81 protein-coding genes and 1 riboswitch are annotated in these 115,343 nt (G+C 41.6%); of the genes, 48 read left to right on the forward strand and 33 right to left on the reverse strand.

All coding sequences use genetic code 11. The annotated features are described in order from the left end of the window. Positions 1-1,061 (reverse strand): Ig-like domain-containing protein (locus tag F824_RS0115755; protein ID WP_026333751.1); only part of this gene is annotated, 1,061 nt, incomplete at its 3' end. Positions 1,062-2,105: 1,044 nt separating this feature from the next. Here F824_RS0115755 and F824_RS0115765 point away from each other — a divergent pair. The 4 genes from F824_RS0115765 to F824_RS0115780 all read left to right on the forward strand — a co-directional run bounded on the left by F824_RS0115765 (position 2,106) and on the right by F824_RS0115780 (position 5,959). Further along, positions 2,106-3,032: a ribose-phosphate pyrophosphokinase gene (locus F824_RS0115765; protein ID WP_019598885.1), complete on the forward strand. Its 927-nt coding sequence runs from the start codon at positions 2,106-2,108 to the stop codon at positions 3,030-3,032. A 42-nt stretch (positions 3,033-3,074) separates the two neighbouring features. After that, positions 3,075-3,647 (forward strand): 50S ribosomal protein L25/general stress protein Ctc, encoded by a 573-nt coding sequence (locus F824_RS0115770; protein WP_019598886.1) that lies wholly within the window; start codon positions 3,075-3,077, stop codon positions 3,645-3,647. A 91-nt stretch (positions 3,648-3,738) separates the two neighbouring features. Beyond that, positions 3,739-4,299 carry an aminoacyl-tRNA hydrolase gene (gene pth / locus F824_RS0115775; RefSeq protein WP_019598887.1) on the forward strand — a complete coding sequence of 187 codons (561 nt, stop codon included), beginning with the start codon at positions 3,739-3,741 and terminating at the stop codon, positions 4,297-4,299. Positions 4,300-4,365: 66 nt separating this feature from the next. Further along, a riboswitch (SAM riboswitch) is annotated at positions 4,366-4,471 on the forward strand. A 309-nt stretch (positions 4,472-4,780) separates the two neighbouring features. Beyond that, positions 4,781-5,959, forward strand: coding sequence for a trans-sulfuration enzyme family protein (locus F824_RS0115780; protein WP_019598888.1), 1,179 nt, complete (start codon positions 4,781-4,783; stop codon positions 5,957-5,959). Positions 5,960-6,164: 205 nt separating this feature from the next. On the opposite strand, the gene pgi is transcribed toward F824_RS0115780, so the two are convergent. Next, entirely contained in the window at positions 6,165-7,811 is a 1,647-nt protein-coding gene (pgi, locus tag F824_RS0115785; protein WP_019598890.1) for a glucose-6-phosphate isomerase, read from the reverse strand. A gap of 310 nt (positions 7,812-8,121) precedes the next feature. Then, on the reverse strand, positions 8,122-10,896 hold the full coding sequence (acnA, locus tag F824_RS0115795; RefSeq protein ID WP_019598892.1) for an aconitate hydratase AcnA: 2,775 nt from the start codon (positions 10,894-10,896) through the stop codon (positions 8,122-8,124). Between the two features lie 154 nt (positions 10,897-11,050). Here acnA and F824_RS0115800 point away from each other — a divergent pair, with 154 nt between their 5' ends. Continuing rightward, the gene (locus tag F824_RS0115800) at positions 11,051-12,100 is read left to right on the forward strand and encodes an endonuclease/exonuclease/phosphatase family protein (RefSeq protein ID WP_019598893.1); all 1,050 of its coding nucleotides are present in this window, start codon (positions 11,051-11,053) and stop codon (positions 12,098-12,100) included. A 315-nt stretch (positions 12,101-12,415) separates the two neighbouring features. On the opposite strand, the gene F824_RS0115805 is transcribed toward F824_RS0115800, so the two are convergent. Genes F824_RS0115805 through F824_RS0115820 form a run of 4 tightly spaced genes read right to left on the reverse strand, consistent with a single transcriptional unit; the run spans position 12,416 to position 15,371 of the window. Further along, complete coding sequence (locus F824_RS0115805) at positions 12,416-13,399, reverse strand: MlaD family protein (protein WP_019598894.1); 984 nt, start codon at positions 13,397-13,399, stop codon at positions 12,416-12,418. Then, entirely contained in the window at positions 13,399-14,148 is a 750-nt protein-coding gene (locus F824_RS0115810; RefSeq protein ID WP_019598895.1) for an ABC transporter ATP-binding protein, read from the reverse strand. The genes F824_RS0115805 and F824_RS0115810 overlap by 1 nt, the downstream gene beginning before the upstream one ends. A 3-nt stretch (positions 14,149-14,151) precedes the next feature. Next, positions 14,152-14,949 (reverse strand): MlaE family ABC transporter permease, encoded by a 798-nt coding sequence (locus F824_RS0115815; RefSeq protein WP_019598896.1) that lies wholly within the window; start codon positions 14,947-14,949, stop codon positions 14,152-14,154. A gap of 53 nt (positions 14,950-15,002) precedes the next feature. Beyond that, positions 15,003-15,371: a response regulator gene (locus F824_RS0115820; RefSeq protein WP_026333752.1), complete on the reverse strand. Its 369-nt coding sequence runs from the start codon at positions 15,369-15,371 to the stop codon at positions 15,003-15,005. 421 nt (positions 15,372-15,792) lie between these two features. Between F824_RS0115820 and F824_RS0115825 the strand changes: the two genes are divergently transcribed. Together F824_RS0115825 and F824_RS0115830 are read left to right on the forward strand one after the other, a co-directional pair. Beyond that, positions 15,793-17,178, forward strand: a complete 1,386-nt coding sequence (locus tag F824_RS0115825; protein ID WP_031327069.1) for a TIGR00341 family protein — start codon at positions 15,793-15,795, stop codon at positions 17,176-17,178. 74 nt (positions 17,179-17,252) lie between these two features. After that, the gene (locus F824_RS0115830; protein WP_019598899.1) at positions 17,253-17,705 is read left to right on the forward strand and encodes a YciI family protein; all 453 of its coding nucleotides are present in this window, start codon (positions 17,253-17,255) and stop codon (positions 17,703-17,705) included. Positions 17,706-17,977: 272 nt separating this feature from the next. On the opposite strand, the gene F824_RS0115835 is transcribed toward F824_RS0115830, so the two are convergent. Continuing rightward, positions 17,978-20,836, reverse strand: coding sequence for a PD-(D/E)XK nuclease family protein (locus tag F824_RS0115835; RefSeq protein WP_019598900.1), 2,859 nt, complete (start codon positions 20,834-20,836; stop codon positions 17,978-17,980). A gap of 167 nt (positions 20,837-21,003) precedes the next feature. Here F824_RS0115835 and F824_RS0115840 point away from each other — a divergent pair, with 167 nt between their 5' ends. After that, complete coding sequence (locus F824_RS0115840; RefSeq protein ID WP_019598901.1) at positions 21,004-21,213, forward strand: hypothetical protein; 210 nt, start codon at positions 21,004-21,006, stop codon at positions 21,211-21,213. A 334-nt stretch (positions 21,214-21,547) separates the two neighbouring features. Here the strand turns inward: F824_RS0115840 and F824_RS0115850 are convergent, their stop codons facing one another. Then, complete coding sequence (locus tag F824_RS0115850; protein ID WP_019598903.1) at positions 21,548-24,760, reverse strand: UvrD-helicase domain-containing protein; 3,213 nt, start codon at positions 24,758-24,760, stop codon at positions 21,548-21,550. 530 nt (positions 24,761-25,290) lie between these two features. Beyond that, a complete protein-coding gene (locus F824_RS0115860) occupies positions 25,291-28,236 on the reverse strand; it encodes an FAD-binding and (Fe-S)-binding domain-containing protein (RefSeq protein WP_019598905.1) in 2,946 nt (981 codons plus the stop codon). Positions 28,237-28,734: 498 nt separating this feature from the next. Between F824_RS0115860 and F824_RS0115865 the strand changes: the two genes are divergently transcribed. Continuing rightward, positions 28,735-29,493, forward strand: coding sequence for a YdcF family protein (locus tag F824_RS0115865; protein WP_019598907.1), 759 nt, complete (start codon positions 28,735-28,737; stop codon positions 29,491-29,493). Positions 29,494-29,588: 95 nt separating this feature from the next. Here the strand turns inward: F824_RS0115865 and F824_RS0115870 are convergent, their stop codons facing one another. The 5 genes from F824_RS0115870 to F824_RS0115890 all read right to left on the reverse strand — a co-directional run bounded on the left by F824_RS0115870 (position 29,589) and on the right by F824_RS0115890 (position 34,305). Beyond that, a complete protein-coding gene (locus F824_RS0115870; protein ID WP_019598908.1) occupies positions 29,589-30,047 on the reverse strand; it encodes a CBS domain-containing protein in 459 nt (152 codons plus the stop codon). Positions 30,048-30,317: 270 nt separating this feature from the next. Then, positions 30,318-31,805, reverse strand: a complete 1,488-nt coding sequence (locus tag F824_RS0115875; RefSeq protein ID WP_022582200.1) for an FG-GAP repeat domain-containing protein — start codon at positions 31,803-31,805, stop codon at positions 30,318-30,320. Between the two features lie 186 nt (positions 31,806-31,991). Beyond that, on the reverse strand, positions 31,992-32,570 hold the full coding sequence (locus F824_RS0115880; protein ID WP_019598911.1) for a sugar O-acetyltransferase: 579 nt from the start codon (positions 32,568-32,570) through the stop codon (positions 31,992-31,994). Then, entirely contained in the window at positions 32,567-33,313 is a 747-nt protein-coding gene (locus tag F824_RS0115885; RefSeq protein ID WP_033405387.1) for a copper homeostasis protein CutC, read from the reverse strand. Before F824_RS0115885 ends, F824_RS0115880 begins: the two co-directional genes overlap by 4 nt. Positions 33,314-33,318: 5 nt before the next feature. After that, positions 33,319-34,305: an isoaspartyl peptidase/L-asparaginase family protein gene (locus F824_RS0115890; protein WP_019598913.1), complete on the reverse strand. Its 987-nt coding sequence runs from the start codon at positions 34,303-34,305 to the stop codon at positions 33,319-33,321. A gap of 229 nt (positions 34,306-34,534) precedes the next feature. Here F824_RS0115890 and F824_RS0115900 point away from each other — a divergent pair, with 229 nt between their 5' ends. Both F824_RS0115900 and F824_RS0115910 read left to right on the forward strand, forming a co-directional pair. Then, on the forward strand, positions 34,535-35,296 hold the full coding sequence (locus F824_RS0115900; protein WP_019598915.1) for a creatininase family protein: 762 nt from the start codon (positions 34,535-34,537) through the stop codon (positions 35,294-35,296). 224 nt (positions 35,297-35,520) lie between these two features. Beyond that, positions 35,521-35,709 carry a hypothetical protein gene (locus F824_RS0115910; RefSeq protein WP_019598917.1) on the forward strand — a complete coding sequence of 63 codons (189 nt, stop codon included), beginning with the start codon at positions 35,521-35,523 and terminating at the stop codon, positions 35,707-35,709. A gap of 647 nt (positions 35,710-36,356) precedes the next feature. On the opposite strand, the gene F824_RS0115920 is transcribed toward F824_RS0115910, so the two are convergent. The 4 genes from F824_RS0115920 to F824_RS0115935 form a co-directional block, all read right to left on the reverse strand. Then, positions 36,357-39,878 (reverse strand): VCBS repeat-containing protein, encoded by a 3,522-nt coding sequence (locus tag F824_RS0115920; protein WP_026333755.1) that lies wholly within the window; start codon positions 39,876-39,878, stop codon positions 36,357-36,359. A gap of 163 nt (positions 39,879-40,041) precedes the next feature. Beyond that, entirely contained in the window at positions 40,042-41,775 is a 1,734-nt protein-coding gene (locus F824_RS0115925; RefSeq protein ID WP_022582198.1) for a RagB/SusD family nutrient uptake outer membrane protein, read from the reverse strand. Positions 41,776-41,834: 59 nt separating this feature from the next. Beyond that, complete coding sequence (locus tag F824_RS0115930; RefSeq protein WP_019598920.1) at positions 41,835-45,095, reverse strand: SusC/RagA family TonB-linked outer membrane protein; 3,261 nt, start codon at positions 45,093-45,095, stop codon at positions 41,835-41,837. A gap of 607 nt (positions 45,096-45,702) precedes the next feature. Further along, positions 45,703-47,496, reverse strand: a complete 1,794-nt coding sequence (locus tag F824_RS0115935) for a tetratricopeptide repeat protein (protein ID WP_019598921.1) — start codon at positions 47,494-47,496, stop codon at positions 45,703-45,705. A gap of 78 nt (positions 47,497-47,574) precedes the next feature. Between F824_RS0115935 and F824_RS0115940 the strand changes: the two genes are divergently transcribed. Next, on the forward strand, positions 47,575-47,793 hold the full coding sequence (locus F824_RS0115940) for a PspC family transcriptional regulator (RefSeq protein ID WP_019598922.1): 219 nt from the start codon (positions 47,575-47,577) through the stop codon (positions 47,791-47,793). Here F824_RS0115940 and F824_RS0115945 read toward each other — a convergent pair. Continuing rightward, the gene (locus tag F824_RS0115945) at positions 47,790-48,794 is read right to left on the reverse strand and encodes a glycosyltransferase family 2 protein (protein WP_019598923.1); all 1,005 of its coding nucleotides are present in this window, start codon (positions 48,792-48,794) and stop codon (positions 47,790-47,792) included. The two genes, F824_RS0115940 and F824_RS0115945, sit on opposite strands and share 4 nt — an antisense overlap. After that, positions 48,794-49,126 carry a YbaB/EbfC family nucleoid-associated protein gene (locus tag F824_RS0115950; protein ID WP_019598924.1) on the reverse strand — a complete coding sequence of 111 codons (333 nt, stop codon included), beginning with the start codon at positions 49,124-49,126 and terminating at the stop codon, positions 48,794-48,796. The genes F824_RS0115945 and F824_RS0115950 overlap by 1 nt, the downstream gene beginning before the upstream one ends. A gap of 210 nt (positions 49,127-49,336) precedes the next feature. Here F824_RS0115950 and F824_RS0115955 point away from each other — a divergent pair, with 210 nt between their 5' ends. After that, entirely contained in the window at positions 49,337-49,618 is a 282-nt protein-coding gene (locus F824_RS0115955) for a hypothetical protein (protein WP_019598925.1), read from the forward strand. Positions 49,619-49,737: 119 nt separating this feature from the next. Here the strand turns inward: F824_RS0115955 and hisS are convergent, their stop codons facing one another. Both hisS and F824_RS0115975 read right to left on the reverse strand, forming a co-directional pair. Then, positions 49,738-51,105 (reverse strand): histidine--tRNA ligase, encoded by a 1,368-nt coding sequence (hisS, locus tag F824_RS0115960; RefSeq protein ID WP_019598926.1) that lies wholly within the window; start codon positions 51,103-51,105, stop codon positions 49,738-49,740. A 533-nt stretch (positions 51,106-51,638) separates the two neighbouring features. Then, a complete protein-coding gene (locus F824_RS0115975) occupies positions 51,639-52,139 on the reverse strand; it encodes a metallophosphoesterase family protein (RefSeq protein WP_019598929.1) in 501 nt (166 codons plus the stop codon). An 89-nt stretch (positions 52,140-52,228) separates the two neighbouring features. On the opposite strand from F824_RS0115975, the gene F824_RS0115980 reads away from it, so the two are divergent. Both F824_RS0115980 and F824_RS0115985 read left to right on the forward strand, forming a co-directional pair. Further along, entirely contained in the window at positions 52,229-52,648 is a 420-nt protein-coding gene (locus F824_RS0115980; protein ID WP_019598930.1) for a rhodanese-like domain-containing protein, read from the forward strand. A 119-nt stretch (positions 52,649-52,767) separates the two neighbouring features. After that, entirely contained in the window at positions 52,768-53,748 is a 981-nt protein-coding gene (locus tag F824_RS0115985; protein ID WP_022582195.1) for a pyruvate dehydrogenase complex E1 component subunit beta, read from the forward strand. Between the two features lie 508 nt (positions 53,749-54,256). Here F824_RS0115985 and F824_RS0115995 read toward each other — a convergent pair. Continuing rightward, positions 54,257-56,773, reverse strand: coding sequence for a TonB-dependent receptor domain-containing protein (locus tag F824_RS0115995; RefSeq protein ID WP_019598933.1), 2,517 nt, complete (start codon positions 56,771-56,773; stop codon positions 54,257-54,259). A gap of 274 nt (positions 56,774-57,047) precedes the next feature. Between F824_RS0115995 and F824_RS0116005 the strand changes: the two genes are divergently transcribed. From F824_RS0116005 to F824_RS0116055, 10 genes are all read left to right on the forward strand, one after another. Next, positions 57,048-58,121: a sensor histidine kinase gene (locus tag F824_RS0116005; RefSeq protein WP_019598934.1), complete on the forward strand. Its 1,074-nt coding sequence runs from the start codon at positions 57,048-57,050 to the stop codon at positions 58,119-58,121. Then, complete coding sequence (locus F824_RS0116010; protein WP_019598935.1) at positions 58,118-58,849, forward strand: LytR/AlgR family response regulator transcription factor; 732 nt, start codon at positions 58,118-58,120, stop codon at positions 58,847-58,849. The genes F824_RS0116005 and F824_RS0116010 overlap by 4 nt, the downstream gene beginning before the upstream one ends. Positions 58,850-59,025: 176 nt before the next feature. Continuing rightward, a complete protein-coding gene (locus F824_RS0116015; RefSeq protein WP_019598936.1) occupies positions 59,026-59,502 on the forward strand; it encodes a nucleoside deaminase in 477 nt (158 codons plus the stop codon). Positions 59,503-59,518: 16 nt separating this feature from the next. Beyond that, a complete protein-coding gene (locus F824_RS0116020; RefSeq protein WP_019598937.1) occupies positions 59,519-60,049 on the forward strand; it encodes a hypothetical protein in 531 nt (176 codons plus the stop codon). Between the two features lie 160 nt (positions 60,050-60,209). Further along, positions 60,210-61,475, forward strand: a complete 1,266-nt coding sequence (locus F824_RS0116030; RefSeq protein ID WP_019598939.1) for an NAD(P)/FAD-dependent oxidoreductase — start codon at positions 60,210-60,212, stop codon at positions 61,473-61,475. A 337-nt stretch (positions 61,476-61,812) separates the two neighbouring features. Further along, complete coding sequence (locus tag F824_RS0116035; protein WP_019598940.1) at positions 61,813-64,227, forward strand: TonB-dependent receptor plug domain-containing protein; 2,415 nt, start codon at positions 61,813-61,815, stop codon at positions 64,225-64,227. Between the two features lie 231 nt (positions 64,228-64,458). Further along, complete coding sequence (locus F824_RS0116040) at positions 64,459-64,878, forward strand: DsrE family protein (RefSeq protein WP_019598941.1); 420 nt, start codon at positions 64,459-64,461, stop codon at positions 64,876-64,878. Positions 64,879-64,959: 81 nt separating this feature from the next. After that, the gene (locus F824_RS0116045) at positions 64,960-67,368 is read left to right on the forward strand and encodes a TonB-dependent receptor domain-containing protein (RefSeq protein ID WP_019598942.1); all 2,409 of its coding nucleotides are present in this window, start codon (positions 64,960-64,962) and stop codon (positions 67,366-67,368) included. Positions 67,369-67,522: 154 nt separating this feature from the next. After that, positions 67,523-68,350: a ZIP family metal transporter gene (locus F824_RS0116050; RefSeq protein WP_022582191.1), complete on the forward strand. Its 828-nt coding sequence runs from the start codon at positions 67,523-67,525 to the stop codon at positions 68,348-68,350. Positions 68,351-68,432: 82 nt separating this feature from the next. Next, the gene (locus tag F824_RS0116055; protein ID WP_019598945.1) at positions 68,433-70,202 is read left to right on the forward strand and encodes an SLC13 family permease; all 1,770 of its coding nucleotides are present in this window, start codon (positions 68,433-68,435) and stop codon (positions 70,200-70,202) included. On the opposite strand, the gene F824_RS0116060 is transcribed toward F824_RS0116055, so the two are convergent. The 3 genes from F824_RS0116060 to F824_RS0116070 all read right to left on the reverse strand — a co-directional run bounded on the left by F824_RS0116060 (position 70,197) and on the right by F824_RS0116070 (position 72,242). Beyond that, on the reverse strand, positions 70,197-70,508 hold the full coding sequence (locus F824_RS0116060) for a chaperone modulator CbpM (RefSeq protein ID WP_019598946.1): 312 nt from the start codon (positions 70,506-70,508) through the stop codon (positions 70,197-70,199). The genes F824_RS0116055 and F824_RS0116060 overlap by 6 nt on opposite strands. Next, positions 70,495-71,409, reverse strand: a complete 915-nt coding sequence (locus F824_RS0116065; RefSeq protein WP_019598947.1) for a DnaJ C-terminal domain-containing protein — start codon at positions 71,407-71,409, stop codon at positions 70,495-70,497. The genes F824_RS0116060 and F824_RS0116065 overlap by 14 nt, the downstream gene beginning before the upstream one ends. 68 nt (positions 71,410-71,477) lie before the next feature. Continuing rightward, a complete protein-coding gene (locus tag F824_RS0116070; protein ID WP_019598948.1) occupies positions 71,478-72,242 on the reverse strand; it encodes an LOG family protein in 765 nt (254 codons plus the stop codon). Positions 72,243-72,631: 389 nt separating this feature from the next. On the opposite strand from F824_RS0116070, the gene F824_RS0116075 reads away from it, so the two are divergent. The 13 genes from F824_RS0116075 to F824_RS26045 all read left to right on the forward strand — a co-directional run bounded on the left by F824_RS0116075 (position 72,632) and on the right by F824_RS26045 (position 89,612). After that, positions 72,632-73,048, forward strand: coding sequence for a hypothetical protein (locus tag F824_RS0116075; protein WP_019598949.1), 417 nt, complete (start codon positions 72,632-72,634; stop codon positions 73,046-73,048). Between the two features lie 86 nt (positions 73,049-73,134). Further along, a complete protein-coding gene (locus tag F824_RS0116080; RefSeq protein WP_019598950.1) occupies positions 73,135-75,627 on the forward strand; it encodes a YbcC family protein in 2,493 nt (830 codons plus the stop codon). 3 nt (positions 75,628-75,630) lie between these two features. Next, positions 75,631-77,508 carry a proton-conducting transporter transmembrane domain-containing protein gene (locus F824_RS0116085; RefSeq protein ID WP_019598951.1) on the forward strand — a complete coding sequence of 626 codons (1,878 nt, stop codon included), beginning with the start codon at positions 75,631-75,633 and terminating at the stop codon, positions 77,506-77,508. 10 nt (positions 77,509-77,518) lie between these two features. Next, positions 77,519-79,153 (forward strand): SulP family inorganic anion transporter, encoded by a 1,635-nt coding sequence (locus tag F824_RS0116090; protein ID WP_022582190.1) that lies wholly within the window; start codon positions 77,519-77,521, stop codon positions 79,151-79,153. A gap of 723 nt (positions 79,154-79,876) precedes the next feature. Continuing rightward, positions 79,877-80,134 carry an HPr-rel-A system PqqD family peptide chaperone gene (locus F824_RS0116095; RefSeq protein ID WP_019598953.1) on the forward strand — a complete coding sequence of 86 codons (258 nt, stop codon included), beginning with the start codon at positions 79,877-79,879 and terminating at the stop codon, positions 80,132-80,134. After that, positions 80,121-81,167, forward strand: coding sequence for an ATP-grasp domain-containing protein (locus F824_RS0116100; RefSeq protein WP_019598954.1), 1,047 nt, complete (start codon positions 80,121-80,123; stop codon positions 81,165-81,167). Before F824_RS0116095 ends, F824_RS0116100 begins: the two co-directional genes overlap by 14 nt. 18 nt (positions 81,168-81,185) lie before the next feature. Beyond that, complete coding sequence (locus tag F824_RS0116105; protein ID WP_019598955.1) at positions 81,186-82,544, forward strand: type III PLP-dependent enzyme domain-containing protein; 1,359 nt, start codon at positions 81,186-81,188, stop codon at positions 82,542-82,544. 17 nt (positions 82,545-82,561) lie between these two features. Next, on the forward strand, positions 82,562-84,739 hold the full coding sequence (locus F824_RS0116110; protein ID WP_019598956.1) for an urea transporter: 2,178 nt from the start codon (positions 82,562-82,564) through the stop codon (positions 84,737-84,739). Beyond that, positions 84,724-86,070, forward strand: a complete 1,347-nt coding sequence (locus F824_RS0116115) for a tetratricopeptide repeat protein (protein WP_019598957.1) — start codon at positions 84,724-84,726, stop codon at positions 86,068-86,070. Before F824_RS0116110 ends, F824_RS0116115 begins: the two co-directional genes overlap by 16 nt. 10 nt (positions 86,071-86,080) lie before the next feature. Further along, positions 86,081-86,731 (forward strand): tetratricopeptide repeat protein, encoded by a 651-nt coding sequence (locus tag F824_RS0116120; protein WP_051107570.1) that lies wholly within the window; start codon positions 86,081-86,083, stop codon positions 86,729-86,731. An 18-nt stretch (positions 86,732-86,749) separates the two neighbouring features. After that, positions 86,750-87,232 carry a c-type cytochrome gene (locus F824_RS0116125; RefSeq protein ID WP_019598959.1) on the forward strand — a complete coding sequence of 161 codons (483 nt, stop codon included), beginning with the start codon at positions 86,750-86,752 and terminating at the stop codon, positions 87,230-87,232. A 451-nt stretch (positions 87,233-87,683) separates the two neighbouring features. Then, a complete protein-coding gene (locus F824_RS0116130) occupies positions 87,684-88,610 on the forward strand; it encodes a nucleoside hydrolase (RefSeq protein WP_019598960.1) in 927 nt (308 codons plus the stop codon). A gap of 546 nt (positions 88,611-89,156) precedes the next feature. Next, entirely contained in the window at positions 89,157-89,612 is a 456-nt protein-coding gene (locus tag F824_RS26045; protein WP_019598962.1) for a CHY zinc finger protein, read from the forward strand. 797 nt (positions 89,613-90,409) lie between these two features. On the opposite strand, the gene F824_RS0116145 is transcribed toward F824_RS26045, so the two are convergent. From F824_RS0116145 to glgP, 6 genes are all read right to left on the reverse strand, one after another. Further along, positions 90,410-91,090, reverse strand: coding sequence for an REP-associated tyrosine transposase (locus F824_RS0116145; RefSeq protein ID WP_236613278.1), 681 nt, complete (start codon positions 91,088-91,090; stop codon positions 90,410-90,412). 742 nt (positions 91,091-91,832) lie between these two features. Beyond that, positions 91,833-97,208 (reverse strand): ATP-binding sensor histidine kinase, encoded by a 5,376-nt coding sequence (locus F824_RS0116150; RefSeq protein ID WP_019598964.1) that lies wholly within the window; start codon positions 97,206-97,208, stop codon positions 91,833-91,835. Positions 97,209-97,210: 2 nt separating this feature from the next. After that, the gene (locus tag F824_RS26050; RefSeq protein ID WP_019598965.1) at positions 97,211-98,062 is read right to left on the reverse strand and encodes an SAM-dependent methyltransferase; all 852 of its coding nucleotides are present in this window, start codon (positions 98,060-98,062) and stop codon (positions 97,211-97,213) included. Positions 98,063-98,073: 11 nt separating this feature from the next. Further along, positions 98,074-99,471 carry an oxygenase MpaB family protein gene (locus tag F824_RS0116160; RefSeq protein WP_019598966.1) on the reverse strand — a complete coding sequence of 466 codons (1,398 nt, stop codon included), beginning with the start codon at positions 99,469-99,471 and terminating at the stop codon, positions 98,074-98,076. A 234-nt stretch (positions 99,472-99,705) separates the two neighbouring features. After that, a complete protein-coding gene (locus F824_RS0116165; RefSeq protein WP_026333757.1) occupies positions 99,706-100,095 on the reverse strand; it encodes a response regulator in 390 nt (129 codons plus the stop codon). Positions 100,096-100,594: 499 nt separating this feature from the next. Beyond that, on the reverse strand, positions 100,595-102,250 hold the full coding sequence (gene glgP, locus F824_RS0116170; RefSeq protein ID WP_026333758.1) for an alpha-glucan family phosphorylase: 1,656 nt from the start codon (positions 102,248-102,250) through the stop codon (positions 100,595-100,597). A 733-nt stretch (positions 102,251-102,983) separates the two neighbouring features. On the opposite strand from glgP, the gene F824_RS0116175 reads away from it, so the two are divergent. The 10 genes from F824_RS0116175 to F824_RS0116220 all read left to right on the forward strand — a co-directional run bounded on the left by F824_RS0116175 (position 102,984) and on the right by F824_RS0116220 (position 115,060). Beyond that, positions 102,984-104,192, forward strand: coding sequence for a DNA cytosine methyltransferase (locus tag F824_RS0116175; protein WP_019598969.1), 1,209 nt, complete (start codon positions 102,984-102,986; stop codon positions 104,190-104,192). Next, entirely contained in the window at positions 104,185-106,797 is a 2,613-nt protein-coding gene (locus F824_RS0116180) for a sensor histidine kinase (RefSeq protein ID WP_019598970.1), read from the forward strand. Before F824_RS0116175 ends, F824_RS0116180 begins: the two co-directional genes overlap by 8 nt. Continuing rightward, positions 106,794-107,489, forward strand: a complete 696-nt coding sequence (locus F824_RS0116185) for a hypothetical protein (protein WP_019598971.1) — start codon at positions 106,794-106,796, stop codon at positions 107,487-107,489. Before F824_RS0116180 ends, F824_RS0116185 begins: the two co-directional genes overlap by 4 nt. Continuing rightward, a complete protein-coding gene (locus tag F824_RS0116190) occupies positions 107,489-108,136 on the forward strand; it encodes a hypothetical protein (protein WP_019598972.1) in 648 nt (215 codons plus the stop codon). The genes F824_RS0116185 and F824_RS0116190 overlap by 1 nt, the downstream gene beginning before the upstream one ends. A 338-nt stretch (positions 108,137-108,474) precedes the next feature. Continuing rightward, a complete protein-coding gene (locus tag F824_RS0116195) occupies positions 108,475-109,536 on the forward strand; it encodes a hypothetical protein (protein ID WP_033405391.1) in 1,062 nt (353 codons plus the stop codon). A gap of 168 nt (positions 109,537-109,704) precedes the next feature. Beyond that, a complete protein-coding gene (locus F824_RS0116200; RefSeq protein ID WP_019598974.1) occupies positions 109,705-110,529 on the forward strand; it encodes a hypothetical protein in 825 nt (274 codons plus the stop codon). A gap of 357 nt (positions 110,530-110,886) precedes the next feature. Beyond that, on the forward strand, positions 110,887-111,453 hold the full coding sequence (locus F824_RS0116205) for a Crp/Fnr family transcriptional regulator (RefSeq protein WP_019598975.1): 567 nt from the start codon (positions 110,887-110,889) through the stop codon (positions 111,451-111,453). A 90-nt stretch (positions 111,454-111,543) separates the two neighbouring features. Beyond that, positions 111,544-112,914, forward strand: a complete 1,371-nt coding sequence (locus F824_RS0116210) for a TolC family protein (RefSeq protein WP_019598976.1) — start codon at positions 111,544-111,546, stop codon at positions 112,912-112,914. A gap of 18 nt (positions 112,915-112,932) precedes the next feature. Beyond that, positions 112,933-113,892, forward strand: coding sequence for an HlyD family secretion protein (locus tag F824_RS0116215; protein ID WP_019598977.1), 960 nt, complete (start codon positions 112,933-112,935; stop codon positions 113,890-113,892). A 4-nt stretch (positions 113,893-113,896) separates the two neighbouring features. Then, positions 113,897-115,060: an ABC transporter permease gene (locus tag F824_RS0116220; protein ID WP_019598978.1), complete on the forward strand. Its 1,164-nt coding sequence runs from the start codon at positions 113,897-113,899 to the stop codon at positions 115,058-115,060. The last annotated feature ends 283 nt before the right edge of the window (positions 115,061-115,343 follow it).

Consider the following 115,343-nt stretch of genomic DNA (forward strand, 5'->3'; position numbering starts at 1 on the left):
GCATTTGCTGTGATGCTGATATTGTCTCCTTGTATAAACTGACTATTCGCATTTGGTGCGGTGATGGCTACAGTCGGGGCTACATTCGGTTTTTCGACCACGTTGATATTGACCACTGAAGAAACCGTGGCAGTACCCTTGTTGTCTGTTGCCTTGGCGGTCAAAGCAAATGATCCCATTGGCAGATTTGCCCAGGTGAAGCTGTAAGGGGAGGTAGTGTCTGTTCCCAAAAGAGTGTTACCGTAGTAAAACTCCACTTTTGCGATGGTTCCGTCAGCATCGGCAGCGTTGGCAGTGATGCTGATATTGTCTCCTATAAAGAAGGATGCATTTTGGGCCGGAGAACTGATCGATACTGTTGGAGCGACATTCGCTTTTTCTATACTAAATTTAATCACTTCCGAAATAGAAAATTGTCCTGTATTGTCAGTGGCAATTGCCTTAATCGCATACTCCCCTTCCGAGTATTCTTTCAAATTATATTTATATGGAAATTCATAGAATGTAGAAATCAAATTTTCATTTAAGAACAGCTGAACTTTTTCAATTTCACCTAAACCGCTTGTTGCTTCGATATTCACTTCAATAATATCCAAACCGCCATAGACAGATTTTTCTATTGGAGAGGTAATTTGAACAGTTGGAAGAGTGATTTGAATAAAATGAGCAGAGACCAAGATGTCTTTTTCCAGCATCAAAAATTCATAAACAGAATTCTCACTCACTTTTTGACCGTCTAAACTCCAATAACTAAAAAGATATCCGGTTTGAGGCTCAGCAACAAGTTGAACAAAATTATTAGCGTTAATTTCATACACATTGGTAGCTTTTAACTCAACATTATTCCCGACTGAATTCAAAGATAATTTCGCCTTTCCACCAATGCTATTCCAATTATTCAATAATGATGTGTTTTTGGGAATAGTTTCAGTGATTGAAACACCCTCTTTAACAGATTTAGAATTTGAAGACGCATTTGAGTGAAATGAAAGAATCAAACAGAAGCTAAACCAAAAAAAAGCGACGAAATACCTAGAGAAATTTATGCCTATCATTTTCATTATACTTCTATTTTATACCTAGAATATTGCTTATGTTACCTATAAAAATATACTTCATAATTTAAAATATAATTTTATGCACATGGCATCTAGGGAAATGTTATTTTGTTTAATTATTAATAATCATTAAAAAACAGAATATATTTCGCTTAAACAAGTTGAAAATTTTGGGTCTTTAAAAACTTCAAAGCATCGTTAAACACAGAAAAAATTCAAATTAACAAGTGTGCTGTTCATGTTTACTTTTATGCAGAATGACATTTTTTTCAAGAAAAATCAAGCGCAGTAATTTTTTTGAAAAAATCTGGGAAATATTTCACAATCAAAGACCAAAAAAGATTTGTAAGATTTTTAAAGCCTCCTCTAAAAATAATTCATTCAGTGAAACCAAATAATCCTTCTAACTCCATCACTTTAAAATCACCTGTTGCAATTAAATTTCGAATACATAATTTGAGACTTAAAAAAATGCATTCAACGATTTTGTAAAACAAGGGTCAATATCCCTTCAATCCGAAATGCCCCAACTGAATCCTTTTTTTTCGAAGTGTAGACTTCTTTCTGTTGGTTTTTCACAACGTTTTATAGCACAGACTATATGAACCAAAATCAGACTTCTTTTGACCACAATTTAGGAAAGGGGGTATTTAGGTGTTGTCCTGAAAGAATCGAGCGCGATTCATTTCCTCTATCTGATTAAAAAAAATCCTCTTCTAACCTGGTTCCAATAACATTGAAGAGAGTCCTGAATATTTTGAACTCAAATGCTCACAATCCCATTTGAAACGAGTCAAGTAGGACTAACAATTAAAAAATCATCCGTTATGTCCAATCATTCTAAAAAAAAAATAAAAACAGCTTTGACAAGCCTTTTCCTGTGGCCCTTTTAAGAAAAATGAAATTATTTCATTGATTTAGCCCCACCGCCTCCATTTTCTAATTTTCCTCAAAGCTAAAGCTTTTTTTTATGCTCTTCCATCCATTTTTCATTACCTTTGCAAATTATTAAAATCATTTGCATCACGCCAAAAATCCACCAAAATCATGACTGAGGTCAAGCTCTTTTCAGGGACAAACAGCCACAAATTAGCAGAAAGCATTGCCAGAAATTATGGGAAAAAGTTGGGGGATCTCACCATTTCCAAATTCAGTGATGGCGAAATGTCTCCAAGTTTCAACGAATCCGTAAGAGGATGTACCGTTTTCTTGATCCAATCTACCAATCCTTCTTCGGACAACCTGATGGAACTTTGCCTGATGATAGACGCCGCCAAGAGGGCGAGTGCCTATAAAGTCTGTGCAGTCATTCCTTATTATGGATATGCCCGACAAGACAGAAAAGACAGACCGAGGGTTTCCATCGCCGCAAAGTTGGTTGCCAATATCCTCACCTCTGCCGGAGCGGACAGGATCATGACTTGTGATCTTCATGCGGGTCAAATCCAGGGATTTTTTGATTTACCTTTGGATCATTTGAATGGTTCAGCTATCTTTGTGCCCTATTTGGAAGGCCTTGGTTTGGATAATTTGATTTTCGCAGCCCCTGATGTAGGGGGAGTAGCAAGAGCCAGATCTTACGCCAAGCATTTTGAAGTAGAAATGGTCGTCTGTGACAAGCACAGAAAAAGAGCAAACGAGATCGCTTCCATGCAGGTCATTGGAGATGTAGAAGGAAAAGATGTTGTATTGATCGATGACTTGGTTGATACTGCGGGTACCCTTTGTAAAGCTGCGCAAATCATTATGGACAAGGGTGCCAACTCCGTTAGGGCGATTGCCACTCACGGTGTTCTTTCTGGAAAGGCTTATGAAAACATTGAAAATTCTGTTTTAACAGAATTGGTGGTGACAGACACCATTACAATGAAACAAAAATCCGATAAAATAAGGATTCTTACAGTAGCGGATCTGTTTGCAAAAGCAATCCACGCAGTAACAGGAAATACGTCCATCAGTGCTTTGTTTATTTAAAGAAAAAAACAATCAATTATAATTTACACTTAATAAAAATTTATGAAATCATTAGAGATTATAGGGTTTAAAAGAGCAAATCTCGAATCAAGAGAATTGAATGCACTCCGTGAAGAAGGTAATATTCCTTGTGTAGTGTATGGTCCAGGTATACCTGAACAAATTCACTTCCATTCACCCGCAATTCTTTTCAGACCTTTGATTTATACCCCACATGTACACATGGTGGAATTGAATATCGAAGGAACCATCATCAAGGCAATCTTGAGAGAAGCGCAATATCATCCTGTAAGTGAAAACTTACTTCATGCAGATTTTCTTGCTTACAGTGAGGACAAAGCAATCAAAATCGATATCCCAGTTGTAATCGAAGGTACTTCACCTGGTCTTCAAAAAGGTGGTAAACTCGAAATCAAATCGAGAACACTTTTGGTTAAAGGATTCGCAAAAGATCTTCCTGATACCATTCCGGTTAACATTTCACACCTTGACTTGGGAAAATCTGTTAAAGTTGAAGAATTGACTTCAACAGGTTATGAAATCCTAACGAGCCCTAATGTGTCTATCGCCACCATTGGTATACCAAGAGCATTGAGAGGTAAAAAAGGAGAATAATTCAAGCTTCTCAAATAAATAAAAATCCTGCTTAATATTTTAAGCAGGATTTTTATTTTTAAACCTTTGATTCATTCTAGACATATTTGAAATGAAATATTTGATTGTTGGACTTGGAAATATCGGACCTGAATACGAACTGACCCGGCACAATGTTGGCTTTCTTACCGTCGACAGACTGGCGGATAAGCATGGTGCAACCTGGAAAAGCGGGAGACTGGCTTTTACCGCTGATTTTAAATTCAAAGGACGCCAGTTTTTTCTGATCAAACCCACCACTTATATGAATCTCAGCGGGAAATCCGTAAACTATTGGATGAAGGAGCACAACATTCCCAAGGAAAACATTTTGGTGGTGGTCGATGATGTCGCTCTTCCTTTTGGCAAAATCAGGTTAAGGGGAAAGGGATCGGCAGCAGGACACAATGGATTGAAAAACATCGAGGAATTGACCGGGGGTCAAGATTATCCCAGGGTCAGATTTGGCATTGGAGATGATTTCCCAAAGGGAAGACAAATTGACTACGTACTGGGAAGATGGAGCAAAAAAGAAATAGAAGAATTGCCGATTTTTATGGACAAAGCAATCGAAATGATCGAGGGTTTCTGTACGATCGGGATCAATATGACCATGACACAGTTCAACGATTGATTTTAATTGGTTTGCAAAATTTGGTTTTTAAACTTTTCACCATTTAATTTGCATTCGTTCATCAGTGATTTATAAAGAAGAGGTAAGAGAACAGGCTCAATGACCCTCTGGCAACCATCCAATCCACCGGAAAGGTGCCAAAACCTGCTCGTCTCGACGAGAGCTATAAATTGATTATTATGCATCCAGAACTGATTCCCCTACCCTATTTTATTATTTTCCGTTGCGCATTACTGAATCCCAGGAATTGGGCTTTGTGTCTTGTTGCTCCTATTTATTGTTTTTCACTCTTTCACAAATCCAATAAACCAAAACTTCGCTTCCAAAATTTCAACCTTCTAAAATTGACCAAAAGAATAATAACTGACTCACGTTCAATTCAATTGAACCATGTTCAGTGATTATTCTTTTGTATTTCCGGTCCTGATCGTTTCCGAAATTAATAATAATCAAAAGCCTTCACCCTAACAATCCTATTCACATGTCTTCCAAACCACATTTCGAAACCCAAGCCATACGCATCGCAGCTTCCAAATCCAATCAAAGGGAACATTCCGCACCGATCTACCTTTCCTCCAGCTTTACCTTTGACAATGCTGAAGAAGCGAGGCAAATGTTTGCAGAAGAAATCCCGGGAAATATATATTCTAGGTATGCCAATCCAAATTCAACCGACCTGATCCTGAAAGTTTGTGCCGCAGAAGGCACCGAAGATGGGTTGGCCACTGCTTCGGGAATGGCAGCCATGTTTGGCAGCATTGCTGCCCTTTTGCAACAAGGCGACCATATCTTGGCTTCACGATCACTTTTTGGAAGTACGCACCAATTGCTCACCCGGGTATTTCCAAAATGGGGAATCACCTCCACTTACGGTGACATCTCGGACATTTCCAATTGGGAAAAATTGGTGCAGCCCAATACCAAAATGATCTTCATTGAAACCCCTTCAAATCCAGGCTTGGAAATCATCGATCTGGAGTGGGTCGGGAAATTTGCTGCCGCACATAACCTGATCTTAGTCGTGGACAATTGTTTTGCGACCCCATACCTTCAGCAACCTGCAAAATGGGGAGCCCATATCGTGACCCATAGCGCAACCAAATACATCGATGGCCAAGGAAGAGTTTTGGGAGGTTTGATTTTGGGAAAAGCGGATCTGATCAAGGAGGTCCAGTTTTTTAACAGACATACCGGACCTTCATTATCCCCCTTCAATGCTTGGATCTTGGCAAAAAGCATGGAAACCTTAGCTGTTAGGATGGACAGGCATTGCGAAAGTGCATTGAACATTGCCCAATATTTCGAGAACAGCCAGGATCTTGATTTTGTGAAATATCCTTTCCTACCCTCCCATCCACAATATGACCTGGCAAAAAAACAGATGAAACTTGGTGGTGGAATCATCACCTTGACCTTAAAAGGGGGAATCGCAAGGGCCCAACGCTTTATCGATCAACTGGAAATGATCTCGGTCACGGCAAATCTTGGAGACAGCAGAAGCATCATCACCCATCCAGCATCCACCACACACAGCAAACTAACCGAGGAAGAGCGTGCAAAAGTTGGAATCAGCGATGGTTTGATCCGTCTTTCCGTAGGCTTGGAGCATGTGGACGATATCAAATTGGATGTGGAGCGGGCTTTGGCGCTTTCCCGCTAGTCGTTTCTTTAATATTTCTAATCAAAAGTTTCGCGCCAACTGCTTCTATTCTTTCTAAAAAGAACCTAAGTACAGAAAATCACATAAGCCATTATGCAAAAAACCCTTTCCGTATTCAAATCCGGAAAGGGTTTTTATTTTTAATCTTCCCCCTCCAATTCTTTTTAAAAAATCGACGAAGGGCAAGACTTGAATCTCCAATTTATTATCCTCTCATTTCCTTAAAGGCATTGATCAAGCCATTGGTAGAGGCATCATGGCTAGTGATGGTTTCTTCTCCTTTGAGTTCAGGGAAAATGCCATTCGCCAGGACTTTTCCCAACTCGACACCCCACTGGTCAAAACTGAAGATATTCCAGATCACGCCTTGTGCGAAAATTTTGTGCTCATACATGGCCAGTAAAGCACCCAAAGTATACGGATCCACCTGTTTCACCAAAATGGAATTCGTTGGTCGATTGCCCTCAAAAACGCGGTGCGGTGCAATTTTGGATATGGTCTCTTGTGGCTTGCCCGCTTTTTCCATTTCTGCCTTTACCTCATCAAGGGACTTTCCATTCATCAAAGCCTCAGTCTGGGCAAAGAAGTTAGACATCAGGATTTGGTGATGCTCTCCAATTGGATTATGGGAATTCGCTGGCGCGATAAAATCACATGGAATCAAATGGGTCCCCTGGTGAATCAGTTGATAGAAGGCATGTTGTCCATTTGTGCCTGGCTCACCCCAAATGATGGGCCCTGTTGGGTAATTCACCTTTTCTCCGTCTCTACTTACATACTTGCCATTGGACTCCATGTTGCCCTGTTGGAAGTAGGCAGCAAATCGATGCATGTACTGGTCATAAGGCAAAATCGCCTCAGAGGTAGCGCCAAGAAAGTTGGTATTCCAAATGCCGATCAAAGCCAATAACACAGGTATGTTTTCTTCAAATGGCGTATTTCTGAAATGGTTGTCCATCGCATGGGCACCTTCGAGCAATTTTCTATAATTGTCAAAACCAATGGCACAGGCTATTGGAAGTCCTATGGCGGACCAAAGTGAATATCTTCCTCCAACCCAATCCCAAAAAGCAAACATATTATTGAGATCGATGCCAAATTCTGTAACCGATTTGGCGTTCGTAGACAGGGCTACAAAATGTTTTGCAACCGCTTTTTCTTCCCGCGCATATTCCAAAAACCAACTTCTCGCCGTATGGGCATTGGTCATGGTCTCTTGGGTGGTAAATGTTTTTGAAGCAATAAAGAACAAGGTGGTTTCCGGATCTGCCTTTTTCAGTACTTCCGCAATGTGCGAACCATCCACGTTGGATACAAAATAAATGCTCACTTTGGGATTTTGAAAAGGTTTCAAGGCCTCAGTCACCATTACGGGACCAAGATCTGAGCCTCCTATGCCAATATTGATCAAGGTATTGATGGGCTTGCCAGTATACCCGAGCCAAGTTCCATTCTGAATTTTGTCCGCAAAGGCTTTCATCTGATCCAATACGGCATTGATATCCGGCATCACATCTTTGCCTTCAAAGAGCACTGGCGAATTGCTTCTGTTTCTCAAAGCCGTATGCAGAACCGCTCTGCCCTCTGTCCCATTGATTATTTCTCCGGTAAACATGGCTTCTATCGCTCCTTTCAATTCGGTCTCTTCGGCTAGGGCCAAAAGCTCCGACTTGGTTTTTTCATCCAGCCTGTTTTTGGAATAATCAACCAGAATATCCCCAAACTTGAGGGAATTCTTATCAAACCGAGCGGCATCCGAAAAAAGTGATTTTATGGTGAGGTCTTTATTTTCCTTGGCAAGTTGAGCGAGTGATTGCCATGCTTTGGTTTGAGTAGGATTGATGTTTTTCATAGTTTGAAGAGTTTAATCGGTTTTCGGCATAAAAATAACCATTAAATTTGTCCATTAAAATTTAAGCCCAAAATATAAGGTGATTCCAATGAATTTGTAATCCCGATTTGTCCGTGTCCATATCGATAAAAAAAGCCCTTCAGGATGCAAAACATCCGAAAGGGCTTCCCAATCTAAACTCATCCTCCATACCAACAAGAGTTGACAAAATCGAATCGTCAATCAAACCAATCAAAATTGAGACTTCTTCGGTTGTCAAATTATTTTTTAACAATCGAATACGGGTAGTCTTATATCGGTTTCCTGGATTTTATTTCTTGAGAAAATCTCTCAGCACATAATGAAGAATACCACCATTCTTGTAATATTCAACCTCAATGGCAGAATCCAGTCGGCAGATGACTTGGAAATTCACCTTCTCCCGATCTTCTTTTATCGCTTCAACTTGTAAGGTTTTCAATGTTGATAACCCATCACTTATACCCAAAATGCTGAATGTTTCCTTTCCGGTTAATTTCAGGAAATCGGCATTTTCCCCCGGTAGATATTGGAGCGGCAATACACCCATCCCCACGAGATTGCTGCGGTGTATTCTCTCATAACTTTCGGCCAGCACAGCTTTGATCCCCAAAAGAGTGGTTCCCTTCGCAGCCCAATCCCTGGAGGATCCACTTCCGTATTCTTTACCGACCAAAACAATAAGTGGTGTCTCTTCCTCTCGGTATTTTTTGGAAGCATCATACACACTCATCTCTTCCCCGCTTGGAATATGGGTTGTATATCCCCCTTCCTTCGTAGCCAATTGATTTTTGATCCGGACATTGGCAAAAGTTCCTCTCACCATCACCTCATCATTGCCCCTTCGGGAACCATAGGAATTGAATTGCTTTCGATCAACTCCTCTTTCGATCAGGTATTTACCTGCAGGGGAGTGTTCATTGAATGAGCCTGCGGGAGAAATATGATCTGTAGTGATGGAATCTCCCAATTTGAGTAGCACCTTTGCTCCCAGAATGTCTTTGGAGTCTGAAACCATTTCTGATAGCCCATCGAAAAATGGAGCTTCTTTGATGTAGGTACTTTCCTCAGACCACTGATACACTTCATCCTGGGGAACATTCAGGTTTTTCCATTGGTCATCGCCTTCAAAAATTTCACCATAGCTTTTTTCAAAATCGGCAGGAGAAAGCACTTTACGCATTACTTCAGAAATCTCATCATTGCTCGGCCAAATGTCCTTTAGATACACTGGTTCAAGGTTTGGGTCATATCCCAATGGTTCATTCAGCAAATCCACATCTACCCTTCCCGCAAGTGCGTATGCCACAACCAACATGGGTGACATCAAATAATTCATTTTGACTTGCGGATGTACCCTTGCCTCAAAATTTCTGTTTCCCGACAAGACGGAACTGACGATCAAGTCATTTTCCTCAACGGCCTTGGCGATATGTTTGGGTAATGGACCTGAATTCCCGATGCAGGAAGTACATCCATAACCTACCACATGAAATCTCAATGCCTCAAGGTCTTCCAAAAGTCCTGCGGATTTCAAGTAGTCCGTCACCACTTTTGAGCCTGGAGCCAATGAAGTCTTTACCCAAGGCTTCACATCCAAGCCCCTCTCACGGGCTTTTTTAGCAACCAATCCCGCCCCCAACATCACAGATGGATTAGAAGTGTTGGTGCATGAAGTAATGGCTGCTATCACAATAGAACCATCATAGAGCGCGAATTTTTCATTGTTCAACTTCACCACCACGGTTTTGAGACCATTTTTGACTTTGGTTTCGTATTCGATTTCTGCTTCGGTTTCCGTTTTAGGTTCAGAAGGTTGACTACCACCCTCCTCATACCATCTTCCTTCTTCACGCTTGTCAATGGGTATATATTCCCTGCCATGCGCGTCTTGGAGAATTTCCCCAAATTTTTGCTTGAATTCCCTTACCAAGATTTTGTCCTGGGGTCTTTTGGGTCCAGCAACCGTTGGCTCCACTGTAGCCAAGTCCAATTCCACAACAGAGCTGTATTTGATTTTATCTTCACCCGTTCTCCAAAGCATATTGGCTTTGGCATACTCTTCTACCAATTGAATCTGATCTGTAGAGCGGTTTGTTTTGGCCATATAATCCAGCGTACGCGCATCAATGGGGAAATACGTGACCGTACAGCCAAATTCTGGGGACATGTTGGAGATGGTCGCGCGATCGGGCACCGTCAAATTGTCCAGGCCATTCCCAAAAACTTCAACGAATTTGCCCACGACCCCATGTTTTCTCAGCAATTGGGTTATCGTCAACACCATATCCGTGGCTGTGGTGCCCAAGGGAAGTGTTCCCGTCAACTTCAAACCGACGACTTCCGGTAAAATAAAGTAAATGGGTTGTCCAAGAATAGCAGCTTCTGCCTCGATTCCACCGACTCCCCAACCAACCACACCAATGCCGTTAACCATTGGCGTGTGGGAATCCGTGCCGACCAAAGTATCAGGAAAAACATTGCCATCCCGAGAGATAACCCCCTGCGCAAGGTATTCCAAATTGACTTGATGACAGATCCCCATTCCTGGAGGGACTACAGAAAAGTTATCAAAGGCCTTTTGTGCCCATTTTAAAAACTGGTAGCGCTCCCCATTCCTTTCATATTCCAAGTCAACATTTTTTTGATAACTGTAATTGGTACCAAAATAATCCACCTGAACCGAATGATCAATGACTAAATCCACCGGAATCAACGGATTGATGTTGTTCGGATTCTTTCCTTTTCTCACTGCCTCTGCGCGAAGGGATGCAATGTCCACCACCGCAGGCACTCCCGTAAAATCCTGCATCAGTACACGGGCAGGTTTAAAAGGAATATCTTTGTCCGAAGGCGCAGGCGTCCAATTGGCAAGGGTCTCTATATGTTCTTTGGTGATGGCAAAGTCATCAAAATTCCGAAGGGCATTTTCCAATAAAATCCTGATTGAAAAGGGCAGCGAATCAATGTTAAAACCTGTCTCTTTTAGCTCATTTAAACTCCAATAACTCAATGGTCCTTTTGGGGTATTCAATGTTCTCTTAATCTTGTAGGGATCTAATGACATATCTTTTATTTTTATTGATTAAAAAAAAGTTTGTTCTTTTGCAACATGCATTCTTTATAAATGATTGCCTAATTTACTTTTTTTTACCCTTTTATTAAATTCCTTTCCAATTTTACTCGCGAAATAATTAAATTAAACGACCTCTAGGTACGCTATGAAAATCACCCTTCAAATTATCAGCTTCTTTTTGATCTTTGCTGGATTGCTTCCTTTGATCAAGCGTGATTATTGGACCTTCCGCGTTTTTGATTATCCAAGGATGCAAAAACTCACTTTAACACTGACCATAATATTTATTTGGTTATCAGTATTCTATAATCAACTGGAGATTTTTGATTTGGCCATTGTATCTGCCTTGGTGATCTTGGCCATGTATCTTTTTTGGCAAATCTTTCCCTTCACTCCTTTTTCCAAAAAAATGATTAAGGACGCAAAAGGGAATGATCCTTTAGCCATTAAGGTATTTGTTTCGAATGTGTACCAATACAATACCGATTTTAAAAAAACCACCTCCTTGATTGAAAAGGAAAATCCTGATGTCTTTTTATTGGTGGAGACAGATCAGAAATGGGCAGATGCGATTGAAATTTTTAAAGAAGAATATCCCTATCATATTGAGAAGCCTTTGGACAATACTTATGGGATGCTTTTTTATTCCAAATTGCCCATCAAAAAGGAGCAGCTTTTGTATCTGATCGACGATGAAATCCCATCATTGGAATTGGATTTGGAATTAAGGGATGGTAACCTGATCAAGATATACGCGATTCATCCTACCCCACCAGTTCCTGGAGAAAATACAACCAGCACCGAGAGGGATGCGGAAATACTGATAGTGGGAAAGAAGGCGAAAGCATATGGAAAACCCTGCTTGGTCATTGGAGACCTTAATGATGTGGGTTGGTCCTATACCAGTGAGTTGTTTTTGAAAATCAGCGGGCTATTGGACCCTAGACGGGGAAGGGGGATGTTCAGTACCTTTCACGCAAAATATTTTTTCCTGAGATGGCCATTAGATCATATTTTTGTAAGTAAGGAATTCACTTTGAGAAACATAACCGTACACAAGGGTATCGGCTCAGATCATTTTCCTATCAGCACCAGCCTTGTTCTTAACCCTGCCAACTTAAACGAAGAGAAATCCGCAAATGCCACCGAAAAGAAAGAGGCTAAGGAAAAGATTTCGGATGGAAAAGAAGCTTGATGCCAAGGATTGACAGCGCTTCTGTCTACAATCAAAACCTCATTTTACCTCTTATCTTTTTAACATGAAAGGTGCACAGATTGCCTTTTGGAGTTTAAACTGAAAGAAGATCAGTCTATTAGGCGAATAAGGGCTGATGCAGACAAGGGGAAGTCAAAACAGTGAACAAGGATTGACTATGAAGCAATTACAGGCCGGAATGAAATTGGGAATGGATAACACGGGTTAAATTCTAAAGTGATGGCTTTGAATTTGACACAAAAAAACCTGCCTGAGTGGTCTCAGGCAGGTTTTTTTGTGTCAAAATGAATAACTTTAATTTTTTTCCGCTGCCTTGGCCTCGGCTTTTGCTTTTCTGACAAAGCCTCTTCTAAATGGCCATGTATATTCCAATGCCTCCAAACCCCTATTCAAATTCATGGAAGAGCTGTCCACATTGTCCATGGTGTTTTTTAGCGTGTTGGCAAACTCTGCATCATTGAGCAACATTCCTGCTGCGTTATCAGATCTGTTCAGTTTTTCAGTTACAGTCGTCAGATTGCCTGTCAATTCCTTTGCATTGTCAGCAGTTGCTTGTAAATCTGAAATGGAGGCCTGAAGGTTTTTGTACATTTCCTTATCTGTGGCCAAGTCATTGAATAGTGTACCCTCCTTGTTGAGTTTGGAAGAAAACGTGGTCAATTCACCAATCATCCTGTTGCTATTGACAGAGGCACGCTCTAGATTGATTAAAATCGCCTTAAAATTTTCCTGCAAAACTGTGTCGGTCATCACTGCGCCCACGATTCCTTTTCCATCGGCGATTTTTCCGGTGAGGTTTTTTAGGTCATTGGTGATGGAAACGAGGTTGTTGTTGTTTTCCTGAAGTGTCTCCATCATTTTATCCGTGTCCAATGGCATAACCGCTACCAGTCTGTCCCCATCTTCAACCGGTGGAGATTGAGTGGTACCACCGTAAAGCACAATAATTTTATTTCCAATGAGTCCATCAGAACTAATGGTTGCCTTAGAGTCTTTTCGGATGTAATCGCTCGTCTTGGATTCCACGCTCATCTCGATTTCCACTTGGGAATCCCCATAGAAATTGATTTTTCGAACGGTTCCGATTTTAACACCGGAAAACCAAACATTATTGCCTGTTTGTAATCCAGCAACATCTTCAAAAACCGCTTTGAGTTTGATGCTCTTGACGAATTTTTTTTGTTGCCCACCCAAGGTAAGGATCCCGGCTACCAAAATGGCAATGCCCAGCAATACAAATACCCCTACAATGACAGATTTTTGGTTATCGTTTCTCATTATTGAATAAAATTATAGTCGTAAAATGATTTAATTCTTTCGTCAGTAGCATTTTCGAAAACTTCGGAAAACTCACCGACTGCCTTAAACTGACCATCCAAAAGTACCGCAACCCTGTCCCCCGTGGCTTTTGCACAGGTAAGATCGTGGGTAATGACAATGGAAGATGTATTGTATTCCTCTCTCACCTGAGTGATAAGTGTATTGATTTCCACGCAGGTAATCGGGTCCAATCCTGCCGTTGGCTCATCATATAACATGATTTGAGGATTCAGAATCAGTGTCCTGGCGATCCCGATTCTCTTTTTTTGACCTCCGGAAAGTTCCGATGGCATTTGATTGATGGACTGTGGCAATCCAACCGAATCCAACAAACCTTCAATTTTTGTATCGATTTCCTTGCGGGTGAGGTTTTTAACGTTTCTGACAAGGGGAAATTCCATGTTTTCCCTCACGGTCATACTGTCGTAAAGGGCACTGTTTTGGAAGGAAAAGCCGATTTTAAGTCTCAAGGCATTCAACTCCTTAAGTTTCAGTTCGGAAATCTCCTTTCCCATCACCATTACGCTGCCTTCATCCTTTTTCAACAAGCCCACCAAGATTTTGATCAAAACCGATTTCCCTGAACCAGATTTTCCCAAAACGACTAGATTCTCTCCTTTATAAAGATCCAAATCAACACCCTGCAGGACCTTTAGATCCCCAAAGGATTTTGTTAAGCCCTTCATTTCTGCAATTTTTTCCATCATAATCTATCCGTTTCGGATGGCGTTAACGATCTGTAAACTCAACAACTCCTCAATGAATATCAAAAACATCGACATAACGACCGATGCATTGGCGGCTTTCCCAACTCCTTCAGTTCCTTTTGTGGAGTTATATCCTTTGTAACAACTGACAATCCCAATTGTGAATCCAAAAAACAAGGATTTGATGATGGAAGAGAAAATATCCAGAAAAGAAATGGCTTCAAACACTTGGACAAAGAAAGTGGACATACTCACCAATTCGTTTTGACTGACATTGATATAGGAACCCATCAGTGCAAGAAAATCCGTGTACATGACCAATATAGGCAACATCAAGGTAGTGGCAATCACCCTTGTAACCACCAAATATTTGTAGGGATTGATCGCCGAAACTTCCATGGCGTCAATCTGTTCGGTGACTTTCATCGAGCTAATTTCTGCACCAATGCTTGAACCGACCTTTCCAGCCGCAATCAATGCTGTGACCAATGGACCCATAGCCCTTACCACCGCCACAGAGATCAATGAAGGGAGCCATGAAGTGGCTCCGAACTCTGAAAGGGAGGGGCGGGACTGGTTGGTGAAAACAATCCCCACAATAAATCCTGTGAGGGAAATCAGGGGCAAAGACCTATACCCGATTTCATAACATTGCCGGAGTATTTCTTTGAATTCATAAGGCGGAAACCAGATTTCTTGGAAAAACCGCTTGACAAATGCAAAAGCATCTGCAAGACCGGTAAAAAATTTATCTAAATTCTTGGTAATTGTTGGTCTTCTTTCGTAGGTTTTTTCAGCCATAAGAATTTTTAATCAATCTGCAAAGCTATATGATTTTAAACAACATCAACATGTTATAATCCCAAAATATCAGAAATCACTTCATTTTGCAATGGCTTGATCAAAAATCCTGAAATCTGAGTATAGCCCATGCTATTCTCAATATCATCAGGATCCAAGGATGAAGTGAGCATCTTTACATCAATAAGGATTTTTAGTTTATTCAATTCGTCCAAAAATTCCCATCCATTCATCTCTGGCATATTCACATCCAACATCAATAAATCGGCTTCATTGGTAGCTAACCAATCTAATGCCAAATATGGATTTTCAAAGAAAAACAGTTCTAGATCCGGCCGGAGTCGGAGCATGTTTTTCTTATTGATCATGTGTTGGATTTTATCGTCGTCTACAAATAGTATTCGCTTTATCAATTTATTCATGCCAAAAATCTTTGGAAGTCGTGTTTGGTTTTTCCTGTTTCGTTTTTGGAATTCATGCTGCTTTTCAAGCATTCAGAAAACAGATCAATCCCAAAACAAATTTAAGATTTTATGCCCACTTCGTTCCAATATTTTACGCAAAACGATTTTTAGACTGGTCTAATTTTTTTAGGCTTAACATTTTTAGCCTAGGCTAAATATTATTTATTCATCTATTTTTCAACACTTTAAATATTCATAATTAAAGCTATTTATTGAATTGTTTCCACCCTGATTTGCCCATAAATTTTATCAGAGACATTCGCCTCTTCGTTCTTCAATCCGGTAAAAACCTATCCCCTTCCATGGGACCAGTTTTTTTGAGAGGATCAAATCGACATTTTTATCTACCTTGCTTTTTGATTTTCAAGTCAACAAAAGAATGGAAGAGAAAAGAAAAACCATTGGCCTTCGAAACAAAATCCTGAATATTTTGATTTTTTTTAAAGATCGATTTGATCTTCATGAGGGTAAGGAAGATGAAATCGACACCATAGAATACATCAAAAAAAATGTAGAATTCAAAGGTGCAAATTTATGGATTTTGATTTTTGCGATTATCGTGGCATCGGTTGGACTCAATGTCAACTCCACCGCTGTGATCATCGGCGCCATGTTGATCTCCCCTCTTATGGGTCCCATCATGGGGATCGGATTGGCTGCGGGGATCAATGATTTTGACTTGTTGAAAAAATCCCTCAAGAATCTGGGGATTGCCATTATGATCAGTATCCTGACCAGCACGGTTTACTTCTCTTTCACCCCTTTGGCAGATGCGCAATCTGAATTGCTGGCAAGGACTGAGCCCAGCATATGGGATGTGCTTATTGCACTTTTTGGAGGCCTTGCAGGAATCGTGGCTGGATCCAGAAAGGAAAAGAGCAATGCCATCCCAGGAGTTGCCATAGCCACGGCGCTGATGCCCCCTCTTTGTACTGCTGGTTATGGTCTGGCAACCGGAAATTTTTATTACTTCTTTGGAGCGTTTTACCTATTCTTCATCAATTCCGTCTTCATAAGTTTGTCCACCTACCTGATTGTACGGTTCATGAAATTTCCAAAAAAGGAATTTATGGACAGAAAGAGAGAGCGGACAGTAAGGAATTACATCACCATTTTCACTATCCTGACCATTGTACCCAGTGTTTATTTGGCCTATAATATTGTGACAAGGACCTTATGGGAAAAAAATGCCAAACAGTTTATCAAAACCGAGTTGGATTTTCCAAGAGCCCAGATCATTGCCAGCACCTTGATTTTCGATGCCGACAGCAGTGGAATTGAGATCTCGGTAATCGGAGACAGGATTGAAGAGGAACAAATCCAACTCTTGCAGAAAAAACTGATTGCCTTTAATCTCCCAAAAACCCATTTGAAAATAAAACAAAGCGGGGACAACGGGACAGACATGAACATCCTTCGGTCGGATATCCTAAAGGATCTCTATGAACGCAATGAAGTACTCATCCAAAACAAAGACCAAAAAATTGCTCTCTTGGAAAGGGAAATTGCCGAATACGACCAATCGACCAAGCAAGTGATGGACATCGCAAAGGAAGCCCAAATCAATCATCGGAATCTGGAAACCTTTACCATCAATCGCGCCGTGATCGCCAACTTGAAGGATGAAAAACAGGACACGCTTTTGCTGGCCTTTGCCAAATTCAAATCAAAACCCAACAAAGACGAAACCAAACGACTTACCGATTGGCTAAAAATCCGAACCAAAGCCGATACAATAGCCGTAATCATCGAAACAGGATCGTAAAATAAATCTCACAAAATCCCTGAATCAAGAATCTCGTATCCATTTCATTAAAACAAAGCCTAGACCTCTTTTCCATGAAAACCTCTCTCCTCTTGATTTGCTTGACTCTCCTCTCCATTTCTGTCATCGCACAGGAGAAGTCTTTTGATCCCGAATTGGCTACCCAACTGAAGGCTGACGACTATGGGATGAAAAAATTTGTGATCGCATTCCTTTACCGTGGGTCCAAAGTGGATGACTATTCGCCTGAGGAAAGGACAGAATACCAAAAGGGACATATGGAAAACATCTCACGGCTGGCTGAAATGGGGAAATTGATTTTAGCCGGTCCATTTTTTGGAAACGAGGATTTACGGGGGCTGTTTTTCTTTGATGTGGAATCCATAGAAGAAGCCGAATCATTGACAGAAACAGATCCTTCCATTCAGGCGGGAATCCTCCGGATGGAACTCAAAGAATGGTATGGATCCGCTGCCTTGATGATGATCCCGGAAGTCCACCCAAAAATCCAGAAAAAAGCCTTTTGAGAACGCATCCCTGATTTTCATCCGTTTGATTTCTATTCAACCCAAAATATGCATCAGTTCTCCAAATGGAATCGAAACTGCAAGAAAATGAGACTAGTTGGAGAATAACGCTTTTTATCGATAGGGGGAGGTCGAAAATTGTAAGCCAAAACTGATCTTTGAGCAATTTTAGACTTGACTCGAATCGGTAAAGCATAACACGGGTTAAAAAAAAAGCCATCATTTGAAGGATAAGGTCTTCAAATGATGGCTTTTTCAATTTGCCGAGTTTTTTAACGCCCGCAGATTTCTTTAAATGGGCAATATCCGCACTTTTTCAAATCCTCAGTTTGGCCAAAGGGTACCGCAGGGTCAAAAACCTCCTCCAAAAGGGTTTTTAAATGGCTCTCATACGCTTTCTGATGATCTCGGTAGTCACTGACCTCCCTGCCTACCGCCCTGCCCTCCTTCTCTTGCAGATAGGGATTGAAATCATCGTTGAAAATCTCCTTGAAATTAAATAGTGCAGGCTTCAAGGCTTGTGTATTTTCTGGGTGCTCCGATTGGTAAAGCAAACCGTAATATAGCGTCTGCATGGCGGCCTTATTTCTGCTCTTCTCTTCTCGATCAAAAAGACTCTCCACATTTTTAAAAGTCTTTTTGTCAGCTCCTGATTTATAATCGATCAACCTGATGGTACCGTTTTGCTCATCTACCCGATCGATAAATCCCTTCAAGCTGATCCTGATCAAACCTTCTTGGCCTTGAATTTCAAACTTGGCCTTGTGTGCCTTCTCCATGGATACGAGACGAAATGGCGCGGCTTCCTCATCGATTTCCAGCATCCGGACGAGATACTTTTGCAAGACATCCCGAACAATAGCCATCTGCCCGCCCAATTTGGTATCTGCATCTTCCTCCAGATGATAAAATTTCCGAATACCCAATTCTATTGAAGGAAAAACCCATTTTTCCTTCAATTCCTTGAAAGCTGATTTCTCTAAAACATCTGTTTTTTTGCGCTGCTGAAATCCCTGATACAAAAACTCCATGCTGTAATGGGCAAGGTTACCAAATACCGCTGCATCGATTTCCTCCTTCACCTCCTCTTTTTCCTTGATACCTGCAAGATATTGAAGGTAGAACTTCAACCTACAATCCAGATACACACTCAATGCGGATGGGGAAAAAGAAGTGAGCGATTTGCCATCAGGCTGAATGACATAGCGCTCCAACAACTCCAAAACCTCCGCTTCTTTCTCAATATTGATCGCCTGTGGATTTTTGAGGTCGATGGGAACATAAATCACCTCCTCTTTCATATCCAAACCCATTTCTATCATCATCTGCTGGATATAACGGCTCTTTTCACCTGCCTTTCCCTGATCGGATGCAGTGGTATAGATCATGTGCACTTCCTCCGCACTTTGCAACAAGCGATAAAACGTATAGGCATAAATGGCGTCATTCTGCTCCTGAACGGGCAAATTGAAAGCACGCCGGATATTGAAGGGAATCATGGAATTAAGTGCGCCTGACGGCGGGAAACTGTCCTCATTCATGTTGCAGATGATGACTCTCCGAAAATCAAGGTTTCTGGATTCCAATACGCCCATGACCTGAAGTCCCTGTAAGGGTTCCCCTTCAAATGGCAGCTTGACTTCCCTAAACACCTGCCTAAACAATCGGATAAAAAACTCAAGACCTATGTTCATTGAATCTTGGTCAACAAAGGTTTCCTTGAGCCTATTCAGCTGTTTGAAGCACTGATACAAGTAAGACCGCTGCAAGGGCTCTTCTTCCAAGCGTTTGGCCATTTCTTCCATCAGGGTTGACAAGTATTCAAATAGCGTATTGCCTTTCAGTTTTTGGAAAATCAGGATAAAAAAATCTCCGCCAGCATGCAGTTCTTCTTGGGAAACATAGATCTGGTTTTTTTCCTGCATGTCAAGCAAAAGCTTTTGGGCATGCTCGGGATTGGCTGATTTTAGGTAAATGGAAGAAAGCAAATCCTTCACGGGCTTGTGATAGAACAAAACCTTGCCTTCCTCAACTTTCACGAACCGCTGCATTTCCAATACCGCTTCCAGAAAAGCATACACCGGGGCATTTTTAACCGGGTAACCCATGGTCACATTCACTTTTTCAATCTGGTCGGGCAGTGTATGTAGGACCGGGAAAAGCATTTGCTCATCGGGAAGGATGACCACTGTCTCCTCCCAGGCACTTTCACCCACAACATTTTCCAAGATCGACCCCACCAAGTTGGCTTGGTTTGTCTTCAAAGGTGTGGCATAGGTGAAAATCTTCGCTTTTCGGCTTTGGATATCGTTGGGAATGGTTTCTGGAAAAGTGGGTCCCAATATCCGGTCTTTTCTGTATTCCCTGAAAAACAGACCGGCTTCTTGGTTCTTGTCCTCCAGATAATAACTGTCCACATCCCAGTAAACTTTGGCTTCAAATCTTTCTATAAAGTGCTTGACCAGTTTTTCTTCTGTAGCCGTAAAGGCATTGAAACCAATAAAGATAAATTTCTTATCGGGTTTCGCCAGGGAATCCAAGGACTCGGCAACTTTTCTATAGAGTTTCCCAGAATAGGCAAAACCCGAAACATCCAAGGAGGATTGAAAAGCTTGGTAAAGCGGATTCAACAGTTCCCAGAATTTAAGGAATTTATCTTGGTGGCTTCTGTCCTGCCGTTCGAAAGAGCGCCAGAACTGTTTGATCAATTCTACTTGGCTCTCTGTCAGAAAGCTCAAATCCGACTCCAAATCCTTGATTTCGGATAGATGGAGATACAGTTTTTTGGCATTCACCAGAAACTGGTCCACATCATTGAAATCTTTGAGGATCATTTCCCCCCAGAAATAGAACTTGTCAAATTCCTCTGGGGCGGGATGCAGCTTTTGATGCACCTTGTACAATTCAAAGATCAAGGTCAAATCATCCGCTGGACGCTGACCGGCATATTGGTAAAAAACATCCTCAATTGTCCTCACTTCGGGCATCCAAGTGGGCTTGGCTATCAAGCTCCCTAGATGTTGGGTAAAAAACAAACCCGCCCTGCGATTGGGAAGAACAATAACCAGATTTTGGAGATCCTGATTTTCCTTGAGAATGGATTCGGCGGTGTTTCTTAAAAAACTATGCATATAAGAAAGTTAAAGTAATTGTGCAAAGGAATGGGATTTACCGGGATGAAAAAACCGATTGACAAAAGATGTCAGGAATTATCGCTTTCAGCCAAAATATGTATTGAAACTTTTATAAGAGGTTCTGTATTTATATTTTTAAGTGTGTTTTTAAAACAAGGTCGAATATGAGAAAAGTAGTTTTAAATGTTCCAGACGAAATGTATTCCTTCTTTATGGAACTTATTCAAAAATTAGGACTGGAAAAATTGGAAGAAGAGAACATTGAAGTTCCAGAATGGCAAAAAAGAACTGTCATGGGCAGGATTGAAAGTACTTTGCCCAATGAATACAAAACTTGGGAGGAAATAGAGCATCAATTGAGGGATTCCAAATGAAGGATACTTTTAATGTCATTTATAATCCTCAAGTTTATAACGATATTAATTCTATCCTTAATTTTTATGATTTTGAAACAAAGAACAATCTGATCGGAAAGAAATTTTTGGAGGCTCTCAAAATTAACTTGAAAAACTACAGCAAAACCCAAAGAAATATCAGATTCGTTACCAGAACATCCGGTTTATTCAAATTAAACCATTTCCTCATTTAGCCCATTTTAGAATTGATGAAATAAATAAAATAGTTCGAGTCGAAGCCCTATTCCATCCCGCTAAAGATTCGAGAGATTGGGTTGAAAAAACGTTAGAATAATTTTATTTTTTTATCTTCTCAAACCTGAACAATCTCCCCATTCTCCAAGTAGCAGATAAATCCCGTCACTTTTTTCTGGGTCAATGTGCCGACCAGTCCCATATATTCCTGAACTTGTTTGACATGTTTTTCATAAGCTTCTCCGGTCTTGAAATCGATGATAATCGCCTCGGCATCTTTCAAAATGATGCGGTCGGGGCGTTTCAATTTTCCGCCGGGAAGCAATATCCCCTGTTCCGACAGTAAGATTCCTTCGGTATCGAACCAAGAAGAAAACAAGGGGTTGGCAAACAATCTTCCCAACTGTCTTTCCACCTCTGTCTTATCCTTTTCAGTCAACCTTCCTTCGTAAACAAAGGTGTTCAAAATCAATTGGGTATCTTCAAGAGTAGCTGATTTCTCCAAAATCTCATGCACCAACAAACCAAAGTCCTGTTTTTGCCGCTGTGCCATTCCTTCGGCTGAAAAATCAACCGCGTATTGCTTTACATCCAACAAATTCGACCAGTTTTGGTAAGCCCATCTGAGTTTTGGTGGATCCATCAGCAGTTTTTCCGGCATTTCATATTGCGGCCAATCCCCAAAATCAAACACTTTGGTCTCCGCATCAAAATGTTCGGAAAGACTTAATCCCCCACTCTCGTCTAAGGAACTTTCCAAAATCTGCTGCAAATGGGCCTCTAGGTAATTCTGGCTTTTGATTTCCTTTTTATAAGGAACCAAACCCCAAATCACTTCCTCGGCACGGGTCAATGCCACATAAATCATGTTTAGGCTATCCAAATAGGTCATGATGGCCTCTTCAGAATAGGTTTCATGAAAATCGGATTTGGCCAAATGCCCATTAAGCGTCAAAGGAATTATGGCAGAAAGGTTTTTATCCAAATCGGCAAAAGGGGACCAAATGACATTGCCTTTGGTGGTGTCAAAAATCGTCCACTTCAAAAAGGGCATCAAAACCGCCTTGAACTGCAAGCCTTTGGATTTGTGAATGGTCAGGATCCGCATGGCGTTATGCCCATCGGGGATCTTCACGGTTCTTTTGTTTTGGTGGTCTTCCCACCAAGCCAAGAAACCGGCAAGATCTGCCCTATTGTTGGCTGTAAAGTCATAAACAGCCTCCTTGAATCCGGATATGTAAGCCTTTTCCAATCCAGTCTCCACAAAATTCAATACGCCGATCATTTCTTCCAATGCCTCCATCAAGGGCAATTGAAGCATCAGTGCTTCCTTTTCCTGAAAAGCTTTTGTTATTTCCGTCAAATGCTCAGGGACTTTTCCCAGGGCAAAGAGATCATGGTTCACTGGCTCACCAAAAAGCACAGATCGATGGTACCACATGGTTTTGAATTGGACTTGATCTTCTGGGTTGTGTAGGTAATTCAATCCTGCCACAAGGCACTTCACTGAAGCCGACTTGTACAGATACATGGACTCATCCGACAGCACATCAAACCGGAATGGGAGTTCTGGATTTTCTGCACCGTAAGCCATCATCACATCTGCGATGGCTTCCCCTTCAGATTTTTTCCTTACCAAAAAAGCGATATCCTTCAGTTCATATCCCTTCTCTTGCAACGTGATCACCATTTGGGGCAATCTCGACAATGCCAATGCATCAAAATTACTATCCTCCTCGCTCTCCTTTGCGTCAATAAATTCAAACCTAACTTTTCCCTTAAATGCTTCTTTCGCCTTATGTTCGGATATTTTTTGGGAAACATCCTGATAAGCCTTGGAAATGATCTCCGATTCTCTGGCGCCGTAATTACTTCGCACCACCCCTTCAAACGACTTCGGGAGTTTTTTGAACAAGGCATTGTTGAAGTCAATCACATTGGGAAGACTTCGGAAATTGGTGTCGAGTTTTTCCTCTCTGACATTGATTTCACCAATCTCTTCCTCCACTTGTTCCAAAAGAAGTTTCATCTCGCCGCCTCGCCACCGGTAGATCGATTGCTTGACATCTCCCACCAGAAGATTGGTCTGCCCTTGGGCCAGTGAATTTTCCAGCAAGGGCTTGAAACTTGCCCATTGGAAGCCCGAAGTATCCTGAAATTCATCGATCAGGTAGTTCTTGTATTGATTTCCCACCTTCTCGTAGATAAAGGAAGCCTCGTTTTCTTTCGTGATCTCTTTGAGAAATTCATTGGCATCTGAGATCAGCAGGATATTTTCATCGTCCTTGAGGGCGGTGAGTTCTTCCAGCATATTTCTAAAAATCCCATATACATAAATATTTTTTGAGATGGCTTGCAGGGTATTCCATTTCAATCCCAATGTATCGAATTGACCGAGAATCTGGCCAAGTCCTTGGTGAAATGCAGAAACGATGGCATCAATTTTTTTGCTCGATTTGGCATACCAACCGGCTTCATCCTGGTTGAGCTGAGCTTGTTTATCGGTCAAGGCTGGAACTGGCTGGAAGCGATCTCCCAATTGACCAAATTTCTTTGCGAAGGAATTGGCACCGCCTGAAAAATCGGTCCACTCCAAACCATTCTGGATCCGGATTTGATCTGCCTCCTCTTTTAGGTTTTGTGTGATTTGGATGAGTTCCGCTCTTCTGGATTTCAGAAAAGCCTGCAATTGCGTGATGTTTTCCTTGTCCTTGAGAAATTCCCTGATTTCTGGGGCGAATTTCTTGAAATCCTCTTGAAAAATCTGCTTTCCCAATTCCTTGATATTTCTGCGGATATCCCATGATTTTCCGTTTTGGATCTGCTCGATGGCGTAATCTACCAGCCATTTGTGCAGAAATCGGTCCTCCATTACCTGCATGACCACCCGATCCACTACCCTTTCCAAGACCGCATCCTGGTCCAACTCTACCTCAAACTTAGCATTGAGGTCCATTTCCCGAGCAAAAGACCTGACGACTTTCTGAAAAAAACTATCGATGGTGCTGATCGAAAACCGACCATAATCATGGAGAATGGCTGTCAGCGTTTTTCCTGCCCTTGACTTCAATTCAACTTCGTCGATTCCCAAAGCCTGCATGATTTCAGCATCCATTTTCTCCTCTGGCTTTACAGTCGATTTTAGCCTCTTTAAATCCTTGAGGATTCTCTCCTTCATTTCCTGCGTTGCCTTGTTGGTAAAAGTGACGGCAAGGATAGACTTGAAGGCCTCAGGAAATTTTAGCGCCAGCTTGAGGTATTCCATCGTCAACGTGTAGGTTTTTCCTGAGCCAGCGGAGGATTTGTAAATGATAAAAGGTCTTTGGTCCATAATTAAAAATCAAGATAGACAAAACAAGAATATTTTGAGTGGATAAAAAAATGATTGACGCAAGTTGTCGGCTTTTTGGAAAAAGAAAAACTTTGTCCCCTTTTAAGGGCACTTATTGGTATACCTCCCAATCCTTCATCTATTTTTTCTATTGGGGACAAATCAAAAAAATCCCTCGAAGCACAATTTCTTCGAGGGATTTTCCCTTTTGTACCTACTAAGCCTGGAGAATGCATTCCCAATCCAACTCCAACCTGAAATCTCTTAATAATCAGTCTTTGTATACAATTTGTGACTTCACCATATCGGTGCTATACCATATCCTTCAAATAGTCTTTTTTTCTTGCAGTTTCAACCCTATCAGGAAGCCCAACGTCTATTTTGGGTTAAATTTCACTTTGGAATTTGAAGTTTTTCTTCACTGCAACAACTAAAAGACAAGAATGAATCTCAGTGATTTTGTTTTTTTGAACAGCAAATTGACATAACTCCGGTTTCAAACCTGTTGCGCATGGCATTCACCCCAAAACCTATCGCATGGCTTCCCACAATATTTCAACAGGATGTTTAGCTTTTTTGCCCGTACCGTCTGAAATCTGGTGCCGGCAGGAAGTTCCGGGTGCGGCAATCAAGGTATCCTTTTCTGCCTGCCTCACTGAGGGAAACAAAACCATCTCTCCTATCTGCATGCTGACTTCGTAATGCTCTTTTTCGTATCCAAAGGATCCAGCCATACCACAACAGCCAGAAGGAATCACTTCCACGGAATAATTCTTGGGAAGGGAGAGAAGTTTTTCACTCCAGCTGACAGCCGACAATGCCTTTTGGTGACAATGTCCATGGAATTTTATTTTCTGCTGCTCCTCCGTAAAAGAACTTGCATTGATGTTCCCCGCTACGATTTCCCTTCCTATAAACTCATCTATCAAAAGGGTGTGGAATTTCAATTTCTTGGCTCCTTCTACCAAATCCTTTCCCACCAGTCTCGGATATTCATCCCTAAAACTCAAAATGGCCGATGGCTCTATGCCGATCAGTGGGGTATTCCCATCTACCAAATCCTGGAAAACCCGAACATTCGCTTCTGCATGTTTTTTGGCTTTTTCCAAAAGACCCTTGGACATTGCAGAGCGGCCGCTTTCTTCATGTTTCACCACTTTCACCCCATAGCCCAGTTTTTTGAGCAATTGAATGGCAGCAATGCCAATTTTAGTGTCATTATAATTTGTGAATTCATCTATAAAAAGATAGACGGATTTGATTTCTTTGGCATTTCCCGGCAATGAGGCATAATTTTTTTCATACCAGTTCCTCAAACTCAACTTACTGATCTCGGGAAGATTTCTTTTTGGGGCTACCCCAAGAAAAGACTTCATCAATCCTCCGGTCAATTTATTGCCCAGGAAGAAATTCGCAATCCCTGGGGTTTTTCCCCCAATTGTATTCAATGCATTGATATAGGCGAAGGCTTTGGAACGGAGCGGGATGCCATGCGTTTTTTGATATTGGTACAAAAATTCAGCTTTCATTGTCGACATATCCACATTGGAAGGGCACTCAGCAGTACATCCCTTACAAGAAAGACAAAGATCCAAGGCTTCCTTTATTTCGGGATGGTCAAAGGCGTTGGGCTTCTGGTCCTGAGTCAAAAATTCCCGCAAGACATTGGCACGCCCTCTGGTAGTGTCTTTTTCGTTGCGCGTGGCCTGGTAACTTGGGCACATCGTCCCACCCGAGGAGGGAAGCTTGCGACAATCTCCAGATCCATTGCACTTTTCGGCCATCCTGAGGATTCCTCCTTCAAAGGTAAAATCCATCAGCGTTTCTTGAACGGGAGTCAACATGTCCGATTCATACCGCAATGATGTATTCATGGGTGCGGTATCCACGATCTTACCGGGATTGAAAATATTGTCAGGATCCCAAGTATATTTGATTTTACGGAAGAGTTGGTAATTTTCCTCCCCTACCATCAGAGGAATAAAAGGAGCACGGACGCGACCATCACCATGTTCTCCACTCAGAGAACCTTTGTACTTTTTGACCAACTTAGCGGTGGCCTCCGAAATCTTGTAGAATTCCTCGCGATCCTCCTGTTTTTTTAGATCCAAGATTGGTCTCAAATGGATTTCTCCAGCTCCTGCATGGGCATAGTGAACGGGTTTTTGGTTGAAACCTACCATCATCTCATCGAATTCCTCGATATAGTCTGCCAAATCCAAGATGTCGACCGCCGTATCCTCGATACAGGCAACGGCTTTACGATCGCCAGGAATATTCGCCAAGAGTCCCAGTCCCGCACTTCTTAGCGCCCAGGCAGATTTCGTAAGTTCAGGGCCAATGACAGGATAAGCATATCCCAATCCTGCACTTTTCAAATCGGCAATCAGGGCTTGGCCTTTTTGCATCGCTTCCTCCAAGGTTTTGCCCCTGAATTCTATCATCAACAATGCCATGGGATCTCCCTCCACGAAATACCGGTTCTTGCTGTATTCGAGGCTTTCCTTGGTACAGTCAAGGATAATCTTGTCCATCAATTCCACTGCCGTAGCCGGATGCTTCATCGCAACTTGAGCTGCTTTCATGCTTTCATGGATACTGACGAAATGAGCGCCCACGACGATCTCAACAGGATCAGGCAAGGGGTCCAACAGGATTTTAATTTCTGTCGTAAAGGCCAAAGTCCCTTCAGAACCCGATAGGAGTTTACAAAAGTTGAAGGGCAGACCATCCTCGGTAAAAAGTCCAGAATCCAATAAATAGTCCACTGCATAGCCTGTATTGCGTCTATGGATTGATTTTTTGGGGAAATGCTCTTGAATATTGTTTTGGTTTTCGGGATTGGAAAGATCTTCCTTTATTTGTCGATAGACATTTCCTTCAAGACTTTCCAATTGACATTTTTCCAGGAATTGATCTAGGTTCAATTCTCCAAAAATCGCTTCTGAACCATCACTGAGCAGCGTTTTCAACTCAATTACTTTTTCCCTTGTGGTCCCATAGACAATGGAGGTTGTCCCTGAGGAATTATTCCCCACCATCCCACCGATCATGGCGCGGTTTGCCGTAGAAGTAATTGGGCTAAAAAACAGTCCTTGTGGCTTTAAAAACAGATTGAGTTCATCGCGGACCACACCGGGTTGCACCCGTACCCATTTTCCTTCCTTGTCGAATTCCAATATTTTGGTGAAATCCCTGGAAACATCCACCACGATACCATTGCCGACGCATTGACCGGAAAGGGATGTTCCCGCCGTTCTTGGAATGAGGGAGGTATTGTTGTCTTTGGCAAAAAGAATTAATTTTTTGATATCCGCTTCCGATTTGGGAAAAGCGACTGCCAACGGAATTTCCCTGTAAACGGAAGCATCCGTGGCATATAGTGTCTTGGTAAGCGTGTCGAATTTCAATTCCCCTTGCAACTGGGTAGCTAAATTCTCCAATAATGGCAATAGGTTAGGCGTGGTCAAAGTCATGCCTCAAAAATACTGAAAAGAAACAGAGCTTTACTGGAATATGGAAAAAATTGAGTTCGACTTGGGCCTAAATTTTTAAAACCCGTGTGATGCATTACCATTTCTGCTTCAGTCTAAAATTGTTTAAAAATCAGCCAATTGCCTACCATTATTCAATTCATCCTGTTGGAAACACTCCTTATTGGCCAAAAGTCTGATTTTCTTGCAGTTAACCCTATAAGGCAACCTCATGCACATTTCGGGCTAAAGAGAATTCCTTCCCGGCTGATCAAGGAGTGAATAAAAAATTTGGTGAAGTCTTCAATAAGGGATTGTCCTCCAGTATTGAAAAAAATGAGTCGGGGCAAGTGGTTTTGAGTGGGTTGAAGGATGCTTCATTAAAACCTCATCCTTTGCAGACTTCTTTATCAACCTGATTCCTTCGCAAGCTGCATGATTTAGGAAACTGTTGGGTTCCAAATTCCCCTCTCCTTTTCTATATTGCCAAAAATATCAACCATGTTCTTCTACCTTTCCCAATTTCTGAGTTTCTTGGCAATGCCTTTGACCATTATCATCCTATTTATTTTAGTGGGTGTCATTGCCAATAAGAAAAAAATGCTCTGGATTGGGATTGTGCTGTTACTGTTTTTTTCCAACCAATTTATCAGCAACAAGGCCATGCTACTCTGGGAACCGGATTATAAGGTTTTCTCCACGCTTCCAGAATATGAAATGGGGATTGTACTCACGGGTGTGACCAATTTGAGCAAATCTGCCTTTGACCGTACATTTTTCAACAAAGGTGCCGATCGCGCGACCCATGCCGTGCAACTCTATAAATTGGGGAAAATCAAAAAAATTCTCATCACGGGAGGTCAAGGACTTAATCCAACCAACCCAAATACCGAAGCGGAACTCCTCCGGGATTTTATGGTCATGGCTGGCGTGGATGAAAATGACATCCTTGTAGAAAACCAAGCCAAGAACACCTACCAAAATGCAGTATTGGCCAAAGAAATGCTCTTGCGAAATGGAATATCAATTCAGGAAAAGTCTCTTTTGATCACATCCGCTTTTCACATGAGGCGGTCCAAAGGTTGCTTTGACAAAGTGGGTTTGTCTACAGAAACTTTTCCGGTGGATTACTATGCCCATGAATCCAAATATGACATTCCCTCTCTTTTGTATCCAAACCCAGATGCGATAAACCAATGGCATACATTGGCAAAAGAGTGGATTGGCATCGCTACCTATTCCCTATTGGGATATATGTAAGCATTGGGAGAGGCAAGCAGAAGAAGGTTAACTTTGGAAATTTCCTTTCCATCGAAAAATTGAAAAGAAAATCGGTTTGAACGTCGAAACAATCCTTACCAAGTGGTTTCCTTCAACCTGGGAAACGCCCGGATCACATCGCTCAAGCTGATTTGACCAATCAATTTTCCATCTTTCATCACGGGAAATCTCCTGATTTTCATTTCCAAAAACTTTCCCGCAACATCAAAAAGTGACATTTCCGGCGAAATTGTTGTTACCTCGGAGCTCATGTGCTCTGCCACTGTTCCAGGAAATTTGGGGGTGTTGGAATATTTACCTTTGATTATTTCCTTAAGACAATCCACTTCGGATATGATTCCCACCAAATTCCCCTCTTTATCGACCACTGGTCCACCGGATATTTTTCTTTTTGCCAATTGGTCCAAAACATGGTCGATACTGTCTTCTGGACCAAAAGTGACCAAGTTGGTACTCATGAAATCTTTGATCAACAATGCTGGGGCTGCTTTTTTGGATTCAACCATCCTAACTCCTTGAAAACTTTTTACCATTGTAATTTTGGGTTTAACGTGAGTTCAATAATTTAGCCCAAAAATCCCAAGTTTCAAAATTTTACCTTTTATTTCCAGTAAAAACATCCAGCTAATATCTTAAAAAACAATATAAATACACATTAATGACCCTTTTAAAGAAAAATTAAAATAATATTCTTCTCACTAAACGGTTATACCCGTTTTATGCATTACGAACTCCATTTAATATTGTAATTTACTGATAATCAATTTCATGCTGGAATAGAATTGATAATGCATAAAACAGATTCAATTCATACCTTGGTTTTTCAGTATCGCAAAAGGCATCCAGTTTTCCATTGGATATGCCCTTTGACTTTTGAAATCAAAACTTCCCAAAATGATGTCTAGGCTTCCATCTTGATCCACATCACCTTTTTCGATGGTGAGCCAGGAATTATTCCTTTGGTTTTCCAAGGCATGAACAGAAAAATCCATTAATCCATGATTTTTGAAATAGAGAAAATTCTGCTTGGGGGATTTGGAAGGATCTGGAAAATAGGACAAGACAGCAATATCCAAGCCTCCGTTTTGATCAAAATCGGCTACCAAAAGTCCGCTTGCACCATGCATCGGGTAAAACATTTTCTCCTCAAACCTATTTTGACCATCATTCAAAAATATTCTGAGTCCATGATAAGGTTTGAGAATGGGGGAATAATCGGCATTGTCACCGTTCACGAGGACTATATCCAAATATCCATCCGCATTCATGTCTGCCATTTCGAAATCAGAACCTCCAAAGACAGGATGGAAGTTGAGCCAAACCTCCTGTTTGAAATTACCGTTTCCCTGATTGATATAAGCATATATTCCTTCTTTCGCTTGGGTCATCAGCACAGCGATATCCGGTAAACCATCTAGGTTGAAATCTGCAATTATCGTTTTTCTTGCGCCGGGCTCAGTATTTAAGACATGCTGGATAAAACCGGCATCTGTATTTTCATACCAGGAAAGGTTTCCGATATGATGTCCAAAATTGCAGACCACCACATCTTCTTTTCCATTTTGGTTCAAATCCGAAAAGGAAAAATGAACAGGTCTCCGTAAACTATCCATTTTGATTTCTTCCACTTGCATATCAAATGCTGAATAAGCCAACCATTTTCCAATTGCGAAATTGGATGGATCCATTACACCCATAGTCAAAAGATCGAAGGTTCCATTTTCTCGGAAGCGGATATCCGAAGCGGGAGAAGAAATGGAAAGGGAATCCATTATTTCCAAAGTCTTTCCTTCCACCGTATAAAGCCGTCTGAATCGATCCCCGATAATGAGTTGATTGGAAATCCCATCCCAGCGGGTTAAAGTGGTAAGATTTGGTCTTTTATTTTTGTATTGGGGAAAAATCAAACTAAAACCAGGAATCGGTCCCTCTGAATCCAATTTGGATTCAATCGTTGGTAATTTTTCTGGTGCAGCATCCAAATAATAGGTTTGGATTTTGTCCCAATTTTCCCGCGAAATCAATTTTTTTGTCGAATAAATCCCGGGAGGAGCATTGGTATCTTCGCCAACGTCATGACCAAAATCCTCAGCGATCACAAGTCCAAGCCTTCTCCTCATTTCCGGTAAAACGGTGGTTTCCCAAGTCTTCTTGTCCAAAAGTTCAGGACCAGGCTTTAAATGGCAGGCACCACAATACACGGCCGCCAATTGAATCCCGTTCAACTCAAGGCTTTCCTCCGAAAGTTTATTCAAATATTCCCATTCCCCCATGGGTTTTTCTTCTTTCATTCCTGATGTCGTACACGAAAAAAAGGCAATAAATAGAAGAAGAATTGAAATTGAAAAATTTTTCATGAATGATTTATATTCTGACTGACCCCTTGTATGGTTCAAAAAGCCAGCTTAAATTTTTGTGGGGTTTATTTCTTTCAACTGGGTGATTTCCTGCAAAACCCCAAAAATAAGTTCATCAAATCAAAGCGTTTTCACAATTTTTGCGGGAGCACCCATGACCAAAACATTGTCCGGAATGTTTTTTGTCACCAAAGATCCGGCGGCCACAGTTACATTTTCTCCTATTTCCACACCGGGCAGGATCACAGAGTTCCCACCGATCCAGCAATTGTCACCGATTTTTACAGGAAATGCTTGCGTAAGATAAGGTGCTTGGTTTGGTTTTGGTTGGGAAATAATTCTTTCCCGGGCATTCAGGGGATGAGTGGCGGTATAAATCTGGACATTAGGTCCTATCAGCACATTTTTACCGATCGTGATGGTATTGCAATCCAAGAAGACGGCATTGACATTGACAAAGGTGTTTTCTCCAATAGAAATGTTTTTGCCATAATCGCAATAAAAGGGAGCCTCTACCCAAACTTTATTGCCAATATTTCCAAAAAGCTTTTGTAACAAATCAAATTTTGCTCCTCCATCCCGAGAGGACAATCCTTCCCAATCTTTCAGGATCGACTTTGCCCGATGGTACATTTCCAATAGTTCAGGATCCCTGGAATCGTAAAAATCTCCCCTGAGCAGTTTTTCCTTTTCAGTCATGTTGACTTCATGGCTTGTAAAAATTGATTTACCCTGTATTCACTTATTGTCAAAACAGATTTGAAGGATTCTGGATCATTGGACAGAAAGACGCGAGGATGTATAAAAGTACTCTCCGAATTTCGGTAAGTCTTGCAACTTGCATGGATTTCTTTTAACCCACCTGCTTCCATCAATATGGGGACATGTTGTGGCAGAAGTCCCCCACCTGGCAGGATAAGGATCCTATCTGCGGCATTGACAATCAATTTTCGAATGGTCTTCAACCCCTCACTCACTGAATTTTCCCCTCCCGATGTCAAAATCCTTCTAAAACCACATTCAATGATCGCTTCCAAAGATTTCTCCAGATTCAAAGAAATATCAAATGCCCGATGAAAAGTACAAGGAAGTCCTTGGGCTTCCTCCAAGAGTTCTTCACAAGCGCCCATATTGACATTTCCATCTGAATTGAGCACGCCAAATACAAAGCCATCCGCTCCAAGGGATTTCAATATTTGAATATCCTTTTTCATCACGGCGATTTCATCCTCATTGTAAACAAAATCCCCTCCTCTCGGACGGATCATCACAAAAATCGGAATTTCCAATTTTTGTTTCAAGAAGGCCAAAGCTCCTGCGCTTGGGGTTTCGCCGCCCTCCCCGAAATCCGAACAAAGCTCCAATCGATCCACCCCGAATGCCGCAGCTTTCAGTGCTGCCTCAACAGTGAACACCGGTGCTTCCAACAATAATCTGGTCATCGCCATCAGAATTTACTTTTTGAATCCACAAGATCTTGCCCATTTTTATGGTGCCTGGCAAAGTTAAACCCAGGATGGACTGCATAGGCACCATACTCCCCATCTTTGTTGATGGCCAAAAATCCAGCTTGAATGTCCTTGATATCCTTGTTTTTTGCAATCAACCTTCTGACCGCCTCTTCGCAAGCCTCTTGGGGAGTCCTTCCCTGCCGCATCAATTCGACAATAAGAAAACTCCCACAAATCCGAATAATGGATTCCCCCAAACCGGTGGCAGTAGCGGCACCCACTTCATCATCCACAAAAAGCCCGGCCCCGATAATGGGACTGTCCCCTACCCTTCCATGCATCTTGAAAGCAAGTCCTGAAGTGGTGCAGGAACCTGCCAATTTCCCATCGGCACCAAGACCAATCATGCCTATGGTATCATGGTTTTCGATATTGACGACCGGCTTGTATTGCGATGTTTTCTTCCATTCCTGATACATTTCCTCCGCCTTGGGACTCAATTTTTCGGATTCCATCGGAAAACCTTGCGCAATGGCAAACTGTCGAGCACCTTCACCCGCAAGCATCACATGAGGGGTTTCATCCATCACTTTTCTGGCTAGGGAAATGGGATGCTTTACCTGTCGGACAAAAGCTACTGTTCCACATGATCCATCTCCTTTCATGATACTGGCATCCAATGTTGGGATTCCTTCTCTGTCAGGAAGTCCCTGTAACCCTACAGAAAGGTTTTCCATATCCAATTCGGTTACTTTTACGCCCTCTTCCACTGCATCAACAAGGTTTCCTGTCCTGTTCAAAACTTCCCATGCACGATCATTGGCCGGCATGCCGTGGTTCCAAGTAGAAAGCAACAAAGGTTTGAATCTCTCGGATGCGAATGCAGTACCATAGAGTCCAGATGCAGCTTTGCTTATCCCTCCCGGCAATAACAATCCCGTAGTGATCAATGTCTTTTTTAGGAAATTTCTTCTTTGCGACATGGCTAAATTTTAATAGTATAAGGTAAAGATTTTGGCTTGGATTTGCATAAATATTTGAAAGTCCAATATTCAAAAAAAATTGGACAAATAAGTTTGGGATCGTTGATTTTTTTAAGGAAGTTGACGTCCTTGGGGTCAATATTGGCAGGAGAACATACTCAAGAAGTCATTGCCCGTATGGAAAATTAGCGTTTTACTTTGAAATCTTTAACTTAAAAACACCAAAAAAATGAGACCTTATATTTTAGCGGAGAGCAATTGGAAAAATCTAGAATTTGATCGGTTTGACTTGGCAGTGCTTCCTTGGGGAGCAACGGAGGCACACAACTACCATCTTCCCTATGGGACTGATGTTTATGAGGCGGACGCGGTCGCAGCTGGTGCGGGTAAATTCGCCTGGGAAAAAGGAGCTAAAGTAGTCATTCTCCCCACCATCCCCTTCGGAGTGAACACAGGCCAAAGCGATATTTACCTGGACATCAACTTGAATCCAAGCACGCAAATGGCCATCCTGAAAGATCTACTGACGGTTTTAGACCGACAGGGGATCAAAAAATTCCTGATCATAAACAGCCACGGGGGAAACGATTTCAAAACCATCCTTCGGGAATTGGGACTACAATTTCCGGAAATGTTGTTGACCACCTGCAACTGGTTCCAGGCGCTGGACAAATCCCTGTATTTCGAAGAGGAAGGAGACCATGCAGATGAAATGGAAACCAGCCTGATCATGTACTTGCACCCAGAAATGGTGCTCCCTTTGGAAATAGCAGGTCTTGGTGAAGAGAAAAAATCAGTCATCCCGGGACTCAATGAAAAATGGGCATGGTCAGAAAGGAAATGGTCACAAGTCACGGAAGACACTGGAATTGGAAACCCTAAAAAATCAACTCCTGAAAAGGGTGAAAGGTATTTCAAGGATGTATGTCAAAAAGTGGGCGGATTGATGGTGGATATCTGTTCCGCTGATCTGCATACGCTTTATCGATAAAATATTTCATTGGACAGCCGTACCCGGAATTTTAAACTTCTTGAAACAAAGCGACCCTTTGAATCCTGTTCAGGATTACTTGGTGTCAAAATGAAAAAAAGTGGTTTCACCGAAATAATCCATTGAAAACAATGTATTTCCAAAATGTTTTATGGCAATTCTAGACTTAATTTTCATGTTAGCAAGGTTTTTGATAATTTCCCGAAAAACTAAAACAATCAATTATGAATTTAAAGAGAATTTTTGGACCCCTACTCATCATATTGGGAATTGTGGGTCTTATTTATGGTGCAATTCTTTTTATGAACGATGATGGCGGTGAATGGAAAACTATTTTGGTGATGTGTATTCTCGGAATTGTTTTTTTTATTTCAGGATTGGGCTTGATTCAGGGGACGCAAGATAAAAGTTAGTTGCCTATTGAAAATAGAGATTCTTCTCGAAACAATTTGTGAAATTGATTAATCAAATTATCAAAACAGCATCAAACCCATTTTAGAAAACGAGCCTCGGACAACCACTTCAAAAGGTGGTTATCCGAGGCTTGTTTGGTTATAATTCCATTTGAATTTAAACCCGTTTTATGCATTGCGAATGCCTTTTAATACTGTAATTATCTGATAATCATCTATTTGTTGACTTTTATTGACTTCACCATATCGGCATCAGTAATTAATCTCCCAATTTTCTGATTTTCTTTCGGTTTCAATATCCTAAGAAAGCCTAATGCATATTCCATCTAACTTCCCTCAAGTTAGCTGCTTTCGGTTACTTTTCTGCTGTATTGGAATTCGGGCTAAATGCCTGTGATACATTTCCGTCGCTATTACAGCTCGGAATTGTATCACAGTCATTTGTTTGCTATTTTTTACTTCATCACAAATAATACGACTAAACCCTCAATTTTATCAATTCTCTTGCAGTTTCAGCCCATTGGGAAACCTAATGCGTGTTTCAGAAGAAATCCATCGGGTGAAAATCAAATCAAAAGGAATCCGAAGCTCCAAAACTCCTCTCAGCCCTTTAATATTCAAAGGATAAGAAACCTTCTACATTCACCCTACCAAACCAATTCTTTAATCATTCCTTTGTAATCGACCCCCTTTAACCCTTTTAGATTGCTGGGAAGTAAGATCCGATTTCCGGAATTGGAAAGAAAACCGGAGCGATTGTGTATTTCCAGCCTTTGGGTTTTCCCATTTTCCAACTCCATGATCAAGGTGTGGATATCGGAATCCGGCAGAAAAGATTTGCCCGAAATGGTTTTCATGGAGGTGTGGGCTTTTAATGCGCCTCGATTTTGACTGGAAAGATAGACCGAAGCACCCTTTGAGTCTGTCAATACCGCCATGGATTTGGCATCACCGGCAACCAGGAACCCACTTTCCAAAGACCTTACTGCTTTAAATCCACCACTGCCATTCCCCAAAAGCACCAATCCCGTAAAGGCATCGTATCGACCGGAAAACACTTCATTTCCATAGTCATTTCCAACCAACAAGACATCCAAGTTTCCATCTCCATCAAGGTCGGAAACCACCATGCCATTTACCGGAGCGGTCTGGGCCAAAAATGGCAATTCATGTACCTTAAACTGCCCATTGCCTAGGTTTTCGAGATAGCTGCTGCGATCATAATTGCCGGTGCGCTCGATGGCTCCTTCCAATTCCTCTGGAGTAAACAGGTTTTCCCGAGTAGCCGCCGCGAAGTGTTTATAGCCCGAAAATTTCCTTCTAAAAAGGGGGCTCTGTCCGTAAAGATCATCCCAATAATGCGCAGGGACGGCTTCATATTCTCCTAAATTATTTTTGAAATGCAGAAAGGTTACAGGATCAACACTGCCATTCCCATCAAAATCCTTAGCCAAAACCGTGACCGGCCTTTCCTTGCTCGCATGGTAATAATTATTGCTCCCCATATTTCCGACGATATAATCCATATCGCCATCTTGGTCGAAATCGCCCGCTACAATACTGTTCCACCAGCCCAAATGAGCTTCTAAGCCTGTGTTTTCCATTTTGGCAAAGCGCCCTCCTTCATTTCTGAAAACCGTGATCGGCATAAGTTCTCCGACTACTACCAAGTCAATCAAGCCGTCGTTGTCCACATCTGACCAAATCGCATCCGTCACCATCCCTACCTTGCGAAGCTCAGGGGCGATCAGATCGGTGACATCTTCCAAAACACCCGCATTGTTTTTCAGCAAAAAGCTTCTTTCAGCATATGGAAATTGGGCAAAAGGGGTTCTTCCTCCCACAAAAAGGTCCATAAATCCATCTCCATCAAAATCTCCGCCTTTCACCACAGAACCACTGGCTTTCACCTCGGCCATACGGTTTTCTGATAAGGTGAAATTTCCCTTTCCGTCATTGAGATAAAGTCTATCCTTATACTCTTCAGCATCTGCGGGAAATTCATTGCTCCCGGAAACAAGATAGAGATCCAAATCCCCATCATTGTCCAAATCGAAAAGCAACATGCCTTGTTCCTCAAATTTGATTTCTTCCAAACCAGCGAAAAGTTGTTTTTTATCAAATTTCCCATCGCTTTTCTGAAAAAACACCATTGGTGAATAACCGGCTGATCCGCTGACTATAAAATCCTCCAACCCACTCCCATTGATATCCCCTACTGCCAAAGAAGGCCCAAACTGGGTAAGTTTATGCGGCAATGTTCTTTGGACATTGTAATCGACTTTGTCCATTTCCTCATGAATAAAATCGATTCCCAGTTCTTTGGACACTTCCTTTATCATAGGAATGACGGCCTTCGCTACCATCGGAAAGGAAAGTCCTGCCGATTGGGAAGAGGCATCGGCATGATTGATCTGCAATACCTGATTGGATTCCGGCGAGTTTACCAGCTGGTATTTTCCATCTGGCCAAAGCACTTCCAGGGACTGAATTCCTCCATTTTCTCCCAATCCAAAATGCACCACATCCTCCACGGCGGACATGTATCCCCTGGTCAAATGTTGTTCATGGTATTGGAATTGATCGTTTCCATATCGGACGACGATTTTGGCCCCCAATCCCATTCCATTGTTTTTGGGGCCTTTCAATTTTATGCGCAGGTAATTGCTTTTTCCCGGCTGTTGGTTCAGCGTGTTTTCAAACACAAAAGCAGGATCGTTGATATTGTTTACCACATAATCCAAATCCCCATCCCCATCGAGATCTACAAATACGGCTCCATTGGAAAAAGAGGGGCGGTTCAACCCCCAGGTGGCGCCGACATCCTCAAAAGTCCAATCTCCTGAGTTTTTGAAGGAATAATTTGGGATTTTAACGATGGGAATAGAATCCAGCAACTGCCTTACGCTGGCAACATTGCCAACATCGGCCCTGTAATTGGCAAAATCCTTATCGGTAATGTCTCGTGGAAATCCATTGGTGACCAATAAATCCCGGTGTCCGTCATTGTCCACATCGACAAAAAGCGGCGACCAGCTCCAATCAGTTTGATAGATTCCAGCCATAAATCCAATTTCACTGAAAGGAATTTCCGGGCCATTCCCTGCATGGAGCATGTTTCGAACATGTTGGTATTCAAAGCCCCATTGTTCATTATTGATATAGCTTTGATAGCTGTTTTTCCCAATTGTTGTTTTTTTACGGAAATTGGTTTCTCCCAACATATCCAGCGTGATGATGTCCAAATATCCGTCGTTGTTGTAATCTGAAATATCCGAGCCCATGGAAAACATGCTTTGATGCCCAAGCATTTCTTTGCTACGGTTTGAAAAAGTACCATCCTGATTGTTGATGTAGAGAATGTCATTGGTCAGGTAATCATTGCTGATGTAGATATCCGACCAGCCATCTTGGTTCAAATCAGCTACTGCAATCCCCAACCCAAATCCTTCTATGGTAATCCCTGCTTCCAGGGTAACATTGGTAAATGTACCGTCGCCATTGTTCCGATAAAGTTGGTCATTGTTGATGGCGGATCCATCGGTGATTTTTTGGCGGTAATTGCTGGGAACAGCCTTGCTTTGCTCATTATTCAAAACATATAAATCCAAAAATCCATCGTTGTTATAGTCAAAAAAAGTTGCCCCCATACTGTTTCCGGTTTCAGCAATACCGAATTGATGTGCCAGTTCCTCAAAAACAGGAACCCCATTTTCATTGAGACCTTGGTTGACAAAAAGCATATTTGCTCTTTTGGTTGGTTCCTTGTACATGGCGGCACTGACATAGATATCGAGTAAGCCATCTCCATTGATATCCACTACGGTAACGCCCGTACTCCAACTGTCCGAGGCTTCGACACCGGCTTCTTGGGAGATATCCTGAAATTTAAGTTTTCCTTTGTTCAAGTATAATTTATTGGAAACCTGATTTCCCGTAAAATACAAATCGGGAAGTCCATCATTGTTGAAATCACCCACAGCTACTCCTCCACCATTGAATATGTATTCATCAGTAAGGATATTGAAAGAGTCCGTTTCTACAATGATATTGTTGAAATGGATTCCTGTTTCAGATTCCGGAATCAGTTTGAAAAGGGTTTTTTCCTCCTTTTTACAAGAGAACAGTATCAAGCCCATTAAGGCGAGGCATAAAATCTTGGTATTCATAATGGGAGTATTGTTTAATGACTTGTTGGCTGGTATTGGGAAATTAGGATATTTTTTGGAGAGTTAAAAGCAATACAAAAACTAGATCATTTAATAATCGGGGTATAAAAAAAGAGATGGTCGTGGACCATCTCTTTTTTACTTTCAAAATATTGGATACTGATTAAAATCCTGGGTTTTGGATAAGGATAGTAGGTCCCACCAAGTCAATTTGGTTTTGTGGAAGCGGAAGAAGCTCATCCTTGTTCGGTGTAAAGCTTGATCCACCAAGCGGGGCAGCCAATAACTGTCCATCAAGTGCGATGTAAGCATCTAGCTCCTGCTTGGCAATTCCCCATCTGACAAGGTCATAAAATCTATGTCCTTCCATACCCAATTCAAGCTTTCTCTCGAATCTTACAGCATTTCTGGCAACATTGGCATCTGTCCAAGGACTGGTGTATGTTGAAATCACATAGTTCGCCGCCATTGTACTGCCATTACGCATCAGTTTCGAATTTACTGCTCTGGTTCTCACCATGTTGGTATATTCCCTGGCTTTTTCCAAGTTACCCAATTCCACTTCTACTTCGGCTGCCATCAACAGAACATCAGCAAATCTGATGATCATAAAGTTGATACCAGTATATCCTGGAGTCCAAGTACTGTTATCTTGGAAAGTTCCCTGCTCTGCTCTTGTATAGATAAACTTCTTAGGTGCATAAGGACCTCCATTGGGTTGATTTCTAATCCATGGAGCGCCAGGATGGTCTTGCCAATCCAAATATGGCAATCCCCTTCTTCCCACTGTATGGTCCAATCTTGGATCCAAGTTTCCTGTATCTGGAGTAAAAGCACCAGTAGCAGGAACACCCTGATCATTTTTTACCCGATTGGCTGGATCATTGAAAGATCCATCCAATAGAGGCAATCCATTTGCATTGGTTCTAAAGGAATTGACAAATGTGAAGGAAGGTTGAAAGAAACCACAGCAGTTACCAGGTCCGCTTGAACCTGTTTCATATGGGAAATTCAAATCAAATTCAGGGTTGGCGTTATTGACAGAACCTGTATTGGCAGCTGCCTGATAGGCCCAAACCGATTCTTGGTGATTGTCATTGGCTCCCCTGAACATGTCGTCATAATAGGGTACCAAGCCATATTTCAAACCATTGGAAGTAACACCGTTGGCGATGATATCATCAAACAATGCTTTTGCTTCGGTATTTTTCTTCTGATAAAGATATGTTTTCGCCAAGTAGGCTTTTGCTGCCCAGGAATTCACCCTTCCAACTTGTCCTTGAGTTGCTGGAAGATTTTCCGCTGCGAATTTAAAATCAGCCTCAATCAATGGCCAAATTTCAACATTGTTGGAAACCTCTTCCAAGCCAGCTTTATAATCCTCGTTTTCAGTCACAAAAGGAACATTGTTGAAATTCCTTTTCAGTTGAAAGTAATAATGCCCTCTCAGGAATCTCGCCTGAGCTGAAATCGATTTTACCTGATCGTCAGTAACATCCTCTGACCTGGCTACCAACAATCTCAACACATTGTTGGTACGGGCAACACCCTCATAAAGGCCAACCCAATTTTCCTCAATGACATCAATTGTAGAATTCGCCTCATACCGTTGAATAGGATTGATAGAACCGAAATCCCCTGGATCGGTACCTTTATTGGCATCTCCACCTCGGATACTTCCCCACACCCAGTTGGAAGGAGAAGCCATCCTTCGCTCTCTACCATTCACTTGGGAATAGGCCGCTATCAAGGACAGGTCTAAGCCATCGAAGGTGTTCAATTGTAAGCCTGATAACTGACCTGTAGGGGGCACATCTAGGAAGTCGTCACAACTTGTTGCGAATAACATCATCCCAGATGTCAGTAAAGTCGCAATTTGAAATTTATATTTTTTCATAACCGGTATATTCTTTATGAATTCGATTGATTTAACATTTTGTTTATTTTAATGTTTGGTTAGAAAGACAAATTCACACCAAAAGTATAACCTCTTGTTACTGGGTAGTTACCTACGTCGATACCAAAGGTAAGATCTGCGTCACCACCAACAGCTGGATCCAGTCCTGAATAACCTGTTATGGTAAAGAGATTGTTTGCTCCTGCAAAAACCCTAAGATTTTCCAATCTCCATTTTTGCAACAATTCTCTTGGCATGGTATATCCCAAGGTCAAATTCTGGAGTCTCATGTAAGATCCATCCTCCACATAAAAACTACTTCCTACAGTACTTGTACTGAAGTTGGCTGTTTTTTCTACCTGTGGGATTGTGGCATTCAAATTTTGAGGGGTCCAAGCATCTTTCAAGCGGTTGGATATGGCTGCACCTTCGAATGTCTGATAAAAATCGGTAAACCAACGGGATTGATTCCAGATCTTGTTTCCAACTGAAGCATAGACATAAGCCGACAAGTCAAAGTTCTTATACCCTACTGTAAGCGTTACACCACCCGTGAATTTTGGTATTGGGCTTCCCAACCAAACTCTATCTTCTGGTGTGATCACACCGTCACCGTCCACATCCTGAAATTTAAATCTGCCTGGAGCAGCTCCATCTTGTGTGGGACTCCTGGATACATCTTCATCACTGCTGAAAAGCCCTTCAACCTGATAGCCGAAGAAAGAAGAAAGCGGTCTGTTGATTTGGTTTCTGATCGGCTGAATCCCCCTAAATCCAGGGTTTGATTCGGGCGAGGTAATAAATTCCAATCCATCAGAAAGAAATACGATCTCATTTTTAAGGAAGGATCCAATTACATTCACTTCATAAGTAAATTCGCTGGAAAGATTGCCTCTTGTGATGACCTGAAGATCCAAACCTCTGTTCAGCATTTGTCCAATGTTTACTGATGGTGCAATTGCGTTCACACCAGCAGTGGCCGGGACTGGAACTTGAAACAACAAGTCCTTGGTGTCTTTTTGCCATAAATCTACAATCACGTCCAACCTGCCACCGAATGCGGTTCCGTCAAATCCAATGTTTTTGGTAACAGCAGTTTCCCATTGCGCATCTGGATTTCCTAATCGGGTTCTCATAATACCGATCACAGCGTTTGAGTTGGATCCATTGATATCATAAGACGCTGACCCCAAACTGTTTCCGTACAAGCTAAATTGATTGAATGGATTCACATTATTGGAATTACCCATTTGACCCCAACCCCCACGGATTTTCAAATCATCCAACCAATTGGCAGAAGCCAAGAAACCCTCTGAAGAAACCCTCCAAGCTGCGGAAAAGGCAGGGAACACTCCAAATCTTGTATTTGCCCCAAATCTGGATGAACCATCTCTTCTGATTACACCACTCAAGATGTATTTGTCATTGTAAGAATAATTTACCCTAGAGAAGTAAGACAAGAAATTTACGCCCAAGAACTGATTACTATTTACCTGTCTTGTGGATACAGGCAAATTGGAAATATTGATAAAGTTGGGATCCTTTGAAAATGGATCTTGTCCAATTGCTGAAATATTTCTTCCAACACCTGTATTCAAGGCTTCCTGACCTATTAAAACATCAAGGCTATGCAGTCCGAATGTTTTTTTGTACTGCATTGTATTGGTAAAAGTCCAACCAAATGAAAAACCCGATCCTTCACCATAGCCAAAAGCCGAGTTGTTTTCCGAGTTTTCGTATTGACGTCTTGAGTAGTTCCAGAAATAACTATTATTATACTGCCCACCTATTGAAGTTCTAAAGGTAAGATTGTCAATGATATCGTATTCCGCATAAAGATTTCCAAAACCATTGGCATTGAAGCTTCTGTTATCCAACTGACCTTCTCTTTCCGCCACAGGATTTCTTGGATTGTTGAATTCACCGACATTGGTTCCTGCATAGCCACCAAATTCATCCCGAACAGGAATGATGGACGGCATACGGAAAGCAGAGAGAATTGTGTTTTCATCCCTTGCAACACCCGCACCGCCAGCGCCACCTTGCTGACCTAGTACCTGACGGTAAGTAGCTTGAAAATTCTGTCCTATCCTGAGTTTTTTGGTTACATCATGCTCTGAGTTAGCCCTTAGCGAGTATCTTTTGAAATTGTTACCAATCTGAATACCTGCTTGTTCCTGAACCCCTAAGCCAATGAAGAACCTACTGGTTTCTGATCCTCCATAGAAACCTAAAGAGTGTCTTTGTATCGGTGCATTTCTGGTTATTTCAGAGTACCAATCCGTTCCTTCACCTGTGGCAGCTCTTACCAATTGATGTACAGGACCTTTTGAAGGGTCAATATTATAAAGTGCGCGTTGCTCCTCAATTTGCTGCTGATTCAAAGGATTCAAAACCCCGGTTTGACCGCCTACTGCCAAGTAATAGGGCAATACAGGGGTGTTTCCCGTTCCAAAATGTCTATTTGAGTACGCTGGTGGTCTGCCACTGATTCTTGCCTGATTCGTTTCTGCCAACCAGGTATATTCAGCGAAATCCGCAGGATTCATCATGTCAAGACCTTTACCTGGTGTGGTAAATCCAGTCATTCCATTGTAATCCACTCTCAGTTTTTGCGCTCCTTTTTTACCTCTTTTGGTGGTGTAAATGATTACACCGTTTGCAGCTCTAGCTCCGTAAATGGAGGCAGCTGCGGCATCTTTCAATACAGTTGTGGATTCGATATCATCCGGATTAAGAAAATCCGTTGATTCGACAGGCAAACCATCCACGATATACAGAGGCTGATTGCCACCAAACGCACCAAAACCCCTAACCCTTACTTGGGAGGCAGTTCCTGGCTGACCATTGGTGATCACTGTCAAACCTGAAACCCTACCTTGAAGCGTCTGTTCAACGTTTCCAGTTGGAACTACCTGAAGATCCCTTGGACTAACGGTAGATATCGCACCTGTTGTTTCTCTTCGACTATCAATGGTATAGCCGGTGACGATCATTTCCGAAAGTGTTCTTTCGTCCGGAGACATTTGGACATCGATAACGGACCTGTTTCCTACGACTTGTTCAATAGAGCTATATCCAATAAAGGAAAAAACCAGAACACTTGCGTTTCCCGGTACATTGAGCGAGTATTTTCCATCGATATCAGCAGCTGTACCTGTGGTGGTTCCTTTTACCAAAACGGTAACCCCGGGTAGCCCCATGCCGAATTCATCCAGGATCGTTCCTGTGATTGTTTTTTGCGCCAGCACGGTTGCGCTGGAGAGCACTAAGAGCAGCATCAGTACACCTAGCCTTTTGTAAAGTTTTTCCATATACATAGATTGATTGGGTATTAATTATTAATTGATATATTAGTTTGAAATGAATGCAAACGTTTGCGTGAATTAATAAAACAATTAGAAGTGTATTGAAGGCGTGTTGATGAAAATTTCCTTGCGAACCTTTTTCCAATTGTACCTGAGCAGAGGTTCTCTGCCTGCACATTCTTCTTGATACAAGGATCAAAAAGCCATTAAAATTGTGCTAAAACGATTTTGCTTTGCTAACTAAAAGTAAATTTGATTTTCATAGGCTTGAGATTTTGGGGTTTGTTATTTTTATTAAAATTAAAAGGCAAATAATGACCAAAACTAACATTTACAAAACATGACCTTCATTTTATTTGGCATAATGGCAGCAGCTGTAAGTTTTAATTGCGCTTTTAAACATATCAACATCTAATTTAATGGAATAAAAATGAATACAAAAATTTATCGTGAAAAAATACTTTTTAAATTTTTTTAACAAAGCCCCTCTTGAATAATGAAGCTTTTTAAATTACTTCATTATCTTTTGAAAATCCCAAAATTCTAATAGGTAAGTCCCTCATTTTGAATCAAAATGGCAAAAATGTTTAATAAAGTTTTGGGTAAAAGTTTCGTCGAATTATTTAAAAATATTTCTGAATTCTTGCTTATTGACATAAGCTTTAAATGACACATCCCTAAGTGCTCGGGCTTTTAAGAATTCACTTCGTTTCACCGCTTTTTCAAGATTTTCATACAAGGCCTGCTCATCTCCCGTACTCGCAGCGACCAATGCCAAACCATAAAATCCGTAGCCATACTCCCTGTTGAATTGGACGCTTTCCTCAAAGGACTCCAAGGCCTGCCTCAGTTCATCAGATAGCAGGTGGGCCAATCCCTTGTTGAACAAATTCACCTCATTTTCCGGTGCCCGGTTCAGGCGAATCGTTGCCAACTTGTAATCTCCGTTGACAATATCAATGGCTCCCCTCAAGCCTTCATTAAACCGCAGGAACTCATCATTCTCATTCCGCTCCAATGTGGAGGCCTCCGAAATGGCAACATAGGCCTCAAAGTAATCCCCCCTTAGCAAATATGCCTGCCCCAAGTTGTGCATGGAAATGGCAGTGGTCTTCAGTTTATTGGACTGACGGATCATGTCAATGGCTTTGCTGATCAGTATATTTCGCTCCTTCAGATCCAACTCCCTATGGGCCTGATTGAGGTAAACCACCGCTAAATTATTATATCCAAGTTCTGAATTGTAAAGCTCGACGAGTTTGAGATAAATCGCTTCCTTTTCATTCAACCTGACGGCCTTCTGTCCGGCGTAGGCCAGATTTTCTTTCGTAATGTTGTCCAGAGAATTCCCTTCTTGGATTAGCTTAAAAATATTCGCTGAAATCTCCGGATCCGAAAGCCTGGAATTCTGGAAAGTTACGGTGATTTTGGCTGCCCGAAGTTTGGGAAACAATTCACGAGACACCTTATTATAGGAGGACAATTTTCGCATCTCGGCCAACTGCTCTTCAAAAGACCTTTTGCTTAGAATCACATCGTAATAAGCCTCTTTTTGGCTATCAGAAATCCCCTTGTAATCACTCAGGAGTATCCGGAAATCAAACCAGTCATTTTTTCGAGCCGATGTTCGCACAGGTGTGTTTTTATTGACCAACATCGAATTTAAATTTGCCTGTACTGCCTTGGCTCTATTTTCAGCCAAATAGCGATCCCTAATCTCTTGCGGCTCTGCCGTCGCCAAACCCGTCACCAAAATCTGGGAAATCACTTTACCTGGAACTTCCAAAGTCACCACGTTTTTCCCAGCCGAATTCTGAAAACCCCTTCCGGAGAGCTTGGAATTTCCAAGGGCAAAAGGAACCCAAAATTCCTGGGTTTCCACTCTTGTCCTGTCCGAAAAATCAGTTTGCATGTACACTCCAATATTAGGTATGGGTTCATCCGGAGTGATTTGCCCGATTCTGGCAAGCAGTGCTGTCGTCACCAACCCTGTTGCCATTTCCTTTTGAGGAATGCTTTTGGCTTTGGATTTTTCCTGGACGATTCCCTTCAAAACCAATTTCCCGGAATCCATTCCCTCCAAATAGGGGAAAATATATTGACCGGATATCTTGGCTTCTGAACTGACTCTATTGAACGTTCCATCGAAGGCAACCAACTCGCCCAATCGCAAAGCCCCTTCACCATAAACATACTCCGGGTAAAGTATTATTTTCCGATCCTTCTTCAAAAATTCCAATGGAATGGCTCCTTCCATTGTAAATCTCACCGAATCTTGGTGCAAACTCAAAATTTCGGGCTTCACGGATAAACCACTCAAAATGGTGTTGTATTTCCCGATTTTTGGACTGCAGGAAATCATGATGCCTGAAAAAATAAGGAATAATAGAAAATTTGGATTGAATTTAGACATCTGGCACTAAAATGGTTTATGAGAATTATTGAAAATATTTTATTACTTTTAGATGAACTTACTTGCTACTGACTAATTATGAACAAATTAAAGCATTTTTTTGAAGAAAGAGCATTTGGAGTCTGTTCCAAACTTGGAGAAAAATTCCATTTCCCCATCGATAGCATTCGTTTGTTTTTCATATACAGCTCTTTTATCACCATGGGTTCACCCGTTATCGTTTATGTCTCCATGGCCATGATGATGAAAATCAGGAAATACCTCAGGAAAATGAACAATCCCGTATTGTTTGACTAAATATCAGCGTATATTTTTCTACCTTTTATATAGTAGGTCCAAAGTATGGATTTGATCTTTTTCTCTTGATCCTCATTTGACAAATCCGGTGCCAAAACCAAGGGTTTTTTCTTTGATTTCAATCGAAAAAAATCCTGGTGTGCACGGAAGACGGATAGGGCATGACTTGGATTTCCCCTCAGGAAGAAAACAAAGGCTGCCAACAGGTCCAATAAAACCCTGCACAAGTACCTAAAAATGAATTTTTCTTGAGGAAGATTATTGTGCAACATCAACAAACTATTCCTGAAATTCAGGAAGGTTTTCTGTGGACTTGATTTGTCCAATGTGGCCCCGCCGACATGCTTGACCTCCACACCTCCATGATAATAAATATCCTTGCCCAAGAGTCTCCATTTCCAACAAAGATCTATTTCTTCCATGTGGGCAAAAAAGCGATCATCAAAACCGCCTGTACCGTAAAAATCTTCTGCCCGCACCACCATACAGGCACCTGAGGCCCAGTCTACTGGAATGATGTCGTCATATTGACCCTTGTCCAATTCCAAGGTCTCGAAAATCCTCCCCCTACAAAATGGATAACCTAAGCTGTCCAAAAAACCTCCCCCAGCACCTGCATGATCGAAATATTGAGGATTGGTATAGGAAAGAATTTTGGGTTGGACCGCTGCAACATGTGGATGATCCGAGATCCATTCAATCAGGGTTCTGTCCCAGTGGGGAGTGACCTCTACATCGGAATTCAGCAAAATATAATAGGCAAACTTACCCTTTATTTTCTCCAAAGCCCGGTTATATCCACCGGCAAAGCCGTGATTTTGGGTTAGGGCCAAAATCTGGACTTCAGGATGGTTCGTTCTCAAAAAATCTATCGAATCATCCTGACTGGCGTTGTCAGCCACGAAAATCGAGAATGAGGAATGCTGGATTACAATGGGAAGGAACTGCCGAAGCATTTCCTTCCCATTGTAATTCAGGATGACAATAGCACAATGCTCCATCAGAACATATTACCGAGATCCATTCCTGGAATATTGGGCATCATGCCTTCTGTGGCAGATTTCATTTCTTCTTTGATTTTGACATCAATGGCCTCAAAAGCCTTGTTTGTCGCCGCTACGGTAAGGTCACGCAACATCTCTTTATCGGCCAAATTGATAAGGGAATCATCCATATGAATGGAAATAACCCTTCTTTCGCCATTTACGAAAACTTTAACCATGCCGGCTCCAGCTTCCCCTTCGGCGGTCAAATGGACCAACTTTGCCTGCGTTTCTTTGATCTTGGCTTGGGCTTCCTTGACCTTGTTCATGATGTTCATAAAATCAAACATATTTCCTTATTTTAATTTGTTCAAATATAATCTTTTTGAAATCAGTGAAAAAAATTTTCAACAAATTTTTATACTGTTGAAACGCATTTAAATAAAATTTATTTTTGTGTATGATTATTTTTAAAAATTATCATACACAAAACACAACTTTTTTAGTATATTAACGGTATATGAATTCATTGTCCAACAAATTTATAAAGAGCATAAGCCATGAAACCCATTGAAAAAATTGAGAAAGAAAATATCTGGAATATAAAATTTTCCAAAAAAGAGGTCTTGTTGGACAAGGACGACATCAAAAAACGATGGGTGGACCTTTATCGGGCACAAGCTTTGGGAAATCTTCTCCAAAACAAGGTAAACCTCACCTTCGAATCCGACAATGAAAGTATCTATCAGGTGTACACGACAGTTTGGGCGGTGGGTCAAGATTTCATCACCTTAAAAGGAGGCGTTTATCTCCCCGTCAATTCAATCTTGGAGGTAAATTGAAAACTCGATCCCTTCGAAAACGAAACGCTATCCAAAGGGAAATGCTCACCAAAAACCATTAAAAAAACCCTGAAGAATGCATTCTTCAGGGTTTTTTAATTCCAAGGGTCATATTATCATCATTGAATTTGCGCCAAAGCATCTGCGAGGGAAAGGGATTCTTGATGGCCTGTTTCCAAGTTTTTCAAACTCACTTTGCCACCTGCCAATTCGTCCGCTCCAAGGATGATCACGAATGGGATTTGCTTTTTGTCCGCGTAGGTGAATTGCTTCTTGATTTTGCCGAGTTCGGGGTATATCTCGGAGGAAATACCATTATCCCGCAAAGCTTTTAGCACCGTCAATCCATACTTCTGGCCTTCTTCATCAAAATGTGTGATCAACACCTTAGTTTCATTCAATTGTCCCTGTGGGAAAATATCCAACTCCTCCATCACGTCATAAATCCTGTCGACACCGAATGAAAAACCAACACCCGAAACACCTTCCAATCCAAAAATCCCAGTCAGATTATCATATCTGCCTCCCCCACCGACAGAACCGATGGAGACATTGTTTACTTTCACTTCGAAAATCGCTCCTGTATAATATGACAACCCTCGTGCCAATACAACATCAAAATCCACATGGGATTGATCTTCTCCATAAGATTGGAGGAATTCAAAAACCTCCTCCAATTCCACAATGCCTTGACGGCCAACTTCCGAAGTGGATAGAAAACCTTTCAAAAAATCCAATTTATCGAGATTGGATTTCTCAAGGTGGATGATTGGATTGAGTTTTTCTATCGCATCTTTAGAAAAATCCCTTTGGGCCAATTCTTCCTTCACTTTTTCCCAACCGATTTTATCCAACTTATCAATGGCCACACAGAGTGCGGATTCCCTTCCGGGTTCACCGATCACATCGGCCAATCCCGTGAGGATTTTTCTGTTGTTGATCTTTATGGAGTAATCCTTGATGTCGAGCTTTGAAAACACTCTTTTGATCATCAGGAGAATCTCCAGTTCACAGATCAAGCTATCGGTCCCGACGACATCTGCGTCACATTGGTAAAACTCTCTGTAGCGCCCCTTTTGTGGTCTATCCGCTCTCCAAACCGGCTGTACTTGAAAGCGTTTGAAGGGAAGCGTAATGTCATTTCTGTTCATGACCACATACCGCGCAAAAGGGACAGTCAGGTCATACCTTAAGCCCTTTTCGGCAACCTTTGGAAGGGTCTTACCCGCCCCAGATGCCAAGTCCTCTGCGGACACATCCTTCAAAAAATCCCCGCTGTTGAGGATTTTGAAAATCAGTTGGTCTCCCTCATCCCCATATTTCCCTGTCAGCGTGGACAGGTTCTCCATTGTGGGTGTTTCCAATTGCTGAAAACCAAAAAGCCTGAAGGATTCCTTTATTGTATCAAAAATGAAATTCCTCCTCCCCATCTGCATTGGATTGAAGTCTCTGGTACCTTTGGGTAAACTTGGTTTCTGAACAGCCATTTTTTTAGAATTTTGGGCAAAGGTAAAAAAATATAAAGATATTTGAATGGGACAAAGCTGCAGAGAGAGATTAAAAAAAGAAAACTTTGGGAAGTGTGCCAAAACAAAAAAACGCAATCTCGAAATATTCTGAATGTAAAAAGCTTCGCAATTGAAACAAAATTGCGCTGGGCAAGGCCTGTTGTGGAAATCAATGTATTTTATCCAAGCTCTCACAAATAGAAATCCAACCTATTCATTAAAAATTTAGCGCTATATACGGTTATTTTGAAATATTGTGTTACTTTTGCGGTTCATTTTGGCATAACATAAACAGATAAAACAATGGCTGTTACTACATTAAAGAGAAAATTAAAAAGAAAGCGACTAAAGCAAACGACAAGGGTTATCAAGATCAAACAATTGAGTGCCAAGCCGGTAATCAAAAATGTGGATGTTGAAGAATTGAAAAAGAGCTTTGAAAAATAATCACCGTTTCTTTCCAAAGATATAAGAAGGGCAGCGATCAGATCGATGCCCTTTTTATTTTGACTTTATTTCCCCCTTTTCCCCAGCTCCACTACCCGCAGGTTTTGGATTTTCCCTTTTTCAACTTCGAAGATCAGCAGGGTCCGCATTAAATGAAATCCATGCTGCCCGACCGCCCCTGGGTTCATGTAGAGACAATCCAGCTCTTTGTCAAACACCACCTTACAAATATGTGAATGGCCGCAAACGAAGACCTTTGCTTGGGAATGCCTTAATTTTTCCTTGATGCCATTGGCGTAGCGGGGAGGAGTTCCCCCGATGTGGATCATCAGAACCTTTAAGCCATCGACTTCAAACAACAATTCTTCCGGATATTGCTGCCTTGCTTCTAGGTCATCAATGTTACCCGTGATGATCCGATACTGCTTTTCCTTGGGCAGCCGGTCCAAGATGGAAATATCTCCTATATCACCAGCATGCCAGATTTCATCCACAGTCTCCAAATGATGAAGGATACGTTCATCCAAAAAACTATGGGTATCTGAGATCAATCCTATTTTTATCAATTTTCGAGGGGTTTTGAATTATTTAAATCGGTAAATTTGTCACCAAAGAAAAATATTAATTATCCATTCACAAAAAAAAATAATACGTGATGAAAAACATCCGCTTAAATTTCAATTTGTCCGCTGCCTTCTGCATGGTGGTTTTTTTCTTTATCAGTTCCAGCACATTTGCCCAAAAGGAAACGACCGTACTTTCTCCCGACAAATTCGAGGCCAAGTCGAATAAAGGCAAAAAAGCAGTGATTTTGGATATCAGAACCCCAGAAGAAATCGCACAGGGCCATATTGAAGGCACAGATTCCGCTGATTTTTTAGCAGATGATTTTGAGGAGAAATTATCAGGTATGGATAAAAACAAGAAATATTATGTCTATTGCAGATCTGGGAAAAGAACCGTTTCGGCTGCTGAAAAAATGCAGGAGATGGGATTCAGGAAAATTTTTGTGCTTGAAGGGGGATTGAACAATTGGATAGAACAAGGGAACCCAATCGTGATCCCCACCAAATAAGCTGTTTCATTTAAAACCGAAAAAACGCCCCCTGATTTTCAAATGTTGGGTTTATGTCAATTGTAGTTTGTAATTGAACAATTACTTTCTATTTTTACACACGAAAATTTTGTCTTAAAATGAGAGTTATACAATTTAGAGAAGCAATAAGAGAGGCCATGAACGAAGAAATGAGACGCGACGAAAACGTGTTTCTCATGGGCGAAGAAGTGGCCGAATACAACGGAGCCTACAAGGTTTCGCAAGGAATGTTGGATGAATTTGGACCAAACCGTGTTTACGATACGCCTATAGCTGAATTGGGTTTTGCCGGACTGGGCGTAGGCGCAGGAATGAACGGTCTCAGACCGATCATTGAATTCATGACTTTCAATTTTTCTTTGGTAGCCATCGATCAGATCATCAATTCCTCTGCAAAGATGCTTGCCATGTCAGGTGGCCAATACAGTGTTCCCATTGTGTTCCGCGGACCCACAGGGAGTGCTGGACAATTGGGTGCAACCCACTCTTCCAATTTCGAAAATTGGTTTGCGAACACGCCCGGCCTCAAAGTGGTGGTTCCCTCCACACCTTACGATGCTAAAGGCTTGCTGAAGGCATCCATCCGTGACAATGATCCGGTTATATTCATGGAATCGGAAATGATGTACAACGATAAAGGTGAAGTTCCTGAAGGAGAATATCTGCTCCCCATCGGTGTTGCAGACATCAAAAGAAAAGGGAAAGATGTCACCATCATCTCTTTCGGAAAAGCGATGAAAATCGCGTTGGAAGCAGCTGAGGAATTGGCGAAAGACGGTATAGAAGCCGAAGTGATCGATCTCAGGACAGTTCGTCCCATCGATTATGCGACTTGTCTTGAATCGGTTAAAAAAACCAACAGATGTGTGGTCGTAGAAGAAGCCAATCCATTGGCGGCCATTTCTTCCGAATTGACCTACCATATCCAAAGGAATGCATTTGACTATTTGGATGCCCCTGTGATCAGGGTGAATTCGATGGATATTCCTTTGAGTTTTTCTGCTCCCTACATTGAGGCTACGCTGCCAAACGTGAAGCGAACCCTCGAGGCGGTGAAGCAAGTGATGTACAAAAAATAAACCAAAAAGGACTCCCTGCAATAAGGCTTTAGCGTTTGAAATTAAAATTGTAATTTGCCTGTTGTGTCCTTTTCATACGATAAAAAACACCCTCAGAAATATCTCTGAGGGTGTTTTCTTTTTGGGGTAAGTTTCCGTTTAACCCGAATTTTAAGACAGCGGAAAAGTAACGAAGGGCATCTATCTTGATTAAGTTATATGGAATTATGCATGAGGTCTCCTGAGGGATCGAAACTGCATGAAAACCAGGCTATAGGGAGACTAATTCCTGACACCAATAGGGTAAAGTCAAAAAATGAGCCGTACCTAATTGAATATCGGCCAACTACAATATTCAATTGCATTCGCAGTGCATAAAATGGGTTTAAAATAGCGTGGCACAAATTGTAAGGTTGCAAAAAGGCCAATTGATTGACCCTTCATTCAGAATGGGACAGTCAGGCAAAAAAAAACATCCTCATAAAATGAGGATGTTTTTTAATCATTACCCAATCAAAATTTTAAATCTTTAATTACTTATCGCAGCGCCTGCACCGTTTCCTTCACCACCTTCTTTGAGATCTTCGTTGGTCACACCACGTTTTTTCTTTGGAGGGCCACCGACACTCAATTTTCCAATTCTGTAGGAGAAATTGATCTTGAAATTCATGTTTCTCAAGGTATTGGTACTTTGTTGCATGATGGAAGGAGTCATCAATTCATTTTTGATTTTGAATTCAGTAGCCAAAAAGTTTTCCGCACCGAATCCTATACTTCCTTTTTTATCGTTGAATTGCTTGTTTAGATTCAAACCATAAACTCTGAATCCACCTTGGCTCCCCTGAAGCTGAACCTGTCTACCCCTAGCGAAAGTAAAGGCTTGGACTTGCCAATCTTTAGGCAGGGTATAGTTACCGAATAGTCTGCCACTGAATACGAATCCTTCATTGTAAGCAGCAAACTGTGGATCTTCCAATCCATTGTCCAGCATGGCGAAATAACCGTCAAGTCCGCCATTTAGGGAGAACTTACCTGAGATATTGATGTTTGTGGAAAGGCTCATTCCGACCGCTCTTTCATTCCCGATGTTTTCGTAGGAAGTGAAGATAATGTCATCGTCCTGAATCGTTCTTACAGGTTGAATGGATCCAGTGGTATTTCTGAAGAAGGAAGTCAAATTGATGGAACTTCCCTTGATGAATGTGCTGTAAGAGACTTCGTAATTGTCCGTCAATTCAGGATCCAACAATGGATTACCTTGAGAAATTTGCTGAGGATTGGCAGCATTGATGTTGGGGTTCAAGAACTGAAGCGATGGTCTTTGTACCCTTCTGTTGTAGGCGGCTTTCACCATGTTTCCGTTGGTCAATTTTCTACTCAAGTTTACACTTGGCACAAACAATCCATAAGACGGAATCTCGGCAGGCAATTCAGAATTTTTGAAATCCGCATCAATGTTGGTGTACTCATATCTCAAACCTGTTTTGATGGTGTAATTATCCAAGAAACCAAGTGTGTAGGAAAGGTAACCCGCGGTAACGTTTTGGTCGTAACTGAATTCATTGGAGAATGTAACGTCGTTGGATTCTACAAAGGGTCCGTTTGGTCCTTCAGCGTTGAAATAAGCAAATTCACTGACTGCACTTCGCATGATGTTCTTCGCACCATACTCCAGTATCTGTTTGTTGTTATTCCCCAAAGGAGTCACGTAATCCAACTGGATGGTAAACTCCTGGTTGATGGCACCATTTTCGTTTTTCACCCTTCTCAATACGTCGTCAAAGCTTTCTGTAAACAAGCTGTTTACAAAGTCGTTTGTCCTATTGTTTTTGCTATACAAGCCCGATATGCTGAATTCTTTTTGGGCTTTTTCGAATGTTTTGGTATAGTTGTAATTGACATCGATATTGTTGGAAAGATCTTTCACTTCCACATTTCTCAACAAGGAATTTATCAATTCTTCCTCAAAAAATGTCTCTGTCAAAAGATCATTCTGTTTGCTGTTCATGTTTCTGACACCTAGACTGACGGATGCCGTCATGAAGTTGTATTTGTTGATTTCGTAATCCCATCCAAAGTTATATCGGCCAAATAGCATGTTGCTCTTCGTGTCTGCAGACTGGTTGATTTGCAAAGCCGTTCCATCAGGATTGGAGAGGGTTTGTTGGTTTTCAAAAGACCCAAGGATATTGTATCCACTTCTTCCAAAACCTCCCAAAGTAAATCCCATTTTTCCCTTTTTCAGACTGGCATTCAGTCCAAGATTAGAACCTCTCAAGCCAGCACTTGTGTTGATATTCAAGGATGCACCTTGAAGGTTGTTTTTCTTTGTGATGATATTGATGACCCCACCGGTACCTTCAGCATCGTATTTTGCCGATGGGGAAGTGATCACTTCCACCGATTTGATTTCTTCTGCAGGGATCTGCTTCAATGCATCCGCAATGTTGGAAGCGACAATGGCAGATTGTTTTCCATCGATCAGTACCAAGATATTTGTACTTCCTCTCATGGAAACATTTCCGTCCAGATCGACCGACAACATCGGTACTCTCCTCAATACATCAGAAGCATCTCCACCCATTGTGGTTTTGTCATTTTCAGCATTATATATGGTTCTATCCACTCTTTCTTCAATCAAGCTGCGCTGACCCTGCACAGTCACTTCCTGTAGATCGACAGCATCTTCTACCAAAACCAAGTCTCCGATAGTGATGTTTGTGTTGCCGGCAGTCACTTTGATGACTTGAGAAATGGAAGTCTTGAAACCAAGAAAGCTAGTTTGCAACACAAATTCACCATTTTTGAATCCAGTGATAAAAAACGCCCCATTTAGATCGGCAACCGCTCCTGCGATGCTCTGTTTGCTTTCGGCATCCAAGAGTGCTACTGCTGCGTAGGCAACAGGCTCTGAAGATGATTTATCGATTATCCTACCGGAGATCCGGTACACGGGTTTTTCATCTTGGGTGGTTTGCGCCATCACTTGCAATGAAGAGGCCAGAACCAATAAGGTCAGGAATAAAAGTTTAATGGGGTTTTTCATAATTGCTGTTGTTTTGCTTGGCGGATCCACAAGGGACACATTACGGAAACAAAGGAACAGCAAGGAGAAATCACAACAAAATCAAATAGACCGAAAGGAAGGATTCATCGACCAATCCCAAGTTTGAACTGATGAATCAATTCCGCTTTTCGGGAAAAGAACTTTATCTATTGAGAGCATCGATTGGCAGTCAAAATCGTTGCATTGGTAGATTGGCTATGGCCTAAAACAAAATTTTATACTAGTTTAGGTGCCATTATCTTAATGTAATTCTATGAAAGAGCTCGTCCTCAAGAAACAAATCCCTTTGATCATCCATATTCTTGGTTGGAGTTTGTTCGGGTCAGTCATCTTCCTGATATCCCCCCTATCTGCCGGGGTGGAGCGTCCCAATGAGTTTTGGATCAAGCAAGGCCTGATGTTTGCAAGTTTGGTCGCGACATTTTATTTCAATTACTTTTACTTGGTTCCCAAGGTCTTGTTCAAAAACAAAACCTCCATTTTCCTGCTACTCAACCTTATTGGAGGCTTGACATTCGTAGGTATTTTTATGTTGTATGACGATTGGACCAATATGTCGGAATTGATGCACAAAGCATTCAGACCCGATGTTCCTTATAAACCAAGAGGAAGAAATTATTCCTACGATTTCTTTAACTTTTTGATTTTCATCATGGCCGTCGGGATCAGCACGAGTGTGGCTGCGGTCCAAAAATGGCAATCAGATGAAAAAGTGAGGGTTGAGCGCGAGCAGCAACAAATCAACTCGGAGCTCTCCTACCTGAAGGCCCAAATCAATCCGCATTTCTTCTTCAATACACTCAACAATATATATTCCCTGACAAACATTGATGTGGAAAAGGCCAAAACCGCCATCCTCAAACTGTCCAGAATGATGCGGTATGTACTTTATGAAACCGAAAAAGAAAACACATTATTGAGCAAAGAACTGGATTTTATCAAGGATTTTATTGAATTGATGCGACTTAGGCTTTCCGAAAAAGTGGAGCTGGTCTTGGAAATCCCTGAAAAATTTGATGATGCCGTGATTGCCCCAATGCTCTTGCTTCCGTTTGTTGAAAACTGTTTCAAACATGGCATCAGTTCCCAAAAGCACAGTAAAATCCAGATCCATATTCAGATCAAGGAAAAACATGTATATTTAAACACAGTGAATTTCAATTTTAAATCCAGTGAAAATACTCCTGAAGGTGCCGCAAGTGGGATAGGATTGGCCAATACCAAACGAAGATTGGAACTACTTTATAAAGAAAAGCACAGCCTTGATATCAAAGATCAAAATCCTGAAAATGAATACAGGGTAAATCTAAAAATCGACTTGAAATGAAAATTAAGTGCATTGCAGTAGATGATGAACCCTTGGCTTTGAGCCTGATCAGCAGGTTTATAGAGCAGACCTCTTTTTTGATTCTCTTGGGGAAATTTGAAAATGCAATCGATGCACTGGGCTTTATCAATCAAAATGAGGTGGATTTGATTTTTTTGGACATCCAAATGCCTGACCTATCGGGGATGGAACTGGCCAGGGTTTTGGATGGCAAAACTTCTGCAAAAAAACCTAGGATCATCTTCACGACAGCCTATAACCAATTCGCCATTGAGGGATATAAAGTGGATGCGTTGGATTATCTCCTCAAACCTTTCAGTTATGAGGAGTTTTTGAAAGCATCCACCAAGGCATATCAATACCTTGATCAACAAGCGAATCCTGTGGGAGAAAGTGTAAATACCGATGCCTACATTTTCCTGAAGGTGGAATATCAGTTGGTGAAAATCATGTTGAAGGAAATCACCCATGTGGAGGCTTACAAGGATTATGTAAAGGTCTTCCTCCTGCACAAACCCAACCCAATCCTTTCGCTTACAAGCTTGAAGAGCATGGAAGACATGTTGCCATCTGACCGGTTTATGAGGATTCATCGCTCCTACATCATCGCTTTGGACCATATAGATTCCATCGCCCGAAACACAGTCAATATAGGAAACACACAAATCACCGTGAGCGAAAATTACAAAGATAATTTCATGCAGTTTCTCAGTAAATGGATAGGTTAAGTCTGGGCGCTTTTTTTACTCAGAATTAAAAAATATTTTATACACAATTCAAAGAATTTTATTGTCAAAAAATCAATATTACAATTTTTTTAATTCAAAAACTTTAACCTTAAACCACTCCTGCCCGTAAACTAATACAAATTGACAGGTGGAAATCCCTACCCCATTTTTATGACATGAATCAAACGCAAAAAGAATTTATGGAAATCGCCATTGGACTCTCCCAAAGTGGAATGGATCAAGGCAAAGGCGGACCTTTTGGATGTATCATTGTCAAAAATGGGCAAATAATCGGAAAGGGATCCAATTCAGTGCTCAGCACCAATGACCCAACTGCCCATGCAGAAATCGTTGCCATCCGGGAGGCTTGCAATTCATTGGGTAACTTTCAATTGGAGGGCTGTGAAATCTATACCTCTTGCGAACCCTGCCCCATGTGTTTGGGCGCCATTTATTGGGCAAGACCTTCACGTGTTTTTTACGCCAACACCAAATCCGATGCTGCTGAAGCAGGATTCGATGACCAATTTATTTACGATGAGCTAAACCTCCCCTATTCTGACAGAAAAATTCCCTTTGACCAAATCCTACAAGATGAGGCCAAAAAGGTTTTTGAAAATTGGATTCTTAAAGAAAATAAATCAGTGTATTAATCAACAAATACTTATCATGAAAAAAACAATCATCGCAATCGCGAGCATAGGAATACTTGCCTCATGCACCAATGAAAAATCAATTGAAGAAAGATACCTCTATGAGGGTGACAAGATCGTGGATATCGAAACAGGTGATGAATACTTCATGGAAGATTCACTTGGTTTTACTTTGATTCACAAAGACGGAAGCAAAGAGCAAGTTGCCTTCGATGATACCCCGTTTTTTGAGACAAATCTTTCCGATGAATATGTGAAAACCTGGAAGGAAAACATAGCCGAAAGGGAGGAAAAACTCCTTTTGGAAAAAAAAGAAAAATTCCAAGCAGCAAGAAAAGCCCGATATTCCGATTTGGATAACGAGGCATTAATGGCAAAATTCCAAAAAGCACATCAGGAGAAAGTCGAAATAACCCTTCAAATGGATATGATTGCGGAATTGATCGACAGAGAGGTGATTGCAACAGAGGATGCGCCAGGCTTACTGGAAATTGATATTGAGTTTATCGATCTGGATTTTAACATCGAGGAAGCGGATGAAAATTGAGATCTAAATTTATCTTTGGATTTCCAGGTATTGGAAATTATTGAAGGAAAAATAAAAAAACGAATCAAACATCTTCCAAAAAATTTGTGTGTGACCCTTATCACCGAAGGATCGTTTAAAAAATTTTATATTTCCAATAAATACACCAATACGAACACTCATGAATCACTACCAAATTTTGATCATTGGAGGAGGAACTGCCGGAATAACAGTTGCAGCTCAACTTCGTCGAAAGGATAAAAATCATAAAATAGCCATCATTGAACCCTCTGAAAAGCATTATTACCAGCCAGCTTGGACATTGGTAGGTGCGGGTACTTTTGATTTTAAGGACACGGAAAGAAATGAGGCCGATTATATTCCGGATGGGGTAGACTGGATCAAAGACAAAGCTTCAGATATCCTTCCCGAATCCAACACCGTCAAAACAGAATCATCTGGCGATTTCACCTATGACTACCTTGTGGTGGCTCCTGGATTGGTCATGGCTCCGGAATTATTACCAGGTCTAAAGGAAGCTTTGGGCAAAGGAGTAGTCTGCAGCAACTATACCGACCCGGAACATACCTGGGAGGTTCTACAGAATTTCAAAGGCGGCAATGCCGTTTTCACTCAGCCTCTGACTCCGATCAAATGTGGTGGTGCCCCACAAAAAATCATGTACCTGGCAGAGGAATATTTCCGGAAGACGTCAAAGGTCCGTGAAAATACCAATGTGATTTTTGCCACTCCCGGGTCAGTGATTTTTGGCGTGAAGGATTTTGCAAAAACCCTGAACAAGATTCTCATCGAGAGAGAAATCATTTTCAAACCGTACTATGCTCCTGTGAGAATTGATGCTGAAAACAAGTTCATCTATTTCAAATACATTGAAAAAGGGGAAAATGGATGTATCATCAATGAAGGAAACAAAATCGGTGAGGAAATCGTGGGTGATTCAGAAATCAAGATGTCTTTTGACATGCTTCATCTTGCTCCTCCACAGCAAGCACCAAAGTTTATTAGAGAATCCTCAGTTGCCTTACAGGATGGTCCCAATAAAGGCTGGGTGGATGTAAACATCAATACACTTCAGCATTTAAGATACCCGAATATTTTCTCATTGGGAGATGTAGCTGCTTTGCCCACCGCCAAAACTGGCGCAGCAATCAGAAAACAAGCCCCAGTGGTGGTCGAAAACATCCTCCACCTCATCAAAAACAAGACGATGGGAAAAGAAATCTATGAGGGTTATTCCTCCTGCCCATTGGTGACGGGTTACAGCAAAATGGTGTTGGCCGAGTTCAAGTATGACAATGTGAGGGATTCAGACCCAATGATTTCAAAATTTGTGGATACTACCAAAGAACAATACAGCATGTGGCTATTGAAAAAATATGGATTGCCTTTCATGTATTGGAATTTGATGCTCAAAGGTAGGGCATAAAAAAAATGCTCATCGGAAGATTCAAAAAAGTCAGCACATCAACGTGCTGACTTTTTTTTAACCCAAGAAATCTGCATGAATTTTCCCAATGGGGTTGATACAGGAAGAAAATCAGCGTATTTGGAGAATAAGGGGTGAGGTCGGAAACCGTAATCAGATGACTGATTTTTAAGCAATTTCAGGAAGGAATGGAATTGACAATGTATAGTGTGGGTTTAAGGGTCACTTTCTTACCACTTAAGAATCCCATTTGCCCTAAAGAATAATTCCTTAGCCATATGCCAAAATTTGGGTAATTTCAAGCCTTGATTCTAAAATTCGATCCGTTGGCTGTGACATGAAAAAGTTTCTCCCCCTCATTTTTTTGATCCTTTTACATGTGAATGGCTTTTCTCAAGTCCTTTTTGTATCCGACCAAGAGACGGGACAACCTTTGGCATTTGTCAGCATTTCCCACTTGACCAGCAAACGCTTCAGCACCACAGATCAGGCTGGAAAAGCGGATATATCAAGTTTCCGGGGTTTGGATCAAATCGAAATCAGGCTTTTTGGTTACAAAGCCCAAAAATTGAATTACACGGATTTGGAACAACAAAAATTCCTTGTCCACCTCCTTCCTTCACAGATCACCCTTCATCAAGCAATCGTATCTGCCTCCAGTTGGAGTCAGTCCAGGCAGGAAATCCCGGCCCGTGTCACCCGCATTTCCAAAGAAGAAACCGCGCTGCGAAACCCCCAAACAGCGGCGGATCTTCTGGGAATTTCCGGAGATGTATTCATTCAAAAGAGCCAACAAGGAGGAGGAAGCCCCATGATCCGTGGATTTTCGACCAACCGCTTGCTATATACCATCGACGGAGTAAGAATGAACACCGCCATATTCAGAAGCGGAAATATCCAGAATGTCATTTCCTTGGATCCTTTCGCCACGGAAAGTACCGACATTTATTTTGGCCCAGGTGCCATCATCTATGGAAGTGACGCCATAGGTGCGGTCATGAGCTTCCAAACTTTGACGCCAAGGTTATCGGACACAAACATGCTCAAGGTTTCCGGAAGTGCCGTACTGAGAGCCTCCTCTGCCAACCAAGAAAAAACAGGGCACGTTGATGTGGCAGTGGGAGGGGAAAAATGGGCTTCCGTAACCAGTTTCAGCAGCAACAATTTCGGAGATCTTAAGATGGGAAAACATGGACCCGAGGAGTATCTCAGACCCAATTTTGTGCAAAGAATAGAAAACAGAGATGAAATCGTTCTGAACAAAAATCCCCGGATCCAAAACCCAAGCGGATACTCTCAAGTAAATTTGATGCAAAAAGTCAGGTTTAAACCCAATGAAGCTTGGGACTTCAGGTATGGTTTTCACTATTCGGAAAGCTCTTCCTATTCCAGGTATGACCGCCACATCCGCTTTCGCGCAAACGGTCTACCCCGAAGTGCAGAATGGAGTTATGGTCCACAAACATGGATGATGCATCATTTGCAGGCGGCTTATGAAGGCGAAACAAAACTTTTCGATCAATTGACGGTACGGCTTGCCCGCCAAGATTTTGAAGAGAGTAGGATTGACAGGAATTTCAATGATCCCATCAGAAGGATACGATTGGAAGAAGTGGTCGCTTTATCCGCCAATATCGATTTCTTCAAAAATGTCGGTGAAAGGGCAAAGCTCTATTACGGATTTGAAAGCATCAGGAATGCGGTGGATTCGAGAGGGACGGATGAAAATATCGATATGGGCACCAAGGTCACAGGCCCAGCCCGATATCCCATTTCGGATTGGTCTTCCCATGCTGCCTATGCCACCTACCAACAAAAAATCTCGAAAAATTCATTGATCCAAGGAGGGTTGAGGTACAATCAGTTTATCCTGAATGCTGATTTCAGCAATAACATGCCCTTTTACCCCCTACCCTTCGAAACCGCCGCGATCAACAAAGGGGCCGTCACTGCGAGTATGGGATGGGTATTCAATCCCACTGACAAATGGATGATGCATGTAAATGCCTCCACAGGGTTTCGTTCTCCAAATGTGGATGATATCGGAAAAATCTTCGATTCCGAACCGGGAACAGTCTTGGTCCCCAACCCAAACTTGGACGCTGAATATGCCTACAATGCGGAATTGAATGTAGGGAAGGTTTTTGGAGAAAATGTGATGCTGGACTTGACCGCCTATTATACCCTGTTGGACAATGCGATCGTAAGAAGGGATTTTTTGCTCAATGGCCAGGACAGTATTCTGTATGATGGCGAACTGAGCAGAGTATTTGCGCTCCAAAATGCAGCATTCGCAAGGATTTATGGTCTTCAGGCCGCCCTGGAAATCAAACTTCCCCAAGGGTTCACCTTTATCACCCGGCTCAATTATCAAAAGGGAACAGAGGAAACCGACGATGGTATCCAAAACCCCTCTAGGCATGCTCCTCCCCTATTTGGTTCAGCACGCTTGGAATACAAAAGAAAAAAACTGCGGTTGGAGGGATATACCGAATTTTCGGGAAAAATGGATTTCAACCAACTTCCCTTGGAAGAGAAAGGGAAACCCGAAATCTATGCGATCGATGAAAATGGCCGGCCTTACTCTCCTTCTTGGCTAACACTTAACCTAAAGGCTTTCTATCAATTGTCGGATTTGTTTTCCGTAAGTGGCGGATTGGAAAACATCACCGATGTGAGGTATAGAACCTATAGTTCTGGCATTGTTGCTCCGGGAAGAAATTTCATTTTATCCTTGAGGGCGAACTTTTAACGCCTGTATGCATTATCGGTGCTTCACCCTATTGTTCAATTGGTCTGATTTTCTTGCAGTTTCAACACCCATTTGAAAACCTATTGCATATTTCGGATTAAACTCCTTCCAGCCAATATTGTCAAAGTGATCAGAAGCTTACTTCTGGAAATTGGGAGTTGAAAAGGTGAAAAGTGATGAAAATCACAAAGCCTCCCAAACAAAATAAGTTATATTGTCAACAAAAAAATCATGCGCAAAATATACTTCTTGCTCTTCTTCCTTTTCATTTCCTTTGCCACTCTGGCACAAGTCGTTTCCGAAAAAGAACACCTTATCGTCATGCAACTGACAAATGGCGATACGGATGTCCACAAAAAATTCATTCGCCAGTTAAACAACATCATGACTGCGGCCCCCAATGCCAAAATTGAAGTTGTCACACAGGGAATGGGGATAGATTTGTTGAAAACACAACAAAATCCATATGAAAAAGAACTCGGATTATTGGTAAACAAAGGTGTACAATTCGTGATCTGTGAAAACACACTGAGACAACGGGAAATGAAAAAAGATCAATTCCTCACTTTGGCGGGATTTGTTCCTTCAGCGATTCTTGAGATTGTAATGAAACAGGAAGCTGGCTGGATTTACATCAAGGCCGGAGACTGAATGAAGGAGGAAAACTTTCATTTTCCGACTCCCTTTTTTAAAAAATTATAGTTTAAATACAACCCTTTTTAATTCAATAAAATGAAGTCTGCCGTCTTTCTAATTTTTCTCTTGGTACAATCATTTGTCTCCTTGGGTCAGAACCAAGAGGTGGTGGTTTCGGGAATTGTCAAATCCAATCAAGACAAGGCCGCCATACCTTTTGTCAACGTGCTGGTACAAAATCCAAAAGACGGCAGTTTTGTGGCAGGCACAATCAGCAACGAAGAGGGACGTTTTACCCTTGCCCCCATCAAATCCGGAGAATATCGAATCGAAATTTCCCACATGGGTTATTTGACCTCCACCAAAAACTTTACTGTGGGCAGATTGAGTGATTTCTTGGATTTGGGAACCTTCTTTTTGGAGGAAATCACCACCGATTTGGATGCCGTCACGGTTGCAGGAATCAAGGAGGAAGTGGAGATAAATTTGGATAAAAAGACCTTTTTGCTCTCTGAAAACATCAGCCAATTGGGAGGCTCAGCCCTTCAGGCCTTACAAAACCTGCCCGGGATTACTGTCGACCAAAATGGTAAGGTTTTCCTGCGGGGAAGTGATAAGGTGTCCATACTTTTGGAAGGAAAACAAACTGCCATTACCGGAATTGGTGCGCAATCCGGTTTGGAAAACTTTCCTGCCTCATCCATCGAAAGCATCGAAATCATCAACAACCCCTCCTCAAAATACGATGCCTCTGGAAATGCCGGTATCATCAACATTATTTTCAAAAAGGAAAAAGAAGAAGGATGGAATGGGAAAGTAGGGTTGATTGCAGGAATGGGCAATTTGGTCGAAAAGAAAGCCAACTTGGAAGGCATTCGGGATCAATACAGGTTTACTCCCAAAATAAATCCATCAATATCATTGAATTATAGAAAAGGAGATTTGAATTTTTTTGTCCAAGGAGATATTCTTTCACACAGGCAAATGATGAAAAATGAGTTCATCGAAAGGATTTTTGACAATGGGGAGCGTATCCAGCAGCAATTTCTTGAAAACAGGACCCAGCCCATTTATAATTTTAAAACCGGCATCGATTGGACTCCCAAAGAAAGGCATGCATTTACCTTTTCTGGACTTTTCAACTATCGGGCCTATACCGACCTTGGGGATTTACCCTATTTCGATGCCCGTAGTGGCGATCGGATCAGGCTCTGGCAATATTATGAGGAGGAGGTCAACCAAACCCTTTTTGCCTCCATTTCTCACAAATATTCTTTCAAACAACCTGGACATGCATTGACTACGGCCTTTAATTATTCCTTCAGGCGAAAGGATGAGGTCTTTTATTTCGAGAACCGACAATTGGAATTCTTTGGGACAGATACGACGATGCTGGTTGCGGATGAGAACATTTTTGACCTGACTATCGATTACATCAAGCCACTCAAATCGGGGAGATTGGAGTTGGGAACCAAACAGAGGGCAAGAGTCTTCCCGAATCTGATCACCTTCAAACCGGGCGTCAATTCCATTTTGGATCCAGGACTGGACGGCACTGCCGAATACCAGGAATGGCTTGCCGCAATCTATGGGAATTATATCTATGAGCGGAAAAACCTGGAACTGGAAGCAGGTCTGAGGGTGGAATACATCAAGGTTGATTACTTGGTGGATCCAGACCATGCAGTTTATGTAAGCGACGGATTTAGTTATTTCGAGCCCTTCCCAAGTCTCAGGGCTTCATATTTCATCAACGATCTGAGTAATTTCTCCCTTTTCTATAACAGAAGAGTCGACAGACCGGAGGAAAGAAACCTCCGGGTTTTCCCTACCTATGCCGATCCAGAGATTTTGCAGATTGGAAATCCGGGACTAACCCCTCAGTTTACCCAATCGATAGAGGCCGGATACAAAAGGTCCTGGGACCGGGGCTATCTCTATGGGGCCGCTTACCACCGGGCGAGCCGGAATATCCTCACCAGGATCCTTACCAGTATACCCGGAACCAACCGACTGGCATCCATAGATCAGAATGCAGACAAAGGCTGGAATACTGGTATCGAACTGGTTTATAACCAGAAAATCGGAGACAATTTTTCACTCAACATCAACTCCAATATCTATCAAAATAAAATCGGCGCATTCACCCTCACAAACGCCTATCCCTCGGACATTGCTTTTTCCAGGGGTGCAGAAAGTGCTTACACCGGCAACATTAAAGTAAATGGAGTCCTCAAACTTCCAAAAAGCGTGGATATTCAATTGACAGCAATTTATTTGGCTGCGGACATTGTGCCTCAGGGAAGAATTAAGGCCAGATATCACTTGGATGGCGGTATTACGAAAAAAATCCAAAAAGGAAAAGGAGAAGTCTTTCTGAATGCTGCGGATATTTTCAATACCCTTGTGATAAAATACCAGCTTGAAGGCGATGGTTTCAATGTGATTTCAAGTGACTATTATGAGTCTCAAGTGTTTCGCATGGGTTACAGTTATCGGTTTTAGCACAAAAAAAAGTCTTTCCCAGAATAGAATAGCTTCTTAAAATTTCAAAAAATACCTCAGGGACAATACAAAAAACCAGTTTATCATTTGGCAGGTCGAACAATTAGATGAAAATTATCCGAAAAGATCTATATTTTTGTCCAAAAGAACACCCATGATGGAATCCTTGGAAATTTTTGTAAAGGAGATCGGCCCTGTTAAATCTGCATTTTTAGCGACTTCCTTTACCTGGCTCTTGACTGCTATGGGAGCATCTTTGGTGTTTTTTTTCAAAACCGTAAAAAGATCTGTCTTTGACACACTCCTGGGTTTTACGGGTGGAGTCATGGTCGCAGCGAGCTTTTGGTCCTTGTTGGGTCCCAGCATCGCGCTATCCGAAAAATCATTTCCTGATCACCCCTGGATTCCAGCAGCCATCGGGTTTCTCTCCGGAGGACTTTTTATTTTTTTCCTGGACAAACTCATGCCCCACCTGCACATTAACTTCAGCAATGAAGAAACCGAAGGAGTCGCCACCAAATGGCATAAATCGACACTTTTGCTTCTGGCCATCACGATGCACAACATCCCCGAAGGTTTGGCTGTGGGGATATTGTTCGGAGCTGCCGCGCTGGGATTGGACGGAGCCACTACCAGTGCAGCCATCGCTTTGGCTATCGGGATTGGTATTCAGAACTTCCCAGAGGGAATGGCGGTGGCCATGCCACTAAGAAGACAGGGAGTGGGACGCAGAAGAAGTTTTTGGTATGGGCAATTGTCCGCAGTGGTAGAGCCCGTCGCCGGGGTGATCGGGGCTATTGCCGTGATTTACGTTCAAGAAATCCTTCCCTATGCACTTTCCTTTGCCGCCGGAGCCATGATTTTTGTAGTGGTAGAAGAAGTGATTCCCGAAACCCAAAGGGACAAGTACACCGATCTTGCCGTTTTGGGCTTTATGGGAGGCTTTACTGTCATGATGATCTTGGATGTGGCTTTGGGTTAATCGATCATTTCCTGTTTTGAAAATCTCCCTTTAAGTGACTTTTAGGGTTATTTGGTATAATTGTTGGCTTAGTCGTTTTTATATGGATCAAATTATTGTTTTCGTCACCCTTTTTGTAGCCTTGTCCTTATTTGTTTGGGGTAAATTAAGACACGATTTAGTGGCCATCATTTGCTTGATGATTTTGGTTTTTTCTGGAATTGTACCTCCCGAGGAAGCATTCTTGGGCTTTGCCAATCCCGCGGTGGTGACCGTTGCCATGATCTTGGTGGTCAGTTTCGGGCTGCAAAAATCCGGATTGATCGACTTTATCGGCAATTGGGTAATGAAATTAGGCGACAACCCCACCCTCCAAATCGGGGCGCTTTGCGTGATTGTGTGCTTTGCGTCTGCTTTTATGAACAATGTAGGTGCCTTGGCTGTGTTGATGCCGGTTGCCATCAGTGTGGCCAAAAAAAGCGGGACTTCTCCTTCTGTCATTCTGATGCCCATTGCCTTTTCTTCCTTGCTTGGGGGAATGATTACCCTGATTGGTACACCTCCAAATATCCTTATTTCAAACATCAGAAAAACCTCACTCGGTGAGCCCTTCAAAATGTTTGATTTTGCCCCGGTAGGTTTGGGCGTAGCCTTCATCGGATTGCTTTTTATCGTGTTCATCGGTTGGCGTTTGATCCCCAAGAGAATCGGTAATTCGGACGACAAGGAAAAATTCAACATCAATGATTATATCACCGAGGTTCGGTTAACTGAAGATTCCAAAATCGTCAAAAAACCTCTTTCCGATATCCATGAACTTACAGAAGGCGATATCATTGTCCTGAATCTTATCCGGAGCCGGCACCTCATCCATGCGCCAAGCTTGAATATGATTTTACAGGAAGGTGATATTTTGACATTGGAAGCCAGTTCCGAGGATTTAAAGACTTTCGTGGAAAACAGCAAAACCCAACTGGTTGGAAAAAGTGAAGAAAAAGAAGACGTTGTCGGCGGGGAAAATATTTCCACGATCGAAGCGGTCGTGATGGCGGATGCCTTGATCAGCAATCAAACCGCTGCCAGTCTAAACCTCAGGAAACGCTATGGTGTGAATCTACTGGCTATTTCCAGACAGGGTAAAAAAATCAGGAAGCGCATTGACCATGTCAAGTTCCAGGTCGGCGATGTATTGCTTTTGCAGGGAGATACCGACAAATGGACCGATTTGCTTCAGAATTTGGGATGCTTACCCCTTGCTGATCGGGGATTCAACATCGGAGAACCCAGAAAAATCATCTTGGCGGTTGGTATTTTCCTATTGGCCCTAGCCCTGATCATCTTTGATTTGACACAGGTCCAGATTGCTTTTTCTTTGGCCGCCCTGTTGATGGTAATTACCAAAATCATCCCGCTCAAGGAAATCTACACCAATATCGATTGGCCGGTAATCATCCTTTTGGGTGCATTCTTGCCCATCGGCACCGCAATGGAAACCTCCGGAGGTGCCGAAACAATCGCCAATCAAATCCTAAAATTTGGCAGTTCCCTGCCAAATTGGGGGATTTTGGCTTTGGTTTTGGTGGTGACCATGTTCCTTTCGGATGTCATCAACAATGCCGCTACGGTTTTGTTGATGGCCCCTGTGGCTATTGGTTTGGCCATTGGATTGGATTGCTCGCCCGATCCTTTTCTGATTGCCGTCGCCGTGGGAGGTTCCTGTGCATTCTTGACTCCGATTGGACACCAGTCCAACACCCTGGTCATGGGACCTGGAGGCTATAAATTTACGGATTACTGGAGAATGGGATTGCCACTGGAGATCATCATCCTTGTCGTCAGCATTCCCTTGATCCTTTTCTTTTGGCCACTATAAATTTCCTTCCAGAGATTCCAATCGTGACAGTCTTCTTTTAAGGGATTGATTTTCTTTTTGAAGGAAATCAATCCTATCCAGAAGGTGCAAGACCACACCTATTCCTTCGGGATTGATTTCCAACTCCTTGTAAAGCCGGACAATTTTTTCCAAAAGGGGCAATTTCTCCTCTTGGATAAACCCGGTTTCCTCCACGAAGACTATCGTTATCAAGTCCTGCTCCTGAATCGACGAGACAAAGGAGATATCGACATTGTGGAAGCTACAAAAAGCATCGATGGCAATAAGGCTGCTATTTTCCATCATGATTTAGTTTTGAAAGTTCAGTAAACAACTCTTTTTCGACCTCTGAAAGCTTGGTGGGGATTTTGATTCTATAACTGATAATAAGATCACCAAACTCCCCTTCCTTCTTGTACACCGGAAATCCTTTTCCCTTCAACCTGATTTTTGTATCCGGCTGTGTCCCTGGAGGCACTTTCAACTTGACCTTACCCTCAAATGTCGGCACCACGATTTCTCCTCCCAGAATTGCGGTGTAGAGACCCAACTCAACATTGGAATACAAATGATTCCCCTCCCTCATGAAGTCTGTGTCATTGCGCACCATAAAAGTGATATAAAGATCCCCTTTGGGTCCACCGTTGACACCTTCTCCACCATACCCCCTGATTTTGATGGTTTGCCCATCTTCCACGCCCGCTGGAACCGTGATTCTGATGTTTTTTCCATTGATGGTCAGTGTATGTTTTTTGGAGGAATACACCTCCGAAAGCGAGAGGTGCAGCTCGGCTTTATAGTCCGAACCTTTGTATTTCACACCACCACTTGAGCCTCCAGAATAGCCCCTTTGGCCTCCCCCAAACATGGAGCTGAAAAAATCAGAAAAATCCTCCTCTCCAAAATGTCCTGAATATGCCCTTTGCCCCGATTGGCCAGACCGTGATGCTCTCGTACGCCCCGCTTTTTCGAATTCTTCCGCATGCTGCCAATCTTTCCCATATTGGTCATATTTCTTGCGTTTTTCGGGATCGCTCAGGACTTCATTGGCCTCATTGATCTTCTTGAATTTCTCCTCCGCCTCCTTGTTGCCTGGATTTAGATCCGGATGAAATTTTCTAGCCAACCGCCTATAGGCCTTTTTGATATCCGCCTCGGATGCTCCCTTGTCAATTTCCAGGATTTTGTAATAATCAACGAATTCCATATTTGTAAAAGGTCATTAAAAATGGGTAAAACTAACGTTTGTTATTTTTGTCTTTTGGGGGCAAAAAACTATTTGTGATCACCACCATTCTCACCAAACAATAGAGAAGGAACCGAGGTTTTCCTTTTCAAACCATAACTGTCAATGGCAAATCTTTGGATATGATTTTCCATTTCTTCAAGGGAATCCGTCAGCAGGAATAAATTCAGGTCATTTTTATCAATGGTCCCCACTTCTGCCAATTTTTGAATGTATTCAAATAAGTGGGTGTGAAAATCAGAGCAAAACAAAACGACCGGAAATGGTTTCATCACCTTGGTTTGGATGAGCGTCAAAGCCTCAAAGAATTCATCCAAGGTACCGAAACCTCCAGGCATCACCACAAATGCGAAGCTGTATTTGGACAAGAGCACTTTCCGAACAAAGAAAAAATTGAAATTCATCCACTTGTCCAAATAGAGATTTGGATGCTGTTCAAATGGAAGGTTGATGTTACATCCTATCGATCTGCCGCCCACTTGCTTGGCCCCACGATTGGCGGCATCCATGATTCCCGGCCCTCCTCCTGTCATCACCGTGAAACCCATTTGGCTGATTTTCGCCCCAACTTTCATCCCTAACTGATAATATGCATCGTTCTCTTCAAATCGGGCGGAACCAAATACAGTGACACAGGGCCCCACAAAATGGAGCATTCTGAAACCCCTGATGAATTCAAAGAAAACCTCTACTACAAATACCAGTTCCTTCCACCTCGATTGTGGACCTGCAAAAAAGGCTTTCTCATCGGGATGCCCCAGAGGGGAAAATTTATGTTCAATATCTTTTTCCATCGTTTCTCAGTATAAAACCCATGCTATGCAGCCCCAAGCCCATCAAAGCCTGAAAGAAATTAATAATCAGTCAGTTAGATCCTACTTTTTGACCTCAACGTATCGCTACATCTCCGTATTCTCCAAATAGCCTGATTTTGTCACAGTTTCAAACCCAAAAAGAAAACCTAATGGATATTCCGGGTTAAAAAAACCCGAACTACAATAAGATTTTTTCTTCCTTCAATTTAATAAATTATGGGGATTTCAAACCTTGATCCGTTAAAAATCCAGAAATCACTCCCTTCAAGGCTTAGGGGAAATCCCTCGGGACCCCCCGGAATTAAATTTTCAATGAAAGCGTTGATATCTTGGAATATTGATCTAAATTTCGACGTTTTATTATCATAATGAAGACAAAGCAACCGATAGCTTACAATGCACTCCTCAACAACGACAGGTTGAGCCTCCTTGCTTTGTTGTTATTCATTTTTTTCTTGTCTAGTGTCCCCCGATTTAGCCAAGCTTTTTCGACGAATGGATCACACGGAACCGATACCCGGTTGACAACTCAACTTGACATTGACCATTCCCATTCCAACTCAAAAGAATCAAAAAACTTGTTTACTTGGGAAGAGCAACAAAAAGAAGAGCGGGCCGAATCCGAGATCAATGTCGACTTCTCCTACGACATTTCTTTTGTTGGCTATCCAACAGCTTTTTATAAAATCTCAGGTGCTGAGATGGCCGCATTAAAAATCCCAATCCATAAAGGAAAAAACCCTTATTATCTTCTTTTTCATTGCCTTAAAATCCATTTGGGCTAAGTTTTTTTTTGAAGTTTATGCATACCGGGTGAAACCATTAGGTTCCCCAAAGCACTTCCTATTTTCAAACTAAAAACCAAACTTTTATGACGCAGCCCGTGTCATCAAGCCTTACTCATGTACTCCATGAATTGGGTCATTACCTGCCCGCACAGTCCCCGTTGAAGGACTTTGTTCACCACAACACCTTGCACGCTTACCAACATCTGCCCTTTCACGAGGGAATCCAGATCGCTTCCGAAAACTTTGGATACAAGGTGTATTGGCGACTCGAAAAATATAGGGAATTGTACCATGCTGGCAAAATCAATGATGAAATTCTGGACAGGATCATCACCGAGCATAAAGGTGCCGAGAAACTGAAGCACTGGAAACAACTTTTGATTCACCAAGCTCCCCAAGAATTTCCGGAACCCAAGGTGGGCAAATTGAGGAAGCTCTGGAGAGAAAACTACAATCTCAACCTGGACAAGGAAGTGCACAACACCCTATTCCGGATTGTCAGCAGCTACCTCGATCAGGGAATCGCCATCTGGAAATTCCCATCTGAATCGAAAGGACTCTTGTCTGCGGTGAGAATCCTTGAAAAAAACAGTTTTTCCACTTTCATAAAAAGTGACAGATCCAGAGAATTGTTATTTTCTACCAAAACCCGTTTAGAGGATTTACTCTTCCTATTGGTAGGGAATGAAGAACGCTACTCCCAGTATCTTTTTGACCAGCAATTTGCCCATCCAGGATGGTCTGGGATGGTTGCAGGTCTTGAAAACCATCCAGAACGCTTGTTGGACAAAAAGAAAGTGTCCTTGCATGACTTGATTTTTCTGGAATGTCTACTCGAAATTGATGCCTTGGACCGGAGAAGGGGGACTAAATGGACTGCTTTGGCCAAGCATATTCCCTCAGAAATGCCAGGCATATTCGAAGCCTCCCAGCCTTCGGAAATCCTACAAATCCACTCCCTATGGCAAGAAGCGTTCGAATGGACCTATTATGACCAAGTCATCAAAGGTCTGCAACTGAGTCATGCAAAAAAAGCCGAAAAAGACAGGCCCTCTTTCCAGGCAATGTTTTGTATTGACGACCGCTGCTGCTCCATCAGGAGATATATAGAACGGTTTTCGCCAGACTGTCAGACCTATGGGACAGCGGGGTTTTTCAACATTCCCTTTTATTTTCAACCGGAACACGGAAAGTTCATGACCAAGGTTTGTCCGGCTCCGGTGGACCCCATTCATGTGATCAAAGAGTCGGGGGCCAAAATACGGCATGAAAAAGATGCCCATTTCAGCAAACATTCCAAGGGCGTTTTCGGGGCATGGTTTATTTCTCAGACCATGGGCTTCTGGTCCGCCATCAAGATCGCCAAGAATATTTTCCGCCCCGGGCCCACTCCCGCCATGGTTTCCTCCTTCAATCACATGGATCCAAAAGGGAAATTGAGCATCGAATGTATACATCCCGATCAAAGGCACCATGGGCTTCAAGTTGGTTTCACTGTCGAAGAAATGGCCAACAGCTTGGAAGGATTACTCAAAAGCATAGGCCTCGTCAATAATTTTGCACCATTGGTCTATGTCATGGGGCATGGTGCCAGCTCCGTAAACAATACCCACTATGCGGGCTATGACTGTGGCGCCTGCAGTGGCCGTGCCGGTTCGGTCAATGCCCGGGCCATTGCCCATATCGGCAACCATAAAGCTGTCAGGACAATTTTGAAAACCAGAGGAATAGAGATTCCCGATGAAACCCAATTTATCGGCGGCCTTCATGACACCACAAGGGATGAAATGGAGTTTTATGACTTGGATATCTTGGTGAAAAAAAACAGGCTCCTTCATGCCAACAACGTCCAGACTTTCGAAATAGCCCTAGATTTCAATGCCAAAGAAAGGTCCAGAAGATTCAATACGATCAATTCCAAAGACGACGCAAAAAAAATCCACGATAAAGTGAAGTTGCGGGCCATGTCTCTTTTCGAGCCCAGACCGGAATGGAACCACGCCACCAACGCCCTTTGTGTCGTGGGCAAACGGGAAAACAACCGACACCTTTTCCTTGACAAAAGGGCTTTTCTCAATTCCTACGACCATCGTATAGATCCCGAGGGGAAATATCTTTTCAATATCCTCAAAGCTGTCGCTCCAGTGTGTGGGGGAATCAACCTTGAATATTATTTCTCTAAAGTGGACAACCAGCAGTTGGGTGCCGGAAGCAAACTGCCCCACAATGTGATGGGTTTGATCGGGGTTGCCAACGGCATGGACGGTGACCTCAGGACGGGATTACCACTGCAAATGGTCAACATCCATGATCCCTTGAGGATTTTGATCACTGTCGAACATTATCCAGAGGTGATTCTCAATGCCATCCAATCCCATGCCGCTACCTATGAGTGGTTTATCAATGAATGGGTAAGGATGGTCTGCATCCATCCGGATTCCAAAAATGCATTCTATTTCAAGGGAGGTCAGTTTTTTCTTTACCAGCCTGTCACAAAGCAGATTGAAAAAGTCACCAATCTGGATGTCATTTTGGAAACAACATCAGAAAATCTACCGGTTTACCTCCTCGCTTAAACTATGGAAAATCAATATATCATCAGCGCATTTGTCTTGATTCCACTGATTGGTTTCCTGATTTCCCTGTTGCTTTCAGGAAATAACGAACGTCCACTATCGCGTGTTGCTCTGTTTACGGTAAGTCTTCAACTGATCGGGGTGTCAGGCTACATTGTCTATTGGATCATTCAGGGCATGCATCCCATCAATATCCGGGAATTGGATATCTACAACAACGGCGAATACCAGTTTTTGCTGGACTTTTATTTTGACAGCATTACGGCAGTTTATTTGTTTGTGGGGGCATTTGTCACCTTCCTCATCACAAGGTACAGCAGGTTTTATCTGCACCTGGAGGAGGGTTACAAGCGGTTTTTCAACACGATGTTGTTTTTCTTTCTTGCTTACAACCTCACGGTTTTGTCCGGCAATTTTGAAACACTGTTTTTGGGTTGGGAAATGCTGGGGATTTCTTCGTTTCTGCTGATTGCCTTTTACCGGAACAGGTACATTCCGGTCAGAAATGCCGTCAAGGTATTTTCAATTTACCGGATTGGAGATATTGGAATTATCCTGGCCATGTGGGCCAGTCACCACTTCTGGCATGAAAACATCGCATTCATCAAATTCAACAATTCCGAATTGGTCAGCGCACAAATGGCCCAGCATGGAGGAGTCGGACTGATGATTGCCATTGGGCTGCTGATAGCCGCGGCGGCCAAGTCTGCCCAACTTCCCTTTTCCTCCTGGCTTCCCAGAGCGATGGAGGGCCCCACGCCTTCCAGTGCAATCTTCTATGGATCCCTTTCCGTTCATTTCGGGGTGTTTTTGCTCTTGCGGACTTTTCCCTTTTGGGAGCATCAGCTGTCGGCCAGGATCCTGATTGGGACGGTTGGCTTGCTCACGACATTGGTATCCTATTCGATTGCAAGGGTGCAATCCACGATCAAGACGCAAATTGCCTACGCCTCCATCGCGCAAATTGGATTGATGTTCGTGGAAGTCGCATTGGGCTGGGAAACATTGGCACTGGTGCACTTTGCAGGAAATGCCTTTCTCAGAACTTACCAATTACTGGTATCCCCATCTGTAGTGGCCTATATGATCCGGGATCAATTTTATCATTTCAAGCCCAAGGAAATCAGTTTGGAGGATACTTTCCCCAAAAGATTGGAATTCAGTCTTTATGTGCTTTCCCTCAAGGAATGGAATCTGGACAATTTCATCAACCATTGGGTTTTTTCACCCATCAAAAAAATCGGGAGAAAGTTGGATTTCCTGACCCCCAGAAACCTCCTGCTGTATTTTTTCCCGATTTATGCTTTGGGCTTATTCCTGTATTTCAACCAGGAATACATTTACCCTCCCATCAGAGATTTCCTACCGGGCTTTTTTGCCTTTTTGGGGATGATGCTGGTCTTCAAGGCCTTTTCAGAAAGAATCTACCCACGGCTTGCCTGGATGCTCATCATTGCCAATCATTTCTGGATTGCGCTGGCAGTTTCATTCAACGAAACCTTCGATATCCATCAAACTTGGATTTACCTCAGTGGGGTGATCGTATTCGGGATCATTGGTTATTTGGCGCTCGAAAATCTCTTTAAAAAAGAAAAGCAATATTTTGACCTGAACCAATACTATGGACATGTGTATGAGCATCCCAAGCTTTCGCTGATTTTCCTGATTGCGGCGCTGGGGCTGATGGGTTTTCCGATTTCCCCCACCTTTATCGGCGTGGATCTGATCTTCAGCCATATCCATGAAGACCAATTCCTCTTGGCTTTCTTTGATTCCGTCAGTTTCATCATAGGAGGCATTGCCCTTATCCGCATTTATGCCCGCCTTTTTCTAGGCCCGCATGTCAAAAACTTCCACGAAAAAGCGCTTAAATCTTCCTAACACTATACTCATGAAAAATCACAAAATTGAAATCCCTTTGACCGGTTTGTCAGGACTTCGTCAAAATTGGAAGGCTGATCTTACCTCAGGATTCTTGGTTTTCCTGATTGCCCTCCCACTTTGTCTGGGCATCTCCATGGCCAGCGGCTTTCCTCCAGTAGCAGGAATATTCACCGCCATCATTGGTGGACTTGTGGTCAGTTTCTTTGGCGGTTCCAATCTTACCATCAAAGGGCCGGCAGCAGGATTGATCGTCATTGCATTCGGTGCCGTCACCGAACTTGGCCAAGGAGATGCTCTGCTTGGCTACAAACTCACTTTGGCAGTTGTCGTGGTTTCCGGGATCCTGCAAGTGATTTTCGGATTGGTCAAATCCGGTGTATTGGCAGATTTCTTTCCCTCTGCAGCTGTTCACGGAATGCTCGCGGCAATCGGAATCATCATTGCATCCAAGCAAATCTTCACCCTGATGGGAGTCAAACCAGAGGCCACCGAAACTTTGGAGCTTTTGGCAGAAATACCCAAGGGGTTTTCTGAAATGAACCCTGAAATTGCCATTATCGGTGTCATCAGCTTGTTGATTTTGTTTTTGTTTCCCCTATTCAAAAACAAGTATATCAAAATGATCCCAGCACCTCTTTTGGTTATTTTGGTTGCCATTCCCATCGGGAGATATTTTGATTTGGAACATGAGCACACGTATTTGTTTTTGGACAACCATGAATACCTGATCGGTCCAAAATTCTTGGTCACCCTGCCAGACAATCTCCTTGCAGCCATCACCTTTCCGGATTTTTCTCAGGTTTTTTCAGGAACCTCCATCAAATACATCATCATGTTTGCCTTGGTGGGCAGTTTGGAATCTCTCTTGAGTTCCAAGGCCATTGACGTATTGGATCCCTATAAAAGAAAATCCAACATGAACAGGGATCTGCTTGGCGTGGGGATCGGCAATACTTTGGTAGGATTTATCGGGGGAATACCCATGATATCAGAAATCGTAAGGAGCTCTGCGAATATCAACAACGGAGGAAAAACCTGGTGGTCCAATGTTTTCCATGGCTTGTTTCTCTTGATTTTCGTCGCCTTCTTCCCAAATCTCATCCATCAAATCCCCATGACGGCACTGGCAGCGATGCTGATTTACACAGGATACCGTTTGGCCGCTCCCAAGGAGTTTTACAATACCTATAAGATCGGGAAAGAGCAACTGGCCATTTTTTTGGTCACGATCATCTTCACCCTGGCGACAGACTTACTGATCGGTATCGGAGTGGGTATTCTGACCAAAATCATCATGCACCTGAGCAATGGATTGCCGCTGAAATACATCTTCAAACCCCTCTTTACTGTGACAGTAAGCGAAGATGAGGAATATACCGTGGACGTATTCCACTCCGCGGTTTTCAGCAATTATATCAAATTGAAAAAATCCCTGGACGCACTCCCAAGAGGCAAAAAAATCAGCATTGATTTCTCCAATGCCAACCTTGTGGATCACACTGTGATGGAAAACCTGCACCAGTATCAGCATTCCTATGAAAACGATGGAGGGCATTTCCATATCAAGGGGATGAGCCATTTGCAGAAAGTTTCAGACCATGACCTTTCAAGTAGAAAAACCAAGAAAATTCCTGTGGTTTAAAAGTCAATTCAAAAGATGTCGGGTGTGGAATGGACCACACCCGATTTTTGTTTTTTTTCATTATTAAAACAGATAAAATGAGCAGCGAGATTCTTTAATAATGATGGGAGGATAACCATTCTTGATATAAACTTCCCTCACCGCCGCGGGGTGTAGTTTCTACTACACCCAAAAAAATTGATGATTTCACCATGAAAAGCTTCACGCAATAAGCCATTTCTAATGGCAAAAGGAAAAACGAATGAAGGCTTCTATTAAATGATTTTGCTAATCGAATTACAAATTCGAAGGATAGGAAGGCGCAGTGGAGACTTGACCTAGTCCGCCACTGGATGTAGTTTCTACTACACTCAAATATTTCCGTTTTCACCATGGAAAGATTCATGCAACAAGCCATTTCATATAGCAAAGGCAAAAACGAATAAAGGCTTCATGCGAAGGTTATTGATTCGAATGACAAATTCGAAGAATAAAAAGGGCTAATGGACACTACGCTTAACGCCTGACAACTACTTGCCCCAGATATTAATCGAGTCCCTATGCATTCTATTTCCCTCTTCCTAAACCGGCAAATCAATGATAAATACACTCTCCTTCGATTTACTGAAAACCAAAAAATTCAAGACTTATAGATTTTTTCGATCATGTGACTAAAGTCATACAAACTCCCACTAGATAAAACTACCTTCAAAATTCTATTTGCACCTCTTAAAATTCCTTCCCATGCTGAAAATCAAAAAAAATATAGCCATCAGTGATTCTGGCTTTGTCTTCGACCCCGGCACGGGAGATTCCTATACATTGAACCCCACCGGATTGGAAATAATACAGTTGATCAAATCCGGGAAATCCTATGAAGAGATACTTCAGGAGATGTCAGCAAAATATGAAATGGATGGGGAATCCTTCGAAAGGTATTTTTACGACTTCACTTCTATGCTCAAGCAAATGAGACTGACCGAGAACCATGGAGAAGATTAAATTAAATGTCGCATTATCCGGCTTAAACAATATAGACAACCCCGGGCCTGGAATACCTGTCATCCGAGGATTGAGGGATTCTCTTAAAATTGATGCGAAAATCATTGGTTTGGTATACGACAACCTTGAACCCGGTCCTTACATGCATGAACTGGTGGATAAAACCTACAAGGTGCCCTACCCTTCCGATGGTGTAGAGCCACTTTTGGAAAGAATCAGGTACATCCATGAAAAGGAACACATTGATGTGCTGATCCCCAATTTTGATTCCGAGCTTTTCACGTTCATGAAATCAGAAAAGATTCTGAAAGAGATGGGCATCAGGACATTTCTCCCCACCCTTCAGCAGTTTGAGGAAAGGCATAAATCCAACCTGCCTCAATACGGAGAAAAATATGGCGTCAAAGTCCCTTACAGTGAGCCCATCGGCAGCATCATGGATTTCAAAAAAATCGAAGACAAATTCGATTATCCCGTTGTGGTAAAGGGGAAATTCTATGATGCCTATATCGCTTATGATTTCGAACAGGTAGGGATTTATTTCAATAAAATCGCAGCCAAATGGGGACTTCCCATAGTGATCCAGGAATTTGTCAGAGGCACAGAAGTAAATGTAGTGGCTCTTGGAGACGGGAATGGCAATACTGTCGGTGCAGTACCCATGCGCAAAACGTATATCACCGATAAAGGGAAAGGTTGGGGCGGAATCACGTTGGAAGACCCCGTTATGATGGATTTGACGCATAAAATCATTTTGCAGACCAAATGGAGAGGGGGTATGGAATTGGAACTTATCCGAACTTCCGCCAATGAACTCTACATGATCGAAATCAATCCGAGGTTGCCCGCATGGGTGTATCTGGCCGTTGCTGCCGGACAAAATCTACCAGAAGCACTGGTAATGCTTGCCATGGGAAAGAAGGTGAAACCTTTCACCCATTACGAAGTCGGGAAAATGTTCATCCGGTATTCCTATGACATGATCTGCGACCTGAAAGAATTTGAACAGCTCTCCACCAAAGGAGAACTTTAACCAAAAATTTTTACTTCCATGACCAAATTAATCTTTGAGAGACCCATCATACAGCAGATCAATGCCGGTCTGCCCAGCAAATACGGCATGTCTCACAAATTGGAACCCATCAGCCATATTGATAACGTTTCCATAAAATCTTTAATCGAATCTTACGGTTCTCCTTTATTCATCATCTCTGAATCCACGATCCGAAAAACATACAAGAATGCCTTCAGGGCATTCAGTTCAAGGTATCCCAAAGTCCAATTTGCCTGGTCATACAAGACCAACTACCTCAATGCCGTCTGCAATGTCTTTCATCAGGAAGGATCTTGGGCGGAGGTAGTTTCAGGCTTTGAGTACGACAAAGCTCTAAAGAATGGAGTGCCAGGCGATTTGATCATATTCAACGGTCCGGACAAGAGTCGGGAAGACTTGGCAAAATCCATCAAAAACAGTTCCCTGATCCATATCGATCATTTTGATGAATTGTATGAAATCATTTCTCTCACAAAGGAAATTGAAGTGAAACCCAAAGTTGCCATTCGTGTCAATATGGATACGGGCATTTATCCACGTTGGGACAGGTTTGGTTTCAACTATGAAAATGGAGAAGCCTGGGATGCCCTTAACCGCATAATGGCCAATAAAAAACTGGATTTATTGGGTCTGCATACCCATATCGGTACCTACATGATGAGTACTGATGCATACAAAATTGCCGCTTCCAAGTTGGCTGAGCTGGCAGTAAGACTGCAACAAAAACATGGGCATGTTCTCCAATATATTGATATGGGGGGTGGATTTGCCTCGAAAAACACCCTGAAAGGTGCATATTATCCCGGAACAGATACTACACCATCATTTGATGATTTTGCCGAGGCCATTACTTCTGCACTGATGAGCAGTGAAATCAAACCTGATAACTTGCCTTTGTTGATATTGGAAAACGGCCGTGCCCTGATTGACGATGCAGGCTACTTGGCAGGTTCGGTTCTCGCCAACAAAAGACTGGCCGATGGCAGAAGAGCTACGATTATTGATGCGGGCGTCAATATATTGTTTACCGCATTTTGGTACGAACATGACATCAGGCCTGTTGAGCCTGTTTCCGAACAGACAGAAGACACCACCATCTACGGACCATTGTGTATGAATATTGATGTCATTAGGGGGAATATCATGTTTCCTTTACTGAAAAAGGGGGACCAATATGTCATCAAAAGAGTTGGGGCTTATAACAACACCCAATGGCTACAATTCATCAGCATGAGGCCCAATGTAGTGTTGCTTGATGCAAATGGGAAACCTCATTTGATCAGAAAAAACGAAACGCTTGAAACTATCAATTCCCAGGAACTCACACCTGAGCATCTAAAAAATTTCGACCTATAAACACATTGGATAGCACCATGAAAAAACTTGCATGGTTTCCGGAAGCACTTTTCAACAGCTACGCTCAGGTTTTCTTTTCCAATAACAAATGGTTTGGAATCATCCTGTTGGTCCTGACTTTCGTGGATTTCTATGTTGGATTATATGGTCTGATTTCGGTGACAACCGCATTGTTTACCGGATATTTCATAGGCCTGTATGAACACAATATCCGGCAGGGGTATTATGGATTCAATTCCCTTCTCGTGGGTGTTGGCTTATCCATATATTTCCAACCAAGCGCACTGCTTTTGGTTTTGGTGATTATCTCAGGAATGCTGACAGTACTGCTATCGCTTTCTTTTGAGGGAATATTGGGAAAATATGGACTTCCTTTTCTGAGTTTGCCTTTTATCCTTGTTTTTTGGATCCTAAGGCTGGCTACAAGAGAGTTTGAATCCTTGGGATTAAGCGAAAGGGGCGTTTATGTTCTGAATGAATTATATCTCCTCGGAGGAAGGCATTTGGTCACGATGTATGAATGGTGGAACCAAATCCCATTTCATACTTCTCTCAAAGCCTACTTTCTTTCCATTGGCGCCATTTTCTTCCAACAAAATGTTTTTTCAGGTTTTTTCGCTTCCCTTGGGCTGTTGATTTATTCAAGGATTGGTTTTACCCTTTCCCTGTTGGGTTTTTATATCGCCTATCTATTTTACATTTTACTAGGGGTTCCTTTCTCAGAAGTGTCCTACAGTTACATCGGGTTCAATTATATCCTGACAGCCATTGCTTTGGGGGGATATTTTATCATCCCCAATAAAAGCAGCTATTTAAGCCTGCTTTTTATTATACCCATCACTGCTGTGATCGGTATTTCCCTACAGCAGGTTTTCAATCTGTTTTATTTACCGGTACACTCATTTCCATTCAATGTGACTGTTTTGTTGTTTTTATATGGCCTGAAATTCAGGGTGGACAATAGGATCGGATTGAGCACCATTTTCTGGCACCAGCAATCGCCCGAAAAAAATCTATATAACTTCCTCAGTTTCCAGGAAAGGTTTGGCAAAGGCAGTCCCTTCCCCATCTATCTGCCCTTTTTTGGGGAATGGACAGTGACCCAAGGACATAATGGAAATTACACCCACAAGGACGACTGGAAACATGCCTGGGATTTTGAAATCCAAGATGAACAGGGCAAAACCTACAAGGATGAAGGAGATTTTCCCACAGACTATTATTGCTTTGACAAAAATGTGCTGGCTCCTGCAGATGGTGTGGTCGAAACCCTAGTCAATGATATCGAAGACAACCCAATAGGAAATAGAAATCTGGACAAAAACTGGGGCAATACCTTGGTGATCAAGCATTCGGAGTTTTTATTCAGCAAACTCAGCCACTTGAAAAAAGGCTCTATATTGCCAAAAATCGGTGACAAAGTTCTTAAAGGAGAAATCATCGCCAAATCTGGTAATTCCGGAAATTCCGCCTATCCGCACCTCCATTTTCAGTTGCAAGCCACTCCTTTTATCGGTTCTAAAACCATAGATTATCCCATTTCAGATTTTTGGATGAAATATGGGAAAAAGGAAACATTGGAGGCCGTGGGCAATCCTCCCATGCAAGCCAAAGTTTCTACTTTGACTCCGAATCCACAACTGAAAAAGGCCTTTTCTTTTGTCATTGGAAACCAAATCAACTGGGAAACTGAGAACGGAAAAAAAGTCACTTGGGAGGTGAAAAGAGATTATTTGCTCAATACTTTTCTTGAATGTAAGGAGACCGGTTCCAAAGCCTTTTTCAAATTGGATGAAGGCACGCTACATTTTATCCATTTTGTTGGAAACCGAAAGTCTATGCTCTATCAATTCTATCTGGCGGCCTATAAAATCAGTTTTGGATATTCCAATAGACTCCAATTGAAAGACAGTTTCCCTGTGAATATGGCCTTCCATCCCAACAGGATATTCATTCAGGATTTTATCGCACCATTTTATCGGTACTTAAAAGGAGAATATCTCCTTACCTACCCGGATAAAGCAAGAGGGCTGGGACAACAAACCATCGAGCTTCATGGGAAGGTCATCAAGTCAGCATTTGGAAAAGAAAGAGAAACTTCCACTTTCCAATTCCTGATCAATGCTGATGGACTTCAAAGATTTCAATTCCAAAACAAACGCTTCCAAACCAAAGCCAAATGTACCGCAAGCTGATCCTATTTATCATGATATTGGGGATGGGTTTTACGCAAAAGCTCTCAGCCCAGCAAAGTCTGCCAAAGGTTGACGCCCTGACATACCAGCTTTTCCAGCAAAAAGCTTGGGACGATCTGATCAAAGAGGGCGAAATAGCCATCCAAAATGGCATCGATTATTATTATTTGAGGGTAAGAATGGGAATAGCCTATTATGAAAAAGGCAATTTCCATGAAGCTATCCGCCAAATGGAAATTGCCAGAGAAATGAACGACGGGGAAGCGTACCTTCAGGAATACCTGTATTATGCCTACTTATTTGCCGGAAGAACGGCAGACGCCAGGCTGATGGCTGAGGATTTTTCACCTGAGCTGAAAAAAAAGACCCACACCGAACAGGTGCCTTTTCTTGGGAAAATTGATTTGGCATACAACTATACCGGACAGATCGATCCTTCGATTCTTGACGGGTTTTCAGCAAAATTACCTGAAGAAATAGATGGTGCCCAGTTTATTCCAAATCAACACAATTATTATTATTTGGGTGTGGGATTAAATATCTCCCGGAGATTTTCACTGTATCAAGCTTATTCCTATCTCCAAGTCAATCATTTGGTATATAACCAGTTGGATGGCGAGCAGTTATTGGACAGTGACTATTCCTCAACATTGCATCAGTACTATGTGGCAGGAAACGTTCTTTTAACCAAAGGACTCACCCTATTGGGGGGAATCCACTACATCAGAAAGAATTTCCCTGTAACCACAGAGGTGATTGCCGGCCCACCAGGAAGACCTATAGAAAGCAGCGTGACTTCCAATGTAGGAGAAAATGATTTGGTGGGATTTTTATCGATTTACAAAAGATTCAACAGGGTAACTCTTGGCGCTTCTTATTATCGTGGCTCTCTCTCCAATTTCAGGCAAAACCAAGGCGATGCGAAAGTAATCTTCTATCCGTTTGGAAATCAAAACCTTTACACCACATCAACAATTTCATACCATCAACAGGATTTCGGAAATGGGAATACAATAAATAATTCTCTTTTCGATCAGCAAGTTGGTTTCAGGACAACTTCCTGGCTTTGGCTAGAAGGTTATGGAACAATTGGGAATATGAATAATTTCTTTATGAACGATGGCCTCTTGATTTTTAACAGGATGGACACCATCAAGCAGCGATTTGGCGGAAGATTCATCCTCCTTCCTCTCTCAAATCTGAAATTGATTCTAGACTATTCCATACTTATGAATGAAAGTGAATTTTTCCCCACATCGGGAAATGAAAGTTTCAATAAAAGGAAATACAATGTACAATCCCTTACAGGCACCCTATCATGGACATTCTAACACTCAAGTGATGAATAAAATATCAAAAAAATTCGTGAGGCTAACTTTTAGCACTAAATCCATCTTCCTGACAATAATGCTGTCCGGAACCATAAGTATGGGCACCTTTGCTCAGGACAAAATTATTGATGCATTCAAGCAGAGCTATTCACTTGAAAAAAACGAGAATTTCAAGGGTGCCATTGAATCCTTGAAAGCGGTTTATCAGACCGATTCCTACGAACTAAACCTGAGACTTGGCTGGTTGACCTATCTGGCTGGGCAGCTTCCGGAATCGGAGGATTATTATTCCAAAGCAGTTGCCTTGAAGCCTTATGCCATCGAACCCAAATTCGGATTGGTACTTCCGCTTTCGGTACAGGGGAAATGGACTGAAACAGAAGAAATCTATCAAAGAATTCTTCAGGTAGACCCACAGAATTCTTTGGTCAATTACAGACTCGGACTAATCTATTACAACAGGGGAAACTATGACAAAGCCGACCCTTATCTGGAAAAAGTAGTCAATTTATATCCCTTTGATTATGATGGGTTGATTTTATTGGCTTGGAACAAATTAAACCTACAGAAGAGCAGAGAATCAAAAGTATTGTTCCAAAAGGTACTGATGAACAATCCGGATGACCCATCAGCCCTCGAAGGTTTGAAATTGATCAAGTAATCCCTTATTTAAAAAAAAATGAAAGCTGGAAAAACCAATTTATTGCTCACAGTATTGATGACAACCCTGTTTCTTTTTGGTTTTGGCCTAAAGTATATAGGCCCATCTCCAAAAACACCTGAAATTTCGTCGGGCAAATCTGATAATCTCAAAGCTTTAAAATTATTGGATCAAAATTGCCTTTCATGTCACAATCCAGATATGACAGGAGGACATGCAAGTCGATTGGCTCCACCGATTTTCAAAGTTAGGGAGCACTATTACAGAGAAGATATTACCAAGGAGGAATTTACCGCAAGCATCCTCAATTTTGTCAAAAACCCCAGCGAAGACAAAACCAAAATGAGAGGTGCTATCAGAAACTTTGGCTTGATGCCATCGCTTGTCATCCCACAGGAAGATTTGGAATTGATCGTCAACTACATCTACGACAATGACCTTTCTTCCGAAGCATGGAAAATAGATTGGGATACATTCAAAAAAAATCAAATAAGAAACTGAAAAAAAATCGGGTCAATTATTTCACTCCCATCCTCAAAACAGATCCCAGATTCAATTCTAAATTCTAAATTCTCTAATTTCAAATTCGAAGGATAAAATGGGATAATCAGAAGTAAGATTGTGCAATAAAATTGAGACCAATCCCATTTTTGATATTAACATCCATCCCCTAGCGAAATCCTGGAGCCCGCAGGGGGAACTAAGTCTACCTTTTGGTGGCAGATTGTTTTAATCAAAAACTACCCTCTAAATTCATGATATGGCAGCAGCCGATCTGGATTTCGCGTGAAAAATAATTAGAGACTTTTTTGGGGCCTAAATAAAAAGAAACCAATTTTCCATTAATATCTTACAAGGTATGTTTTCCTTTTCTGAAAAGGCAAGGGATACAACCTTGAGTACCAGCTGAAAAAACTATATTTACCTTCCTTTTATTTAATTCAAAATTTGCATGAAAACCTTCATTACCTTTATTATTGCCTTTTTCATTTCACTTCCCTCTTTTTCCCAAAAACAGAAAGTTTGGCTTGATTCGGACACTGGAAACGAGATGGATGACCTTTATGCAATTGTAAGATTGCTGAAAACACCTGATGTTGAGGTGGTCGGTTTAAGTTCAGCGCATTTCAACAATCCTGATCTATTGGTTTTTGAAAAATGGAACGCCTATGATACCAAAGGATTCAATTCGGTAAAAGAAAGTCAAAGGCTGAATGAATTGATTCTTCAGACCATGGGATTGACAAATATCCCCCATCCCATTGGAGCTGACAGACAAATCGGCAGGGCATGGGGAGGCCAGGAACCTAGGGACTCTCCAGCAGCCAGGGGAATCATTGAATCTGTCAAATCGTTGCCTGAGGGTGAAAAATTGGACATCTTGCTCTTGGGCGCATTGACAAATGTTGCCTCTGCCATTCTTTTATCACCTGATATTCTGCCAAAAATCCGTGTTTATTGCCTGGGAGCAAATTACAACCAAACCACCAGAGCGTGGAGCAAAAATGAATTTAATATCAGAAATGATTTAAATGCTTTTGATTATTTATTGGATTTAAAAGATCTGGATTTGATTATTATGCCCTTAGAAACCTCCCGTCCCTTACAATTTGACAGGGATGTCTCCTATGAAAAGACTGACGATGCTGTTCCGATCGAAAAAATACTCGCTGACCGCTGGCGTGAACAAAATCCGCAGGATAAAACCAGGGTGATGTGGGATTTGGCTTTGGTGCAGGCTTATTTGCTGCCCCAACATTCAGAGATCCTAATGGTGAATTCCCCCCCTGAAAACAAAACCTTTACGGTTAAAATCTACTCAAAAATTGATAAAGAGGCCATGGAGAATGATTTTTGGGAGGTGCTGAAAAGGAAATAGGAAGCATTTAAATTAATTCTCGTAAAATTTAGGCCATTCCTCAAAAATTCTCAGCGATTCTTTTCCCCACTGGTTGAAGTTTCTACTACATCTAAATATTTGCGGTTTCACCTAAGAAACCTTCACGCAAAAAACCATTTGAAATGGCTCTGGAAAGAACGAATCATTACTTCAACTGAAGATTCCTCCTCCTCGAATTTTAAAAATTCAATATGAGTAAAAATGGGATGCGATATAGGTTGGTAATGAAAAGGCTAAAGCAACTTTTGATATTCACTGTCATCCCAATCGAAATTCAAGATCCCGAAAAGGGGCGTAACCCATATCTTAGTAGAATCAAACAATTTCGGAGGATTCAAAGGGGCATAGCCCTGACATCTTTTCAATCGATTCCATATCACAACATAGTCGCTTTCGGAGGAATGAACAACACTCCACCGTTAGGGGTATTGTCCACTGGAAAATTATGAATTACTTTTGAAGGGTTAATCAGAATAAGTAAAAGAAGCAGGAACTTTAGTACATGCTTCCAAAAACTTGAAAACAATGAAACAAAGACTACTGCTCACCTTCTTGCTGACCCTGATTTTTTGGGGCCAAACTTATGCCCAAGAAAAGATGGACACCCCCTTCAAATTCATTAAAATTGGTGGGGTCAATGTCTTTGGAAAATCCATAGACAACCAAACCCGCTGTGTACATTGGCATTCACAATTGGATATCATTGCGATCAAATTCAAATGTTGTGATAAATATTACCCGTGTTTTTCCTGCCACGAAGAAGAGGCGGATCACGAACATGAAGTATGGCCACAATCGGAATTTGACGAAAAAGCCATCCTCTGTGGCGCTTGCGGCAAGGAGATGAGTATCAAGGATTATATGACCTCAGACAACACCTGCCCACATTGCACAGCCAGTTTCAATCCTGGCTGTAGCAACCATTACCACTTGTATTTTGAGACCAAGGAAATCAAAACCAAGCCGCCAACTGGAGATTAACCCGGCTGGGTGTTTTTACTACACCCAAATATTTCCTTTTTCAGTACTGGGTGTAGTTTCGACTACACCCAAATATTGGTGGCTTCACGATGGAAAGCTTCACGCAATAGGCCATTTCTAATGGCAAAGGCAAAAACGAACGCCAGCTTCAACCGAATGTTCTTGCGAACCGAATTACAAATTCGAAGGAAACGAAGGTGTAGTCGAAACTACACCTAGCGTACTGGGTGTAGTTTCGACTAATCCCAAATATTGGTGATTTACCAATGGAAAGCTTCACGTAACAAGCCATTTCTAATGGCAAAAACTAAAACGAATACCGGATTCAATTGAACGTTCTTGCGACTCGAATTACAAATTCGATAAATAGGAAGGAGTAGTAGAAACTACACCTAGCGACGCCGCAGGGTGTAGTTTCGACTAATCCCAAATATTGGTGATTTACCAATGGAAAGCTTCACGCAATTAGCCATTTCCAATGGCTAAGGCAAAAATGAATACCGGATTAAATTGAACGTTCTTGCTACTCGAATTGCAAATTCGAAGGATAGAAAGGCGTAGTGGAAACTACGCCTAGCGCACTGGGTGTAGTTTCGACTACACCCAAATATTGGTGATTTACCAATGGAATGCTTGACGCAATAAGCCATTTTCAATGGCAAAAACTAAAACGAATACCGGATTCAACTGAACGATCTTGCTACTCGAATTATAAATCCGAAGAATAGGAAATCGGGAAGGCGTAGTGGACAATAAGCTTAGCCTTGTTCATATTGATGAATAAAACAGGTCACAAATCAATAGAAATCAATTTCGATCAATCCTGATAAGCCCGAATAATTCCGGGCACTTGAATAAAGATAATCTTCTGGGGATTCGACCCAACCGGCACGGACGGGGTTTTCATGGATATATTTTAATCGACTTTCCAACACCTCAGCCCTGTACAATTCAACAGCATGATTTTCATGTGTCCAAAATTGCTTTAATCCACTTCTTTTGTTGAATTTGGCATGGTAGCCAAAAATCATTTCCAACCATTCCTTTCGACTTTCCTGAGGATTTTCTTTTACAGCTTTCAATAAACTCTTACTTGTAAATTTCTTGAAATCCCTGACTAGACCAGACAAATCCCCATTTTTTTGTTGAATGATAAGATGTAAATGATTGGTCATAATAACGTAACCAAATAGGTACATTCCCTTTTCCTTTCTACAATAATTCAGGCTTTCAAGTATAATGTCTCGATAACATTTTCTTGAAAAAACATCCGCCCAACCCACAACTTGAAAGGTTAAAAAATAAGGCGTTTCCTGATCACGGATTTGATACGCTTCCCCCATAACTTTAATTACGTAAAAAATACTCGAATTACAAATTCCAAAAATAGGAAGGCGTAGTGGAATACCACGCCTAGCGTACAGGGTGTATTTTCTACTACACCCAAATATTGGTGATTTTCCAATGGAAAGCTTCACGTAACAAGCCATTTCTAATGGCAAAAACTAAAACGAATACCGGATTCAATTGAACGGTCTTGCTACTCGAATTACAAATTCGAAGGATAGGAAAGCGTAGTGGAATACTACGCCTAGCGACGCCGCTGGGTGTAGTTTCGACTACACCCAAATATTGGTAATTTCCCAATGGAAAGCTTTTCGCAATAAGCCATTTTCAATGGCAAAGGCAAAAACGAATACCGGATTAAATTGAACGGTCTTACGACTCGAATTGCAAATTCGAAGGATAGGAAGGCGTAGTCGAAACTACGCCTAGTGCCAGACACTACGCTTAGCACTCTCGCTGGGTGTAGTTTCTACTACACCCAAATATTGGTGATTTCCCAATGGAAAGCTTTTCGCAATAAGCCATTTCTAATGGCAAAAACTAAAACGAATACCGGATTCAATTGAACGTTCTTACGACTCGAATTGCAAATTCGAAGGATAGAAAGGCGTAGTGGAAACTACGCCTAGCGCACTGGGTGTAGTTTCCACTACACCCAAATATTGGTGATTTCCCAATGGAAAGCTTTTCGCAATAAGCCATTTCTAATGGTAAAAACTAAAACGAATACCGGTTTCAATTGAGCGTTCTTGCTACTCGAATTGCAAATTCGATAAATAGGAAGGCGTAGTAAAAACTACGCCTAGCACGGTGTAGTTTCTACTACAACCCAAATATCGGTCGCTTCGCTATGGAAAGCTTAAATCAATTGGATTATCCTCCCGTAACCGACAAATCAATGATAAATGTACTCCCCTTCCCAACCGTTGATTCGACCTTCAAATCTCCTCCCTGGGCTTTCACGATGTCGTAGCTCAGGGACAATCCCAAACCGGTACCTTGGCCGGTGGGTTTGGTGGTGAAAAAGGGTTGGAAGATCTTGTCCTTGATGTCCTCGGGAATGCCGGGTCCATTGTCTGAGATCGCAATCCGAATGCTCTGCCCAAGGTTCTTGGTGCTCACGGTGACCATCGGCTTGGAAGCCTCCGTAGCAGGCAGAGTCAAACTTTCCCCAACCGCAATCTCTGTGGGGCTTTTTTGACCGCAGGCGTAAAAAGCATTGTTGATGATGTTCAACAACAGCCTTCCAAAATCCTGCGGCACAACTTTTATTTTTGGCAAACTCGGATCAAAATCAGTCTGAAAGTTTAACTGGACCGACTTGTCCTTGGCCAGAAGACCATGGTAAGCCAATCGCAGGTATTCATCCGCAAGGGCATTGATGTCCGTCAGCACCTTTTCTCCGGTTCGGGTGCGGCTGTGTTCCAGCATTCCCCTGACGATGGCTCCGGCACGATTGCCATGGTGGTTGATTTTCTTCAGGTTTTGGATCAGGTCATTGGCAATTTCCTTGGCTTCCGCCCATTTGCCTTTGTCTATCTCTTCATTCATTTCCTCCGCCAACTCGGCGCTTACCTCACTGAAATTGTTGACAAAGTTCAGTGGATTTTGGATTTCATGGGCGATGCCTGCAGTGAGTTCACCGAGGGATGCCATTTTTTCGGATTGGATAAGTTTGGATTGGGCAGATTTCAGGTCTGCATAGGCTTTCTCGATCTCCTTGGTCCGTTCGAGGACTTTCTCTTCCAGGTTTCCGTAAAGAATCGCATTTTCGATGGAAATGCCGATTTGCCCCAGCAGCATCTTTAAAATCTCGATCCTGTTTTTGTTGAAAACGCCTTTGATCAGGGTATTTTCAAAATAAAGCATCCCGATCATTTTGCCTACGGCAAAAATCGGAAGACACATCACCGACGATAGCTTGTTTTCCTGAACATAAGCATCCGAACCAAAGCGTGGCTCGCGCAAGGCATCGTCCACGACAATATTATCTTCCGTTCGCCAGCAATAGTTCAGGATGGATTCAGGAAGGGTCTTCAATTCGGATAGGGGCACCGAAGGTAAAATATCGATCCGCTCCGAACCGGAAATCCCGATGGCTTCAACACAGAGTTGATTTCCCTTGATCCTTAACAAACACCCTCTTTCCGCTCCGGCATTTTCAATGGTGATGTGCATCAGTTTCTTGAGCAAATCTTCGTATTTCACCTGGCTGGCAATGCTTTGCGAAGCTTTCAAGACAGAGGCAAGATCCAGTGCTGTTTTGCTGGAACTGCCAGTCGTCTGGAAACCGATCGCCCTCCCTTCTAATTCCTCAGGAAGTGATCTTGATTTCAACAATTCAGGATAGGAGACTTCCAATTGCAAGCATTTTGCGTGGGCGCCCCATCGTGCATAGACATCCCAGGCTTCCTCCATATAGTTCCTGCTTTGTTTGCCCATTTGGTTTTTTGCAGCAAGTATTGCCGCCCTTTCATTGGCAATGGCCTCCACATGGGTAAACTTATTTTGGGCTGCCATTTGTATAGATCGCTCGTAGGATAGCTGTGCTTTCCCAAATTGATTGGCCATTGCATACCCTTCTGCCTCGAGCAATTGGGCATGCTGACCGAAATTTTCTGGACAACCGGTTTCCCAGTGCTTCATGTCTTTCAGGTATTTTTTGAAAACCTTCAATTGCTGTTTTTGCTCCACCTCATCCAACTCCTCGTAACAAGCAGCGATGGAAAGGGCCGTATAAAAAGCATGTGAAAACTCCTGCAAATCCCCCAGAAAATTGTCTGCATATTCAGCCACCACCTGGCTTTCGGCAAGGGCTTCCCGGTATTTCCCCTGACAATACAGCAAGGTACAATGGGCGGAGTGAAAGAAGGAGAGTTTGGTTTTGTTCCCCTCATTCTGCAGCCGATTCAAGGTTTCTGCACCGGAAAAGGAGTCATCATCCCAACTGTCGGCGTAAGTCTGCCCATTCATCGCCTTGGCAAACTGGTAGAAGCATTCGAAAAAATCCAAACCACCTTTGACATGTTTGATGAGGTTCTTATGGTCTTCGGATTTGTCCAAAATCTCCTTCAGGTTTTCACCTGCGGCCACCATGGACCTGGTGTACAAGGCGATGGTGTAGCTGGTGAATATCTGGTCTCCATTCAGCACACAAGCCTTGATGGTTTCCAGGATGGAATTGTGGCCTTCCCGAATCGGTCTTCGCCAGTGATTGTGAAAACAGAGAACGGTATAATTCAGGCGCCACTTGATAAGCGGAGACTTGGTCCGGTGATGCAATTTTATGGTGATGTCCCAGAGATTGAATCCTTTTTTTTGCATTTTCAGGGCAGAAAGGACGACCACTGAAAACCCCGAAAACCCCCAACCGCTGGCATCCGTGAAGCCCATCTTGATGTAATATTTGATAATCTTGAAAATCACGAGCATCATCAAATTTTGATCCTGCTGATAGGCACTGGTGGCCAGGTCGATCAGGAATTTGTTGAGTGCTATGATTTCTTCATCCGTACATTCCTTGAGGTGAAAAAGGCTTTCGGGATTTTTGTATTTGGTGGAAAACAGAAAGAGATACTTCGCCATCGTCACCATGGCTTGGATTTGGATCGCTTTTTTGTTTTTTGGAAAATGGATGTTGTACAATTTTGCAGCTTCCAAGCCAAGGCGCAGGGATTCGGAAGTATTCCCGATTTTGAGATAGAGGGAAGAGTGGATGTAATAGACCTTTAGCTTTTCGAAGTTGGTCTTTGATTTTCTCAAAATCTCCCTGAAGTATACCTCTGCTTGATCCGGATTGTTGTTCAGGTATTCACATTCTCCCAATTCAATCCACACATTGTAAGTCAATGCATGGTTTTCTGACCAAGCGTCGCTGCCAAGCAGGTTTTTGGCCAGGCTCAAAAAATTGACCGCCAGGTTATAGGAGGTGGAATCTTTGGCTTTTTTCCCGGCAATCCAGCAGAGTTCCGCAATTTTCAGCTTTTCGTCCCTGGATTCAATGAGGTGCGCACTCAAAACAAAGTGATTCATCACCTCAAAAATATCATCATTCAATTGGGTACGGTCGCGGCTTTGCAGGAGCAGGCGGCCGATTTTGAGATGTAGGAAGATTCGCTCGGAGGCAGAAATCAGGTTGTAGGCGGCCTGCTGAACTTTATCATGGGTGAATTTGAATTGAAAGTTTTTGTCTTCAAGATTGTTTTCGATTTCATTCTCGACTTGCAGGGATTTCAAGGCGAGTGCCCGGTAATTCGTGTCCGTAGAATTGATGAAACCACCCTTAATGGCTGGCTTCAAGTCGGCAAAGACCTTGACTTCGGACTTGCCGATCATATTGGAGAGATCCGAAAAATTGAAGGTATTTCCCAACACGGCGGCATATTGCAACACCTCTCGGGTGAAAGTGGGGAGTTCGGCCAAACCTTCAGTCATCAGGTCAATCACATTGTCCGTATATCCAAGATTGTTGATCTCCATTTGGTCCCAAACCCAGTTTTTTTCAGGGTCCTTTTTCACCAATTTTTTGTCAAAAAGGGATTTCAAAAAGCTGTGGATAAAAAAAGGATTTCCCTTGGTCTTGGTGAAAACCTGCTGACCCAATTCCTCGGCCTGATCTTTTTTCATCCCAAAGGAATCTGCTGCAATCTGGATGGTAGTTTCCAGGTTCAAAGGTCGTAGGTAAATGGATTTCACAAAACCATTGGCTGCTGAAATTTGATTGAGGGTAATGAGGAGCGGATGGCCCTGCTCGACCTCATTGTCTCGATAGGAACCCATGATCAGAATACTGTCCCTGCGCGGATTTTCCATAATTCTTTTGACCAAGTTTAGGGAAGGCAAATCGGCCCACTGAAGATCGTCGAGAAAGATGACCAATGGACTTTCGGCTGTACTGAAGATATAGATAAAATCCAGCAGCACCATGTTGAACCTCGATTCCTGCTCCGCCGGCTGGAGCTTCACAACTGGTGGCTGCTTGTCGATGATCCTGGCTAGCTGGGGAATGACCTCGATGATCAGTGCGGCATTCTCCCCCAGCACCTGAGATATCCTTTGTTTCCACTCCCGGATTTTCTCTTCAGGCTCTGCAAGGAGGTTTTGGATAAATTCTCTGATCGCCTCGATAAAGGCTGAATATGGGATTTCCTTATTGAACTGATCGAATTTCCCACTGATAAATGTCCCTCGGTTTTGGATAATCGGAAACTTGATGTACCGGATCAGCGCGGATTTCCCCACACCGGAATACCCCGCCACCAAGACCAGCATCGATTTCACCTGCTGCAAGCGGTCGTAGTGGCCCAACAATTCCTTGATTTCATTCTCCCTCCCATACAATTTCTGGCTTTGTTGGTATTGTTCGGAGATGTCGGCAGCTCCCGCCTTGAAGTCGATGAGGGGTTCTTTGGAATTGTAGTGCTTTTTCAAGATTTGCAAATCGGCCTTGAGACCGGCAGCACTTTGGTAGCGTTCGTCAGGATTCTTCTCCAATAATTTCGCCACCACCTGATCAAAACCCTTGGGCAAATCCGGTAAAGCCGAAGCCAAGGGAAGCGGTTTTCTGGACAGGTGAAAATGAATGACCTCAAGCGGATCGATCGAATCGAATGGCGTTTTGCCCGCCAGCAATTCGTATAGCAAGATCCCCATGGAATAAAAATCCGAGCTATGGGTCACCGAATATGCTGTCCTTCCCGTTTGTTCGGGCGAAATATAATTGAGGGTTCCCTCTATCCTATCGATGTTTAGGATCTCCTTTTTCTCCGAATGAAGATTGGAAGAAATCCCAAAATCGAGCAATTTCAGACTTCCGTCTCGGCTTACCATGACATTTCCAGGATTGATGTCCTTGTGGATGACGCCTTGCAGGTGCAAATAATGAAGGATGTCCGCGAGTTGGATGGCAAAATCCAAGACTTCATTGTAGGTCAATTTATTCTTGAAAATCACGTTTCTGAGATCCATCCCCTCTACATACTCCTGGACGAGAGCGGCGGATTTGCCATCATACAAAAAATCAAAAACCAAAGGCAAGCCTTTATGGCTGAGCCCTTTCAAGATATGGTATTCGTGCCCGAGTTGTGAAATCCTCAAAAAATCCGTTTTGGATGAATCGGATTTTTTAATAATCACCTTCCTGTCGTCAGCAATGCGATTGGCCAGAATAATCTCATTCAGTTCATTTTTCACAAGTGATTTAATGACCAAATAATCTTTGTAGAGGCTGTTTTGCGCTGACGGATTCATGATTAACTTTTCTTTAAAGAGAGAATTCCATAGAACCAAAGGTTGTTTTCAAGGGCTTCGTACTGTTTGATCGAGCTGTAATGGTTCCCATGGTTGATGTTGTTGCGAAGGCCGATTTTTTTGAGGAATGTCCCGAATTTCCAAAGCTTGCTCGACATCGAATGCAAATGCCTGAGCGAGGGCTTGGTGAATTGGGTGACGTCTTCTGCCTTGAATTCCACAAATCCACATTCCTGGGCATGGCTTTGATGTTCCTGAATGGTGTCGATGTCGTGGATCGACCAGCCATTGAGCCATGCATGCAGCAGTTTCTCTCCCTCAGGGGCCAATGGTCTTTCGGTCCTGAAATAATCCGCGCAAACCAATCGACCACCGGGCTTCAACAAGCGAAACGCCTCTTTGTAGAAATTCACCTTTTCGCTTGCATGGCACATGCTTTCGCAAGCCCAAATCACGGAAAACGATTCATCTTCAAAATCGGTGAGGGTATAGTCTTGTTCGGAAAACGTCACCCGGTGAGCGACTCCGTTTTTCAAGGCGTTCTTCTTTGCCTTTTTTACCTGATGGGGTACCAGCGTGATCCCAGAAACCTGGACATCATAGTTTTCGGCCAACCAAACCGAACTTCCACCTTGACCGCAACCTGCATCCAGAATGATGTCTCCATCCCGGACTCCTCCTTTCTGCGCCAAGACTTTGTTTAGGTTTAGGAGGGCTTCATCGTGCGTTTTTACTTCTTGGTCATAATAACCGAAATGGACGGATCTGTTTTTTTTCCCAAACCATAAAATCCTGTAATCCAACTGGGTAGCATCGTAATAATTTACAATTGATTTTCTGTATTCCCTATCCATTTATCTTATTTTCAAGTTAAAGACCAAATTTCCTTCAGGTTTTCCGGAATCCTGAACCCGGATTGCTTTCCTTTTCTAAAATGAAGCGACAATATCCCCACCATAATACCCCCGAATTTTTTCATGGATTCCAAAATCATATCCTCTTCGAGTTTTTCCACTGGTTTTCCTGTGGTCTTATGATGAAGAATAGTGTGCAAAAAATCAATGTGGTGATCGATCAGGTGTTTTTTGTCGGGTGAACTTCCAAACAATCCCTTGATCCAAAGGATGAGTTTTTGGATAAATCCCAATTTTGGTTTTGCATCGGGTTTGTCTTTTAGGATGCCATCCCTTTTTTCTTTGATGGTAGAATAATACGCCCCTAAGTGCTTGTGAAAATGTCCCCTCAAAACTTCCTCATGCTGCGCTCTTTCCTCATGTGTTTCGGGTTTTGCGAAAATCTCCGGATAATCCCTACGGTAGGTCGGTCCTAACATCCTTTCAAAACAATCCGAGAATTGTTCGTCAGCCAAAAGTTTTCTCATCATGAGTAGGATCAGCGGGGTAGGAAAATGAAAATGATGCAGGGTCTTGACCAAGGCTTCGGTTAGGAGAATCCCCGCCACGGTTTCATCCTTGAACAAATGGCCGTACACTTTGTGCTGCAAGTCCCATGCATCCGCTACATTTTCGGTGATTAGATCCTCCTGAACACCCATTATTTTACCGATGGTTTTCCAGGTGTGGAACCAGGCCTCCTGTTCTTCCTGGGTCAACTCCTCCCCCATCATGGCCATTCCCTTAAAAAATTCAAGAGAAAAAACCTGGTTGGTGGCAATGAGATCTTCCTGGCTGATCGGATTGCCCCAGACAGGATTCCATTTCTCTCCATCTCTGCTATTCAGGAGGGCATGCCGCATGGCCGCATGCATGATCCTGATTTTCAGCGCGGTCAAAATCCCCCGCTTGTGGGGTTTCCACCAATCCTTGTCCATCACGTCAAAAACGAATTGGGCGGTTTCAAAAATCCGGCGTTCTGGATGCTCCGTGAGCAATTTTGTCATCTTGAGAACATTGGCGGGTTTTTCGGCCATGTAGGTATAGGGCAAGGCCCTGAAAAACAGAATGAAGATGAAATTCATCCCGTGTTTTTTCCAGATATGATGCGTCTGTTCAAACATCTTGATGTCATGAGGGGTAAAAGCAAGCGTTAACTCGCTCTTGACAAGATCCTGCATGGGCTGGGGATACGCACTGGAAATGGCACTGTCATTTTCTGCCATTTGGATCAATATTTCCCGCAAATGATTCATCGAATGGGATTCAAAAACCGCCTGTACCGCATCGTCTGCAGGTTGGTCCATCACCTTCCGCAAGGATTCCAAATCAATTCCATTCCATTCAAATTCCGTAGAGTTGTTTTCCATTTCCTTTCCTATTTAAATATCAGATTCATTTAAGGCCATCAATGCATTCGAAGTATATCCATGAGGTATTTAAACCCCATTCTTTTTCATTTTCAAGTACCATTTAACCCTGTTTAAAACCAACATTCCAAAATGAAAAGCCTATTTTCGAAATAGGCTTGGGTGATCGACAGTGGTCTCTTTCTCTTTGGAATTTTCAGGTAGGAATCGGTCCATTGTATCTCTCATGGGGAATCAAGCATCTAGATTTGAACTTATCACGGCATTCAATTCTGATTTCAGGCTATCAAAATCGATGGGTTTGGTAAAAAACTGTTTGGCTCCGGACTTGATCGCCCGGTTGTAATTATCGCTGTCGCCATAGGCCGAGATCATGCTCACCTTGATTTGGGGATACCGGGATTTGACGATATCCAAAAGTTCGAGCCCAGACATTCCTGGCATATTGATATCCGAAAAAATGTACATGACTTCCGGAGGTTTTTTGCTGTCCAGCATTTCCAATGCTTCCATTGCCGAAAAGGCGAATTCCAGCTCAATGGAACCACTGCGGATTTCCTTTCGGAGTTTTTGCCGAAATAACATTTCCACATCCCTTTCATCGTCAACGATTAAGAATTTCATGCTGCTGTTTTTTGAATCAGTGTTTTGGTCCGGTTGCGTCCAATGTTCCATAAATCGATCTCAAAAATCCAGGATTAAGGAATTTGAGGAACTCAACCCAGCATCCAACTTCTATTTTTTGAGATGCTCAAAGGCTTCTTATTTCCCCCTTTTATTTGCGCTATCTTATAGGTAGCTGAACATTTGTGTACGACCTGCCAATTAGGTATTTAAGTTCACTTATTTAAGTATATAAAGCAATTTTTAGGGTAAAAATTATTGGCAAATCCCCATTAAACCCATTTTACACATTGCCAATCCCATTCCCGACGGAATTTCTTAATAAGCAGGCTTTGCATTCAGTCTTTGACTTCACCATATCGGTACGCTTCCTTTTACTTCAATATTCTGATTTTCTGGCCGATTCAAGCCTTATTACGATATGGATTGCCTATTCCGGGTAAAAATAAAAAAAGCCCGGACTGGCCGGGCTTTCTGGAAATTCGAGATTTTGTCTGATTTATAGGTACATCAACTCGTAATATTCTTTTGCCATCCGGTTGCTTTCAAAATCAAAACGCACGTCGCGCATGCCTTCTTGGACCATCGCTCTCCATTTTGACTTGTTTTCATAGTACGTTGGGATGATCTGGTTTTCAAGGATATCATACATGTGGTCCAAATCCTCCTGATCCTGATCTTGGATACCGAGATTTTTGTAGTCCACTTGTGGGATGATGAAACAATTCTCACCATGTTTGGCAAACTCACAAATCCACCCATCGTAGGTACTGAAGTTGACTGAACCATTCATTGAAGCAGACATTCCGCTGGTACCGGAAGCCTCGCGGGGTACTCGCGGATTGTTCAACCAGATGTCTGAGGCTTGCTTCAGTCGTTTGCTGAGCGTCAGTTCATAATCCACGCATACGGCGACATTTTTGTAGTTTTTACTCAAATGAACCAGGTGATTGAATACACCTACCGCACCGTAGTCCATTGGATAGGGTTTTCCAGCCCAAATGATCTGGATCGGCCGATCTGCATTCCGCATCAAGGCATCGAATCTTCTCATGTCCCGAGCAATCAGATCTGGTCTTTTGTAGGCCGCAAACCTCCTTGCCCAAACAATTGTCAATACGTCTGGATCAAATAGCTTTCCGGTTTGATCTGCCACAATCTCAAAAGCCCGCTTTTTCAGATAGCGCTTGCGATCGTCAAATCCGAGTGGGTCTGCTGCTTCCGCAAATTGGAAAAGCTGCTTGTCCGCCCAATAATTCCAGTTTTGCGCATTGGTGATCGATTGGATTTTGGGGATGTTGTGATAGTGTCCCCACATGATCCGGCTGACCTCTCCATGAAGCTTGCTCACGCCATTGGCTTTTCTTGCAAACCGCAAAGCAGCCAAACTGTGGTTGAATTGATCGCCTCCTATGCCGGTCAGCGATTGTACCTCATCTATGGAATGTCCATAGAAGTAGCTCATTTTATCACAAAGTGTGAAGTCATGCTTCTCATTCCCTGCTTCTTCAGGAGTGTGGGTAGTGAACACGAGCCGTTTCTGTACTTCTTCTTTGCTCCCAAATTTCTTCATCAGGTAGAAAACACTGCTCAATCCATGGGCTTCATTGAGGTGATAGACCTCTGGGTTAAAGTTCAACTCATCAATCAGTTTGGCACCTCCTATTCCTAGGATCATCATCTGGGCGATTTTGGCAGCGGTATCCGCATCATACAAGCGGTGCGTGATGGTCTGGCTGAGATAGTCATTTTCAGGAAGATCCGTACTCAAAAGGAAGAGTGGCGCACTATTGAAAGTCGTTGGAGGAAGATACCATGCTTTTACCCACACAGGCTGATTGTGCACAGGTACGGTAAACTTGATTCCGGTATCCACCAAAAAGCTGTACGTTTTTTCATACCACTCGGCTTTCAGGGTTTGGTCCTGATTACGGCCTTGATCATAATAGCCATACTTCCAAAGAATCCCGATGCCAATTAAGTTTTGCTTGAGTTCATAGGCACTTCGCAGATGGGAACCGGAAAGGAAGCCCAAGCCTCCACTGTAGATTTTGAGAGGTTGATGGATCGCAAATTCCATCGAGAAATATGCCACTGATTTTGAATATTCAGCCGCAGGTTCATAAGGAACTTTGTAGTTTCTAAAGTCGGTCATGGTTACAAGTTTTGAGAGCGAAAAGGTAGAACAAATGCTCAAAAAAGTCCCCATTATTTAATAAAAAGGATGATGATCCTTTAATTTTTTCCATCCCTATGAAAAAGTCCCAAAGGACAAGCCCTGGAAGCAGCCGGAGGCACGCTCACCAAAGCCAATAGTCGCTCAAATGAAATGAATTAGGAGAAGAGGAGTGCCTCAAAATAAATTAAATCCAGAATATGCCATTGGACAAACTGGATTTTTCACCAAATAGATTAGTTTTATAGACCATGTTTCCCCTATCTTGTAGAAAGAATACCTCAATGGGGTGCTTTGTAGTGTGTTGAGGGAAGGAAAATGATGGAAGCAAAATGAAAAAAAGTTCAACGCATGGTCAAGCAAATTTCATTTTGCTCATGTATCACAAAAACAAAATAAAGAAAACTTTCCCTACGCTCACACGAATAAAAATATCTTATGAAAGATAAATATTTTTAACAATAAGTTAATAGATTTGCGGAAAACACAATTTTTTTGGATAAAGTGGAAATAAATAGAATTAAAGTCACACTCGCAAAAGCCAAAGGAAAAAAACAAATGATTAGCCGAGAAACTAGAGAACCACGATTCTACTATATCAAACTAGTGTACTAATGCTAGAAAACCAACTTTAGAAAATCTACTAAATATTGCTAATGCATTAGATATTGACATTATAGAATTATTATACTTAACAAAAGAAAGTACTTAAATGAAAAAACCTAAAACATATATAGACATATTTTCAGGATGTGGAGGGCTTTCTCTTGGTTTACATAATGCAGGATGGAAAGGTGTTTTTGCAATTGAAAAAAGCGAAGATGCTTTTAAAACTCTTGAACATAATTTAATCAAAAAGAAAAAGCATTTTAATTGGCCTAATTGGTTAGAACAAAAACATCACGATATAAATGAAATCCTAGAGAATAATTCGAATGACCTAATTAAACTGAGAGGAAAAATCGATTTAGTAGCAGGTGGACCACCTTGTCAAGGATTTTCGATGGCTGGAAGAAGGATAGAAAATGATTCCAGAAATGATTTAATTAATTCCTACATAAAATTTATTCACTATGTTAAACCAAAATTGATATTCTTTGAAAATGTTAAAGGTTTTACTCTTGGTTTCAAAAACAATGACAAAAAAGGTAAAGAATACTCCACATATGTAGTTGAACAACTACAAAAACTGGGGTATTCCGTAAAAGGTGAATTAATAGATTTTTCTAAATTTGGAATTCCTCAAAAACGAACAAGATTTATTTTAGTTGGAATTCAAAACGATTTTATTGCAGAAAATCCATTTATAAATGAAAAAAGCTTTTTTAATGGAATTCAAAACAACAAAGAAGCTTTTTTAATAAGCAAAAATCTTACCCTAAATCCTACTTTAGAAAATGCAATTTCTGACTTACTGCAATCTAATGGAGTAATTGAATCTGAAACACCTAAATTTAAAGAAGGAGTTTATGGCAAGCCCTTATCAAATTATCAAAAATTTGTCCGAAAATATAAAAGAAAAAATGGAAGAGTTGATAGTCATAGATTTGCAAAACATACAGATATTATAAAAGCTAGGTTTAAAATTGCATTGGATGAAAACTTAACAAGTTCTGCTTATAGAGAGAGATTTCAACTAAAAAAAAGCAGTACAAAAATTCTCAATGCAAAAAAACCAACACCAACTATTACGACATTACCTGATGATTATATTCACTACTGTGAACCTAGAATTATGACTGTTCGCGAATATGCCAGAATACAATCATTTCCAGACACATATGAATTCAAAGGAAAATACACTACGGGAGGAAAAAGAAGAACACAGGAAGTACCCAGATATTCACAAATTGGAAATGCAATACCTCCTTTATTTGGAGAACAAGCAGGTTTAGTTTTAAAACAACTAATTAATGGGTGATATACAGAAACTACATTTTAAAACTAACGTTCAATTAAAAAGCATTATTGGTAAAGATTTAATCAATGACGACAATATTGCTATTCTAGAATTAGTAAAGAATTCATTTGATGCAGATGCTAAAAATGTTACTGTAACTTATCTAAATCTTAAAGATAATGACGATAAAATTAATAAAACATTTTCTGATAAAACATCCAGATTAATCATTCAAGACAATGGACTTGGAATGGACTTAGATGGAATTCAAGATAGGTGGTTAAATATTGCTTATTCTGAAAAAAAAGCAAATAAAACCCAACATAAAAGGAGAATGGCGGGTGCCAAAGGTGTAGGACGGTTTTCCTGTGACAGGCTTGGTGAATATCTAAATTTATATGCTAAGACAAAGAAAGATTCTGAATATGTAAAATTGAAAATTGATTGGAAATTATTTGAGATTGAAGATGAAAAAAAAGAAATTCAATCCATTCCCTTACAATCTCAATCATTAACAAAGACTGAATTAGCTAAATGTGGAATTGAACCATTTGAACAAGGTGTATTATTAGAAGTAATAAAATTACGTAGTTCCTGGGCTTATCCTATAAAAGACAAAAATGGGATAATAACCAAATGGGATACCGAAAAATTCGTTGATTTAAAAAAATATCTCGAAAAACTAATCAATCCAAATCAAGCTTTTGAAAGTGATGATTTTGGAATATTCATAGATGCCCCAGAATTTACTAATGAGAATAATAATCGAGAGGCTCACGAAAAGTTTATAGGAAAGGTTCAAAATAGAATTTTTGATAAATTAGATTTTAAATCAACAAGCATTGAAACGAAAACTATCGAAAATGGGGAAGTTATTTATACTGAATTAAAAGATAAAGGAGAAACTGTATTTTGGATAAAAGAAAAAAACCCTTATTACCCATTCGTTAAAAATGTAAAAACCTCACTTTATTACCTAAACCCATATGCTAAAGCTTTTTTTACAAAACAAACAGGAATTCAATCTGTAAACTATGGATCAGTATTTCTATTTATAAATGGCTTTCGAATATCTCCATATGGAGAAGTTGGAAATGACTGGTTAGGTTTAGACCAAAGAAAAGCACAAGGGACTAGACGATATCTTGGATTAAGAGACATCATTGGTCAAATAGAGATCCTTGATGAACAAAATGACTTTCAGATTGTATCAAGTCGTGAAGGAATCGTTAGAAACGATAACTTTAAAAATCTAACAAATTCTGAAAGAAATGACAGTTATTTTTATAAATCTTTAAGAAGACTAGAAAGATATGTCGTTGAAGGGCTTAACTGGGACAGTTCTATATATGACAGTCAAGATAAAGAAGATGCCAAAATTCTTAAAGAGATAGAATCCAAAATTGTATCTGGTGATATTTTCGAGGATGATTTAGAATTTAGGGAAGATTATAAGACAAAACAAAGACGTATTTATAGTGCCATACATTCTATAATCTCTGCTAAAACAAATGACGTAATTGAACTCTATATAAATGAAAAACTTATTACTCAAAAAATTGAGGAGGAGAAAGAAAAATCTGAAAGAGAATTCCAACAATTAATTGAAGACTTTGATAATAAGAAGATTGACTCTGAAACATTGAGTAGAATTTTACAAAGGAAAGCAGAACAGAATGCTGATTTAGAAAAACAAATAAATGAGTTTGAAAAATATAACACTAATGACGTTACTTCAAAAGCGATATTAGAATTACAGAATTATAAAAAAACAGTAGAAGAACAAACAGTATTAATACTGCAACTACAATTTCAACTTGACAACTTAAAAGGAGAAAAAGCAAAAGCAGAAAAAACAGCAAATACTTATAAAGAAAAGGCAGAAAAAGCAGAGACAAATTTCAATATTGAAAAAGAAAAAAATCTATACTTACTTGCAACCAGAAGAACATTAAGTCCTGATGCAGATGGTTTAATTCATACTATAAAAATAAATAATATCGAAGTTAGAGATGGGCTTGATAATATAATAGATGATTTAACTGAAGACGATTTTGAGGTTGAAGACTTAATTAAAAAATTGGGTTTTTTAAAACTTAATGCTGAAAGGTCTCTAAAAATGGCAGAATTTGCAACTAGAGCAGACCTTAAAGAAGATATTGAAAAGAAAAATGTTGATATAGTTGCATATATAAAAGAATATATATCTCTATACGGTGAAACATTCTCCGATAAAATTTCATTTAAATTTCAAACCAACAACTCTTATCTAAATAAGAAAATTAGCGTATTAAATTTATCTATTATTCTTGACAATTTAATCAGTAATGCTGTAAAATGGAATGCTAAAAATATTCTTATGGATTTCGAAAATATTAACGAAAAACAATTGGCCTTGGTCATTTCAGATGACGGAAATGGGCTTACAAACAAATTCCTGGATGATCCAAATAGAATTTTTGAGCTTTCAGTTCGTGAAGTACCTCCATCTGGTATGAGTGGATCTGGAATTGGTCTTTTTTACACAAAAATTTTATTGAATGATATGAATTGTAATATATCCTTTTTGGGAAACAATTTAAAATTAAAAGGTGCCTCTTTCAAAATCATTTTCAATACAATATGAGTGTAACTAGATTATTATATATAGATGACAATAGAATAGATTCGCAAATCGAAAATCTAAGAAAAAAATTAAAACGTTCTGGATTTGACCTTGATGAAACCTTTCTAAATTTAAATGACGAAAATTTTAAAAAAAGAAATGAGAATCAAAAAGTTATATTAGATCTAAAAAAAATTAAAGAATACATTATAGAAAACTACTCTCAAGAAAATTTTGATATCGTTGCTTCTGACTATGATTATTCAGATGAAAACGTAGATGGTTATCAACTTCTTTCGTGGATAAAAAACCAAAGTAAATCTCAAAAATACAGATTGCGTTTTGCGCAATTTTGCCTATACTCTGCTGAACAAGATAAAATTGTAGAAAAATTAAATTCTCCTGATCAAATAAAAAAACTGGTCAAACTAAAAATTGATGATTTTATTGATCGGAATAATTTAGCTGAGGACCTTTTTTCACTTTTTATTAAGCCTAAAGAAAAATACAGTTATTCTAAACACTTAATTGATTATTTAGAAAAATATCCAGACTTAACTTTCAATAGTGTTTATCCAAAATTTAAAGGCAAATCATTGTCTGAAATTGCTCACGAGATAGATAAAGATTTGCCTAATGGAATTGATTTTCAGAAAAATTTAGTTGAACTAACTATAGCTCATTTAGTTGACTTAAATAAATTCGAGTATTGATGACAACAGTTATTATTTCAATTGACCCCTCAACAATTTTTTTATTTGATATTGTTAAAAAATTAAAATCTAATTCTATCGAGTTTGAATTGATTGAAGTTCATCCTAACAATAAATCATATAAGGATTGTCTTGTCAAAATTGCAGAACTACCCGACAATACAACGATATTATTTTTAGGACACGGTCAGGACAACCAAATCTATGGTGGTGAATTACTCAATGATTTTCCAAAACAACCTTTAGTAAATATAAATGAAATGGGGATTTTCAAAAACCAGAATTTATTTTTGCTCGCATGTGATTCTGCCAGTTTAATAAAGAGCTCATTTCGAATTGCTAAAACTAATAAGGCTATTGGATTTGGTCCTTTACCAACAGAAATTGAGGAGGTTCAACGTGATAAAAAACTTGTAAATGAAGGAATAACATTGAATACTATTGAACTCTTTAAACAAGCAATAAATGAGACTATAATAATTAGTTTATTAGCATACTTTAAAGATGACTCTAAAGATTTTATCTTTTTAAAAGATTATCTAAACTTACATTTGAATAAAAGAATTAATAAAGCGATTCTTGAAGAAAATAATAGAAATTTAGCTGATTTATTATTCAATATGAAAAATGATATGGTTATATATTAGCCAATGCAAGTTCAAGCTCATTTAAATTTTGCTCGTAACTCACAAATTTATAAGGGCTTTCATGCCAACGCTAACAAGTTTTCGGAAAGAAAATACGGCCCATAGTAGAGTAAGTAAAGCGAAATTTCACCCCTTTACCTCTCCCAGAACCGTATCCCGAATCTCGGGACAGGCTGTGAACCTCTCGATTCATACGGCGCTTATGATGCTTCGATTTTAGTCCGTTGGACTCACTTGTATCCCAATCCCCAATGAAAGAACAGGTTTGGAAATGAAACTGGACTTATTAAATTTGATTGGACAATAATAAAGTGATGATTTTAAACAAAACTGATAGAATGAAAAAAACAGTCCTTATTACTGCAATTTTATTTCTTCAATTTATGAATTCGGCAAATTCCCAAACGATCGAATCATTGGTACAGGAACTACCTCCTTATTTTTCAGTTCTTACCACCTGGGGAGTAAGGCCGGAATGGGACGAAAAATCAGAAAATATTTATTTTTTAAATAAACTGGTAGGGGATGTTTTTAAGATCAATATCGCAACCCGTGAGGTATCTCATGTCACCGCTGGATTTTATCATGGTGGCATTCACCGTGTGTTGTGCTTGTCCAATGGCGATCTACTTCTGGCAATGGGTTCAGCTATTTTTGATGCTGCCAACCCCGAAAAAGACAGACATGCTGGACTGGGATTATACGTCCTTACCAAGGACAAGCCCAATAGCCCTTACCCCCTGAATGTTTACTGCGACGAAGGTCCTGCCGTCTCAAAAAACAGCATGAAAATCGCATGGACTATCGAAGGACAAAGGGAAATTAAAGCAGGGGAGATTAATTATGAAAAGGGTGTTCCTTACTTAAAAGATGTGGAAACGATTATATCCTATGCGGACTCATCAGAATATGTTAGACTGGAAACACAGGATTTTAGGCCACCATTAAACGAGGAACTGATTTATACCCATTATTGGGGTGACGAAAAAGACCAGTATTACAATTCTCAGGTTTTCGGATTTAACTTAAACACGAAGAAGACAACGAAATATACTGATTTACCGAAAAGCTACAATGAAGCGGAAGGCATTTTCCATGATGGAAATTACATGGTCATTGAAAGTGACCGTCATCAACCCATGGAAGAAAGAAACAAATACAAACTCGACATCTATAAACTAAAACTGGATGGCAGCGGGGAAGTCGAACGTTTGGCTGATTTTTCGACTCGGTATTTGAACTTGATCAAGTCAGACAATCCGGTGGTGAATAATAAAGGCAATAGGATTGCCCATCAGTTTGGATTCCAGAAGGGTGCAGGAGATGGCAGAGGTATTTTTCTGTTTGATTTGGACCTTTATGAAAAACATAAAAAGAAAACAAAATTTAAAAAGCCCTAAGGAAGAAGCCAAATGAAAAGGCCGATAACAGCCGTTTTGCAAAAGCGGGGCTGTTATCGGCCTTTTAAAAAAGTGAAGTACTAAAAGCGGTCTGCATCCAATGAAGTTTAGTCCACTACATCCACGCCAAATCGCAAATCTGCCAACCTTTATGCACAAGATAAACAGATGAAGGAAAATATCCATCTCGGGGGTTGGGAAGTTAATTTTAACGACAATGAGGAATTAGAACATTTTATCCTTCAACATCGGTTGAGTAAGAAAGATTTTGATGTTTTCACTAAAATCCAAAGTGGATTAGAGATGATTACAGAAAATGGAAGAATCATAGAAGTATTGAATCAACCAGGAAATGAAAGGGTTTCTGGGCCTTTGGAATTTAAAATCCCTAAATCAGAAGCGAACAAACTTTTTTGGCTGAAGCATTCAACCGATGGGAATCATCTACTAGGAGGCTTTCCTCCTAAAAATTTGAAAATATTATGTGATGCAACCTTCAAGCCTTTTTTTATTGGATCTATTGATTGTACTGATGATGAATTTAATTGGCTAGGGATGAATAGGTTCCCTATTTTTTATCCGCTGGATTTTTATTCGGAATCGGTTTACATAGACTACGCCCTTGAAGACAGGCCAGAAATTGTTAAAGAAGGAATTAAAGTTGAATTTGAGCCTAAAATATTTTTAAGTCAATTGAAATATGAAGTATCTGAAAATGTAAAGATTGAAGAACTTGAAAATGAACTAAACCCAATCCATCAGTGTGGAGTACCACTGTGGTACCAATATCCAGAGTTGCCAAGATGTCCAAAAACCGGAGATTTGATGAAGTTTGTTTGCTCCATTTCATCGGACAGGAATATTCAAATATTGAAAAAGGGAATTTGGGGCCTCAAGAAAACTGATGAATTTTTAAAATTTGGGGATATGGGAACGCTATATGTTTTCTTTAATCCAAAATCAAGAATCGCTTTCAAAACAATACAATTCTGAGATGCACACACATCCCCTTGGATACACAGCAGGCAGAACCGAGTAAGTTTGAAGAGCAGCGCTCCAAGTTGGATTACATGATGCATGCCCAATTCCACTCCATCCTGAAATTGATTGATAAGCAATCCGTTTTTTACTGTTTTCGACTTCTCCGTTTGGTGATTCACCTTCCGAGTCATCCTGCCCTCCCCCTTAACATTTAATTTAGACCCAGAAAACCATTGGTTCCCCCTAAATCTGCCCAAGCATCAGGTAAAAAAAGAAATAAAAAGTCTGGCATCATCCACTCCTGATCATCCTTGGTTTGATTTAATTAACTTTATAGCCAATTTGAAATACCCCTTCTGAAACCTTTCCATGAGCCTAACCCATTATTTAAAAAACACTGTCCCCTTTCCCGCTGAGGAATTGGCGGATATCATTTCGCATTTTGAAAGAGAATCTGTTCAAAAAAACAAGCCGCTGGTAAGGGAAGGACAGGTTTGTGCCAAGCTTTACTTCATTGAGAAAGGTGTTGGAAGAAGTTATTCTCTCAAAGAAGCCGGGAAAGAGGTTACCCAGTGGTTTTTTGTGGAAGGACAATTTATGTCCAGCATTGAAAGTTTTTTTCAGCAGAACCCGAGTTTGTATTATTTGGAGATGTTGGAAAATGCCGTCCTATACAGTATCACCCGGGAAAAACTCGACCTATTGTTTGCCCGCTACCACAATATGGAAAAACTGGGGCGACTTCTTTCTACCGAAATGCTCACTCGGGTAGCAAATAAATTAAATGCCATCCAGTTCCAAACCGCCCGGGAAAGGCATGATTATATGCTTGCCGAATTTCCCAATATCGCAAACCGTGTAGCCCTTGGCCACATTGCCTCCTATCTGGGGATGACCCAGGAAACCCTTAGCCGCATCCGAAGGGCAAATCCTTAAAAATAATTACCGATTTGAATTATTTGACATAGGTCAAAAGAAACCGCTTCCATAGTAGGGAAATTTGCACTGTTCTAAAAAATAGTTGCAATGAAAATAAATTCTCTCAAAATAAGCATCCTGTGTTTTTTGTATGCAGTCCTGGCACCCCTCCCTTCCCTGGCCCAGGAATTGGATCCTGCACTGGAAATCCTTATTCAAAAGGGGCTGGAGAAAAGCCGCAGCATCAATATCAACCAGTTGAATGCCCAACAGGCACAGGTAGACCAAAATCTGGCAAAAGCCGTCTTTCTCCCAAAAATCACGCTCAACGGAAGCTACACCCGCCTGAATGATAACATCACTTTTGACGATGACACTCAAAATCTTCTGATAGCGACTCAAAAGCTTCTTATCAAAGAAGCGGCAGGTATCCCTTTTAACGCCTCCTTTCCCGCAAATATCCCCCTTCAGGAAGTGAATCACCTTCAGAATAAAAACATCCTCAAATCCTCCGTGGATGTTGACTGGGTTTTATTCAGCGGGTTTGAGGCGACCAATGCCATCAAAGCTGCAAGACATAAGGAGGCATCATTAAATTATGCGGGCATGGCTGAAAAAGACCGCATAGTTGTCAATATCATTGAAACCTATGACAAACTGGCTCTGGTAAATGCTTCAGAACAGGTTCTGGCGGCATCTGAAGATTATCTGCGCGACCAGGAATACTTCGTAAAAAAAGCCATCGAGAACGGGTTGGGAACCCCTATCCACCGCAAAAGAATAGAACTTGCCCAGCAGCAGCTGGCTGCCAGACAACTGGAATTCAGCCATAATAAAACCTTGCTTATAGAGGTTTTGCAGCAGCTTACCGGAGAAGAAAAAGAAATTTTACAGGCACTTGCTCCAAATCTTACCGCTTTGCCCTCCAATGAAATGGCTACTGAAAAGCGAAATGAGATTAAGGCTTTGGAGGAAGCGGAGCGAGCCACTGCTTATAAGGCAAAAATGGACAGAAATCATACCGTCCCAAAAGTAGCCCTAAAGGGTCATTACGAATTCCGGGAAAATGACCTGTCACTTTTTGACCCGCGGTGGTATGCCGGTGTAGGCATTAAATGGACACTTTTTGACGGAGGCCAGTCCCGGCTAAAAAGCCAAAAATCTAAACTGGAAGGCGAAAAATACCGGGAACAAATCCAGGAAGCCGAAGAACTTATAGCGCTGAGCATTGTAAAGGCAGAACTCTCTTACGAAGCTTCCCTTCAAAATTCGCGCATTGCACAAAAAGAGATCGAACTGGCCGAAGCCACCTTTGAATTGGTAAACAAGCAACATAAAAATGATTTGGCTTCCATCACCGAAGTACTGGATGCACTGAAAGACCTGGAAAGGGCAAATTTTCAGTTGCAGGAATCTTACTTCGGCCAGCGAAGAGCTGTCACAACCCTGCTGCATGCAAAAGGATTACTCAATTATTAAAACCACTATCGGAAAAAAATGAGAACAATAAAGATTGGAATTAGCCTTTTAAGCCTGTTGGTACTGGCTTCCTGTAGCAATGAACAGGCGATTACTCCTTACAGGGGAAAAGTAAAATTTGAAACCATTTCTGTGAGCAGTAAACTGCCCGGGCGCATCCATACGCTATATGTAGCTGAGGGAGATGAAGTACAAAAAGGGGACACTTTGGCGCTTCTGGACATTCCCGAAATCCAGGCAAAAATGATCCAGGCAGATGGAGCGATGAAAGCCGCCAAGGGGCAACTCGACATGGCCAATGTCGGTGCAACTGCAGAACAGCTCATACAAATAGAAGGAAAGCTGGATGCGGCAAAAGCGGAATTGCAATTTGCCGGAGAATCCTATTCACGGCTGGAGAATATGTACCGGGATTCCCTGGTGACCCGCCAGCAACTGGATGAGGTCAATATGAAACTTCAAATGGCCCGTGCCCAGGTGGCTGCCCTGGAAGCAGGACGCAAGGAGGCCGGCAAAAGTGTGAGAACCGAACAATTGGACCAGGCAAAGGGACAATTGGACCGCGCGCGGGGTGCCAGGGAAGAAGTGCTTGTGGCCTCGGGTGAAATGTACCTTATCGCCCCTGCCAATATGACCATCGAAACCATCAGCCTTAAAGAAGGGGAATTGCTTGGTCCCGGATATGCGCTGTTCAATGGATACAAAAAGGACAGTCTCTATTTCAGGTTTACGGTAAATGAATCCAGAATCTATGGCTTCAAGGAAGGAAGTGAATTGGTGATGCTTAATCCCTATACCAAAGAGGAATACACCGGCAGGCTTGTGACCATAAAACAATTGCCGCAATATGCCGACATCACGAGTACAGCACCGCTTTATGATTTGTCAGAATCGGTATATGAACTCAAGGTGATCCCAACTTCCAATATCTCCGGAAGCACTTTCTATACCAACGCCACCATATTATTAAAAGAGTAACCCGATGAAAGAATTTTTGAATTTACTCAAAACAGAATTTGCACGGATCTTTTCCAACAGTGTACTCTGCGCCATCTTTTTTGGGGCTCCGGTCCTGTATGGGGTGCTGTTTGGCTTTGTTTACCAGCAGGCCAAGGTGGTGAATTTACCCATTGTGATCATAGACCAGGACAACAGTCCCTTGACAGACAGGATCATTGATGCTTTTGAAGACAGTGAAGGGCTGCTTGTGAAAGACCGCCGGTATAATCCAGGAAATATCATGGAAGAAATGCCCGTAGAACAGTATGCCGCTGTGGTGACCTTCCCTACTGGTTTTGAGGCCGATATACTGCAAAAAAGACATCCTGAAGTGAGGGTAGACCTCAACATGGCCAATATTTTGAATGCCAACACTGCCAGCAAAAACATCCAACAGGTATTGATGACCCTCAATGCAGGGATAGAGATTGAAGGCCTTAAGAAACAGGGTTTACCGCCAGCTGTAGCCATGGCCTCGTACGAGAGTTTTAAGGTCAATTTCAATAAACTTTACAATTCGACCGGAAACTACCTTGATTTTATGTTGCCAGGTTTGTTGGGCGCCATCATGCAGCAAGTGATTTTTCTGGCGATGGCGCTCGTATTTGCCCGGGATTTTGAAGACGGGTATTTTGGGGAACTGGTCAAAAAAGGAAAATCTTCGGTTTATCTAATCGCTTTAAAGACGACTCCCTTTGTATTGTTCTTGCCTGTGATGTGGTTGATAATGAGCCGGCTATTTGTGTTTTTTAATGTACAGGCCAATATTTTCAACTTACCCATGCTGGTTTTGGTCAGCCTCTTAAGTCTCGCTTCCATAGGCGTGGGCATGTTGTTCTCGATCGCCATTCCCAATCAGTTAAAGGCAACAGAACTTTTAATGGTGATGTCTACTCCTGCATTTGTCCTTAGCGGGTTTACCTGGCCAAGCCTTGCCATCCCATCATTTATCAATGGGATCGCCCAAACAATACCAGTAACGCATTTTCTTTCCGCCTTCAGAAAGGTGGCCTATTATGGAGGAAGTTTTGCCGATATTCTTCCGGAAATAAAAATGCTGTTGGTCATCATCGCAATAACCTTCACTGTAATGGCACTGATACTGCAAATTAAAATCAACAGAACCAGAAGACGGTCACTGGCTTGATGGGTGTCACCGCGATCTGTTGTGTCCACCACACTGAAGGATCCACGATTTCACAATGGAAAGCGAACCTTAAACCCGAATTCTAAGACATCGAAAAAGTAACGTAAAGCATCTAACTTGATTAAGTTAGATGGAAATATGCATTAGGTTTCCATATGAGATCGAAACTGCAGTAAAATCAGCCTATTGGGAGAATAATTTTTGACACCAATGGGGCGAAATCAAAAATAGTCAACAGGCAATCGATTGTCAGTCAATTACAATATTGAGCTGCGTCCGAAAT

The sequence above is a fragment of the Rhodonellum psychrophilum GCM71 = DSM 17998 genome (genome assembly GCF_000381545.1).
GTDB lineage: Bacteria > Bacteroidota > Bacteroidia > Cytophagales > Cyclobacteriaceae > Rhodonellum > Rhodonellum psychrophilum.

Excerpts from the sequence above, each read along its gene's own strand:
- F824_RS0115935 (WP_019598921.1), bottom strand. The coding sequence starts at position 47,496 with ATGTCTAAATTCAATCCAAATTTTCTATTATTCCTTATTTTTTCAGGC.
- F824_RS0115910 (WP_019598917.1), top strand. The coding sequence starts at position 35,521 with ATGAATTTAAAGAGAATTTTTGGACCCCTACTCATCATATTGGGAATT.
- F824_RS0116075 (WP_019598949.1), top strand. The coding sequence starts at position 72,632 with ATGAAGACAAAGCAACCGATAGCTTACAATGCACTCCTCAACAACGAC.
- F824_RS0116215 (WP_019598977.1), top strand. The coding sequence starts at position 112,933 with ATGAGAACAATAAAGATTGGAATTAGCCTTTTAAGCCTGTTGGTACTG.
- F824_RS0116055 (WP_019598945.1), top strand. The coding sequence starts at position 68,433 with ATGGATCAAATTATTGTTTTCGTCACCCTTTTTGTAGCCTTGTCCTTA.
- F824_RS0115850 (WP_019598903.1), bottom strand. The coding sequence starts at position 24,760 with ATGGACCAAAGACCTTTTATCATTTACAAATCCTCCGCTGGCTCAGGA.
- F824_RS0115840 (WP_019598901.1), top strand. The coding sequence starts at position 21,004 with ATGAGAAAAGTAGTTTTAAATGTTCCAGACGAAATGTATTCCTTCTTT.
- F824_RS0115810 (WP_019598895.1), bottom strand. The coding sequence starts at position 14,148 with ATGATGGAAAAAATTGCAGAAATGAAGGGCTTAACAAAATCCTTTGGG.
- F824_RS0115995 (WP_019598933.1), bottom strand. The coding sequence starts at position 56,773 with ATGAAAAACCCCATTAAACTTTTATTCCTGACCTTATTGGTTCTGGCC.
- F824_RS0116125 (WP_019598959.1), top strand. The coding sequence starts at position 86,750 with ATGAAAGCTGGAAAAACCAATTTATTGCTCACAGTATTGATGACAACC.
- F824_RS0115835 (WP_019598900.1), bottom strand. The coding sequence starts at position 20,836 with ATGCATAGTTTTTTAAGAAACACCGCCGAATCCATTCTCAAGGAAAAT.
- F824_RS0116110 (WP_019598956.1), top strand. The coding sequence starts at position 82,562 with ATGAAAAAACTTGCATGGTTTCCGGAAGCACTTTTCAACAGCTACGCT.
- F824_RS0115780 (WP_019598888.1), top strand. The coding sequence starts at position 4,781 with ATGTCTTCCAAACCACATTTCGAAACCCAAGCCATACGCATCGCAGCT.
- pgi (WP_019598890.1), bottom strand. The coding sequence starts at position 7,811 with ATGAAAAACATCAATCCTACTCAAACCAAAGCATGGCAATCACTCGCT.
- F824_RS0115890 (WP_019598913.1), bottom strand. The coding sequence starts at position 34,305 with ATGTCGCAAAGAAGAAATTTCCTAAAAAAGACATTGATCACTACGGGA.
- F824_RS0115805 (WP_019598894.1), bottom strand. The coding sequence starts at position 13,399 with ATGAGAAACGATAACCAAAAATCTGTCATTGTAGGGGTATTTGTATTG.
- F824_RS0116220 (WP_019598978.1), top strand. The coding sequence starts at position 113,897 with ATGAAAGAATTTTTGAATTTACTCAAAACAGAATTTGCACGGATCTTT.
- F824_RS0116200 (WP_019598974.1), top strand. The coding sequence starts at position 109,705 with ATGAAGGAAAATATCCATCTCGGGGGTTGGGAAGTTAATTTTAACGAC.
- F824_RS0116030 (WP_019598939.1), top strand. The coding sequence starts at position 60,210 with ATGAATCACTACCAAATTTTGATCATTGGAGGAGGAACTGCCGGAATA.
- F824_RS0115770 (WP_019598886.1), top strand. The coding sequence starts at position 3,075 with ATGAAATCATTAGAGATTATAGGGTTTAAAAGAGCAAATCTCGAATCA.
- F824_RS0116010 (WP_019598935.1), top strand. The coding sequence starts at position 58,118 with ATGAAAATTAAGTGCATTGCAGTAGATGATGAACCCTTGGCTTTGAGC.
- F824_RS0116150 (WP_019598964.1), bottom strand. The coding sequence starts at position 97,208 with ATGAATCCGTCAGCGCAAAACAGCCTCTACAAAGATTATTTGGTCATT.
- F824_RS0115885 (WP_033405387.1), bottom strand. The coding sequence starts at position 33,313 with ATGACCAGATTATTGTTGGAAGCACCGGTGTTCACTGTTGAGGCAGCA.
- F824_RS0116035 (WP_019598940.1), top strand. The coding sequence starts at position 61,813 with ATGAAAAAGTTTCTCCCCCTCATTTTTTTGATCCTTTTACATGTGAAT.
- F824_RS0116080 (WP_019598950.1), top strand. The coding sequence starts at position 73,135 with ATGACGCAGCCCGTGTCATCAAGCCTTACTCATGTACTCCATGAATTG.
- F824_RS0115830 (WP_019598899.1), top strand. The coding sequence starts at position 17,253 with ATGAAAACCTCTCTCCTCTTGATTTGCTTGACTCTCCTCTCCATTTCT.
- F824_RS0116165 (WP_026333757.1), bottom strand. The coding sequence starts at position 100,095 with ATGAAATTCTTAATCGTTGACGATGAAAGGGATGTGGAAATGTTATTT.
- acnA (WP_019598892.1), bottom strand. The coding sequence starts at position 10,896 with ATGTCATTAGATCCCTACAAGATTAAGAGAACATTGAATACCCCAAAA.
- F824_RS0115950 (WP_019598924.1), bottom strand. The coding sequence starts at position 49,126 with ATGTTTGATTTTATGAACATCATGAACAAGGTCAAGGAAGCCCAAGCC.
- F824_RS0116065 (WP_019598947.1), bottom strand. The coding sequence starts at position 71,409 with ATGGAATTCGTTGATTATTACAAAATCCTGGAAATTGACAAGGGAGCA.
- F824_RS0116020 (WP_019598937.1), top strand. The coding sequence starts at position 59,519 with ATGAAAAAAACAATCATCGCAATCGCGAGCATAGGAATACTTGCCTCA.
- F824_RS0116045 (WP_019598942.1), top strand. The coding sequence starts at position 64,960 with ATGAAGTCTGCCGTCTTTCTAATTTTTCTCTTGGTACAATCATTTGTC.
- F824_RS0115980 (WP_019598930.1), top strand. The coding sequence starts at position 52,229 with ATGAAAAACATCCGCTTAAATTTCAATTTGTCCGCTGCCTTCTGCATG.
- F824_RS0116115 (WP_019598957.1), top strand. The coding sequence starts at position 84,724 with ATGTACCGCAAGCTGATCCTATTTATCATGATATTGGGGATGGGTTTT.
- F824_RS0115940 (WP_019598922.1), top strand. The coding sequence starts at position 47,575 with ATGAACAAATTAAAGCATTTTTTTGAAGAAAGAGCATTTGGAGTCTGT.
- F824_RS0116005 (WP_019598934.1), top strand. The coding sequence starts at position 57,048 with ATGAAAGAGCTCGTCCTCAAGAAACAAATCCCTTTGATCATCCATATT.
- F824_RS26045 (WP_019598962.1), top strand. The coding sequence starts at position 89,157 with ATGAAACAAAGACTACTGCTCACCTTCTTGCTGACCCTGATTTTTTGG.
- F824_RS0115880 (WP_019598911.1), bottom strand. The coding sequence starts at position 32,570 with ATGACTGAAAAGGAAAAACTGCTCAGGGGAGATTTTTACGATTCCAGG.
- F824_RS0115900 (WP_019598915.1), top strand. The coding sequence starts at position 34,535 with ATGAGACCTTATATTTTAGCGGAGAGCAATTGGAAAAATCTAGAATTT.
- F824_RS0116205 (WP_019598975.1), top strand. The coding sequence starts at position 110,887 with ATGAGCCTAACCCATTATTTAAAAAACACTGTCCCCTTTCCCGCTGAG.
- pth (WP_019598887.1), top strand. The coding sequence starts at position 3,739 with ATGAAATATTTGATTGTTGGACTTGGAAATATCGGACCTGAATACGAA.
- F824_RS0115925 (WP_022582198.1), bottom strand. The coding sequence starts at position 41,775 with ATGAAAAAATATAAATTTCAAATTGCGACTTTACTGACATCTGGGATG.
- F824_RS0116100 (WP_019598954.1), top strand. The coding sequence starts at position 80,121 with ATGGAGAAGATTAAATTAAATGTCGCATTATCCGGCTTAAACAATATA.
- F824_RS0115800 (WP_019598893.1), top strand. The coding sequence starts at position 11,051 with ATGAAAATCACCCTTCAAATTATCAGCTTCTTTTTGATCTTTGCTGGA.
- F824_RS0115930 (WP_019598920.1), bottom strand. The coding sequence starts at position 45,095 with ATGTATATGGAAAAACTTTACAAAAGGCTAGGTGTACTGATGCTGCTC.
- F824_RS0116210 (WP_019598976.1), top strand. The coding sequence starts at position 111,544 with ATGAAAATAAATTCTCTCAAAATAAGCATCCTGTGTTTTTTGTATGCA.
- glgP (WP_026333758.1), bottom strand. The coding sequence starts at position 102,250 with ATGACCGACTTTAGAAACTACAAAGTTCCTTATGAACCTGCGGCTGAA.
- F824_RS0116160 (WP_019598966.1), bottom strand. The coding sequence starts at position 99,471 with ATGGAAAACAACTCTACGGAATTTGAATGGAATGGAATTGATTTGGAA.
- F824_RS0116095 (WP_019598953.1), top strand. The coding sequence starts at position 79,877 with ATGCTGAAAATCAAAAAAAATATAGCCATCAGTGATTCTGGCTTTGTC.
- F824_RS0115820 (WP_026333752.1), bottom strand. The coding sequence starts at position 15,371 with ATGAATAAATTGATAAAGCGAATACTATTTGTAGACGACGATAAAATC.
- F824_RS0115825 (WP_031327069.1), top strand. The coding sequence starts at position 15,793 with ATGGAAGAGAAAAGAAAAACCATTGGCCTTCGAAACAAAATCCTGAAT.
- F824_RS0116105 (WP_019598955.1), top strand. The coding sequence starts at position 81,186 with ATGACCAAATTAATCTTTGAGAGACCCATCATACAGCAGATCAATGCC.
- F824_RS0115870 (WP_019598908.1), bottom strand. The coding sequence starts at position 30,047 with ATGGTAAAAAGTTTTCAAGGAGTTAGGATGGTTGAATCCAAAAAAGCA.
- F824_RS0115955 (WP_019598925.1), top strand. The coding sequence starts at position 49,337 with ATGAAACCCATTGAAAAAATTGAGAAAGAAAATATCTGGAATATAAAA.
- F824_RS0115875 (WP_022582200.1), bottom strand. The coding sequence starts at position 31,805 with ATGAAAGAAGAAAAACCCATGGGGGAATGGGAATATTTGAATAAACTT.
- F824_RS0116090 (WP_022582190.1), top strand. The coding sequence starts at position 77,519 with ATGAAAAATCACAAAATTGAAATCCCTTTGACCGGTTTGTCAGGACTT.
- F824_RS0115765 (WP_019598885.1), top strand. The coding sequence starts at position 2,106 with ATGACTGAGGTCAAGCTCTTTTCAGGGACAAACAGCCACAAATTAGCA.
- F824_RS0116190 (WP_019598972.1), top strand. The coding sequence starts at position 107,489 with ATGACAACAGTTATTATTTCAATTGACCCCTCAACAATTTTTTTATTT.
- F824_RS0116130 (WP_019598960.1), top strand. The coding sequence starts at position 87,684 with ATGAAAACCTTCATTACCTTTATTATTGCCTTTTTCATTTCACTTCCC.
- F824_RS0116050 (WP_022582191.1), top strand. The coding sequence starts at position 67,523 with ATGATGGAATCCTTGGAAATTTTTGTAAAGGAGATCGGCCCTGTTAAA.
- hisS (WP_019598926.1), bottom strand. The coding sequence starts at position 51,105 with ATGGCTGTTCAGAAACCAAGTTTACCCAAAGGTACCAGAGACTTCAAT.
- F824_RS0116085 (WP_019598951.1), top strand. The coding sequence starts at position 75,631 with ATGGAAAATCAATATATCATCAGCGCATTTGTCTTGATTCCACTGATT.
- F824_RS0116120 (WP_051107570.1), top strand. The coding sequence starts at position 86,081 with ATGAATAAAATATCAAAAAAATTCGTGAGGCTAACTTTTAGCACTAAA.
- F824_RS0115860 (WP_019598905.1), bottom strand. The coding sequence starts at position 28,236 with ATGACTTTGACCACGCCTAACCTATTGCCATTATTGGAGAATTTAGCT.
- F824_RS0115920 (WP_026333755.1), bottom strand. The coding sequence starts at position 39,878 with ATGAATACCAAGATTTTATGCCTCGCCTTAATGGGCTTGATACTGTTC.
- F824_RS0116185 (WP_019598971.1), top strand. The coding sequence starts at position 106,794 with ATGAGTGTAACTAGATTATTATATATAGATGACAATAGAATAGATTCG.
- F824_RS0115945 (WP_019598923.1), bottom strand. The coding sequence starts at position 48,794 with ATGGAGCATTGTGCTATTGTCATCCTGAATTACAATGGGAAGGAAATG.
- F824_RS0116195 (WP_033405391.1), top strand. The coding sequence starts at position 108,475 with ATGAAAAAAACAGTCCTTATTACTGCAATTTTATTTCTTCAATTTATG.
- F824_RS0115865 (WP_019598907.1), top strand. The coding sequence starts at position 28,735 with ATGTTCTTCTACCTTTCCCAATTTCTGAGTTTCTTGGCAATGCCTTTG.
- F824_RS0116060 (WP_019598946.1), bottom strand. The coding sequence starts at position 70,508 with ATGATGGAAAATAGCAGCCTTATTGCCATCGATGCTTTTTGTAGCTTC.
- F824_RS0116175 (WP_019598969.1), top strand. The coding sequence starts at position 102,984 with ATGAAAAAACCTAAAACATATATAGACATATTTTCAGGATGTGGAGGG.
- F824_RS0116070 (WP_019598948.1), bottom strand. The coding sequence starts at position 72,242 with ATGGAAAAAGATATTGAACATAAATTTTCCCCTCTGGGGCATCCCGAT.
- F824_RS0115815 (WP_019598896.1), bottom strand. The coding sequence starts at position 14,949 with ATGGCTGAAAAAACCTACGAAAGAAGACCAACAATTACCAAGAATTTA.
- F824_RS26050 (WP_019598965.1), bottom strand. The coding sequence starts at position 98,062 with ATGGATAGGGAATACAGAAAATCAATTGTAAATTATTACGATGCTACC.
- F824_RS0115985 (WP_022582195.1), top strand. The coding sequence starts at position 52,768 with ATGAGAGTTATACAATTTAGAGAAGCAATAAGAGAGGCCATGAACGAA.
- F824_RS0116040 (WP_019598941.1), top strand. The coding sequence starts at position 64,459 with ATGCGCAAAATATACTTCTTGCTCTTCTTCCTTTTCATTTCCTTTGCC.
- F824_RS0116180 (WP_019598970.1), top strand. The coding sequence starts at position 104,185 with ATGGGTGATATACAGAAACTACATTTTAAAACTAACGTTCAATTAAAA.
- F824_RS0116015 (WP_019598936.1), top strand. The coding sequence starts at position 59,026 with ATGAATCAAACGCAAAAAGAATTTATGGAAATCGCCATTGGACTCTCC.